This window comes from Cucumibacter marinus DSM 18995 (genome assembly GCF_000429865.1).
GTDB classification, from domain to species: domain Bacteria; phylum Pseudomonadota; class Alphaproteobacteria; order Rhizobiales; family Devosiaceae; genus Cucumibacter; species Cucumibacter marinus.
Window position 1 is genome coordinate 350,079 of sequence record NZ_KE386977.1, and the last position, 115,343, is coordinate 465,421.

Sequence of the window (115,343 nt, forward strand, 5' to 3'; positions counted from 1 at the left end):
GGCCGGCAGCTGCGCGACGGCCAATTGAGCTTCGGTTTCGGCAACACGGGCCCTCGCCGCCGAGAGAGCCGCTTCGTCCTGGTCGCGCCGCGCCCGCGGCACCAGCCCGTCTTCGAACAATTTGGCCGTGCGGTCGAAATTCTGCTGGGCCAGCTGCATGTCGGTGCGCGCTCGTTCAAGCGCCTGCCGGGTCACGGCCAGCTCTTCTTCGCGCCCGCCGCTCATCTGGTTTTCAAGGCTCGCTTCCGCCGCCTTCACCCGGGCCTCCGCCGCCGCCAGCGTCGCCGTCTGTACTTCGTCCTCGAGCACGAACAGCAAATGGCCGGCATCGACCGGTTCGCCTTCGGCGACCAGGACTTCTTCGAGCCGTCCGGGCTGTTCGGCGGCGATCTCGACGAGATCGGCTTCAAGATAGCCAAGATAGCGCGGCGGCCCCGCGTCATGTCCGGGTACGAAGGCCAGCACCAGCCCGGTCAGCCAGGCGAGGAAATCATCCATTGGCGGATCCCCCGGATGCGGCGAGCCCGTTCATGAGCACGTCGATATGATTGTCGATGAACCGGTCGAGATGGGCATCCAGCCCCTCCCCGATTCCAAAAATCTGGTGCAGCAGGACATGAGCGATCACCGGCCCGATCACCGAGCGCAGGGTGAATTCGGGATCGACCGGGCGAAACACACCCATCTTCACGCCGCGCTCGATCAGCCCCGTCACCACTGGCATCGCCATATCGAGCACCTGGCGGCGATAGAGCTTGGCCAGCGCCGGGAAATTGCCGACCTCGGCCATGATGATCTTCGGAACCGCGGCAACCTTGGGGTCCATCGCGCGCCCGGCAATCAGCCGCAAAAGCATCTCGATGGCAGCACGCGGATGCGCGTCCTCAGCGTGCGAAAGCAGGCTCATCTGCTCGGCAATCGGCGCCAGCGCACGGCGTACCAGCGCTTCGAGCACCGCCTCCTTGGACTCGAAATAGAGATAGACCGCACCCTTGGAGAGGCCCGCCCGCGCCGCGATGTCGGCGACCCTTGTCGCGGCAAAACCCTTTTCGATGAACAGGTCGAGCGCCGCGTCCAGCACTTCATCGGGCCGTGCTTCGGCCCGTCTTCTGAATTTCGGCTGTCGTTTGCTGTCGGCCATGTCTTGCGCTCTCGATCTTTTCGGTCGGCCTTTGCTGGTGTTGGCCCTGCTGGTCTTGGCCTTGCTGGTCTTGAAGCTTGCCGGACCGGCAGACCCGGCCTTCACCACAGAGGCAAAACAACCGGTCGGCCGGTGCCCGTTCATTCGTTAATAACTAACCGGTCATTTATTTACAAGAACAAAGCGGCCTGATGTCAATCAGTTGGTTAAATTTCCGCCGGGGACGGAGGGGGCATGCGGGCCGCCGGCTCCCCTTCCATCCGGCAGGGCCCGGACTGTTTTGTGTTCCAGGCACGCTGATGCGCATCCCGGCGTTCCGCCGCCCGGCGGATTGGGTTAGGGTGCGCCTGCCCTCCGCCTCTCCTTGTGTGACATCAGAGTCCCCGAATGACCGATACAGCCACGCCGCATCGCATCACGACCATCGAGGCGCTCGAAGCCGTGTACGGCACGCCCAATGCCAATTCGACCGACAAGGAGGCGGACTGTCTGATCCCCTCCTATCGACGTTATGTCGAGGTTTCACCATTTGTGGCACTGGCAACGGTCGGCCCTGAGGGCATCGACTGTTCGCCGCGCGGCGACCGCCCCGGCTTTGTCCGGGTGCACAACGAGCGCACCCTGATGATGCCCGACCGGCGCGGGAATAACCGCGTCGACAGTTTGCGGAACATCGTGCGCGACCCGCGTTGCGCCTTTTTGTTCCTGATCCCGGGTGCCGGCAATTGCCTGCGCGTCAATGGCCGCGCACATCTGAGTACCGATCCGTCGCGATGCGACAGCTTCGCCATCGACGGCAAGCCACCCCGCAGCGTCATCGTTCTGGAGGTCGAAACCGTCTACTTCCAGTGCGCGCGAGCCATCATCCGCGCCGGTCTCTGGGATCCCGCCGCGCGGGTCAACGATGCCGACCTGCCCAGCGCCGGGGACATGCTGGCCGAAATCACAAAGGGCCGGCTCGGCGGTGAGGCTTATGACCGCGAATGGCCCGGGCGGGCCGCGAAATCCCTGTGGTAGGCGCGCAGACCATGAGCCGCATCGCGCATCTCACCTATATCGTCGCCGACTATGACGAAGCCCTGGCCTGGTTCACCTCGACGCTCGGCTTCGCCTTGCTCGAAGATACGCCCCTTGGCGGAACGAAGCGTTGGGTGCGTGTCGCCCCACCGGGCGGCGGCACAGCGCTGCTGCTGGCCCGCGCCGACACACCGGACCAGAAAGCCGCGATCAGCGCCCAGGCCGGGGGCCGGGTTTTCCTGTTTCTCGAGACCGAAGATTTCGCCCGCGACCATGCGGCGATGGCCGCGCGCGGCATCAAATTCCTCGAACAACCGCGCCACGAAGCCTATGGAACCGTTGCCGTATTCGAGGATCTCTACGGCCAGAAATGGGACCTCATCGAACCCGTCGCGCACTGACCCGTCACCGCGATTGACACAGCGCCCGCGACCCCAAAACCCCATTGCCTCGACCGCGCCCTTGGCCTATACACCGCACTGGTCCGGGGCCGTAGCTCAGTTGGGAGAGCGCGTCGTTCGCAATGACGAGGTCAGGGGTTCGATTCCCCTCGGCTCCACCATTCCAAAGCCATTGGATTGCTGATCAATCGGAAGGTCCATTTGACCTTTCAGAGGCAAGAATACCGTGAGAGCCGCGCACTCAAGGCAACGTCGGCACCCCCAAAATAACGTACCGCCTCACCAGCGCCACTCGGACGGCAAGCAGCCGATACCGGTGAGCGGATCGCCTGATCCGCGTCTCCTTCAAGCGCCTATTCCAAAGTGAACCGCAGGATGGAAGGCTGCAGATAGGTTGGTTCGTAAACAAAACGCGCACTGACCCAGCCTTCCCCTCCACCTGACCGGACGGCAAACCACAACCCTTCCGGGCCAGGCCCGGCCCGGCAGGCGATCAGTTCGACTTCTTCGCTCGCCTCCAGCACGGTGACAACGTCACCGTCAAGACCGGGTTCATCGCGCAGATTGACCGCCGTCTTGATGGTTCCAGCGCGACTGCCGGCATCACGCAGCACGCCCCTGGAACACCCCATCGCCTCGGCGAACAACCCCCTGGTCACGACGGTACCTTCGGTAACCTCCCGTGTCGGGCACCAGTGGACATCGAATGTCTCCTGCCGGGGCACCGAGCAGGGGGGCTCGGTTTCCGATATCCCCACAAGCACCGTCCCGTCGGCCTGAAAGGTCAATTGACAGCTCATATCGCCATTGTTTCTCCTGGTGAACGAGCCATTGCCATCGGGCAGACCGAACCGGTCGAACCCGGTGTCCGGATCGCTGTGGAACCGCCCGTATTCCCAGGTGATCAGATCGAAACCCGGTGCCGTGGTTTGAACCAGATCGCAAATCCTGTCTGCGACCGCCTGATCGATCCCCTCACCAGGCCACGCCTTAGCGGCCCAGTCCGAGGCCACCGGGGTGAACCCCATTTGCAGGGTCTCGATATCGCCTTGCAGAGTGTAGAATGACTCGGCATCGCGGTGTTTGAGCGCTTCCTGCAACAGCGCGACAGGGCTCGCGCCACCCTCCAGGATCGTCGCGTATTCGGCAACGATGTCATAGGCGAGCGAGAGCACCTCACCCACCTCTGCCGACTGACGCGACGTCTCCGCGTCGAGCTGCCCCATATGGAAACCCAGCCGCGCGCCCTGTTCGACATAGCGGGTGTCACCCCTGACATCGAAGGATCCGGCAAATGCCAGGGCGCAGGCCGACATGCAGCGCTGCCCCTTCAACACATAGACGCCGGCAAGATTGGGGTCCTGACTATTGAGCGCGTAACGGATGACCCGCCCCATCTTGATGCCTTCGACAAAACTGCCGCCGGGACTGTCGAAGACGATGCCGGCAAAGAACTGGTTGTAGTCAGCCAGCACTGCCTCGAGTTTCTCGGCATCACCAGGCTCGATCACCCCGGTCACCGAGATCGCAGAAACCGGCCAGCCGGTCGCCTCGTCTAACGGCTCTGACGCGCTGTCCCGGATTGCCGGCGAGGCATCAAACACACCGCTCAGCGCCGCCAGCCTGTCGACAAGGCCGGCATCGACCCTGATCTCGGCCGCATTGCCCCCTCCTGACTGTAGCTGCACCCAAACCAGGATCAATGCCCCGACAAACCGGCCGACTGACACGTGCATGAGGCATCCTCCTTGCTCCCCGGCTGCTGTTTTGCCTTATTCGGGCGGCGCGATCCATCCCGCACATAGATGCCCGTTTTTTGGCGGCATGGCGCCGGCGCATGCGCTAGGCTTTGCCCATGATGCTGTTTTCCTTGCCCGACCACGACACGCTTTACGCCGCCCTTGAGGCCCGAGATCCGTCATATGACGGACTGGCTTATGTCGGGGTCACCACCACCGGCATCTTCTGTCGGCTGACCTGTCCGGCACGAAACCCCAAACGCGAGAACACCCAGTTCTACGCCACGGTTGCCGAGTGCCTGGAGGCGGGGTTCCGCCCCTGCAAGCGCTGCAAGCCACTGGCCCGAACCGGGGAGATGAGCGATATCGTGAAAACGCTCACCGAGGCGCTCGAAGCCGACCCTGCCCGCCGGTGGCGGGAGGATGATATCATCGCCATGGGACTCGATCCCTCCACAGTCCGCCGCGCCTTCAAACGCCATCTCGGGATTACCTTTCTCGACATGGCGCGGCTGAGACGTCTTGGCCTTGCCGCCGACCAGCTCGCCGCCGGAGTGCCCGTCATCGAGGCACAACTGGAGGCAGGTTTCGATTCAGGCAGCGGCTTCCGCGCCGCCGTCAACCGGCTGATCGGCGAAGCGCCGAAATCGGCGCGTACCCGCGTCTGGCTCAAGGCTGACTGGATCGAAACCCCGATCGGCGCCTTGCTGGCCATCGCCGACAACACCCATCTGCACCTGCTCGAATTCAACGATCGCAAGGGGCTGCCGGGTGAACTCAAGCGTCTTCAGGCTGACGGGCGCACCGCCATCGGCTTTGGCCGCGCGGCCCCGATGGATCGCATTGAAGCCGAGCTCGAAGCCTATTTCGAGGGCCGGTCAGCGCGCTTTGAAACGCCTCTCGCGCTCCATGGTTCGGCTTTCACCCGGTCAGTCTGGGATCAACTCCTCACCATTCCGCCGGGCGAGACCTGGAGTTATCTCGACCTCGCCCGGAGCATTGACCGGCCCAGCGCAACCCGCGCCGTGGCCCGGGCCAATGGCGCCAACCAGATCGCCATCGTCATCCCCTGTCACCGGGTGATCGGGTCCGACGGTTCCCTGACCGGCTATGGCGGCGGACTCTGGCGCAAGAAATGGCTGATCGAGCACGAGAAGCGCAACTATTCAGCGCAACCGGCACCCGCAGCCATTCCGGCCTGAGGCAGGCGTCTGATCAGATCACGACGATCGGGCTGCCATCCGGCACACGGTTATAGAGGTCGATCACGTCCTGCTGGATCAGGCGCACGCAGCCGCTCGAAATCGCCAGGCCGATCGATTTCGGCTCATTGGTGCCATGCAGGCGATAGAGCGTGTCCCGCCCGTTCCTGAAGATATAAAGAGCGCGGGCGCCAAGCGGATTGTCGATGCCCGGCGGCATGCCGTTGCGCCAGGGCTCGAGTTCGGGCTGGCGCTCGATCATCTCGGCGGGCGGCGTCCAGGTCGGCCATTCGCGCTTGTACTGGATGACCGCACGGCCCTTCCATTCAAACCCGGCACGGCCCACCCCGATGCCATAGCGCACCGCCCGGCCTTCGGGGAGCACCAGATAGAGCCGGCGCGTGCCGGTATCGACGATCACCGTGCCGGGGCGCTCCCGGGTCTCGATCTGGGTGAAATTGCGCAAGAGCTCCGATTCGATCGAAAGCGGATCGACCGCCGCGATGGGAAAACGCTCTTCGGGCATCGCCCGATACATCTTGCGGTACATGTCGAGCGTTTCCTGGTAGCGCGAGCGCGCGGCCAGTGCAGGCGCGGGGAACACGCCAAGGGCAGCGGCGCTTGCAGCCCCGGCCAGAACACCCCGGCGGGAGAGAGTAACTTTGGTCATTTTTCGAATGCCTTGAATGCAGCCAGCCTTTTCCGGCGGGCCGTTGCATGGAAATCAGGAAGATGGGGGCGCTATCGCGCCGGCGGCGTCAGGCGCGGCAGGGCGGCGGCGAAGGCGGCGCCTCTGTCCATGCGAGAGGCCGGGTTGTGATCGCTGCCCATCCCCTCATGCGCGGCTGCCCCGGCATGTCGATCCGTGCCGAGACGGGTGCAGCGATATCGACCGGACAGCGATGGGGCAGTTTGCCTTGCCCCGCCGCTGCCAGGCAGATGCGGGCAGCGGGTATCGGGGCGATTTCGGTCACGTAAGGGATGCAATCGCCATAGCTTTGCGCGCGCTCGGCCGCGGCACGCCAGTCGGCCATCTTGCCGGCGGAAGCCTGGGCATGGGCGATGGCACCGGCAATCAGTGCAAACCCGATCACGATGGAGATGAGCGCGCGGAACATGCCCGTTCACTATCCACCGGTTGCGGCAAAGAGAAGACAAATCCCGATCACAAACTGTTCACGGCCGAATCGGCCTTCGCATCCACCCGTGCGGAAACTTAACCGATCGCGTAACTACTTGACCTATATTGATTAATTGCGCTCAAGCCTTGTTGCAAACCGGCAACATGCCCCTGGAATCGGATCAACCCCGTGACGAAATTTAACATGTTGTTCACTTTGCGGTCGCCAGCAGCCGAAACCGGGCCTATGCAACGGCCATCCTGTTCAAATTGAACGCAAAAAGAGGGACGTACATGTTCAACAAGACCACCCTGGCGGTTTCCGCGATCGCCATGCTGTCGATGACCGGTTCTGCGCTCGCCGCCGACCTTTATGTGGCTCCGGAAGTGCCCGAAGTCGTCGAGGCTGTCTCGGGCGACTGGGACGGCATCTATATCGGTGCCTTTGGCGGCATCGGTTCCGGCCTTGCCGACCATGTTTCTGGTCCGGCTACCAACGACATCGATCTGTCGGGCACCATTCTGGGTGTGACCGGCGGTGCCAATTTCTACCTCTCCGATGTCATCATTGGCGGTCTGGCCGTTGACTTCGCCTGGACCAACATGACCGGCACCTATACCGGCGGCCTCACCTCCACCCACACCATCGACTCCCAGGGTGCCGTGCGCGGCGTGCTCGGCTACGATGGCGGCAACATCATGCCTTACGTGACCGGCGGTATCGCCTTCGCAACCGCGACCCGCACCAGCACCTGGGGCGGCCCGAACAACACGGCGACTGCGACACACACCGGCTACACCCTTGGTGGTGGCGCCCAGATCAAGGTCTCCGAAAACCTGGCTCTCGACGTGCAGTACCGCTACACCGACCTCGGCGAGCAGGTCTATGAGTGGAGCGGCGGCGGCACCGACCCCACCATCCACCTGACCGACCACACCGTCACGGCCGGCTTCAACTTCTTCATCGACTGATCGATGAATTCGGGCAGCCATGCCCGCAAAGGTCCCAGAACACTGACCCGCCGGTTCGCCGGCGGGTTTTTTGTTCTCGCATCGATCATGAAACGACGAACTGCGCCTCGGCAGACTTGACCGCATCGGTCAGGAATTGCGCCGCCGCCTGCACGCGGGCAACGCCCTTGAGGCTTTCGTGATAGGCCATCCAGTAGGACCGGGTGACGCTGATACCGGGCAAGACGCGCACAAGCCCGGCATCACCGGCGGCGATATAGTCATGCAGAACTCCGATCCCCGCCCCGGCTCTTACGGCCTCGCCCTGTCCGATGGCGCTTGAGATCTCGATGGCAGACGACCAGCCCTTGAAGAACTCGTCCGCATAGTTGAGCGAGGGGGCATAGATCAGGTCTTCGACATAGCCCACAAGCCGGTGCTCGGCGAGTTCGCCCGCCTCGGAAGGGACACCGAACCGGTCGAGATAATCCGGCGCAGCATAGAGCCCGAGCGAATAGTCGGTCAGCTTGCGGGCGATGAGCTGACCCCGGTCCGGGCGGCCGATCATCACCGCAATATCCGCCTCGCGCTTGGAGAGCGAAAAACTGCGCGGCACCGGCACCAGCTGGATCGCAAGGCCTGGATGGCTGTACGCCAGCGCCCCGATCCGCGGCGCCAGAAACGCAACCCCGAACCCGTCCGGAGCGCCGATGCGCACCGTTCCCCAGGCCTCCGCGTCTCGCCCGCCCAGTTCCGCTTGCGCGGACACGATCGCGCTTTCCGCCTGTTCGAGAGCAGACGCCAACGCCTCGCCCTCCGGGGTCAGTTCGCAGCCATGGGTCCGGCGGATCACCAGGGTCGAACCGATATCGGCCTCGAGCGCCGACACCCGCCGGCTGAGCGTCGACTGGTTGATGCCCAGCTTGCGCGCTGCGCCCAGCATCTGTCCTGACCGCGCGAGGGCCAGAAAAAGCCGTCCATCGTCCCAGTTCATGTCTGCCTCCCGACATTAACGCCCCGCTCCGCATCATGCGGACAGGCGCCAGCCGACTTTATCAGCAAAATTGCATAACAGATTAGCAAATCTCGCCGTTGTCATGCAAAGATCAAAATTCCATCCTGTCGACAACCCTATTCCGTGTTTGTTGGAAGGACCGGATATGACCGACACACCAGAACTCGCCCACTTCATCAACAATGCCCGCGTCGCCGGGACCTCCGGCCGAAATCAACCGGTCTACAATCCGGCGACCGGTGCGGCGGAAAAAACCGTTGCGCTCGCCAGCGAGGCCGAGGTCGGCAATGCTGTAGCGGCCGCCAAAGCCGCCTGGCCAGCCTGGGGCAATACCCCGCCGCTGCGCCGGGCCCGCATCCTCGACAAGTTCAAATCGATCCTCTGGGACCGGGCGGATGAGCTGGCCGAGGCGATTTCCGCCGAGCACGGCAAGACCCATGACGACGCATTGGGCGAAGTCACACGCGGGCTCGAAGTCGTCGAATTCGCCACAGGCATTCCCCAGCTCCTGAAGGGCGAGTATTCCGAAAGCGTCGGTACTGGTGTCGACAGCTACAATATCCGGCAGCCGCTCGGCGTCGTCGCCGGCATCACCCCGTTCAATTTCCCGGCCATGGTGCCGATGTGGATGTTCCCGGTAGCGCTGGCGACCGGCAATTGCTTTATCCTCAAGCCTTCCGAGCGCGACCCGTCCGCTTCGCTGTTGATGTCCGAATGGCTGGCCGAAGCCGGTCTGCCTGAGGGCGTGTTCGGCGTCATCCAGGGCGACAAGACTGCCGTCGATGCCTTGCTGACCCACCCCGACGTCAAGGCCGTCTCCTTTGTCGGCTCGACCCCGATCGCCCAGTACATTCACAAGACCGGAACCGAGAACGGCAAGCGCGTGCAGGCCTTGGGCGGCGCCAAGAACCACATGATCATCATGCCGGACGCCGATCTCGATATGGCCGCCAATGCCCTGATGGGCGCCGCCTATGGCTCGGCTGGCGAGCGCTGCATGGCGATCTCGGTCGCCGTGCCGGTGACCGACGCTGTCGCCGACGCGCTCATCGACAAATTGAAGCCCCGCATCGAGACACTCAAGATCGGCCCTGCCGCGGACCGCGAAAGCGAGATGGGCCCGCTCGTCACCGCCCAACACCGCGACAAGGTGAAGAGCTATATCGATGCCGGCGTCGCCGAGGGCGCGGAACTGGTGGTGGATGGCCGCGGCTTCACCCAGAAAAAGCAGGGCTATGAAGACGGCTATTATGTCGGCGGCACTCTGTTCGACCGGGTGACGCCGGACATGTCGATCTATCGTGACGAGATCTTCGGCCCGGTGCTTTCGATGGTGCGCCGTAATTCCTATGCCGAGGCGGTCGATCTGATCCATGGCCACAACTATGCCAACGGCACCGCCATCTTCACCCGCGACGGCGACACGGCCCGCGCCTTCGCAAAGGATATCGAGGTCGGCATGGTCGGCGTGAACGTGCCTATCCCCGTGCCGATGGCGTTCCATTCTTTCGGCGGCTGGAAGGACTCATTGTTCGGCGACCATGCGATGCACGGCATGGAAGGGGTCCGGTTCTACACAAGGATCAAGACCACCACGCTGCGTTGGCCCACAGGGCAACGCCAGGACCCGCAATTCACCATGCCGACCCTGGGATAGAGCGTTTCCAGGTGAAGCGGACACCGGTTCACCGTTCGGAAACGCGACAAGAAAGGGTTTGCATCCGTCGACCGGCTGGACCGGCCAGCACCAACAACAAAACCAGACAGGGGGCGGTTTCGCCCCCTTTTTCGTGTCACGAGATCAGGAATCTCAGTCGTCGGCGGCGTTGTAGCCGGCGCTCTTGAGCCTGCGCTTGAAGCTGTCGAAATCGACGAATTCGGACACGACGATCGGGTTCTCGCGCAGCGCGCGTTCCACCGTTTCGGGCAGATGCGGGCGTTGGCCGCGCAGCAGATCGACATGCTGGGCCAGCATCAGCGCAGCAGTCGGCCGACTGTCTTCATCCCCCTGTCCCTGGGTCTGAGCCACCAGATCCCCCGCAAGGCGCATGGCCTCGTCGAGCTCGCGCCGCAGAACGGCTTTCAGTGCTCGCATGAACAGCGTATCGATATCGGCGCCCTGATGGCCCTCGGTTTGCAAACGCTGGGTGATGTCGAGCGCTTCATCGAACCGCCCCACCTTGATCAGCCAGCGCGCCCGGTCGCTTTCGAACTGCCTCAGCCGCGCATCGTCGCGCTGCTGACCGGCGCGCCGCTGCCAGGTTGCCGCTTCATCGAGTTCCTTGAGCGCCAGTTCCACGACCCCGCTATCGAGCGGCGGTCCGGAATCCGGATCGTCCCACACCCGGTGCCATTCGAGGCCGCACCGTGTGGCCCGGTTCTCCCAGAAACGCGCGAACAACACGCCGTCCTCCGGGGTGTGCTCATGGGCCAGCGTGATCTGCGCCATCGAATTCATGTAGATCTGTTCGGTCTGCTTCAGAAGACTGAAGCGTCGCTCCCCATCGAAGAAGGTGAGCGTGCGCGCCATCAGCTCGACAGCCAGCGTTCCGCAGATTCGGCGGAACTCCTCGGACGGCCCGTCCGCACTCTGGCGCACCGCCTGGTCGGCCGCCTCGGCCACCGACAATGCCGCATCGAAACGCGCCCGCGCCTGGCGGATGTCCTCGAGGGATCGGCGCCACACGACCTCTGACTGGTCGAGCCCGGGCAGATGCGACTGCATGGCGGCAACCAGCTGGTGCTGGCTGCCCAGAACGAAGGCCTCGATCTCGGCGGCAAACCTGTCCGGATCACGATAGAAAAGGTTGCGAAGAGCCGTCTTCGACCGCCCCATGGCCGGTCCAAGTGCCTCAAGCACAACCACTTTCCGCCAACGGCTGGCTTCCTCGGGAAGCAGCCCGGCGTGAATGGCGACCTCGACCGCCCTGGCGAGCGGTGCCCTGTTAGCATCCATGGCGCCTCACAACGTCATGCGACCGTACCAGATAAAAAATGATAAAAAAACTTACGTGCGCCTTCGTACGTAAATCGTGTTGGTTGATGCGAGGAGGATCGCATGACCAGCATGATAAAAGGCAATGTCTGCACAGTCATCAGCGGCTCATACCGACGCCACCTCGCGGGGATGTACTCATTAAAATCCGCGCTGGAAAGCAAGGGCATAACGGTATTGTCGCCGGTTGGCTCAATTGCTGTCAATCCCGGAGAAGAATTCGTTATACTCGACGAAGATCCCATAGAGGACCATCGAGTCCTTCAGGACTCAGTATTTGCGAAGATTCGGCGCTCCAGTTTTCTTACTTCCTACAATGAAGGCGGATATATCGGCGCCGCCGCGCTGCTGGAATTCGGCTACGCCATTTCCCAGGGCATCCAGATCCTGACACTCGAACCGGCAACGGATCCCAACATCGCGCCCTATACGCGCCTGTTGTCCGATGTCTTCGGCGAAATCGACCTTACCCCCGAAGGATTACGGCAACATGTCGAACGCACCAGTGACGAGCTGGAGGTCGTGGGCTGATGAACCATTATGTGATCGATGTGGGATCGCGGTCCATCAAGCTGCACCGGCAGTCGGGCAAGGACGTCTCCCTCACCGCCATCCGCAACTGGGACCCCATCAACGACGCGCGTGACGCCGAGCGGCTCGACCAGCTGCTCGCGCACCTGATCACGGAAGCCGACCGCGCCGCCTCGATCCGCGCGATCGGCACCGCAGCCGCCCGCCGCAATCCCGAGCTTGCCGCCGCAATCGGCACTGCTTGCGAGCGCCGGGGCCTGCCCTATGAGACCATTTCCCAGGCCCGCGAGGCCGATCTGATCCGCCGCGCCATCGGCAGCCGCCGGCAACTCGATATCATCAATACCGGCGGCGGCAGCATCCAGATCGTGCACGCCAAGGGCGGCACAGAACTGATCGAGTTCGGCATCTCCGATCTCAATGCCATGTTCGGCCTCGGTCGCTCACCCGAGGACCGCCGCATCAACGCCGCCAGGCGCTTCCTTGCCGATGGGCTGCCCGCCGGGCTTCGGCGCTTCGTCTATACCGGCGGCGAAAAGCGCTATCTGCAATCCCTCGGCATCAGGCTCGACAGCCGCGGCTTTTGCCGGGCGGACGATTTCCGCGCCCTTGCGCGGCGCCTCGAAACCCTCACCCAGGACGAACTCGACAGGCTCTCGCCTTTCGACACGGGCTGGATGAGCGGTGCCATCGCCTCGAACCTGATTGTCGAGGCCTGTCTTGACCTGTCCGGCGCCGACCGGTTTCTGCCCAGCGACCTCAACATCGCAGACGGCGTGATTGCCGGGCTTGCCGGTGCCGGCTCAACCGGAGGCCGGACCCATGGATGAACTGCGCTATGCGGAAATCCCGTCAACGATGCCGCCCCTTTCGGTCCTCGCCGACGCATCCCCGCGGCTGCGCGAGGCCACGATCGTCTTCGATGCGGATGATACCCTCTGGGACGAACAGGGCGTGCTGCAGCAATTCGAACGCCAGCTCGAGGAACTGCTCGATCAGGCGGCAGGCATGCCGACCGCTTTCACCCGGCATTTCATCGACAAGGAACACGAGAACATCCCGCATCTGGGCTATGGCTTGACCAGCTACATGTTCTCGGTCGCCGAGACCATTGCCGCCAATCCCGACTGGCATCGGCACAAGCCGAGCCTGATGGGCCGCATTCGCGAGATGATCGACCAGGTGCACCATGCCGCCCCGCCGCTGATCCCGGGCGTCAGGCGAACCCTTTCGGCCCTGTCGCGGCACTATCGCCTGGTGCTGATGACCCGTGGTCTCGAACACGAACAGCGCATGAAGCTCGACCGTTCGGGCCTGGCCGCGTTCTTCGACCATGTCGAGGTCGTCGCCAGAAAGGACGTGCCGACCTTCCGCCGCCTTGCCCGCGATCTGTCCGATCCCGAGGGCGACCGGCTCTGCATGGTCGGCAATTCATTGCGCTCGGACGTCGCACCGGCCCTTGAAGCGGGCTGGCGCGCCATCCATGTGCCGCCCCCCACAGAATGGGACCACGATCGGGGTGACTGGCCCCGGGGCACTGAAGATCGGGCACGCCGGGCCCGCACCATCCGGCAAGTGCCGGCACTGATCGGTGCCGACACCTTCTGGGACCAATGAGCATGACGCTCATCACCCCCACCAACCACCGACCTGAGAACCAAGGGAGTTCGAGTATGGAACAGGTAGTGCGATCCTTTACGCCGGAGCGGGAAACGCTCGCGCGCGAAGGCATCGAGTCTCTGACGAGCCGGGAGCACGAAGTGCTACGGCTGATTTCGTTCGGCAACACCACCAAGATGATTGCCGGCGACCTGGAGATCAGTCCGCGCACCGTCGAGATCTACCGCGCCCGCGCCATCCAGAAACTGGGTGCTCGCAACACCGCCGACGCCGTGCGGATCCTGTCCTATATGGGTATGGCGCGCATGCACGCCTGAACCGGAACCGGCGCCGGCCCGCGATCGGGCCGGCGCGGCGGCACCACGCCTAGTCGCCGAGCACCTCGGCGACGGCCTTGCGGGTTTTGCCCACCACGATATCCGCTTCCTCACGGGTGAGGCAGAGCGGCGGGGCAAAGCCGAGAATATCGCCCTGCGGCATGGCCCGGGCGATGACGCCTTCGGCCAGCAGTGCCGCCGCCATGCGCGGCCCCACTTTCTCGCTTGCATCGAAGAACGTGCGGCTGTCACGGTGTTTGACGAACTCGACGGCGCACAACATCCCTTCGCCGCGCACATCGCCGACATTGGCATGGTTGCCAATCGCGTCCTGCATCTGCGCGTTGAGATAGGCACCGACCGAACCGGCATTATCGATGAGCCCGAGCTTGTCGATCAGTTCCAGATTGGCGATGCCCGCCGCGGCCCCGATGGGATGCGCCGAATAGGTCCAGCCATGCCCGATCGGGCCGTTTTCGTCGGTCCCTTTTTCCAGCACCGCCCAGACCTTGTCGCCTATGATCGAGCCCGACAGCGGCGCATAGGCCGAGGTGAGCCCCTTGGCGATGGTGATGATGTCGGGACGCATGCCGTAATGGTCCGACCCGAAGGCCGTACCAAGCCGCCCGAAGCCGGTGACCACCTCGTCCGCCACCAGGAGGATATCGTGCTTGTCGAGCACGTCCTGGATCGCGGCCCAATAGCCTGCGGGCGGCGGCACAATGCCCCCGGTCCCGAGCACGGGCTCGCCGATGAAGGCAGCGATCGTGTCCGCGCCTTCGCGGTCGATCAGCGCTTCGAGCTCGCTCACGCAATGCGCCACGAAGGCCTGTTCGCTCATGCCGAGGTCCGGCCGGCGGAAATAATAGGGCGCCTCGGTATGGATGATCCGGTCGACGGGGAGATCGAACTTTTTGTGGAACAGTTCGAGCCCGGTCAGCGAACCGGTGGCCAGCCCCGAGCCATGATAACCGCGCCAGCGCGAGATGATCTTCTTCTTCTCGGGCCGGCCCAGAATGTTGTTGTAGTACCAGATCAGCTTGATGTTGGTCTCGTTCGCATCCGAACCGCCGAGCCCGAAATAGACCTTGGACATGCTGTCAGGCGCGCGGTCGAGGATCATCTTGGCAAGGGTGATCGAGGCCTCGGTGCCGTGCCCCACATAAGCGTGGTAATAGGCCAGCTCATGGGCCTGTTTGGCGATCGCATCGGCGATCTCGGTGCGGCCATAGCCGACATTCACACAGTAAAGCCCGGCAAAAGCATCGAGCAGGCGGTTGCCGTCACGATCCTCGATATAGACACCGGACCCACCGGTGACGATGCGGTTGGGCGACTCGCCGCGCGCATGCTGGGCGAGATGGGTCGAGGGATGGAACAGGTTCTCCCGGTCCCATTTGTCGAGTTGATCGTTGTGAAGCATTTTTGGTCCTGTTCTTCTTTCCCCGCGAGGCGAGGCCGTTAAGCCCTCACCGCCAGTCGCGGCATACATATTTGACTTCAGTAAATTCTTCCATGCCGAGCCGGGCGCCCTCGCGGCCCATGCCCGACTGCTTCATGCCGCCAAAGGGGATCGGAGCCCCGGTCACCTTGGTGCGGTTGACCGCCACCATGCCGAATTGCAGCGCCCGCGACATGCGGTAGATCCGCCTGGGATCATTGGTGTGCACATAGGCGATCAGCCCGTATTCGGTGGCATTGGCTTTCGCGACCACATCGTCCTCATCGTCGAACACGGTGATGGCCGCGACCGGGCCGAAGGTTTCCTCGCGCATGATCAGCGCATCGTCGGGCACATCGACCAGAACCGTCGGCTCGAAGAACAAAGGACCTGCCGCATGAACCTTGCCGCCGGTGATGCACCGCGCCCCGCGTTCGAGGGCGTCGGCGACATGTTCGCGCTGCTTGGCGATGGCCTTCTCATTCATCAATGGCCCGATATCGGGGTCTTCCATGCCCGGACCGACGCTCAGCGCCTCGGTGGCGGCCGCGAACCGCTTGCAGAATTCCTCGTGGATCGAGCGGTGCACGAAGAACCGGTTGGCCCCGAGGCAATCCTGACCGGAGGTCGCGAACTTCGCCTTGACCGCTTCTTCGACCGCCTGGTCGATATCCGCATCGTCAAAGGCGATGAACGGCGCATGCCCGCCCAGTTCCATCACCAGCCGCTTCACGGTTTCCGCCGACTGGCGATACAACAGCCGCCCGATCTCGGTCGATCCGGTGAAAGACAGGACCCGCACGCGGGCATCCTCGGTCCAGGCTCCGACGATCTCGGCGGCCTTGCCTGTCACCACGTTGAAAACACCGGCAGGCAGGCCTGCCCGTTCGCCAAGCACGGCAAGTGCAATCGCGGAGAACGGGGTCTCGCCAGAAGGATGCGCCACACAGGTGCAGCCGGCAGCCAGCGCCGCCCCGGCCTTGCGGGTCAGCATGGCGGCAGGGAAATTCCAGGGCGTGACCAGCGCGGCAACGCCTGCCGGTTCGCGCCACAGTTCCACTTCCGCATCGGGCAGATGCGAGGTGACCCCTTCGATATTCGGACGTTTGGCCTCTTCGGCAAAGAACTCGATGAAAGAGGCCGCATAGTCGATCTCGCCGCGCGACTCCGAAATCGGCTTGCCCTGCTCAAGGGTCATGATCAGCGCCAGGTCTTCCTTCGCGGCGACGATCAGGTCGAACCAGCGCCTGAGGATCGTCGAGCGTTCCTGGGGCAGCAGACCGGCCCAGCCGGCGAAGGCCGCCTCCGCCGCATCGACCGCGCGTCGCGCGACCTCGGCATTGAGTGCAGGCACCTGGCCCAGGAATTCGCCATTCGCCGGGTCGTTGACCGCGATCACGTCGCGGCCGGCGAACACCGGCTCACCACCGATATAAGCCATCTCCGCCGCCAGTTCCGGATCACCGAGCCGAGCAGCAAGTGGCGAAAGCGCCTGCGGTTTTCGAGCCGCCTGTGCCATTGGACACACCCCATCGTTTGCGGAAAATCATCCACCCAGACGATAGCGGGCAAAGCGTAGAACGTGACGCCAAACAAGACCGGCTTTACAAAAGGAAACTCTGCCACCCGCGCCTGGCGGCGAAAGTTCATCTGTCAATCGGTTGCCGCGAAGAGCTCCACGGGTACGGGCTCCTCTTTCACCGGCATGGTCACGACGTAGGAATAATAGCGATTGACCCCGATCTCTGCAGCCAGGAGTTGGTCGACAAGGTCCTGATAAGCCTCGAGATCGCGCACCACGACCTTGAGGAAATAGTCGATACCGCCGCCCACGGCCCAGCATTCGACGATCTCGGGAATATCGGCCATCGCCCTTTCGAATCGCGCAAAGTTCTCCGCGTGATGGGCTTCGAGCTCGATCTGGACAAAGACCTGGGTCAGCGGCCCGAAGGCTTTCATCGAAACCTTGGCGCCATAGCGCTCGATGATACCCGCCTCTTCGAGGCGCTTGAGGCGCTCCCAGCAGGGGGTTGCGGACAGGTTGACCCGCTCCGCGAGCGCAGCCTTCGGGATACGCCCCTCCTTTTGCAGGATCGACAGAATCCGCACATCACGATTATCGAGCTTCAGCCGGCCGTGCTTGATCGAGGACACGAGGTCTTTTCTGTTAGTGAAACGGGTGAGCAAGCATAGGTCGGCTTCGCCGCCCGCGTCCACCGCCCGGACAGTGATTTACCCAAGAGCGAAGTGAAGCATCGCCATCCTATTTGATGACGAGGCAGGGAACCGGGGACAACCCGGTCACCTTGTGCGACACCGAACCGAGGAAGAAACCCTCGAGATCGCCATTCCCCCGGGCCCCGATCACGACGAGATCCGCATCATGCGCCTTGACGAAATCGACAATCGCGCGCGCCGGCTGACCCCGCTTGGCAAAGGCCTCGACCTGTTCGATGCCGGCCTCGATGGCCCGCTCCTTGGCGGAACGGGCAATGTCCTTGGCGAAGTCATTCAGTGCCTTGTCCGGCGTCTCCGCCTGCTGCGAGCCGGCCCGCACCATTGAAAGCGAAGCTTCGAGCGGGCTGTGATGGCGGTATATGCACACCGTTGTCAGCTTGGCCTGAAAGCGCTTCGCCATTTCGATGGCAGCATCCACTGCCCGCATGGACTGATCCGACCCGTCCACGGCCACGACTATGTTCTTGAACACGATTTCCCTCCGTTTCTCTCCGGCCCCGTTGCGATCAACGGAAGGCCAGATCCCTCAGGAACAACGCAATCTGCGGGAAGAAGATGAGGGCAATACTGACCCCGATCAGCATGACGACGAAGGGTGGTGTCCCTCGTATGACGTCCATATATGGTCGCTTGAACACGGCTATCGCCGTGAAGATGTCGCAACCGAATGGTGGCGTCGCCGAGCCCACCGCGACCTGGAGGGTGATGATGACGCCGACCAGCACAGGATCGATGCCGAGATTGTCGACAATCGGCGTGAATACCGGCACCAGCACAAGGATGACGACGATCGGATCGACGAACATGCAGCCCACAAAGAAGGCGATCGAGATCGCGATCAGCACGGTATAGGGCCCGGCCTGATCAAGCCCCAACCCGCCCAGGATCATTTGCGGGATCTGCTGGAACGAGATCACCCAGGAGAAGGCTGCCCCGGCCGCCACCAGGATGAACACCACGGCGGTGATCATGCCGGTCGAGCGCGCGATATCGAGCAGATCGCGAAGCTGCAGCGAGCGGAAGACGACAAATTCGAGAATGATCGCGTAAAGGACGCAGACCGAAGCCGCTTCGGTGGGGCTGAAAATGCCGCCATAGATGCCGCCCACAACGATCACCGGGAAACCGAGCGGCCATACCGCCCGGACAACCGACTGACCGCGCTCCTTCCAGCTCGCTTTCGGCTCGGTCGGAATGTCGTGCCTGATCGCGTAGAACACGCAATAGGCCGAGAACAGCGCCAGGATCAAAAGGCCCGGCCCCACACCGGCAATGAACAGTTCCGAAATCGACGTGCCCGAAATCACCCCATAGATGATCATCGCGATCGAGGGCGGGATCAGCATGGCGATATCGGAGGCGTTGATGATCAGCGCCAGGGAGAAATTGTCCGAATAGCCGGATTTGAGCATTTTCGGGCGCAGCGGTCCGCCGATGGCCACCACCGTGGCCTGGGTCGAGCCCGACACCGCCCCGAACAGCGTGCAGCTCGCCGCAGTCGCCACCCCGAGCCCGCCGCGCACATGGCCGATGAACTTCATCACCATGTCAACGAGCCGGTCGGCCGAATGGCCCTTGGTGATGATGTCGGCAGCCAGGATGAACATGGGCACCGCCACCAGCGCCGCGGGTCTGATGCCCGCGACCATCTGCTGGACCATGATCTCGGGTCCGATGGGCAGGTAAATGAAAAAGGCGATGAAACACGCTGCGATGAGCGGGATCATCATCGGGAACCCGAGCAGCAGCAATACCACCATGGTCACGATCATGACCGTTGCCAGATCAGCAAACATTGTCGAGCCTCCCCACGCCCGTTCTGTTCTTCTTGTCGGCCATCGGCTTTTTGCCGGTCATGAGCGCGGTCACACCGCTGTCTCCTGGTCGTCATAGCTGTCGACGACCGAGGCCGAGATATAGACGTCGTCGCGCGCAATATTGGCGACGACGGTCAGCACATATTGCAGTCCGGTAACCAGGAACCCGACAGGCATCCACACCAGGGTGATCCAGATCGGCCAGCCCGTGGCGGCCGCCACACGCCCGGTCGTCATCAGCGACTGCACATAGCGAAGCGAATACCAGCTCAGAACGAACATCGCCGCCGCCGTAAGCCCTGCGATAAGGATCATCAGGAGCTTGCGCGGCTTGTCATCAAGCCGGTCGTAAAAGGCGGACATGCGGATATGCCGGCCATTGCGCGCGGCGTAGCCGATCCCCGCAAAGGTGATCAGAACGATCAGAAACTGGTTGAGTTCTTCGGTGATGAAGATGCTTTGACCGAACACGAAGCGTCCGATCACATTGGCCACCGAATTCGTGGCCATCAGCAAGATGCCACCGATCAGGAAGAACTGCTCCAAAAAGGCCAGAACCCGGTCGAGCGCGCCAAGCGGGGCGAGCACACCGGTAAAGCCCACATTCCGGGGCGGCGGCGAAGCGCTGCCACCACTGGCATCCACCTGATTGGCTTTGAGCGCGTCCTCGTCTTCGGCCGGCTTGTTGTCTTTGTTATCGTTCTCGCCCATCGGTTTCCTCCCCCGAAGCGAAAGGCCAAAAACCCGCCCCGGACATCCGGGGCGGGCCAGAAAGATCGCTTACATCGCGCCGTTGACGCGTTCGCGGGAGGCCTCGATATCGGCCTCGAAACCTTCAAGAATGTCGGCACCGCTTTCGCCGGCACGCTCGATGAAGGTCTGACGCACGCTCTGGGCCGCTTCACGGAACGGCTGGCGCTGCTCGTCGGTCAGACGGGTCACCGTCATTTCGGGCTTCTGCTCGAGGATCTTGTCGAGGGACGATTCAGTCAGCCCCTGCTGATACTCGATGATGTAGTCATAGGCAGCGGCGGCCGCGTCATTGACGAGTTGCTTGTCCTCGTCGGACAGCCCGTTCCACCAATTGAGATTGCCCGCCACCGAAGTGGTGAAGGTCGAATGACCGGTGAAGGTGATGTAGTCGGTCACCTCCCACATGCCCGTCGACTCAACGAAGAACATCGGGTTTTCCTGGCCCTGGATCATGTTGAGCTGAAGGCTCGAATAGACCTCGCCCCAGGGCAGCGGCGTCGGCGTGGCGCCAAACGCATCATAGGTCTGCACCAGGAGCGGCGATGTCATCACCCGGAATTTCACCTCGTTGAGGTCTTCGCGGCTGGTGACCGGTTCCTTGGTGGTCATCACCACTTCGCCCTCGGGGAACATCTCGATCATGTGCAGCTGCTGCTCTTCATACAGCGCCGCCAGGTCTTCGTTGATGGTCGGGGAGGTGTCGTAGAAATCGGCCAGCACTTCCTGGTCTTCAGGCAGCACATAGGGGATCAGGAACACTTCGGCTTCCGGAATGAGAGCGCCCATGAAGCCGGGCGAAGCATCCACGATCTGGATGGCGCCCATCTGGGCGAGCTCGGTCAGGTCCGCCGATTCACCCAGCGTGCCGAACGGGAAGATCGAGACCGTGTGGTCCGAATTCGCTTCGATATATTCCTTGAACTGGGTGGCATAAACGCCCTGCACCTCGTCGATGGCTTCCTCGAGCGCATATTTCCACTCGGCGGCCGACGCGGTGCCAACGCTGATGGCCAGCGCCGAGGCGGAAAGCGCCAGGCCTGCCGTCACGGTCCGCATAAACGGTTTTGATTTGATCATGGGGGTCATCCTCACTTGTTGTCTGCTTTTTTCGTTGGCGCCGACGACAGTGCTGCCTCCTCGACAGAACTCCCGCCCGCGCGGGGCCGATCACCACAAACTCAACAAGCTTCGGACGCTGCCGGGCCCGGTTGAGTGCGGCGGTCTTCAGTTGCCTTAAGCGTTGCGAAGGGAGGGGAAAGTGTCGAGGGAGAATGCCTCTTTATGTCTCAGGCTTCGCAGGAGGAATCGCTACAGCCTGACTGTAAATTGGAAGGATCGCCTGCCATTTACGCAGGCATACTCCGGGATCGCGCATGCCGACGGCGTGCGCGGTTCCAGGGAGTTACCAACATGCCGGCGTTGAAAAACGGCGCAGAATCAAGCCCTTTCGGGGCGGGGCCAGACAAGGGTGCACGTCTTCGCGTGATGCCCGTGTTCGGCGCGGTGCTGCTCGCCTCCGATCTGACGACGGAGCGCGATATCCGGCATTTCGTCCCGCCACAGATCGCGGCCTGCGCAACCCGTATCCCGTTTGCCAATCCCACCACGCCCGAAAACGTGCGCAACACCTTGCCGCATCTCGCCGATGCCGCGGCCCTGATCGCGCCCGAGGCAGTGCTGAGTGCGATCTATTTCTCCTGTACCTCCGCTTCGGCGACACTCGGCGAGGACGCCATCCGCCATGCCATCGCGCAGACCCGGCCCGGCGTGCCCGTGGTGACCCCGGTCAGCGCAGCGGCGGCGGCGATCGCGGCGCTGGGCAGCCGGCGCCCCGCCATCCTCAACCCCTATATCGCCGAGACCGGCCAGATGGTGATCGATGCGTTCTGTGCCCTTGGCATGGAACTCGCCGGACAACGCTGTCTCGGCATGGCCAATGACCAGGATATGGCGCGCATGGACGCCGACACCCTGACCGAAATCGCGGCCAAGGCTTTGCCCGACGGCGCAGATGCTCTGTTCATCTCCTGCACGGCGCTGCCCGCTGCCCAACTGGCCGGCCGCATTGAAAGACGCCTCGGCGTGCCCGTGCTGACCTCCAATCTCGCGGCACTCTGGGCCTGTTTGAGGCTTTCGGGCTTCGAAGACAGCCATCCTGATGGCGGCACGCTGATGACCCTGCCGCTTCCCGCTGATAGCCTTGATCTCGGCCGGACAGCCAAAGAAACCGCATTGAGTGCCTGATGCCGATTGCGTTCACCGACATATTGAAGGCCCGCCAGCGCATCGCACCCTATGTCCGGCGCACCCCTCTGGCCGAAAGCCCGGTACTCAGCGACAGGGCCGGCCGGCCGGTCACCCTCAAGCTCGAGCATTACCAGACTACCGGCGCCTTCAAGCTGCGCGGCGCCACCAATGCGGTTCTCGCCCTGTCGGAAGACGAACGCGCTGCCGGTGTCACCGCCGCATCGACCGGCAATCACGGCCGGGCCCTCTCCCACGCGGCACGGGCGACCGGCGCGCGGGCCATTATCTGCATGTCGAAGCTGGTGCCGGATAACAAGGTCCGGGCCATCAAGGCGCTCGGTGCCGAGGCCCGCATTATCGGCATGTCCCAGGACGATGCCCAGGTCGAGGTCGACCGCCTGGTCAGCGAAGGCGGCATGACGATGATCCCGCCTTTCGACCATGCCGACGTGATCGCCGGCCAGGGCACGATCGGTATCGAGATTCTCGAAGACGCCCCCGAAACCGGGACCGTCGTTGTCCCGCTGTCGGGCGGCGGGCTCATCGCCGGTATCGCGCGCGCGGTCAAGACGCTCAGCCCCGATGCAAAGGTCATCGGCGTCACCATGGACAAGGGCGCTGCCATGCATGAAGCGCTCAAGGCGGGGCACCCCGTGCCGGTGACCGAACTGCCGAGCCTTGCCGATTCGCTCGGCGGCGGGATAGGCGAGAACAACGCCCACACCTTCGAGATGGTGCGCGATCTGGTCGATGAGGCGCTCCTGGTCACCGAAGCAGAAATCGCCGAAGGAATTCGCTTCGCCTACACCGAACATGGCGAGGTGATCGAAGGCGCTGCCGCCGTCGGCATCGCCGCGCTCCTGGCCGGCAAGCTGCAAAGCACCGGCGACGATGGCACCGGCCCCTTGACCCTTTTGCTTTCCGGCAAGAACATCGATCCCGACCTGCACCGCCGGATCATCAACGGGGAAAACCCCGATCTCGAACGCGAGGCGGCCCATGCCTGACGTCACCATACTGACCGAGAAGGACCTGACCGGTCTCGTCCCGCTCGACCGGGCGGCTGTCGATTGCGTCGCCGATGCCTTCAAGGCGCTGGCGACCGAAAACGTCGTAATGCCGCCAATCCTCTCCTTCGCCATCGCTGAGGCCAATGGCGAGGTCGACGTCAAGACCGCCTATGTGCCGGGCATCGACAGTTTCGCCATCAAGATCAGCCCGGGCTTTTTCGACAATCCCAAGATCGGCCTGCCCTCGCTCAACGGGTTGATGACGCTGTTCAGCGCCAAAACCGGGCTGATTGAGGCGGTGTTGCTCGACAATGGCTATCTCACCGATATCCGCACGGCCGCCGCGGGCGCTGTCGCCGCCGATCAGCTTGCAAGACCCGACGCCAGCCATGTCGCCATTCTGGGTACCGGACTTCAGGCCAGGCTGCAGCTCGAGGTGCTCACCCATGTGCGCAAGATCGAGAGCGCGGTCATCTGGGGCCGCGATCCGGAAAAAGCGAAACAGACCGCCAGCCATCTTGCTGAGAAGCTCGGCTTTCCGGTCACCGCCGAACCCGACGCCGAAACCGCGGTCAGGGGTGCCGATATCGTGGTCACCACCACGCCGGCGACCAAGCCCATCCTCATGGCCGGCTGGATCGAACCGGGCCAGCACGTGACCGCCATGGGGTCGGATGCCGAACACAAGAACGAAATCGACCCGGCTCTCCTTGCCCGTGCCGATCTCTATGTCGCCGACCGGCTCAGCCAGACCCGAAAGCTGGGTGAATTGCACCACGCGCTCGCGGCCGGTGCCATCACCGGCGAAGACGGATTGGCCGAACTCGGCCCGATCGTTGCCGGCACGGCAAAGGGCCGGCAGAGCGAAACCGACATCACCCTCGCGGATCTGACCGGCACTGGCGTGCAGGACACCGCAATTGCCACACTCGCCCGGCAGCGCGCCCAAAAGGCAGGGGCCGGAACCAACTTCTCTGCCTAGGACCGCGCATGACGAGCCCCGATCTTCCATTTTCCCTCAACGAATATGCCGATCGCCTGGCGGGCGTTCACGCCGCCATGGAAGCCAAGGGCATCGAGGTGCTGATTGTCACCAACCCCGCCAATATGGCGTGGCTGACCGGTTATGACGGCTGGTCCTTTTATGTGCACCAGGCGGTCATCGTGCCCGGCGGGGAAAAGCCCATGTGGTGGGGCCGACCGATGGACGCCGTCGGGGCGCGCATGACCAGCTATCTCGATGATGACCGGATTTTCTACTATCCGGACGACTATGTGCAAAACACCGAAAAGCACGCCTATCAGCACCTGTGCGGCATATTCGCCGACAAGGGATGGTCCAAGGCGCGGATCGGGCTCGAAATGGACAATTACTATTTCACCGCCGCCTGCTACACGACCCTTCAGGCTGAGCTGCCCGATGCCACCCTGTCCAATGGCGACGATATCGTGACCTGGCAGCGCTCGGTGAAATCCGAGGCCGAACTGGTCTATATGCGCCGCGCCGCGCGCATCGTCGAAAAGATGCATGAGCGCATCCGCAATATCGTCAGGCCCGGCATCCGCAAAAACGACCTTGTGGCCGAGATCTATGACGCCTCGGTGCGCGGCACCGACGAGTTCGGCGGCGACTATTCCGCCATCGTGCCGCTCACCCCGTCCGGGCGTGACGCCGCCGCGGCCCACCTGACCTGGAACGACAGGCCGATGTCGGGAGATGAAGGCACTTTCTTCGAAATCGCGGGCTGCTACCGGCACTACCACTGTCCGCTGTCACGTACCGCCTATCTCGGCACGCCGCCGGCGGCCATGCTGAACGCCCAACAGGCCGTGCTCGAAGGGCTCGAGGCCGGGCTTGAGGCCGCGCAACCGGGCAAGACCTGCCACGACATCGCCATGGCGTTCTTCTCGACCCTCAAACGCTTCGGGGTCGAAAAGGACAGCCGCGCCGGCTATTCGGTCGGCCTGTCCTATCCGCCGGATTGGGGCGAGCACACCATGAGCATCCGCCCTGGCGATTACTCCGAGCTCAAGGAAAACATGACCTTCCATTTCATGCCGGCCATCTGGACCGATGAATGGGGGTTCGAAACCACCGAAACCTTCCGTGTCGCCAAGTCCGGCAAGGCCGAATGCCTCGCCAATGTCAGCCGCGAACTCTTCATCGTCGCCTGAAAGGAGGCCTCGTGATCCATCGCCTCACGCAAAGCGCCCTTGACCGGCTGTCCTCACTGATCGCCTATCCCACCGTTTCTGCCGACAGCAATCTCGGCCTGATCACCGATGTCGAAGCGGAACTCAAGGCGCTGGGTGCGCATACCGAACTCAGCCATGACGAAACCGGGCAGAAGGCCAATCTGTTCGCAACCCTCGGTCCGGCGGACGCCGATGGCGGCATCGTGCTCTCCGGCCACACCGATGTCGTGCCGGTCGAGGGTCAGGACTGGTCGAGCGATCCCTTCAGCGCGCAAATGCGCGACGGCCTGCTTTTCGGGCGCGGCAGCTGCGACATGAAGGGCTTCATCGCCTGCGCGCTGGTCCTCGCCCCCGAATTCGCCGACCGCTCGCTTACCCGTCCGCTGCATTTCGCGTTCACCTATGACGAGGAAGTCGGCTGTCTCGGCGCCCAGGTCATGCTCGACCACCTCAAGGCGACAGGCCGCCGCCCGGCGACCTGCATCATCGGCGAGCCGACCTCGATGCGCATCATCAAGGGCCACAAGGGCTGCTGCGAATACACCACCCGCTTCACCGGTCTGGAAGGGCATGGTTCGGAGCCCGACAAGGGCGTCAACGCCGTCGAATATGCCGTGCGCTACGTGCACAAGCTGATGGAAACCGCTGAAAACCTCAAGCGCCGCGCGCCTGCCGACTCGCCCTTCAACCCGCCCTGGACCACCATCCAGATCGGCCGCATGGCCGGGGGCATTGCCCGCAATGTCATCGCCGGCCAATGCGAGGTGGATTGGGAAATGCGGCCCGTCAACCAGGCCGATTTCCGCTTTGTCAGCGAGCAGATCGAGGACTTCGTCATTCGCGAACTCCTGCCTCGCATGCGCTCGGTGCATCCCGAAGCCACGATCATTACCGAAGTGCTGGGAGAAGTCGCCGGGCTCGAACCCATGACCCGCTCGGAGGCGATCGAGCTGTGCGCCGCCCTCACCGGTTCCAATGAGGAACCCGAATGCGTGTCCTTCGGCACCGAGGCGGGGTTGTTTCAGCAGATGGGGATTTCGACGGTGCTGTGCGGGCCTGGTTCCATCGAGCAGGCCCACAAGCCGAACGAATTCGTCTCGGTCGATCAGATCTCGCAATGCCTGGAGATGATCGAAAACCTGGAGCCGCACCTGATGCGGGCTACCTAAGAGCCATCACCCGGCCGCAGCGTAGAGGTGATTGTCGAACTTGACCGGCTCGCTGACCACTCGGTCGGCCGCATCGATCAGCTGACCTTCCCCGGTCGAACGGTAGAATCCGCCTTGCGCCGAGGCAGCACCACACACGCTGGCAAGGGACTGTTCGGCCAAGACCGCACCGTTGCCATCGAGAACCAGCGCCGTACCCCCGACCGGCGATGTCACCATGACGCGGTCGCCTTCGGCGTTGGCGGCAACCGAGCCGACATAGTTCGAGAGTTTCGCCAGCACCGGGTCAGCGATCGGCGCAAAATCAAGCGCGAGATCCGGCCCCGCCCGTGCGACAAGCGGCACCAGCCGGTCAGGCGCGCCCTGATACTGTCCGCCGACCCACACCGTGCCATCGGCACCCGGCGCCAGATGGCGGAGCGAAAGCTGATGCAGATCCTGGTCAAGCGCCTGGGTGGCGATCACGTCCCCATGCACCGGATCGATGAAGGTGAGATTGGGCTGCATGATCGGGATATTCAGCTTCTGCCGGCCGAAATCGGGATGGGTTTCGATACCGCCATTGGCGATACACATCACCCTTCCATCCGCCGACAGGGTCAGGTCGTGAGGCCCGATGCCATTGGACTCGAATTCGCCAACCCGCTGAAATCCGTCGGTCGCGTCATAGACCCCGATCACCCCGCGCGCCGCGTCATAATCGTTCTCGGTCGCATAGAGCAGCTTGCCGTCAGGCGAGAACACCCCATGCCCGAAAAAGTGCCGGCCCGGCACCGAGGTGATCGTGGCGAGAGTTTCGCCTTTCGGGCTCAAGACGATTGCGAAGGTGCCCGGCCGCCGCGCAAAGACCACCAGTCGGCCCGTCGTCCGGCATTGGGTGACGTCATGCCCCCGCCCCGGCAGATCGACCGTCGCGATCAGCCCGCCCGTCTCATCGAGCAGCGCCGCAGCATAGTCTCCGTCCGATTTCTGACAGGCCGAAACCAGCACCAGATCGGCGCGTTCGAGCGCCAGCGCCCCCTGCGGCATCAGCCCGGCGGCAAAGCCGGCGCCTGCCATTTTGAGAAAATCGCGCCTCTGCCACATCGTCAGTCTCCTCTAGTCTCCATCAAGCGCGGAGAAGCCGACCGACAGGCCCAACTCAGCCGCGATCTGGTTGACCGCAACATTCTGGATCGAGCCGGTCAGGATGATCAGATATTTGAGCCGCGCCAGCGCGTCCGGATCATCGAGCGCGCTCACGGCGTCGGTCTCGATGGAACCGATCGTTTCGAGGAAATTGTTCATCTCGAACACGAACGCCCCGCCGACATACCGGTTTTCGTCTTCCAGAAGGTCCGAAAGGCCCGAGACGATGAACAGCATGCGCAGCCCGGCAACGCTCGACTGCAGCGCCTCGAGGGTCAGCCCGGATCGGTAGTAAAGCGCCTGCCTGGGATTGCTCTCTTCCCCGTCGACACCGATGAAAGGTATCAGCCGCGTATCACGCAGCAATTCAGCGCCGTGGACGAAAACACCGATAATCTCGCGCATGGCCTCTTGCTCGGTGCGATAATCGGCATAGCTGTCTTTGGGGTCGAGCAGGCGCGACCGGATGCCGTCGACCGCGTCCCAGTCGGAAAGGGTTTCGCCCGCCGTGCGCTGGATGGTTGTGGCAATTGCCTCGCCATAGCGGCAACGGAACGCGCCCTCCGCGGTTGCCAGATCTTCGCTGCCGGTTCCGTGCAGCACGAATTCGAGCGCCAGCAATCCCTGCACCGCCACGCTTTTCTGCCTGAGCGTGTCGGGGTCGATTGCGGTCTCGTCCTTGTTGCCGATGATCCCCTGGACCTGCCGCAGGCCAATGCCGCGCCGGTCGGGCCAGAACAGGATGCGCTCGAGCCGGTTGTCCGCCAGGATCGGCCCGAACCTGACCACCTCGATGCGCGACCAGGCCCGGACAAGCGCCTCGAACTGGTGCCGCGCCTGGCCAAGGGCCGCGTCGTCCGGCGCGTCGCAAAGCGCGCCGATCATATGCGCTTGCAGTTCGGCCTCCTGTTCCAGTCGTTCATAGCCAGGCAGAATGAACTGGTTGATTGACGCCCTGAGAATCTCGCGGTGGCTGGCCTCCGCACCGGCGTCCTGTTGCGCCAGGGCTCCGGAGACTAGCGGTAGCGAAATAAGGGCGGCGGCGATCAGGCGGCGAAATCCCATCAAAGACTCTCCAGGAAGGTCAGAACTGCATCACGGTCGGCGGCATCGAGCGCGGCGAAGCCGTCACGGGCGGCCTGCGCCTCGCCCCCATGCCACAGAATTGCTTCGGTCAGCGAGCGGGCGCGCCCGTCATGCAGGAACAAGGTATGCCCTGAAACGGTCTCGGTCAGCCCGATCCCCCAGAGCGGCGGTGTGCGCCATTCATAGCCATTGGCCGTTCCCTCGGGCCGATGGTCGGCCAGCCCCTCGCCCATGTCGTGCAGCAGCATGTCGGTATAGGGCCAGATCAACTGGAACTTGAGCGCATCAATCTCCGCCTCGCGGCTGGTCACATATTTCGGTCGATGGCAGCTTGTGCAACCGAGCCCGTAGAACAGTTCCTTGCCCGCCAGCACCGTCGGATCATCGACATCGCGCCGCGCCGGCACGGCCAGGTTCTGCGAGTAGAACGTCACCAGATCAAGCACCGGATCGGGCGCTTCGGTCTCCCCGAGCCGGGCCTGTTCCCCGGTCTGGGCAGCGAGGCAATCGGGCTGGTTCGCCGTGCAGTCCCCATGCGGCTTGTTTACCAGCGGGGTCGAGATGCCGATATCCCCGGCAAAGGCGCCCGCGGTCTGCGCCCGGACCGACGGCGCGCCGGATTTCCAGCCGAAACGCCCCAGCACAACCTCGCCGGTCTCCGGGTCGCGCACATGCCGCAACCGCCCCGAGATCCCGTCGCTATCCGCATCGTCCGGATCGGCCCAGGCGGCAATATCAGCTTCCGGTACAGCTTCAAGAAGCCCCAGACCGATCATCGGCGGCGCGATCCGGGGCGAGAACATCGCATCGGGATGCAGCTCTCCATAGCCAGGATCGGTGAGCGCATATTCGGGCGCGCGCAGGCTGACGACGGTGCCGTCGTCCAGCGTCACCTCTTGTTCGGTATAGGTGATCTCCATGGTGCCTTCGCCGTGTAGCCCGGGCACCGCAAGGTCCTGGATCTGGGTGCCATAGGTCGGCTCGGCGATCACGTCGGTCTCGAGATTGGCGATCATCGCCTCTTCCTCGGGGGTCGATGGCGGCACCGATACCCTGAGGAACATCGAGGCCGAGCTTTCCTCGATCCCTTCGGGTGGATGCCCGCGTCCATCCTTCAAGTGACAGGACTGGCAGGCCCGCGCATTGAACAGCGGGCCAAGCCCGTCAGAGGCTTGTGTCGAGGACGGCGACGACACCCAGAGCTTGCGGAACAGCGCATTGCCGAGCTTGAACGTCTCTTCCTCGGCAAAGCTGATATTGGCGGAGAAATTGGAAAATGCGTCGCGATTGATCTTTTTCCGCGAGGTCGCGGCCCCGCCCTGCATCGCCTCGAAGGGCTCGGCCTCGGTGAAATCCTCGGCCGGCGCGGTGACCGCTGCGACCCGTGCAAGATCCTCATCGGTCAGATCGGTGCGGACCGGCGCATCGTTTCCGGCAAAGGCGGCCGCAACGAACAGAGCGGCGGTGCCGACGGCAAAAGCGAGTGTTGTACGGATCATCTCGGTCAATTCGTTTGCGCCAGGAAAAGACATCACCGCGCGGGCGTGGCCGGCGCCGAGGCACCACGCCCAAAGGGTCTTTGACAGACGCCCCGGGCGTCGAGCAGACGACGGTCCTGGACATGCATAGGACGGGGCCGTCCCGCCGGGCAATGTCTCGCAAGGCCGCAGGGGCCCCGCGCGGGTTCTGGACGCGGCCGCAGGCCGCGGAATACCCGCCGGCGCGCCATCACTTGGGGGCGCCGGCGGTGTCATCGGGTTCAGGCCTCAAGGCCTACTGGAATACCGCGTTGGGGCTGTCGAGGCTGTCCGACCCCTCGATGCTCACATCACCGAGATCGAGAGCGGTCACCACGCGTTCGATCGACCGGGTCTGATCGACCAACCCGTCAATGACGGCCTGCACCACCTGATGACCGGTCTCATTGCCTTCGGCGATGAGCTGGTCATAAGTCTCACCCGCGGCGCCCTTGGCCGCCATGATGCGCATCCGCGCCATGGTCACGCCAAGCTTGGTGCGCATTTCGCGGTCGAGAGCGGCATCGGTTTCAGCCACATAGTCCGCGAGCGCAGGCCCCTCGAGAGTGGTGCCGTCCATGCGAATATAGCGACCGAGATAGATGTTCTGAATGCCAACGGCATCGAAATAGTGCGAGGCATGGGTGTTGTCCGAGAAGCAGTCATGCTCTTCCTCGGGATCGTGCAGCAACAGCCCCAGCTTCATGCGTTCACCGGCCAGTTCGCCATAGCTCAGCGAGCCCATGCCGGTCAGCATCGCGGTCAGGCCGGTCTTCGGATCGCCGCCGGTCACCGCCAGCCGGGCATCGCCATCGGCGGCCCAGGCATCGACCATTTCGCGAAGGTCCGACACCAGCAACTCACTCGCCGCCTTCAGATAGTCGCGGCGGCGGTCGCAATTCTCGTTGGTGCACTCGGTCAGGCTGTAATCGGTAGCCGGGCGCTCGCCGGCGCCGGGCTCGGTGCCGTTGAGGTCCTGGCCCCACAACAGGAATTCGATGGCGTGATAGCCGGTCGCCACATTCGCTTCCACCTGGTCAGCCTCGTGCAGCACATCCGAAAGCACTTCCGGGGTGATGAGGTCGATCGTCACCTCTTCGCCATTGATGACGAGGTTTGGGTTGGCCACCACATTGGCCGAATACAAGGGGTTGGAGTCGCTTTCGCTGCCATAGCCCGGATCGACATAATCGATCAGGCCCTCATCGAGCGGCCACGCATTCACCCTGCCCTCCCAATCATCGACGATCGGGTTGCCGAAGCGATAGACCTCGGTCTGCTGATAGGGGACGCGCGCAATGATCCAGGCCTCGCGGGCAGCCTCGAGGTTTTCCTCGGTGGTTTCATTGAGCAGCTTCTCGATCGCATCATCAAGATCGAGCGCGGCGATCAGCGAATCCTGATAGGCGGCCAGCGCGATATCGGCATAGTGGGTCACCACCGCAGAGGCGGAAACGCCCGCTTCTTCATCCTGCGCCAGCGCCACGCCGGCAGGACCAGCCAGCGCGGTCAGCAGCGCCAGAGTAGCGCTCAAGCCAGCGCTTTTCATAAGGGTCATTCAGTTCTCCTTCCGGGGTCAAGGTCCGGGGTGTGGTTCGGCGAAGCCCCTTGAAGACGGCTCCGGCCCACCTGACCTACCCATGTCATGATCGAAATTCAATAATAAAATCAATAATTTATAAGCATTCTAAACTGGCACGCGCAACCATCTGTGATTCAAGCGGAAAATCTCGCACGGGATTTTGGCCAATATCCGGCCTCCTCCAGAAGCCGGGCCGCTTCGAGCCGCGAAGGACGATCCGCAACCGGGTCTTCGATCCGGGCAATCGCCTCGAGCATTTCGACGTAGTCAGACGCAATCCCGTGTTCACGGGCGCCTGCGGCAACCAGCCCCCAATACCAGTCATAGGGTGGGATATCGCCGAAAAGATCTTTCTCGTCCGGCAGGTAGGTCATCACGGTGCGCGCGGCCCCGTCCGGCATCATCACGCCAAACGCATCGTGGCGGTGATATTCGACACCGAGATTCTCAAACCGGTCGAGCACCGCCACATCGGCAATGCTGAGATCGAAAAGCACCCCATGCGCCACATGTCCAGCCGCCGGCACGATGCCCGCCTTGCCGGACCCGTCGCTGCAGGTCTTGGAGGCCACCAACCGGTAATCGGGAACCGAGGCGATCCCCACAGGCTGCGCCGAGGCGCAACGCGCCACCAGCCGCCCGGTTAGCATGTTCGAACCATAGGCGAGATAGGTCACGGTCTCGGTCATCGGGGCAGCTGGACTCCTTGAAGGCGTGCGGTCAGGAAGGATGCGGCGGGATCAAACCACAACCACGCGGGTGCCGACAGGGGTGTTGTTGTAAAGGTGAACGATGTCCTGTTGCAAAAGGCGCACGCAGCCCGAGGACACGGCCTTGCCGATCGACCAGACTTCCGAAGTCCCGTGCAGGCGATAAAGCGTATCGCGCCCGCCATCATACAGATAGAGCGCACGTGCACCGAGCGGATTGCGCGGCCCCGGCGGCATGCCATAGCGGTATTCTTCAAGCTCGGGCTGCCGCTCGATCATCGCCGAAGGAGGGGTCCAGGTCGGCCACTCCGCTTTGCGCCCGACACGGGCGCGGCCTGACCAGGCAAAACCCTCGCGGCCGATACCGCAGGCGTAGCGCATGGCCCGCCCGCCCGACTGCACATGATAAAGCCGCCGCTCGCCGGTCCGCACCACGATGGTGCCCGGCGCTTCCCCTGTCGGGTCGGCAACCTCGCGTCGCCACAGGGTCGGCGGAAACCGCAAGGGCGAGATCCCTGCGACCTCGAACCGTTCCTCAGGCATCGGGCCGTACATAGTCAGGAAGGCCGGATCGAGATCGTCCTGCAGCTGATCGAGCCGGGCCGTGAACCCGTTCGGTCCGGTTGCACAGCCTGCCAGTCCCGCGGCTCCGGCCAGCGCCACCCCGCCAGTCAGAAAACGCCGCCGGTTCAACAGTCCGGCAGGGTTTTCCGCCGCTTCATGTCGCGTCTGCTTGGTCTTCAGGCCCATGACGTTGCTCCGCATCTCAATTCACCGGCATATGAACTGCTACCGGTCCCTTGCGTCCAAAACACGGCAGGCCGGCCTCAGGTTCAATCACGCCGGTTCGAGATCGGCGGTCGAGAACAGAACCGAGAATGCCTCACACCAGATGACAACCGAGTTAAAGCGTCCCACATCCGCATCGGCCGGCACAGTGTAGTTCTGGTCCCCATCTGTGCCCTTGAGCGGCCCGAGGGACAAATAGGTCGAGGCCGTGACGTCCGAACTGGATTGAATATTCTCCGCTTCCACCAGCCAGACCTTGAGATCCGGCCCATTGGTGCCCGAGAAATCGGTCATCCTCAGGGTAACCGTCCCATCGGCGCCGCGGAACAGGCTGACATCGCCCGAACCCTTGTGCACCGCGTCGGCATCGCGGAACGCCCCGGACGCCAGGACCGCTGTTTGCGCTTCGGCCGAAAGGCTTTCATTGACCTCGACCCGCGTCCACAGCGGCGAGGCCAGCCACCAGAACACGGCCCCTGCCACAAAGCCGATGGCCCCGGCAACCAGCGCCACTATCACCAGACGTCTCATGATATCCTCCCTGCCCGGGAAAAGGCGTTCCCATTCCCTTGAATGCCCATGCTAGCCGTGTTGGAGCTTAACCGGAACGCCGTTCACTGAATGCTCAGCGACAGTTGATGAGCGGTGAGTGGCGTATGGGCACGGCGAAACTATGCTGGGGCCCGATCCGTAGTTTCGGTGAGGACAAGGAAAATGACCATGGCGACCGAGACGAGCGAAACCGATCCGGCAACCCCCGGTGGCAAGCAACGCAAAAAGGGCCGGTTGATCTACCGACAGAACGCCTGGACGCGTGTTACCCACTGGGTCTGGGCAATCTCGCTGTTCTTCCTGCTGCTCTCGGGCCTGCAGATCTTCAACGCCCATCCAGAGCTCTATATCGGCTCCGAATCCGGCTTCGAATACGAGAACACGGTCTTCTCGGCCCGCGCCCGCGCCGTGGATGGCGAACGCCGGGGCATCACGACAATCCTGGGCCAGGAATTCGATACCACCGGGGTTCTGGGCCTGTCGGGCGCCGACAACCGCGACGTCCGCGGCTTCCCGAGCTGGGCCACCATCCCCTCGAACCGCGACCTCGCCACGGGTCGGGTTGTGCATCTGTTCTTCGCCTGGGTTCTGGTGGGCACGCTGTTCGTCTGGTTCCTCGCCAGTTTTCTCAACCGCCACGCCTGGCGCGATCTCATCCCGCGGGTTCGCGACATCACGGAACTGCCGCGCGATATCGTTCAGCACCTCAAGTTCAAATTTGACCACGGCGGCAGCTACAGCCCGCTGCAGAAATGGGCTTATTTCGGTGTGCTGTTCATCCTGTTTCCGCTGATCGTTCTGACCGGGTTGACCATGTCTCCGGGCATGGACGCCGCCTGGCCCTGGCTCCTCGACATCTTTGGCGGCCGCCAGACCGCCCGCACCATTCACTTCATCACCATGGCACTGCTGGTCCTGTTCTTCATCGTCCACATCGCCATGGTTATCCTCGCCGGCCCGCTCAACGAGATGCGCTCGATGATCACCGGCTGGTACCGCACATCCACCGGCAATCATGAGGGAGAGAGCAAATGAGCAAGCGCCTCATCACCCGCCGCAACTTTCTGCGCGGCAGCGGCATCGTCGCCGCCTCGACCACCCTTGCCGGCTGCGACCAGTTCGACTTCCTTCGCGACCGTGACGGGGCCGCCCGAAACTTTCTCGAAGGCGCCAACTCGCTGACCTATCACGCCCAGCGCCTGCTGCTCGGACGCGATGCGCTCGCCCGCGAATATGCCGAAAGCGAAATCCGCCAGGGCCAGCGGCCCAATGGCTCGCGCAATCCCTCATCAAGCGAATATCGCACCATGGCGAATGGCAATTTCGACAGCTACCGGCTCGAGATCGGCGGCCTGGTCGAGAACCCGGTCAGCTTTTCGCTGAACGAATTGCGCAACATGCCGGCCCGCACCCAGATCACGCGCCACGATTGCGTCGAGGGCTGGAGCTGCATCGCCAAATGGTCCGGCCCCCAGCTCGGCCCCGTGCTCGATCAGGCCGGGGTGAAGCCGGAAGCGAAATATGTCGTCTTCCGCTGCTATGACTCGCTCGGCAATTCGCTGTCGGGGCCCAATTTCTACTATGAGAGCTGCGACCTGATCGACGCGCGCCACCCCCAGACCATACTGGCCCACACGCTTAACGATAATCCTCTTCCCGTCGCCAATGGCGCGCCCCTGCGGGTCCGCATCGAGCGCCAGCTCGGCTACAAAATGGCCAAATATATCCGCCGCATCGAACTCGTTTCGGACTTCTCCGATATCGAGGGCGGACATGGCGGTTATTGGGAAGACCGCGGCTATGAATGGTTTGCGGGTATCTAGACCGGCGTCGACCTCAAGGCGCGCCTACGATTTCGGACCCGCGAACCGGTCTTCGAAACAAATGAGGGTTTGCGGGTTTTCTGCGCAGGTCTGCGGCGGGATCAGCGAGAACGACAGCCGCTCGACCATCGCTTCGAACTCCGGCTTCCGCGCGGTCGGGAAGGTGATCTCGAACACCGAATAAGCGGACCGGTCCGCATTCATCTCGGCCCTGAGATAAAAGATCGTATCCTCGGGATAGGCGAGATCGCTGGTCGTAAAGCCCGACAGCGCCAGCCAGTCGTCCCTGAGCGCCGTATAGGTGATCCGCCGCGCCCGCCCGTCGCCGAGAATTTCGACCAGCGCTTGGGTGATCGAATAATCCTCGAAGTTCTCCCGGCCATAGGCACGGATGGCGGCCTCTCCATCCTTTTCTTCGAGCGCCACCCAGTCGATGCCCGAGGAATTTTCAAGCGCCGTGAACTGCCCGATCGGCAGTTCGAGCGAATAGCCGAGCCGGCCATTGGTGTAACCGACCCAGTCTGCATCGTCCTGCGCCAGCGCCTGCCCAAGACCGGAAACCACCAGCGCAGCGGCCAAAATCATTCTCATGACGCTTTCCCCTCCGGCGCCTCGATCACATAGGGATCATCAAAATGGTATTCCTCGAGATTGTCGCCCGGCCCACCGCGATCCGCGATCAAAAAGTCGCTTGGCGCATCGAGGGCCGTCAGCACCCCGTGCCAGACATTGCGCTTGAGATTGACCCCCTGATGCGGCGCGGTGAGAAAAGCCCGCGGCCGCCCCGGCACTCCGCCCTCATCGGGGCAAACGATCACCAGGAACTCTCGGTCACTGAGCGGCATGAAGGCCTGCGACCCGAGCGGATGGCGCTCGACCATTTTGAGCGTGAGCGGCAGCGTATAGGGCTGCCCGCGAAAGATAGACAGGATCGGCTTGCCGCCCTGCCCCGCAATCTCGATCTCTCCCAGCGCGTGAATGCGTTCGGTCATACCGGCATTGATCGTGAAACGCTCGTCGCCATCGGTGTCGAGCACTTGCCCGAAAGGCGCAAACGCCGTCCGCGCCAGCGGTTCGATGGTGACGTGGCGGCTCATGCCGGCAACATGTCCGACAGACGAAACAGCGCGATCCGCTCAACCTGGCGGCAGGCGGTGATGAACTCGGTCGCCCGGTCGTTGTTGAGCCGGGCTTCAAAGGCCGCAAGGATATCCGCCTTGTCGAGCCCCTTGACCGCGATGATGAAGGGAAAGCCGAACTTTTCCATATAGCGCGTGTTGAGATCGGTGAACCGCGCCCGTTCGGCATCGGTCAGCGCATCGAGCCCGGCCCCGGCCTGCTCGGAGGCGGATTCTGCCGTGAGCTGCTTGGCTGCCGCCAACTTGCCCGCAAGGTCGGGATGCGCCCGCAACACCCCGAGCCGTTCATCCTCGCTCGAAAGGCGAAAGACAGCGCAAAGCGCCCCGTGCAAACCAATGGCGGTGTTGTTGGCCGGACCCAGCTCACCGTCATAGGCGCGCTCGGCGATCCAGGGGGAGTGTTCAAATACCGAACCGAACTGCTCGACGAACTGCGCCCGGTGCATGACGGTCGGCATCAGTGCCGGCGCCTCATAGGGGTGCGTCCGCGTCCAGTGTTCGGCAATGTCGATCCGCCGCGCGAACCAGACCTTCGAATGCCCTGCCGCATAATCGAGGAAGCGTTTGACCGCCGCCGCCCGTCCCGGCCGGCCCGCCAGCCGGCAATGCAGACCGACGCTCATCATCTTCGGGGCGCCATCGAGCCCCTCGGCATAAAGCGTGTCGAACGTGTCCTTGAGATAGGTGAAGAACTGGTCGCCCGAATTGAACCCCTGCGGGGTCGCAAACCGCATGTCGTTGGCATCGAGCGTATAGGGCACGACGAGCTGGGCGCGGCCATCATGCTCATGCCAATAGGGCAGATCATCGGCATAGCTGTCCGCCACATAGGCAAAGCCGCCTTCCTCGGTGACAAGATCGAGCGTATTTTCGGTGCAGCGCCCGAGATAAAAGCCGCGCGGCCGCGTACCCGTTGCCGCGACATGCAGCCGGATCGCCTCCTTGAGATCCGCGCGCTCCTCTTTGACGGACTTGTCCTTGTATTCAACCCATTTGAGCCCGTGGCTGGCGATCTCCCAGCCCGCAAGCCGCATCGCGCGCACCTGGGCCGGCGACCGCATCAGCGCACTTGCCACACCATAAACGGTGATCGGGGTGTTGGCCGCGGTGAACAGGCGATAAAGCCGCCAGAACCCCGCCCGCGCGCCATATTCATAAATCGATTCCATGTTCCAGTGGCGCTGCCCTTCCCAGGGCTGGGCGCCCACGATCTCGGACAGAAAGGCTTCGGAGGCGGCATCTCCGTGCAGGATATTGTTTTCCCCGCCTTCCTCGTAATTGACCACGAACTGGACCGCGATGGCCGCGCCACCGGGCCATTTCGGATCGGGCGGGTTCTCGCCATAACCATGAAGATCGCGCGGATATCGCATCAATCGGGGACCTCTGAGCTCGCAACTGCATATATCTTTACGGGAATTTCCGGGTGCGGCAAGCCGCACAGGGACTGGACAATGCCGTCGGCGGTGACGAAAAATCGCATGACGAAACGCTTGCCTTTGGCAAAGATAACAGGCAGGGACAGGGTCGGCGGGACATCGATGGTTGGGAGGATGGAATGACACACACCACCACTCGCGCCGGATTGTCCGTTGACGCCGGTCTCGCTGAATTCATTGAAAACGAAGCGCTTCCCGGCCTGCCGGTGACCCGGGACACGTTCTGGGACGGCTTTGCCGATTTGATCGGCCAGTTCGCGGCCCGCAATGACGAGCTTCTCGCTTTCCGCGACACGCTGCAAACGCAGATCGATGACTGGCACCGTACCAACGGCCCGGTCGCCAGCGATCCGGCGGGCTATCAGGTCTTTCTGCGCGAGATTGGCTATCTCGTTGAGGAACCGGCTGATTTCGAGATCGAAACCGCCGACCTCGACCCCGAAATCGCCAGTATCTGCGGCCCGCAGCTCGTCGTGCCGGTCTCCAATCCGCGCTATGCGCTCAACGCAGCCAATGCCCGCTGGGGCAGCCTCTACGATGCCTATTACGGCACCGATGTGATCCCGCATGAGGGAACTCTGGCGCCCGGCAGGGAATACAACCCCAAGCGCGGCGAGGCGGTGTTCGCCAAGGCCGCCGAATTCCTCGACATGGCCTTTCCCCTCGATGGCGCCAGCCATGCCGATGTCACCGCCTATGAGATGGCCGACGGATCGGAGGGCAAGACCCTGACCGCCCGGATCGGCGATCGCCGCGCCGCCTTTGCCGATCCCGAGGCTTTTGCCGGCTATGCCGAGCGTGGCGAGGCGGAGGTCTTTCTGCTCGCCCATCGCGGCCTGCATGCCGAACTGGTCATCGACCGCGACCATGCCATCGGCAAGACCCACAAGGCAGGCCTTGCCGACATCGTCGTCGAAAGCGCGATGACCACCATTCAGGACTGCGAGGATTCGGTCGCCGCGGTCGATGCCGAGGACAAGATCGGCGTCTATCGCAATTGGCTCGGCCTGATGAAAGGCAGCCTTGAGGACCGGTTCGAGAAGAACGGCCGCGAGGTCCACCGCACCCTTCATCCCGATCGATATTACGTTGCCCCGGGCGGCGAGGAAGTCACCCTCAAGGGCCGGGCGCTCCTTTTGGTGCGCAATGTCGGGCATTTGATGAAAACCGATGCCGTTCTCGATCACAATGGCAATCCGATTGGCGAAGGCCTGCTCGATGCCGCGGTCACCGTGCTTTGCGCCATGCAGGACCGGCTGACCGGCGCCAATTCGCACACCGGCGCCATCTATGTCGTCAAACCCAAGATGCACGGGCCCGAGGAAGTGCGCTTCGCCTGCGAGGTCTTCGCCATGGTCGAAGACATTCTCTCCCTGCCGCGCCACACGGTGAAGATCGGCATCATGGACGAGGAGCGCCGAACCTCGGCCAATCTCAAGGCCGCGATCCATGCGGCCCGCCACCGTGTCTTCTTCATCAATACCGGTTTTCTCGACCGCACAGGCGACGAGATCCACACCGCCATGCAGGCGGGACCGGCGCCGCGCAAGGACCGCATCAAATCCGAGGACTGGATCAAGGCCTATGAGGACCGCAATGTCCTGATCGGCATTGCCTGCGGTCTGTCCGGCAAGGCCCAGATCGGCAAGGGCATGTGGCCCAAGCCGGACGAGATGGCCGAAATGCTGGCGACCAAGGCCACCCATCCCGATCAGGGTGCCAATTGCGCCTGGGTTCCCTCGCCCACCGCCGCGACTCTGCACGCGCTGCATTATCACGAAGTCGATGTGTTCGCGGCCCAAAAGCGCCGCCACAACGAAGAGCTGCCGGGACTCGACGCGCTGTTCTCGATGCCGGTGATCGACCCGGCTTCCCTGTCGAAGGATGAGATCGCCCGCGAGCTCGAAAACAACGCCCAGGGCATTCTCGGCTATGTCGTGCGCTGGATCGACCAGGGTGTTGGCTGTTCCAAGGTGCCCGACATCAATGATGTGGGGCTGATGGAAGACCGCGCGACCTTGCGCATCTCCTCCCAGCACATCGCCAACTGGCTCGCCCATGGCGTCGTCACGCCTGAGGAGGTCGATGCCTGTCTCGAGCGCATGGCAGCGGTGGTCGACAAGCAGAATGAGGGCGACCCCTTCTACCGGCCCATGGCCGGACACTTCGACACCTCGATCGCCTATCAGGCGGCCCGGCGGCTGGTCTTTGAGGGCGCCGAGCAACCCTCCGGCTACACCGAACCGCTCCTCCACGCCATGCGCCGCGAGGCCAAAGCGGCGGGGTAGGGCGCGCTGACTGGTCGGTAATCTTGACAAGACCTCCTGCCGAAATTGGGTTGTGAAGTGGGTTTATTTCTTCAAAATGAAGCAGACCCACCCCTCCCATGCTATTTCGGATGGCCCAGATGACCATATTCGAAGGTAAATTCTGGAAAATGTGGTTTTGGGGTCCGCGCAAACAATTCCATCTATCGAAATACCTTCATTTGCACCTCTATATCATCAATGGAAAGAGAACATATACAATAACATACAAATATCCTGGAAACCATCAGGAGTGTGAGATAAGCACAGATTCCATCAGACTAATGAAAGAAATAGTTTCATGCGAATCTTATTGCAATTTGATTAATGATAAATCACTATCAAAAATTTCCATCAAGCCATCTTTAATACAGAAATTATTGTTATTTAGAATAAATCTAATCATTTCATTTTCTATTCAAGACGACATAAAATTAATAGTAGGTGGGGAAAAAGAGAAAATTGAATTCTATTTATCTGTTCGATTTCCCGATTCTAACTGTATTATTAATATATCCAAGAAAGAAATTCTTGATATGGAAAGAATTATTCAATACGGGCATTTTGACCCGGATCAGAAAGGGGAGAATACCCACCCATAAGCTCTGGATATACCGTCTATCAGTCGGTCTGCAATTCGGTCCTGCGCGCCCTTGACCTTCCATTGACTGGAAGGTTGATACTGCGTTTCAATCACAGATTGAGGCAGCAAAAATGGCCGATCACTCCACCCATTCCCATCACGACCTCGCCCATCATCACGGCGATGCAACGCCTGTCACCCGCGATCCCGTCTGCGGGATGACGGTTGACCCCAATGCCGGCAAGCCGACCGCCGAGCATGAGGGACACACCTATCACTTCTGCCATGACGGCTGCCGCGACAAGTTTCAGGCCGACCCCGAGAAATACCTGACCGCCAAGGACCCGGTCTGTGGCATGAGTGTCGACCGCGCCACTGCCCGGCACATGCTCAAGCATGAAGGCGAGCGCTTCTATTTCTGCTCCAAGGGGTGCCACGACAAGTTCGAGGCCGACCCGGAGAAATATCTCGGCGACCGGCCGGCCCCCGAACCCATGCCGGCAGGCACCCAATATACCTGCCCGATGCATCCCGAAATCGTCGAGGACAAGCCTGGCGACTGCCCGAAATGCGGCATGGCACTCGAACCCATGGGCGTGCCCACGGGCGATGAAGGCCCGAACCCCGAACTGATCGACTTCACCCGCCGGTTCTGGGTCTCGACCGTGTTGGCAGTGCCGGTTCTGATCATCGCCATGGCGCCAATGGTGGGGTTGCCGCTCAGGCAGTGGATCGGCGAAACCACCGCCACCTGGCTCGAACTCATCCTCGCCACGCCGGTGGTCGTTTGGGCCGCCCTGCCCTTCTTCAAGCGCGGCTGGTCCTCGATCGTCAACAAGAGTCCCAATATGTGGACCCTGATCGGGCTGGGGGTCGGCGCCGCCTACACCTATTCGGTGGTCGCCACCCTCGCGCCGGGCCTGTTCCCGCCCGCCTTCCGCACCCATGGCGGGCAGGTCGCGGTCTATTTCGAGGCTGCTGCCGTGATCGTGGCGCTCGTGTTCCTCGGCCAGGTGCTCGAATTGCGCGCTCGCGAGCGCACCGGCAGCGCCATACGCGCCTTGCTCGACCTCGCGCCAAAGACCGCCCGCCGCATCGATAAAAACGGTGATGAGGCCGATGTGCCGCTCGACGATGTGAAGTCCGGGGACCGGCTGCGCATCCGCCCCGGCGAATCCGTGCCCGTCGATGGCGTTGTGGCCTCCGGCCGCTCTTCGATCGATGAATCGATGATCACCGGCGAACCGGTGCCGGTTGAAAAGACCGAGGGCGACACCGTCACCGGCGGCACGCTCAACAAGTCCGGCACCCTCGTCATGACTGCTGAAAAGGTCGGGTCTGAAACCGTCCTCTCCCGTATCGTCGAGATGGTTGCCAGCGCCCAGCGCTCGCGCGCACCGATCCAGTCCCTCGCCGACCGGGTCTCGGGCATCTTCGTGCCCACGGTCGTTGCCGTCGCCATCATCGCCTTCATCATCTGGGCGATCTTCGGCCCCGAGCCCTCCATGGTCTATGCAATCGTCGCAGCGGTTTCGGTGCTGATCATCGCCTGCCCCTGTGCGCTCGGCCTTGCGACCCCGATGTCGATCATGACCGCCACCGGGCGCGGCGCCAATGCGGGCGTTCTGATCCGTGATGCCGAGGCGCTCGAACGCTTCGCCCGCGTCGATACCCTGATCGTCGACAAGACCGGCACCGTCACCGAGGGCAAACCGCAACTGACCGATGTCGTGCCCGCTGACGGTGTCGACGAAGGTGAACTGCTCGCCCTCGCCGCGAGCCTTGAGAAAGGGTCCGAACACCCTCTCGCCGAAGCCATCGTCAACGGGGCGAAAGACCGGGGCGCGGCGCTTTCCGACGCCGGCGATTTCGAAGCCGCCACCGGCATCGGCGTCAAGGGCGAGGTCGATGGAAAGAGGGTCGCCCTCGGCAATGTGGCGATGATGCGTGAAGTCGGCGCGGACCCCGACAGCCTTTCGGCCGAAGCCACCCGGCTGCAGGAAGCGGGCAAGACGGCAATGTATGTCGCTGTCGATGGTAAGCTGGCCGGGCTGATCGCGGTCGCCGACCCGATCAAACAAACCGCCGGCAAGGCCATCGCCGATCTCCATGCCGAGGGTCTGCGGATCATCATGGCAACCGGTGACAATGAACGCACCGCCCGCGCCGTTGCTAAAGAGCTTGGCATCGATGAAGTCCATGCCGATGTGCGCCCCGAGGACAAGCAGGACCTCGTCAATCGCCTCAAATCGGAAGGCCGCTCTGTCGCCATGGCAGGAGACGGCATCAATGATGCCCCGGCGCTGGCCGCCGCCGATGTCGGCATTGCCATGGGCACCGGTGCCGATGTGGCCATGGAAAGCGCGGGACTGACGCTGGTCAAAGGCGATCTGGCCGGCATCGTCCGCGCCCGCAAACTGGCCCGCGCCACTCTGCGCAATATCAAGCAGAACCTCATCTTCGCCTTTGGCTACAACACCATCGGCGTCCCGGTCGCCGCGGGCATTCTGTTCCCGGTCTTCGGCTGGCTGCTCTCCCCCATGATCGCGGCTGCGGCGATGAGCCTCTCCTCGGTCTCGGTGATCTCCAACGCGCTGAGGCTGAGAACCATCAAGCTCTGACCCCGAGGAATAGGGTCAGCACAAATTGGGCGGGCGGCACCCCATGACGGCGCCGCCCGCTCATGTCAGGATCATCTGATCGGAAAAAGCGTCTCAAGAGGATAGTCCGTCTTGCTTTCTGTGCTCGCCCACCCCGCCTATCGGCGCCTTTTCTCGGCCCAGATTGTTGCCCTGCTGGGCACAGGGCTTTTGACCATCGCGCTCGGACTCCTGGCCTTCGATCTGGCGGGAAACGCGGCCGGCACCGTGCTGGGCACCGCCTTTGCCATCAAGATGATCGCCTATGTGGGCCTGGCGCCGCTGGCCCAGGCACTGGCCGCCAGACTGCCCCGCAAAGCGGTGCTGATCGCAGCCGATCTGGTGCGGGCGGGGGTCGCCCTATCATTGCCCTTCATTGATGCCATCTGGCAGATCTATCTCCTGATCTTCGTGCTGCAGGCGGCCTCGGCCACCTTTACGCCCGCATTCCAGGCGGTGATCCCCGATATCCTGGCCGATGAACGCGACTATACCCGCGCGCTTTCCCTGTCCCGCCTCGCCTATGATCTCGAAAACATTCTGAGCCCCGCCATCGCCGGGGTCCTCTTGCTGTTCATCGCCTATTCCGGCTTGTTCGTTGGCACCACAATCGGCTTTCTGGCGTCGGCGCTTCTGGTGCTGACGACGCCGCTGCCGCCACGCAGCCAGGCAGAAAGACAACGCCCGTTCCGCGAACGGCTGACCCGGGGCATCCGCATCTATCTGGCCACCCCGCGCCTGCGCGGCCTGCTGGCCCTCAATATGGCAGCAGCCGCCGCCGGGGCCTTCGTGCTGGTCAACTCGGTGGTCATGGTGCGCGGGCAATACGGTCTCGACGATGCCGGACTGGCCGTCGCCATGGGCGCGTTCGGCGCCGGGTCGATGGCCACCGCCCTCCTGTTGCCGCGCCTGCTCGACAGGCTCGACGATCGTCCCGTCATGATCGCCGCCGGTCTGGCCCTCGGCGGACTGACCCTCGCCCATGGCCTCTATCTCGCGACCAGCGGTTTGCTCGCCTGGGGCGGGTTTCTCGTGGCCTGGGCCCTTTCGGGGGCGCTCTATTCGGCGGTGCTTACCCCGTCAGGACGCCTGTTGCGCCTCTCCGCCCACGCCGAAGATCGCCCGTCCCTGTTCGCGGCGCAGTTCGCCCTGTCCCATGCCTGCTGGCTGGTCACCTACCCCATCGCCGGCTGGCTGGGCGCGGCGGCAGGCCTGCCCTTCACCATGGCCGTGCTGGGTGTGATCGCTTTGGCTTCCGCGGCTGCGGCCATCCGCATCTGGCCGCAAGGCGACAGAGATCCGCTGGCGCACAGCCATGACGATCTGCCGCCCGGTCACCCGCATCTTGAAGCCCATGGCGGCAGGCGCCGGCACGCGCATGTGTTCGTGATCGACGATGAACACCACGCCTGGCCGACCCAGGGCTGATCTGTCGAGGGGATGACGAAGCGATCAGACGAAGTCGAACTTGTCGACGTCGAACAGCCCCCGGTCGGTCATCTTGAGATGCGGGATCACCGGCAGGGCGAGAAACGCCACCTGCAGGAAGGGCTCGGGCAACACGCAGCCGAGCTCTTTTGCAGCATCGCGCAGCACCTTGAGCGCTTCGGCCACCGTTTCGAAGGGTTCAAGGCTCATCAGCCCGGCAAGGGGCAAGGCCAGTTCGGCCACCACCTCGCCATCCTCGGCCACCGCAAACCCGCCGCCCATCTGGATGAGCCGGTTGGCCGCCGCCGCCATATCGGCGTCATTGGCCCCAATGACGGTGATGTTGTGGCTGTCATGGCCGACCGAGGAGGCAATCGCCCCGCGTTTGAGGCCGAAACCGGTCACGAAACCGCGCCCGATATTGCCGTTGATCCCGTGCCGCTCGATCACCGCAACCTTGATGACGTCGGCATCGAGATCGGGCTGCAAACCGTCCTCGGTGACCGCGAGGCTCGCCTCTTCCCTGAAGGTCAGAATGAGTCCCGGCTTGACACCGATCACCGGCACCTGGTTCTGCCCCGGCTTCGCCTCCGCATGAAAGGCAGACGGTTCGACCGGTCGCGCTTTCATCGAGGTCAATCCGACCGGCTCGACCGAACCGCGTTGGGCGAAGATATCGGCGGTCACGTGCCGGCCGCCGGCAATCACATCCGACACCCGGCAATCCTCGAGATCGTCGAGCAGCGCGATATCCGCCCGCCAGCCCGGCCCGACCTGGCCGCGATCCATCAACCGGAAGATGCGCGCCGCCGAGTGACTGGCGGTGCGGTAAACATGATGCGGCGCCTTGTCCTTGGCGATCAACCGACGGACGAGGGAATCGAGATGCCCCTCTTCGTCGATATCGAGCGGATTCCGGTCGTCCGTGCAAAGCGCCATATAGGCGGAAGTGTCCTCGTCAAGCAGTTCGCAGAGCGCTTCGAGGTCCTTGGAGACCGAGCCCTCGCGCATCAAGATGAACATGCCCTTGGTCAGCTTCTCGCGCGCTTCTTCGGCACTCGTCGCCTCATGGTCGGTTCGAATGCCCGCCGCGAGATAACCATTGAGATCCATGCCCGATAGCAGCGGCGCGTGCCCGTCCATATGCCCGCCCTGGAAGGCCGCGAGCTTGGCAATGATCCCTTCATCCCCATTGAGCACGCCGGGGAAGTTCATCATCTCGGCAAGCCCGATCACCTTGGGGTGCTCGGCGAAGGGCAAGAGGTCCTCGATCTCGAGCCGCGCGCCGGAGGTCTCGAACGGTGTCGCCGGCACGCAGGAGGAGAGGTTGACCCGGATATCCATCACCGATTGCTCGGCACAATCGAGGAAATAGGCGATCCCGTCGCTGCCCAGCACATTGGCGATCTCATGCGGATCGCAGATCACCGTGGTCACCCCGTGCGGCAACACGCAGCGGTCGAATTCCAGCGGGGTGACGAGCGAGGATTCGATGTGCAGATGGGTGTCGATGAAACCCGGAACCGCGAAGCGGCCTGTCCCGTCGATCTCGGTTTCGCCCTGATATCGGCCATGGGTCCCCACGATCCGATCATCGACGATCGCGATGTCCATCACCTCGAGCGCGCCGGTGACGATATCGAGACGCGTGATGTTCTTGATCACAAGGTCTGCGGGTTCGAGCCCGCGACCGGCCCGGATCATCCGGGTCAGAGTTGCCGCATTGGTCATGTCTTTTGCCCTGAACTGATGGCCAAGGTTCGGAGGGAATAATGGCGCGGTCAAGGACTTAAGTGGCAAAACCGGTCAACGATGAGGGGGTTGCGCCCCGATCCGCATCACCGCATAGGCGCCAGCCGTAACCGCAAGCGCGAGCGCGCGGTCGTCGCTCTCCCCGGCGAGCCGGGCGGCGATGAAGCGGGCAAGAAAGGCGTCGCCGGCTCCGGTCGTGTCGATCACCTCGACATCCGGCGACGGCATGCGGAACACGCGACCGTCCTCAAGCCGCGCCAGAGCGCCATCCGGGCCGAGTTTGATCAGAACCGTCGGATAGTGCGCCGCCAGCACTTCGGCCTGGGCTTCGGGATTGGTCTTGCCGGTCAGCACCTCGGCCTCTTCCTCATTGGGCGAGATGATCGCCACACCCCTGGTCGCCTCGATAAAGGCCTGCGGGCCGAACTCGCGCAGGAATGTCACCGTTGCCGGATCGACAGCCATCGGCACGCCGGCCAGCCGCGCCGCATCCATGAACCCCAAAACGGCCTGTCGCGGCCCCGCCTCGAAAAGGGAATATCCCGAAACAACCAGCATGGAAGCGCCCTCGAGCAGCGACGGCGGCAGATCCGCGGCACACAGATTGAGATTGGCACCCCGGTCAGTCAGAAAGCTGCGTTCGCCCGACTTGTCGACGAGGGTAATCAGCGCACCGGTCGGACGCTCAGGATCACCGGCCAACCGCGCCTCGACATGCAGCTTGGCAAACTGAGCTTCATAGCCGGCGATATCATGCGCCGCGACCCGGGCCGCCAGCATCACCGGCACACCGAAATGCGCGAGCCAAACGGCCTGGTTGGCGGCGGCACCACCGGGATGTTCGGAGATCGAGGCCCGCCGGTCCGAGCCGATGGCGATCGGCCCTTCAGGCACGGCGATGATGTCGCGCATGACATCGCCGACCACAACCACGGGACCCGGCATGGATCAGCTCTCGATCGCGTTCAGGGCGGCAGCGATCTCGCCACCGAGCCGCGCATTGTTGCGCACCAGCGACGTGTTGGCCGCAAGGCTCTTGCCGCCCGACCGCGCCACCACCTGGCTCAACAGGAACGGGGTCAGATCTTTGCGCGAGACGCCGTTGGCATCCGCTTCGCGCACGGCTTCGGCAATGACCTGTTCGATCTCCTCGCCATCCAGTGCCTCGCCTTCGGGCACAGGATTGCCGATCACCACCCCGGAATTGAGCCCCAGCGCCCATTGCGTGTGCAGCATCTCGGCCACGGCCTCCGGCTCGTCGTAGCGGTAGTCGACCCCGTGCCCACTCTCACGCGCATAAAAGGCAGGGAACCGGTCGGTGCGATATCCGATGACCGGAACGCCGTGGGTTTCCAACACTTCGAGCGTCTTGCCGATATCCAAAATGGACTTCGCCCCCGCGCACACCACCGCAACCGGAATGGTCGCCAGCGCCTCGAGGTCGGCAGAAATATCGAAACTCAGTTCCGCACCGCGATGCACGCCACCAATTCCGCCAGTGGCGAACACCTTGATGCCCGCGAGATGCGCGATGGTCATGGTTGTGGCGACCGTCGTGCCGCCCGAAGCGCCATCGGCCACAAGCGCGGCCATGTCGCGACGCGATGCCTTGGCCATGCCCTGCCCGGCGCTGGCAAGCGCCTCGAGCTGGGTCTCGTCGAGCCCGGCCTTCAGCCGCCCGTCGATAATGGCGATGGTCGCGGGCACAGCGCCTGCGCCGCGCACCGCCGCCTCGCAGGCCCGGGCAATCTCGAGATTGACCGGGTAATCCATGCCATGGGTGATGATGGTCGATTCGAGCGCCACGACCGGCCGCCCTTCGCTCAGCGCTGCTGATACATCGGGGCTGACATCGAGATAGTTGCGGGCGCTCAAATCGGCTCTCCTTTGCCCGTCCGGCAAAGGACGGGGTCTAAACGGTTTCGGTCACCTTCTTGAGGCGCGGCGGCTGATCGGGGTTGAGCCCGCTGCGCCGCGCAAACTCCTCGACGAAGGAATAAAATGAAATGATCTGACAAAGCGCATCCGTCAAGGGATGGCCTGTCGCAACGAAGCCAAGCGGATAGCTCGCCTTCACCTTGTCGGTGGTGGCAAACACAAGCGCCCCGTTCTCCGAAAGCCGGTCCGCGGCATCGACCATATGATCATGCGCGGCATCGCGGGTGGCAAAGGCCAGCACGGGGAAACCGGGTTCGACCAGTGCGAGCGGCCCGTGCATGACCTCCGCCGCGCTATAGGCCTCGGCATGCACCGAGCAGGTTTCCTTGAACTTCAGCGCCGCCTCATGCGCCAGCCCATAGGCCGGACCGCGCCCGAGGATGAACAGGGAATCGCGTCCGATGAACCCGTCAGACAGCGCCGACCAGTCAGCGGCGACGGCCTTTTCCGCATGGTCAGGCAAAGCTTCGAGCGCGGCTTTAAGGGCATCATCCTCGAGCCATTCGGCGATGATCATCAGCCCGGCCACGACCGAATTGACGAAGGTCTTGGTGGCCGCGACGCTGAGCTCGGGCCCCGCGGCAATATCGATCGCGTTGTGCGCGGCACGGGCGAGCGGAGACTCGGGCGTGTTGGTGAGCGCAACCGATAGCGCACCGCCGGCCGCGGCGCCCTTGGCGAGCGCGACGATGTCGGGGCTTTCGCCTGACTGCGAAATCGACAGCGCGGCCCCACCTCCGAATTTGAGCGTGGCGCCGTAGATCGAAGCGACCGAGGGACCGACAGAGGCTACCGGCAGGCCGGCGAGGATCTCGACGGCGTATTTGAGAAAATGCGCCGCATGGTCGGACGAGCCGCGCGCCACGGTGACGATGAAATCGGGCTTCTTCTCCCGCAGCGCGGCGCCGGTATCGGCTGCCGCCTTGGCACCCTGATCGAGCAGCCGGCGGATGGCGACGGGAATCTCTTCCACTTCCTGGCGCATATGGGTTTTCTGATCGGTCAATTCGTATCTCCGTCAAACACTTCTGCCGGCCGCCGCATCGGTCTGCCGGACGTTCAAATTCTGGCCAGCCGGCGGTACCCCCGCCCTCGTGCCGACCGGTGTCAATGCACGATGGCGTCAGCGCGCCGCCCGGAATGCAGCCAGCGCTGCGCCGAGATCATCTTCCGCCTGCCCGAGCAGAGCCTCGGCCTCTGCCGGCTCGGCGCCCGCAGCAATCATCACTGCGGGTTTGATCCGGTCTCCGGAACGGGCAAGGGCTGCACCCGCCGCCGCCAGATCGCAGCCGGCGATGTCGGCGACCATGCCTGCCGCCCGCTGCCTTAGCTTTTCATTGGTTGGCAGCATATCCACCATATAGCCCAGATGGACCTTTTTGAGTCCGATCATCAAGGCCGTCGAAAACATGTTCAGCGCCGCCTTTTGCGCTGTACCCGCGCCGAGCCGCGTCGAACCGGCCAGCACCTCGGGTCCCGTGCGCAGCAATACGCCATACTCGGCATCGGTGAGCAGGGGCGCGCCCGGATTGTTGGCAAGGCCCACGGTCGTGGCGCCGGCCCCACGTGCCGCGATGATCAGCGCCCGCGTGTATCGGGTGGTGCCGCTCGCCGCAACACCAAGAACCACATCGCCCGCACCGATCTGGTGCCGGGCAATCCCTTCGCGCCCGGCATCCTCATCATCTTCGGCGCCTTCCTCGGCCTTGGCGGCAGCGGCCTCGCCGCCTGCCATCAGGAACACCAGCCGCTCGTCCGGCCAGCCAAATGTCGGACCCAGCTCCGTGCCATCCAGCAGGGCCAGCCGCCCGGATGTGCCCGCCCCCGCATAGACCAGACGCCCCTTGCCGCCGCGCAGTGTCTCGATGGCCGCCGTCACGGCCACCGTGAGCTGATCCATCGCCGGCAGAAGGGCCGCAACGGCACGCATCTGCCCTTCCTGCAGGGCACCGAGCGCTTCCTCGACGGCCCAGCCTTCAAGCCCGGCATATCGGTCGAGACGCCATTCGGTTTCCCGGGCGTCGCTGCGGCCGCCGGCCACCCCCTGGCCCTTGGGCGAATGTGTGGTCATATCCATACCCCGTTTTATAAGACCAAAGTATTACCAAATTGCAGGTCTATCGGCAACACGCCACGGCAATAATATCCTGAAACCAGCTAACCTACGAACATGCAAGGATTTTACGCCGTCAAATTCTGTGATACCAATTAGCCAAACCACTCGTGGAATTGCGCTGATTGGTATGCGCACCGGCCACGATAGCCGCGGACAGTCGCCACAAAATGACATCGCCGCCACACTTTTCTGGTCTCTGGACCGCCGGGACCAACCAGCAGCGGCAATCGTCTGGCGCGTCGTATGGCGGTTTCGCAGAAATGAATTCTGGCCCGATAACCACCGAAGTGATTCGCCTCTTGTCTCCGCGAGATGGCAGCTGATGCGACCGGAGACGGGCAATCCGCCTTCCGGATACCACGAACCAAAGGATCGTTCCCATATGCGGATGACGTGCGCTACACGCTCGCGCAATTGGTATTGTTGTGGTATGAAACAACCTCACGCAGGCCTGATGGATGAAGCGGCCTGTGAGCGGGAAAGGAACAGGCTTCACCATGCATGACACGGCCAATGCGCCTTTGGTCTCTATCGAGGATTTCCGTCCCTCGAGCGACAGCCCCACCCCGCTTTATGTGCAGCTGGCCAATGCCCTGCGCGAATTGATTGCCAACGGGCATATGCGTGAGGGCGAAGCACTGCCCTCCGAACGCCGGATCATGGAAAAGACCGCCCTGTCGCGCGTCACAATCCGCAAGGCCTTCGAGCAGCTGGTCGAAGAAGGGCTTTTAAACCAGAAGCGCGGCTCCGGCACATTCGTGGCGGGGCAATTGCCGCATTTCGAGCAGCGCCTGACCCGGTTGACCAGCTTCACCGAGGACATGATCACCAGGGGCCGCAAGCCCGGTGTCCGCTGGCTGGAAAAAACGACCACTTTCCCCACCTCCGAAGAGGTGATGATGTTCGGTCTTTCGCCGGGCGAGAAAGTCGTGCAACTCCACCGCCTGCGCTTTGCCGACAATATTCCGCTCGCCATAGAGCGCGCGACCCTGCCGGCCCGCTACCTGCCCGACACCGACACCATCGGCGATTCGCTTTATGAAGCCCTGGCCAAGAGCGCGGCCATGCCGGTGCGCGCCACCCAGCGGCTCAAGGCTCGAGCCCTGCCCCAGCAGGAAGCGGAACTTCTCGAGATGCAGCCCGGCGAACCGGTGCTCTATATCGAGCGCGCTTCGCGGCTCGCCGATGGAACGCTGGTCGAACTGACCCGCTCCTACTATCGCTCCGATACCTACGACTTCATCGCCGAGCTGACCGTCGGCAACGGGTAGACCCGCCTACCAGGCCGTATAGCCCCCATCGATGACAAAGCTCGCCCCGGTGACATAGCTCGAGGCGGGCGAGGCAAGATAGACGGCTAGCGGCCCGATTTCCTCGGGTTCCCCGGGCCGGCCCATGGGCACGCCCGAGACGAAGCTGTCGATCGGCGTGCGGTCGATCTCCTCCCAACGCCTGTTGGCGTCGGTCATGAACAGGCCCGGGCTAATGGCATTGGCAGTGATCCCGTATTTCGCCCAATCGACCGCCACCGCCTTGGTGAAATGCATCACCGCGGCCTTCGCCGTCTCATAGTGCCGTCCGCCGACATCGCGGTTGACGATCATGCCCGAGATCGAGCCCATATTGATGATCCGCCCGCCATTGCCCGCCGCGATCATCGCCGCGCCGATCAGCCGGGTCGTCAGGAAATAATGATCGAGATTGAGGGCCATGCCTTCGCGCCACTGCGCGGCGCTGGTCTCCGCGATCGGGATGTTGAGCGACCGGCCGCCGACATTATTGATGAGAATGTCGACCGGGCCATTGGCCAGCGCCGCCTCGCAGGCCCGGGTGCACGCATCGGTCTTGGTGACGTCGGCAACGATGGTTTCGGCCAGCCCGCCGCGCTCTGCAATCTCGCCCGCTGTCGCCTCGATGCTTTCCGCGCCGCGCCCGACCAGCACCAGTGACGCGCCCGCATCGGACAGGGCCAGCGCCATCTGCCGCCCCAGCCCGCGCCCCGAACCGGTGATCATCGCCCGTTTGCCGTCGAGCCTGAATTTGTCGAGCACACTGCCAGTCATGTTTCCCTCTTTTCCCCGGTCGGTTGCCGCGCAACCCGGACCCGTTTCCGGAATCGCCAGATCAGCACTGACGCAGAATGCGCCGCCCCTCGCAAGTCTCGGACCCGCATCAATTTCGTAAAAACCGGTGCCCTCACCGGCAGTTGCAGGGTTCGGTCGCGCACCCGCTCTTGCTCCCAAGGGTCTGCCGGGGCGATGATCCGCCAAAGCCAAACCGGGAGGATCACAGATGGGACACGTGCTGGCCATCGACCAGGGCACAACATCGAGCCGGGCCATTGTCTTCGACGACAAGCTGCGCCCGGTCGCAAGCGGCCAGCTTGAATTCGAACAGATCTTTCCCCGCTCGGGCTGGGTCGAACATGACCCTGAGGCGATATGGCAGTCGACCCTCGAGAGCTGCCGCAAGGCGCTGGACAAGGCGGGTCTTGTCGCCGGCGACATCGACGGCATCGGCATCACCAATCAGCGCGAAACCACCATCGTCTGGGACCGGGAGACCGGAGCACCGCTCGGCAACGCCATTGTCTGGCAGGACCGGCGGACCGATGCGATCTGCACCGAGCTCAAGCGGGCAGGCCATGAGGACCTGTTCCGGAGCCGCACCGGCCTGCTGCTCGACCCCTATTTTTCCGGCACCAAGCTCAAATGGATCCTCGATCAGAACCCCGGCGCCCGTGAAAAGGCAGAGAAGGGCGCACTCCTGTTCGGCACCGTCGACAGCTATCTGATCTGGCGCCTGACCGGCGGCAAGCGCCATGTCACCGACGCCACCAACGCCTCGCGAACGCTGCTTTATGACATCCGCAACAATCGCTGGGACGAGGAAATCTGCGGCCTGCTCGGCGTGCCCCTCGCCATGCTGCCCGAGGTCCTCGATTGCGCCGACGATTTCGGGGTCACGGACCCGGATCTGCTGCTCGGCGAAGTCCCGATTCTCGGTGTGGCCGGCGACCAGCAGGCAGCGCTGATCGGCCAGGGCTGTTTCACCCCCGGCATGGTCAAATCGACATATGGCACAGGCGCCTTTGCGCTGATGAACACCGGCGAGACCCTGATCGAGAGCGGGCACAAGCTGTTGGGCACCATCGCCTACCGGCTCAATGGCGAGACGATCTATGCCCTTGAGGGTTCGATCTTCGTTGCCGGCGCCGTGGTGCAATGGCTTCGCGACGGGCTGGGAATCATCGCCCGGGCCGCTGACACCGAAGGCCTGGCGTCCAAGGCCGACCCGCATCAATCGCTCTATCTGGTGCCGGCCTTCACAGGGCTTGGCGCGCCCTATTGGGACCCCGATGCGCGCGGCGCCGTGTTCGGGCTGACCCGGAATTCCGGGCCCGCCGAGTTCGCCCGCGCCGCCCTTCAGTCCATCGGCTATCAGAGCCGTGATCTGATCGAGGCCATGCAGGCCGACGCGCCCGACGCATCGGGCGGTCATGTGATGCGGGTCGATGGCGGACTGAGCGCCAATGCCTATGCCATGCAGTTCCTTGCCGACATGATCGGACAACCGGTCGAGCGCCCGCCTGTACTCGAGACGACCGCGCTGGGCGCGGCATGGCTCGCGGGCATGCGCGCCGGGCTCTATCCCGAGGCTGCCGAGTTCGCCAAGGACTGGAAAGCCGAGGCGCGCTTCGACCCGCAAATGAAGGAGGACGAGCGCCAGTCCCGTTATGCCGGCTGGCAGGACGCGGTCCGCCGCACACTGACCACGGAAGGTTGACCGCTCCAACCCACCCTAGCCCTTCGACGGGCTCAGGTGAGGGTGGAGGAGGGTATGGCAAAGGGCTCCTCCAATCTCCTCGTCACCCTCGGACTTGATCCGAGGGTCCATGAGGCATCGCATGTGCGCAGCGGTACTGACCAGTCACCAGCGGAACCCGCGTGACATCTCATCATGGATGCTCGGGTCAAGCCCGAGCATGACGAAGGAGAATATGGCAGGGCACTTGCTTCAATCTCAAACCTCATTCCGAGCCTCTGGAGCTGATCCGGGGCCTTTTCCCATTTGGCATATAGGTCCGGGATCAAGTCCGGGACAGCACGAGGAGGTGCAACCTTCCATCCCAAACCGCCCGGCAGGCTATTACCTCCAGGGTTTGTGATAGAGCGGGAGTGGGACGCGGAACGTCTCAGTCCGAAACGCAAAAAAGAAAGCGAGGCGCACCGCGTCCCACTCATCCGGGGTTTTGGGCTTGGACTGCGTCAACGGGCTGGGGTCAATCCCCGCTCCCTTTCGAGAGTTCACCGCCGCCGTAACGGCAGCCGGCTCCGGCGCAGTTTTGGCCTCCGCTGGAGCGACCTCCATCGGACCCGGACCCAGACCTGCATGACCGTTCGTCGCGACCACGCTCAATCGCAAGTTGGTTCGGGAAGGATAAGGGAGGACGAGTGAGCGGGGATAAGTTTTCTTGGCACGGCCCAAACCCTCCCCCATGCGGGGAGGGAAAGTGGGGGCACAGGCCCACCATGCCCTCGCTCTTCGACAGGCTCAGGAGGTTCGGGATAAGCGCCGGCGGCAGACTGGTTTCGGGTCGTGATGCACAAAAAAGAGAAGGGCCGAAGCCCTCCTCAGGATCCGCTACTGCCAGCGGGGAGGAAACTCAGTCCTTGGTGCCGGAGATCCCGAAGATCCGGCGGAACCAGGAATAGCGGGCGGCAATCGCTGCCTTGGCCAATTCGGATTCGGGCGCGTAGATATCGAAGCCGTGGAAGCCGCCCGACCAGATATGCAGCTCGGCTTCGCCACCCGTGGCCCAGATGCGGTTGGCATACTCGACATTCTCGTCGCGGAACATTTCTGCGCTGCCCGTCTCGATATTGGCGGGGGGCAGACCGGAAAGATCTTTGGCGCGGTAGGGCGCCGCATAGATCGAGGCCTCGTCACTGCCGACCTTGTCACCCAAAAGGCTTTTCCAGCCCAGAAGGTTCGATTCCCGGGTCCAGGTCGTGTTCTCGATATTCTGATAGCTCGACAGCGAGGTATTGGTGTCATCGATCATCGGGCAGAGCAGCAATTGGCCCGCCAGTTTGACCGTTTGACGGTCCCGCGCCAGAAGCGCAACGCCGGCAGACAATCCACCGCCAGCACTGCCACCCATGATGATGAGCTTGTTGGGATCGATACCCAGCTCATCCGCATGCTCGGCGAACCAGACAAGACCGGCATGACAATCCTCGACCGGGGCGGGATCGGGATGTTCGGGCGCCAGCCGGTATTCGACGGTCGCCGCCACGATCCCGAATTCCTCGATCATGTCGATGAGGCGCGGGGCGTCCATCTTGGCAAACCCGACCATCATGCCGCCGCCATGGATATTATAGGCCGCGGGCACCTTCTTCCCGCTTTCCCGGTGCCCCTTGGGCATCAACACGGTCACGGTGATGTCCGGCGCGCCTTCCGGCCCCGGCACCGTGAAATCCTCCCACTCGATGGCCTTGTCGCCGATCATCTCGTCAAGGCTCGGGAAAAACCCCAGCATCTGCTCACGCGATTGCGGCAGGGTCGCCACATCCATCTTCGGCGCGTCAGGCGGTGCGACCACGGCCAGGATCGGCTCGATCTCCGGATCATAGGGCACGGGTTTGGGGTTGGGTTCGCTCATCTTCCTCAATCTTTCCCTGATGGCGTAAATCTCTGGGCCAGAAAGCCTTGGCCAATATGGCGCCGATCACGGGCCTTCCGGATCGACCACGCCCTTGTCGCACCACAAGGGTTCTACCGCGGCGCGAATCTCTGCGGCGCCGATCTTCTCGACCAGCGCGACCGCTTCGATCGCCTGCTCGAGCTGGCTCAGCTTGGTGGCGCCGAACAGCGTGTTGAAATTGTGCTGATGGGTCAGGGTGAAGGCCATGCAAAGCTGTGCCGGCGTGATCCCAAAGCCATCGGCGATCTTCTTCACCTCGGCGGCCGCCGCCTCGATCTTTTGCCGGATATTGCCCGGATCGCGGCCGACTTCGCGCTCCGGCGCGGTCGGCTTGACCAGCACACCGCCCTCGAAAATGTCCGAGGCCTGCATCTTGAAACCTTGCGCGAACAGATCGGCAAAGGGCTGGCCATCGGGGATCGAGCGGCGCGCGACCGAGTATTTCAGCTGCGCGAAGACCGGGCCGTCGACGCCTTCATCCTTCGCAATGTCGATGCAGGCCTGCACATTGGCGCGCGACCAGTTATTGACGCCCCAGACCTTGATCAGACCGGCTTTCTTCAATTCGGCAAGCGACAAGACGATGTCGCGCATCTCAAGATCGTCGCGGCGCACATCGCCAAGCACGACGATATCGGAATAGGCCGAGCCGAACCGGAACAGCGCATTCTTGATCTGCGGCATGAAGCCTTCATCCGCGTCGAAGCCTTCGAGCCAGAGCTTTTCGGACAGAAGATAGTCTTCGCGCTTGAGTTCGGCCCCGCGCACAACGGCAGAGAAGATGATGTCGGTCATCGGCGGCGGCATCATGTCCGGGGTGCCATAGACCCCGACATCGAACATGTTGATGCCGGCATCGACCGCCTTGCGGATCATCTCGACGGCACGGCCATAATCCATGCGGTCATAGATGTGCCAGGAGCCCATTGACAGGACCGAAGGCGACAGCCCGGTATCACCGAGCGGGTGGCGGGGAACGGGATAGGTGCTCATAAATCCTCCTGAACGCGGATCTCAGGACAGCCGCGGATCGATCACGGCCTTGATGGTGTCGAGTTCGTGCATCGACAAAATGGTGTCATAGGCCTTGTCGAGACCGACCGGCGCCGAGAACAGATCGTCCCACGGCATGGCGTCGGCAAAGGCCGAGAAGAAGTCGATGGCGCGCGAATAGTCCGAAATGTCGCCATTGAGCGACCCGATGACGGCCAGTTCCTTGCCCATCAGCGTGCCCAGCGACACCGGTGTTTCCTGCGGGCCGGTGCTGCCGACGATCACCACCTTGCCGCGCTGGGCGGCCATGGCGATCGCCTCGTGCCCGATCGAAGGCGCGCCGGCGAAATCGAAGACATAGTCCGCCCCTTTGCCGCCGGTCAGGTCCTTGACCTTTTGAACGATGCCGTCGGACCCCAGCGCGATGTCGACCACATGATCGGCGCCGAATTTCTGCGCCATCTTGAGCCGGTCCTCCGGCGCGCCGATGGTGATCACCTGCGAGGCGCCCGAAAGCTTGGCGACGGCAGTGGCGAAGATGCCGAGTGCGCCGGCGCCCTGGATGACCACGCGCGCGCCGGTGCGGATGCCGCCGGCACGGTCAAAGGCCCGCAATACGGTCTTGGCCGCGCATCCGGCCATCGAGGCCCAGGTGCTCTTGACCCCCTCGGGCACGACAAGCTTGGCCGCACCGGGCGTTACGTAGGCATAATCGGCCAGCCCCGCAGTGGCATAGGGCGGCACATCCGAGCGCTGCAGAAAGCCGTAGCCGCGATGCTCGCAGGCCACGGGCTCGCGCAGGATGGTGCAGCCATGGCAATGCCCGCAGGTCGATTCCGACCAGCCGATGCGGTCGCCGACCTTGAGCGGTTTGCCCAGCGCATCGGCAGTGCCCTCGCCAAGGGCGACGATCTCGCCGACCATCTCATGGCCGAGCACCATGGGCAGCATGCCCGGAAAGCTCATCTTGCCGGACCAGATTTCGATATCCGTGCCGCACAGCGTGGCGCAGACGATCTTCACAAGCGCTGCGCCCGGCTCGATCTCACTGGGCAGCGGCAGTGTCTGCATATCGAGCGGCTTGCCATGTTCGACCAGAACGGCGGCGCGGGTTTCTGTCGGGATCATGATTTCACTCCTCACGGGCCGGAAGGATCAGACGAGCAACTGCCCGCCATCGAGCGCGAGGCTGACGCCGGTGATGTGCGAGGCATCGTCGCTTGCAAGGAACACCGCGGCCGGTGCGATCTGGGTCACCTCGGCAATCGAGCCGAGGGGAATACGGGTTTCCCAGGCCGCCCGGGCGTCCGGGTCGGCCACAAGGCCAGCGGTCAGCGGCGTGATCACCGGACCGGGCGCGACCGCATTGGCGCGGATGCCGAAGGGCGCAAGCTCGATCGCCGTGGTGCGGGTAATCGCGTCGACCGCTGCCTTGGTGGCTTCGTAATGCCCGAGCCCCGGGGTCGGCTGCCGCGCACCGATGGACGAAATATTGACGATTACGCCCTTGCCGGCGTCCTTCATCATCTTGCCGAAGGCCTGGGTCATCAGCACCGTGCCGCGCACATTGACCGCCAGCGCGCCATCGAGAACGCCGATATCGAGGTCGAGAAGCGGCCCGCCGCCACCGACAACCCCGGCATTATTGACAAGGACGTCGATCTTGCCGTGCCGGGTTTTGACCTGTTCGGCGGCCTCGGCGACGGAATCCGCGTTCGAGATATCGACCGGCAGGGCATCGCCGCCGATTTCGGCTGCGGCTTTCGCGGCACCGTCCCCATCGAGATCGGCAACGATCACCATATCGCCCAGATCGGCGAAAGCCTGTGCGATTCCCCGGCCCAGACCCTGGGCCGCTCCGGTAACAAGGACGGTTCGCTTCGCGGCCATAGTTCCTCCCCTGGCGCAGCAATATTGGGGGGTCGTCAACGACCCGTTTGTCGTTTATTATACGACCGTAGAAAAAAAGTCCACCGCCAGAATGGGGCTGTTGAAGCCCCGAAAGGGAGAAGGCTTCTCATGAGCGATATCAACGTGCCCACCCGCAAGCTCGGCCCCGATGGACCGGAAGTCCCGGTCTATGCGCTGGGATCCTGGAATACCTGGGACCGCATGACCCGCGACGAAGCCGTCGCGATCATCAATCGCGCGGTCGAGGTGGGCGCCGGCTTTTTCGACATCGCCTATTACAATATGGGCCCGCATGAAGAGCACTCGAAAACCGACATCCTGTTCGGCGAAGCGGTGCGCGAGGCCGGGCTCAAGCGCGATCAGTACCAGCTGTGTGGAAAACTCTGGCTGTGGAACTATCCAGAACTTAAGTTTCGCGAGCAGATCGAGGAAAGCCTCGAGCGCGCCGGACAGGACCGGTTCGAAACCGTGGTGCTGGGCGATTATTTCGCCGAAGTCGAGATGGCGCGCATCGTCGATGCCGTCAACGAGGTGATCGAGGCCGGACTGATCGGCACCTGGGGCATCAATAACTGGCTTCTCTCCGATACCCACAAGGCGCTCGATCATGCGTCCGCCAACGGGCTTGTCGGCCCGAGCTTCGCCCAGCTTAAATATTCCGTCGTCCGGCGTTCGATGGCCGAGGGCGAAGGCTATGGCGCCCTGTTCCGCGACGGCCGCATGCATTTGCAGGCCTCCGATTGCCTTGAAGGCGGTATTCTGGCGGGCAAGGGCAAACCCCAGCGCAAGATCGGACATGACGCCGGCGACATCCGCGAAAAGATCTATGAGGCGGCACCAAAGCTGAAAGAGATCGCCGCGCAGTTCGACGCCACTCCCGTGCAGGCGGCGCTCGCCTTCTGCCTCGCTTATGAGCCGACGGCCAATGTTCTGTTCGGCGTTTCCCGCCTCGAACAGCTCGAGGACAATCTCGGGGCGATCACGCTGGCCGAACAGCATGGCGACGCCTTGCGCAATGCACTCAATGACTTGTGGCTCGACCGCCACGTTTCCCCCGATGGCGGCCTGTGAGCAGCTTGTGGACACCGCGCCCTGCCTTGCGTTTCTTGTCAACATGTGTAGAATAAACGGCGCTTGATTATGTGGCGGCATGGCGCCGACCAGCCCGGTGGCGAGGGACCTCCGGGCGAAGCAAAGGGAGACTGGAATGTCAAAAACCATCACCACAGTTGCAGCCATCTCGGCTGTGGCTATGGCGCTCACGGTGAGCGCCCCGGCCCTCGCTCAGGACGGGCCGGGCGAACTCAAGATCGGGAACTTCCTCGACGTCACGTCGTGGGACCCGGCTCTGGCCGATATCGGCTTCGACGGCCCCTATCTTTCCGCGGTCTATGATCCGCTGATCGCCCTCGAACCCGACGGCTCCCTCACCCCGGTGCTCGCCACCTCATGGGAGTATTCGGACGACCGGACCTCGATCACCATGGATTTGCGCCAGGGCGTTACCTTCCATGACGGCGCGGTTTTCGATGCCGAGGCGGCCGTGGCCAATCTCGAGCACCTCAAGGCCGGCGCCCGGTCGAATGAAGCCTATGTCAATGTCTGGGAATTCAAGGTCGTCGACGAAGACACCATTCAGATCGATCTGACGCAGCGCGACGACACCATCCTTTACCTGATGGGTCTGGGCCGCTCTTACATGGCGTCGCCCGACAAGCTCGACACGCTGACCGAAGCCCCGGCGGGTTCCGGTCCCTACCTGCTCGATACCGATCGTTCGGTGCCGGGTTCGGAATACCACTTCAACAAGGTCGCCGATCACTGGGACAGCGAAACCTATCCCTTTGAAGACATCGCGATCTACCCGATCCTCGATGCGACCGCGCGGCACAACGCCATGTTGTCGGGCCAGATCAACGTCAACTTCGCCGACGCGGAAAACATCCCCCAGGCCGAACAGATGGGCTGGAACATTTCCTCCCGCGTGTCCGGCTGGGTCGGTCTGCAGTTCGTCGATCACACCGGCCAGTTCGTGGAAGCGCTTGCTGACGTCCGCGTTCGCCAGGCGCTCAACTACGCCTTCAACGGCGGCGCGATCCTCAACGCCATCGGCGCCGGCGCCGGTGTGGTGACCAACCAGGTCTTCCCTGTAGGCACCCCGGGCTACGATGCCTCGCTCAACGACATGTATGCCTACAATCTCGACAAGGCACGGGAACTGCTGGCGGAAGCCGGCTATGCCGACGGATTTGCCGTGACCATGCCCATGTCCCCGATCTTCGCTCAGTGGCAGCCCGCCGTCGTGCAGGTATTCAACGAGCTCGGGATCGAGGTCACCTGGGATGACATGCAGATGATGGACTACCAGATCAACGCGCCGAAATACCCGCTGTTCATTTCCTTTATCGCGATGGACAACGACCCGGCCGCCACTCTGGCCCGTCAGCTGACCTCGGAACAGTGGTACAATCTCAACCCCGAATATGGTGAGTTCCCCGAGCTTGCCGATCTCGTGGCATCCGCCAAGGAAGCCACCGGGGAAGATCAGGTCGCCGCGATTACCGAGGTGAACCGTCAGCTCACGGAAATGGCCTGGTGGTCGGTTTGGTACCAGGCGGAGAACACCTATTTCTCCACCCCTGAAATTGAAGTGCAGCCGGTTACCGGTATGATGTTCCCGCTGCTGCGGCACATTCAGCCGAAGTAAGGCACCCTTCGCGCGCCGGGGCGCCAACAGGTTGCCCCGGCCCGCCTCAACTCGATCCAGGCAGGTCCCATCATGATTGCGTTCATCGCGAAGCGGCTGGCAGCGGGTGTTGTGCTGCTGGTGGCCGTGTCCGTCGGCACGTTCTTTCTCGCCCACACGGCAATCACCGATCCCACCGTGGGCCTTCTGGGCACGACTGCGACCGAAGCCCAGCGTGAGGCGCTGACCATCAAGCTCGGTCTCGACCGCCCGCTCATCGTTCAATTCTGGGACTGGTTCTCCCATGCAGCCATTGGTGACTTCGGTACCTCCTGGCGCAACTTCCAGTCCGTCAACGACCAGATCGCCATCAAGCTGCCCGTCACCCTGTCGGTCGTCAGCTTCGCGACCCTGCTCACTGCCTTTTTCGGCATCACGCTCGGCATGATCGCCGGGCTCAATCCCAATTCCATGCTCGACCGCATGTCCAAGGGCATCACCGTCGTGCTGTTCGCGCTCCCCGGCTTCTGGGTGAGCCTGGTGCTCGTCATCTGGTTCGCGGTCAATCTGCGCTGGTTCCCCGCCGTCGGCTATGTCCAGCCGACCCAGTCGATCACCGGTTGGCTGCGCTCGATCACCCTGCCCGCCGTCTCGCTCTCGCTGATGGGCATCGTGGTCGTGGCGGAACAGCTGCGCAACGAGGTCATCGCGGTCAACAAACAGGACTTCGTGCGCACCCTGCGCAGCCGTGGCCTCTCCCAGGGCCAGGTCATCATTCACATTCTGCGCAACGCCTGCCCGGCGGCGCTGACCATGCTGGCCATCATGTTCGTTTCGCTTTTGAGCGGCGCCATCGTGGTTGAGGCCATCTTCTCGCTGCCCGGCATCGGCCAGCTCATCAATTCTTCCTCGCAGATCGGCGACATTCCGGTGCTGCTCGGCATCACCGTCGTCTCCGTGATCTTCGTGGTCATCGTCAACTTCCTGCTCGACATCGCGCTCGGCTGGATCAACCCCAAGGTGCGCGTCAAATGAGCACCACCGCCATCGTTCAGGAAGACGCCGATCCCCGCGCCTCCAAGCGCCAGTCGATCTTTTCGCGCTTCATCCGCACGCCTGCAGGCATCATCTCGCTCGGCGTCATCCTCTTCATCATCGCCGTGGCGGTCCTTGCGCCCTGGATATCGCCGCAGGACCCCAACTATGTCGATCTGTTCGCCGCCAAGGCGCCACCTAGCGCCGAACACTGGCTGGGCGGGGATTCGACCGGCCGCGATATCCTCAGCCGCCTGATCTGGGGGACGCGCACCACCCTTTGGGGTGCCCTGATCACCATCGTCACCGCCCTGGTTATCGGTGCGCCGGCGGGTGTCGTTGCCGGCTATTTCGGGGGCGCCTTCGACCGGGCCGCCTCCTGGGTTTCCGACGCGATCCAGGCCATTCCCGGCATGATCATCCTGCTGGTCGTTGCTGCCGGCACCCGGCAGAATTTCCCGCTCCTGATGGCAACCGTCGGCGTACTGCTGACCCCGGGCTATTACCGTATTGCCCGAGCCCGCACGCTGACCATCCGCAACGAACCCTTTGTTGCGGCCGCATGGGTGGCCGGGCTCAGCCATCCGCGCATCATCGTCAAGCACATCTTCCCCGGCGTCTACGCCCCGATCATCATCCAGACCGCGCTGGCCGCCGGTATCGCCATGGGCATCCAGGCGGGCCTGCAATTCCTCGGCATCGGCTCCGCCAATGTCCCGAGCTGGGGCGCGATGATGAATGAAGGCTTCCGCTTCATGTTGACGTCGCCGCTCCTGTTGTTGTGGCCGTCCGCAGCGCTCGGCGTGACCATCGCCGCTCTGGCCGTGATGGGCTCCACCCTGGGCGACCTCGTGCGCGTACGCACTCCGAGCGCCGGCAAGAAGGCAACGGCCGCAGCTGCCACTGCCAATGCCGCGGCCCGCGCCCCGGCGACAGGCGCCTTCGCCTATGACGCAGACAAGGCGGCCGTGCGGGTCGAGAACCTGCGCGTGGCTTATGCGACGCCGAGCGGAGAGAGCGAAGTCGTGCACGGCATCAGTTTCGATGTCGCGCCTGGCGAAGTGCTCGGCATTGTCGGGGAATCCGGCTCCGGCAAGTCCCAGACCGTGTTCTCGATGCTCGACCTTCTGCCCTCGGGTGGGCGTTATGAGGCCGACGGAATCGTCATCTCAGGGCGCGATGTCGCCAAGCTGCCCGCCAAGGAACGCGCCAAGCTGCTGGGCAGTGAAATCGGCTATATCCCGCAGGAGCCGATGTCGAACCTTGACCCCTGCTACACCATCGGCTTCCAGCTGATGCAGCCCCTGCGCTCGGTGCACAAGAAGTCGCGCAAGGAAGCGCGCGACATCGCCCGCGCCATGCTCGAACGCGTTGGCATCGCCGATGTCGACCGGGTGATGAAGTCCTACCCCTTCGAGATCTCGGGCGGCATGGCCCAGCGTGTCCTGATCGCCGGGGCGATTGCCGGGCAGCCTTCCGTCCTTTTGGCCGACGAACCGACCACTGCACTCGACGTTACCGTGCAGGCCGAAGTGCTCGAACTGCTGCGTGAACTGCAGGACGAGTTTCACATGGCGCTTGTGCTGGTGACCCATAATTTCGGCGTCGTCGCCGATATCTGCGACCGCGTCATCGTCATGCGCGATGGCGACATCGTCGAGGTTGGCGAGGTCCGCGAGACCTTTGCAGGGGCCAAGGAACCCTACACCCGCGACTTGATCTCGGCCTCGCTCGATGGCGCCGCCAGCCGCCGCGAACTCGACGAAGAGTTCGCCGGCAAAGGCGCCAATGCCCAGCCCGCAGCCCAGGGAGCCTGATCATGGCCGACGTCAACACCCCGCTTCTCACCGTTGAGGACCTGGTTGTCGAATATGGCAGCCGCGGCAAGGGATTCCGTGCCCTGCATGGCGTTTCAATCGACATCAAGCCCGGCGAATGCGTCGGCGTAGTCGGCGAATCCGGCTCCGGAAAATCGACCCTGGGTAACGCAATTCTCGGCCTGGCCCCGGTGACCGAAGGCAAGATCACCTTCGACGGCGAGGACATTTCCCACGCCAAGGGCGCCGACCGCCGGCGACTGGCCAAGTCGATCCAGGTTGTGTTCCAGGATCCCTATGGGTCGCTCGATCCCACCATGCGGGTTGGCGATATCCTCGCCGAACCGTTGACCGTCGCCGGTGAATCCAAGGACAAGGCCCGCGACGCCGTCGCCGAGATGATCGAACGGGTGCATTTGCCTGCCGGCACGATCGACCGTTATCCCAGCGAATTCTCCGGCGGCCAGCGCCAGCGTATCGCCATCGCCCGCGCGCTGGTGCGCCGGCCGCGCCTGATTGTATGCGATGAGCCGGTCAGCGCGCTCGACCTGACCACCCAGTCCACGGTCATCGACCTGTTCATCGAAATCCAGCGGGATATCGGGGTCTCCTATCTGTTCGTTTCCCACGACCTTGGTGTTGTGCGCCGCATCTGCCACCGCGTGGCGGTGATGCAGCGCGGTGAGATCGTCGAATTCGGCGATGCCGCCATGGTCACAAGCGAACCCGAGCATCCGTACAGCGCCCGCCTGCTGCTCGCTTCGCCCGTCGCGGACCCGGCCGCACAGGCCCAGCGGCGCCAGAACTGGCTCGCCCTGAGGGAAGAGGACAATGCCGCCGCAGTTCGCTAATCGCGGCGCACGCGCTATGAACGGAGGTGGGAACCCGTAAGGCGTTTCCCGATCACTCTGTCATGCCACCGATCGAAAGACTCTGATGCCCAAGATTATCGACCACGACCAACGCCGCAGGGATATCATCGAAGTTGCCAAACGCCTGATCCTTCAGGGCGGCTTCGAGGCAGCCACAATGCGCTCCATCGCCGCCGAAGCCGGTTTCGCCAATGGCGCGCTGAAGCACTATTTCCCCGGCAAGGAAAGCATTATCGCCGCGACCTTCGAAAGCGTTCTCGCCGAGATGGACCCGCGCGGCGCCCTCAAGGGAAACGATCCGGCCCCCGGCCAGGATCCCGAAAGCCGGCTGCGCGACTCGGTCAACACCGGGCTGCCCTTCACCGATGCCGAGATCAATGCCGGCCGCGTTTTGCTGGTCTTGTGGGAACACGCCGCCTCCAACCCCGAACTGGCCGAACTCTACCGTCAGTTCTTTGCCCGCTGGCGCGAAATGACGACCAGGCTGATCGCCGATGCGAGCGAAGCCGCAGGCAAGAAAGGCGAGACCGATTACGACGTCCTTTCGCTCGAGATCCTGACGGCGACCATCGGCGCCAACGTGGTCAATCTGATGCACCCCGACCGCCAGCACGTCGAAACCTATCGGACCTTTACCGAGAAATTCATCAACCGCGTGGTGGGCCGAACTTAGCCGCCCGCCGCCCGATCCACGGAGGCACAAACGTGACCGAACACTCCCCTTATCTCGCCGTCCGGCGCCAGGCTCCCGAAAACCGTTCGGGCGCCCCGGTGATCCTAATTCACGGCCTGATGTCGAGTGGTGAACGCGACTTCCCCGATGCACGCTGGGCCAAGGCCCTGACCGATGCCGGGCGCGAAGTCGCCATCGTCGATCTGCCCGGTCACGGTGGCAGTGCCCGCGTCGAGGACAACCAGGGCGGCCGCCCCTCCAAGGTGGCTGCGGCGCTGGCCGATCTGGTTGCCGAACTCGGCAGTCCCGTGGATATCGTCGGCTACTCCGCCGGCGCCCGTATGGCCTGGGCCTTTGCCGCGCAAAAGCCCGATCTCGTCAACAAACTCGTTCTGGGCGGCCTTGCCCCGTTCGAACCCTTCGCAACGTTTGATTTCAAGACCGCGCGCGCACACGCCGATGGTGGCCCCGCGCCCACCGATCCGCAAACCGGCATGATCACCGGCATGGTGGTCGGCAATAGCCCCGACCCGCATTCGACCTTCAATTTCATGGAAGGCCTGGCCGTCGAACCGTTCGACCCCGCTGCCGAAGCCCCTGTCGCCCCGACCCTTCTGGCCGGCGGCGCCGACGATCCGATGGCCGGCAATATCGAGGTGCTGGTGCCCCACATCGCGGGCTCGCGCGCCATTTCGGTGCCCGGCGACCATTTCGGCGCCCTTGGCTCGGACGAGTTCCGCGCTGAAGCGCTCGCATTCCTCGGCGTCAACGCCTGACGCCCGCTGCCGCTGCAGCAGCACTCGAACCGCTGCCCCCAATGCCCCCAAACTTTGCCTGAAGGCCATTTACGAAGAGAGTACGCCATGAGCAATTCCACCCCTGTCACCGCCGATCCCAGCCGCATCCTCGATGTCGCCATCGGCTATATGGGCGCCCAGCAACTGTTCCAGGCCAGCCGGATCGGCCTGTTCAAGGCCATCGCCGATGGCCACAACACCGCCAAGGCCATTGCCTCGGCAACCGGGATCACCGAGCGTGTTGCCCGCATCCTTGCCGATGGCATGGCCTCGCTCGACATTCTCACTCGCAACAATGGCGAATATGCCCTCACAGAGGCCGCCAAGGTCTACCTGACCGGCGACAAGGCCGATCTCGATCTCGGCCCGTTCCTCAATTTCCTCGCCGAGATCAGCTACCCGCACTGGCTGCAATATGCCAACACCGTCGACACCGACAAGCCGGGCGATCTGGGCATGACCGAAGAACGCTGGGGCACCTTCCTGGCCGGCGTGATGACCTATAATCAGCTTCATGCCGACATGTTCACCAACGAGCTCGACCTGTCGGGCCACAAGAAGCTGCTCGATCTCGGTGGCCTGGCGCCCTATTTCGCCATGCGCGCCCTCGAAAAGAACCCCGAACTGACGGCAACCTTCGCCTATGCGCCGGACTTCGCGCCGCGGGTTGAAGAGCAGCTCGGCGAAGCCGGCCTTGGTGACCGCACCGAGGTCATTTCGGTCGAGACCCCCGAAGCCAAGCCCGAGGGCGAATTCGACCTCGTCTTCCTCAACCACGTCATTCACCGCTTCTCGGTCGAAGAGAACAAGCGGATCTTCAAGAACGCCCGTGCCGCCGCCGCCAAAGGTGCCAAGCTGGCCGTTCTCGACTTCTATCTCGACAACGATGCCCATCAGCGCCCGATCGATGCGCTGCACGCCGCCGAATACCATGTCATCGACGGTACCGTGGTGTTCCCCGAGGACGATGTGAACGCCTGGCTCGAAGCCGCCGGCTGGAAGCCGACCGGCATGGTCGCCCTGCCCGGCAGCCCGCGCGTTCTGATCGCCGAAGCGGTTTAATCCATCCAACCTGATTCCGGCGGTCCGATCGGACCGCCGGGATGAGCGGCTAAACTCAAAGGGCGCCTTTCGGCGCCCCTTTTTGCATCTCGATTTAAGAACAGGTCCGGATCAGACTGTGACACCGCGGCGGGCCGCAAGGCTCACCCCCTCGCGCTCGAACACCACGCGCCCGTCAACCATGGTGAGATCGACATTGAGATCGCCGAAATTCTTCGGCCCGACCGCATAGGGGTCGGCATCGATGACACACAGATCGGCGACCTTGCCGGCCTCGAGTGTGCCCTTCCAGCCTTCCGCGAAGTCCTGTTCTGCGGGAACGGACGTATACATCCGCAACAAGCGCGTCGTGACGGTCCTGTCGAGGGTAACGCCCTGCGCCTCGAGCTGGCGGGCAGCAGACGCGGTGATCTGGCGCCAGTCGGGGCTGGCCACCGGCGCGTCCGAACTCAGGATCGCGCGGAGCCCGTCTCCCAGCATCAGGTGAAGCGGCCATGCCGCATCGGCCACCTCGTCGGTCACGGCGGCCCGCAGCCACTCGCCGGTGAAATCCCCGATCAGCGGTTGGAGATCGATCCCCATGCCGATGGCTTGGAGCCGTTGAAGCTGATCGGCATCAATCAGGTCGCCGTGAATGACATAGTGGCGCAGATCGCCCGCGCCGCCGAGCCGTTCGACCTGGGCGATGAACTCTTCGATGGTGCGGTCGCCAGTGGCATGCACACCGATCTGCAGGTTCCGCTCATGGGCATAGGTGATCATGTCGCGGAACTCGGCGAGCCGGGCTTCCTCGTCCCCGTCACCGGTCATCAGCCCGCCATGCCCGCCACTGTCGCGATAGTCCGACCGGATCCAGGCATTGCGCATGGGCGGAATACCATCGCCGAAGATCTTGATCCCGGTGACGTTGAGCCAGCGCGGATCGGTTTCGGGGAGCGGAACCTCAAGGCCCTCTTTGACATCGGCGAAATGGCTCGCGCCATCGAGAATGCCGAACAGGCGCAAAGCGGTGACCCGCGCGGTCTGGGCCGCGGTGCCCGCCAGCGCCGCATAGCTTTCGAGAATGTTCGAGCCGAAGCAGCCGGTGACGCCGTCATCCTCACCCGGCCCCAGGCCCGGTTCGGTGAAGCTCGTAACCCCGAAAGAGGCCAGCAGTTCAAAGGTTTTCCTGATCGCTGCGCGGCGATCATCTTCGCTCGACAGGAGCCGCGTGTCCCATCCCTCGCGTGACCCGCCGAACATCATTTCAGGCCATTTGGCCCCCAGCCACACCCCGTGCAGATGCGCGTCGTTAATGCCGGGAAGCACGGAACGGCCGCCAAGTTCGATCACTGTTGTGTCCGGCCCAATCAAAGCTTCAACGGCGGCATCACTGCCAAGCGCCACGATCTCACCACCCGTTGCCGCGAGCGCCGATACCACACTTTCACGCGGATCGAGCGTATGGATCACACCGCCCCTGAGAACCGTATCCGCCGGTGCACGGCCCGCATTCGGGGCATCGGTTTCCGCATGGGAGGCATCGGCACTCATAGTCGGTTCCTGGTAGGTTCCTGATGGTGGACAAAAGTGGTCGTCTAAATTCCACTAGTGTAGACTAAAAGCCTGCCCAGCGATACCCTCCTTCGGCGTTTTTGGTGGATGAAGCCCGGGATTGCCGGCTTCTCGTGCCGTGCCCTGAATGCGGAACGGCCACCTGGCACAAAGGGCAGGCAGCCGTCACTCTTCGATCGGTTCCCTGTGCAGTCAGGCCGCTGCCCTGGGCAGGGCGAGGTGCGATGCAATCGAGACTATCACGGCACCGCGCTTATGCCGCGTGCCCACGCGTTCATAAGCCCGGGCAATGTCTTCAAGCCCGTATCGGCTGTCGATGACGGCGCTCAGCGCACCGCGCTGCATGAGCCCGGCGAGGGTTTCGAGGTCTTCGCGCTTGTCGCCATTCACCCCGATCTTGATGCGCTTGCCGGACTTGCCGCTGAACATCGCCTGCCGCATTTCCCTGATACCGAACTCGAGCGGAATGAACTGACCGTTCTCGGTCAGGACAGGTTTGACCGAAGCGAAGTCGGTCACCCCTGCCGTATCGAAAACGAGGTCATAACGCGCGCTGCCCCGGGTGAAGTCGGTCTGTTTGTAGTCGATCACCTTGTCGGCGCCCAGCTTGCGGACGAGGTCGGCATTCTGGCTGCTCGCCACCGCGGTCACGTCGGCACCGAGATATTTCGCGATCTGCACTCCGAACACACCCACCCCGCCCGAGGCACCGGTCACGAGCACCTTCTGGCCCGGCTTGACCCCGGCAAAGTCACGCAGGAAGACAAGGGCGCACAGCGCGCCAAACGGCATCGCCGCCGCATCTTCATCGCTCACCCCCGCCGGCTTTTGCACGATCGCCTTGTTCTCATTGATGGCGAGATATTCTGCATGCGCACCATGCGGGGCGAACCCCATCACCGCATCGCCCATGCGGAACCGGGTGACGCCATTGCCGACCGCCACGACGCGGCCCGAAAAGGCACTGCCGAGAACCGGATGCCGCGGCTTGGTGAGGCCAAACATCATCCGGGCGATGATCGCAAGGACCGGATCACCGGTCTTCATGGTCAGCATCCGCCAGTCCCCGGTCGACACGGTGCTGGCATGCACCTGCACCAGAACCTCACCATCCTTGATGGCCGGGCGCGGCATTTCGCTGACGCTGATCACGTCGGGCCCGCCGTAACTGGAATAGATTGCAGCTTTCATCTTTTGCATTCCCTTGCTCGCGCTGCCGCGGTTCCGGCCCCCGGGGCCCATTCGCGCCGCGCTGTTTCGATGACCAAGGAAATAGGCCCGTTTTGATCTCAACAGAATTGACTAATGGTGTCGATTTGCTATGCGAATACGCATGGATTGGCGTTCAGTGAAATTCGACTGGAACCGCGCGCGGGCCTTTCTGGTCACCGCCGAAGAAGGCTCGCTCTCTGCAGCAGCCCGGGCGCTGGGCCTCACCCAGCCAACGCTTGGCCGTCAGGTCGACGCGCTTGAGGACGAACTGGGCGTGGTGTTGTTCGAGCGGGCGGGACGTGGTCTCGTCCTCACCCCCAGCGGGGTCGAACTGCTCGATCACGTGCGTGCCATGGGCGATGCCGCCGGCCGGGTGTCCCTTGCCGCCTCCGGCCAGGCCCAGACCATCGAAGGCTCGATTTCGATCACGGCCAGCGAAATCGAGGCCGCCCATCTGCTGCCCCCGATCATCCGCAAGCTGCGCAAGATGGCCCCGGGGATGGAGATCGAGATCGTTGCCTCCAATGCCGCGCTCGATTTGAGACGGCGCGAAGCCGATATTGCCATTCGCAGTTTTCGCCCGACCCAGCCCGAACTGATCGCCCGCAAGATCCGCGACGACAAGGGCCGGCTCTATGCAACCCCTGGCTATCTGGAGAGCATTGGCAATCCGCAAAGCCCAAAGGATCTGGTAAAGGCAGAATTCATCGGCTTCGACACCACGGATCTCTACATCAACGGGCTCAATGCGCTGGGCGTCCCGATCACCCGCGACAACATCACCGTTCTGTCCGCCAACCATTTGTTGCATTGGGAACTGACCAAGGCCGGGGTGGGTATCGGCAATTTCCCTCAGGTGATCGGCGACATGGCGCCCGAGCTGGTGCGGGTCCTCGACGACAAGATCGAACCCATGGTTTTCCCGATGTGGTTGACCACCCACCGCGAGCTCAACACCTCCCGCCGGGTGCGAATGGTCTTCGATTTCCTCGCCGAAGAGCTGGGAAAACTGCCGCAATAGCCGTTCGCGTCGCCGCCTCCAAAACGGGCCCGAAACAGCGTTATTTACAGATTCAGCAAGGCCCGTTTCTCATTTCAAATATTGCAATTTGTCGAATTGATTGTTCGAACTGTTGACCAACGATCCCGCTGGCACGCTAACCCCTTGGCGCGCCTGCACGCTTGGGCGAAACAGCCGGATTTCCGGGCCCGCTTGACTTTTTGTCAACGTCCGTAGACGATACCGTCAGGCGTAAACCGGCCCCGAAATCGAGCCTGACGCGCTTGGTCCGGTTTGATCGCCCGTCATCCAAGGGAGGTGTACAACCGTGAAATCACTCCGCAGAGCGGCACTGACTGCCCTCACTGCGCTGGGACTGGCCGCGGCCCCGGCAGCGCAGGCCGCCGATCTCAAAATAGGGAATTTCCTCGACGTCCGTTCCTGGGACCCGGCCCTCTCCGATATCGGCTTTTCCGGCCCTTATCTGTCCGCGATCTATGACCCGCTGATCGCGATGAATGCCGAAGGCGAGGCTATTCCCGCGCTTGCAACCGACTGGTCCTATTCTGACGACTTCAAGACCCTCACCATGCATTTGCGTGAGGACGTGACCTTCTCGGACGGCGAACCGTTCAACGCCGAGGCGGCGGTCATCAATCTCAACCATCTCAAGAACGGCCCGCTGTCCAACGAGGCCTATCTCAAGGTTGCAGAATTCCGCGCCACCGGCCCCTACACCATCGAAATCGAGCTGACCGCACGCGACGATTCCATGGTCTATCTGATGGCGCTGGCCCGCTCCTACATGGCCTCCCCCGCCTCCATTGAAGCGGACAGCCTCAAGAGCGAACCGATCGGTTCGGGGCCCTATACGCTCGACATGGAACGTTCCATTCCCGGCTCGGAATACCACTTCAACAAAGTCGCTGATCACTGGGACGCCGGCACCTACAAGTTCGACAATCTCAGCGTTTACCCGATCCTCGATGCGACGGCCCGCAACAACGCCATGCTGTCCGGCCAGATCAATGTGAATTTTGGTGCCGCCGACAATCTTCAGCAGGCCGAACTCGCGGGATGGAACATTGCCCAGGCGCCCGCAAGCTGGGTTGGGCTGCAATTCGTTGACCGCACCGGTGAAACTCTCGAGCCGCTCGGCGATGTCCGTGTCCGCCAGGCGCTCAATCTCGCCTTCAACCGGGCCGGCATGCTGAGCACCATCAGTTCGGGCGCCGGTGAGGTGACCAACCAGGTCTTTGTGGTCGGTGGCGAGGTCAACGACCCGGCCCTGCTCGAAGACTGGGCCTATGACCTCGAACGCGCCAAGCAATTGATGGCCGACGCCGGCTATGCCGACGGGTTCGATGTCTCGATGCCGATGTCGCCGATCTTCGCGCCGTGGCAGCCCATCGTCACCCAGACCCTGTCGCAATTGAACATCAACGTGACCTGGGACGATCTGCAAATGCCCGACTACCAGATCAACGCCCCCAACTATCCGATGTTCATCTGCGTGCTCTCGCTTGATCTCAACCCACCCGCCGCCCTGATCCGGCAGGTGACGAGCGCCCAGTGGTTCAATCCGCGCCAGCAATATGCCGAGTTCCCCGAACTCAAGGAACTGGCCGACGCGGCGCTGGCTGCCACTGGTGACGAACAGGTCGAGGCGATGCACGCGGTGAATGCCAAGCTGACCGAACTGGGCTGGTGGTCGATCTGGTACCAGGCCGCCAATTCCTACTTCTCGACCCCCGATATCGAGATGCAGGCTGTCACCGGCTACATGTTCCCGCCCTTGCGGTTCATCCAGCCGGCATCCTGACACCAACGTGAAACCGCCCGGGCAGCCGGGCGGTTTCTGCCTATGTGCCGGCGTTGAAGGTTTCGTTGGCACGATTGGGCGGCAAGGCCGCCAGAAGACACATCCGCGAGGGAGACAAAATGGGCGCCGTCCGCAACATCCTGTTCGTCATGTACGACCAGCTGCGCTTCGATTATCTGAGCTGCGCCGGTCATCCGACCCTCAAGACCCCGAATTTCGACCGTATCGCCGAACGCGGCGTGCGCTTCACCAATGCCTATGTGCAATCCCCGGTCTGCGGGCCCAGCCGGATGAGCACCTATACCGGGCGCTATGTCCATTCGCATGGCGCCGCCGGCAATTTCTATCCGCTCAAGGTCGGCGAAATGACCATGGGCGATCACCTCCGCAAGGCCGGGGTCGATTGCTGGCTCGTGGGCAAGACCCATATGGCGGTCGATGTCGAGGGAATGGCCCGGCTCGGCCTCAAGGCTGAAAGCCAGATCGGCGCCCGGGTTGCCGAATGCGGGTTCGATGTCTGGGTGCGCGATGACGGGCTGGTGCCTGAAGGCCCCATGGGCAAGTTCGAGACCAAGCCCTCGCCCTACAATGAATCTCTCAAGCAAAAGGGCTATCCCGGCGACAATCCCTGGCACGAATACGCCAATTCGGGGATCGACCAAAATGGCGACATGGCCTCGGGCTGGCTTTTGAAGAATTCCCGCGAGCCGGCCAATGTCGAGGAGCAGGATAGCGAAACGCCCTGGCTGACCACCGAGGCCATCCACTTCCTCGAAGACAAGGCCGACAGCGACAAGCCCTGGGTTTGCCATGTCAGCTATATCAAGCCGCACTGGCCCTATATCGTGCCCGAACCCTACGCTTCGATGTTCGGCCCTGAAGACGTCGTGGCGCCCATTCGCAGCGAAGCAGAAAAGAACGATCCGCAGCCGGTCTATGGCGCCTTCATGCGCAACCCGATTGCCAGAAGCTTCTCGAAAGACGAAGTCCGCGAGACCGTCATTCCCGCCTATATGGGTTTGATCGCCCAATGCGATGCCGAGCTTGGCCGGTTGATCGACCATCTCGAAGCGACCGGTGAGATCGACCACACCATGATCGTACTCACCTCCGATCATGGCGATTATCTCGGCGATCATTGGCTGGGCGAAAAGGACTTGTTCCACGACGTCTCGGCCAAGGTGCCGCTGATCATCTTCGACCCCTCACCGGAAGCCGACGCCACCCGCGGCACCATTTGCGATGCGCTTGTCGAGGCCATCGATCTGGCCCCGACTTTCATGCAGGTGATGGATGCAACGCCGCCCCGCCACATTCTGGAGGGCCGCTCGCTCGTGCCGCTCCTGCATGGCGAGACTCCCGGGCATTGGCGCGAGGCCGTCTTTTCCGAATACGATTACGCCATGACCGTAATGGCCGAGGACCTCGACATCGAGCCGGACACTTCACTGTTGTTCATGGTCTTTGACGGCCGCTACAAGATGATGCACGCCGAAGGCGGCTTCCGCCCCATGCTGTTCGATCTGCAATCCGATCCGGATGAACTCGCCGATCTCGGCGCCAACCCTGCCTATGCCGACATCATCGACGGCCTTTACGCCCGGCTTAACCGCTGGGCCCGCCGTAACGCCCAGCGCACGACGGTGACCGACGAACGCCTGATCGGCTCGCGTGGCCGGGCCCATGATGTGGGAATTTTCGTCGGGGTCTGGGACGAAAGCGAACTGGACGAGCACGTCGTGCCTTTCGTGCAAGGCCGTCCCGAAAAGGACTACAGGCCGCAAAACGAGATCAAGCCCAAAGCCGGGAAAGACTAGGTCCGCCCGGCCTCAAACCACCTGGCCGTCGACCATGCGGATCTGGCGTCGGCAATTGTCGGCGATGCGTTCGTCATGGGTGGAAATCAGGAAGGCCGTCCCCTCTTCCTTGTTGATCTCGACCAGCAATTCCATGACCCGGTCCGCGGATTCGCGGTCGAGATTGCCTGTCGGCTCGTCAGCCAGCACCAGTTCGGGCTGGTTCATCAGCGCCCTCGCAATCGCGACCCGTTGTTTCTGACCGCCGGAAAGCTCGCTGGCGCGGTATTCGATCCGATCCTCGAGCCCGACCCGCCTCAGCAACTCCCTGCCCCGGTCCCGCGCGGTTCTCGTCTCCCGCCCGCTGGCAACCGCGGCGGGGAAGATGACGTTTTCGAGCGCATTGAAGTCGGGCAGGAGGTGATGGAACTGGAACACGAACCCGATGTGATGATTGCGGAAGTCGGTCAATTCACCGGCGCTCGCACTGATCAGGTCGCGTCCGAGCATCGTGTAGTGCCCACCGCTTGGCTGCATCAGGGTACCAAGGATCGACAACAGCGTGCTTTTGCCCGACCCCGATGGCCCGAGCAGGGCCGCCATGTCGCCTGGCGGGATCTCGAGGTCGAGGCCCTTGAGCACATGAGTGGCCGCATCGCCCTCCCCGAACGTCTTGACGAGACCGTCGACCGTGATGAGCGCATCCCCGCTCATTGGCCGATCACCGAAACCGGATCCACCCTTGATGCGGAGCGGGCAGGCAGGATCGAGGCAAGGATGGCGCCGCACGCGGTCAAAAGGATCGCAAGGCCGAAAGCGCCTTGGCGCACGTCGATGGGAAACGAGCCCGGCGAAATGGTATCCGGGCGCGGAAAGGGCGATAGCGCCAGATAGCCCAGGCCCGCCCCGGCCACGCCGCCGATCAGCCCGATAAAAGCGCCCTGCAGAATGAACACAAGCACGACGAAACCCTGGCTGGCCCCCATGGCGCGCATGATGCCGATCTCCGGCCCGCGCCTGTAGGTGGAAAGCAGCAGGGCACTCGCCACCCCGATCACGATGGTAAGCAGCGCGAACCCCTTGATGAGATTGCCGCTGCGCGCCTGGGCGTTGAGCCCGTCGATAAGCTGGGCATTGCCCTGCGTCCAGGAAGTGGCCTTGAGACCGGTCTCGGCGGCAATCCGGGCGGCATGGGCATCGGCCTGATTGAGGTCGGTCAGCTTGATTTCGATCCTCGACAGGCCCTGCGGCAGTTCGAACAGCACACGCGCCGTCGAAAGACTGACAAAGGCGGCTCGCGCATCGAGGCTTTCGACCCCGAGCTCGAACAACCCGCCGATGACCAGCGACCGCTCGACCCCGCGATCCGACCGCATGGTCACGACCTGACCGAGCGACACACCGAGATCTTCGGCCAATGTGCGCCCAACGATAATGGTTGAATTGGTGAGGTCCGGCGTACCGGCCACCAGGTTGCCGGCGATGTCGGCAATCGCCGAAAGCTTGCCTGGCTCGACCCCGGTCAGCCCCACAGGGGCAGTCGACTGCCCGCGGATCAGAAAACCATTGCCCACGATTTCCGGGGAGACCGCCTCGGTTCCCGGCAAGGACGCGATCAAGGGCAGAAACGCATCCGCATTGCGCAACGCATTGCGTTGGCTGGTGCCCTTTTGCACGACACCCAGCGTGCCCGGCACATCGCTCACCAGCACCTGCGGGTCGCGGCTTGGCGCTTCGACCGTGACATGGGGAATGTCCCCCACGGTCCGCTCGATCAGATAGACCGCGAGCCCGCCGATCAGGGCGCTCATGAAGACGAAGACGAACACACCGAGCGCCACACCGGTCAGCAGCAGCCCCGTCTGGGTCTTGTTGGCGCCGAGATAGCGAAAGGCGATCTTGAGAGCATAAATCATGGCAGCAACCTATCCGGCGGACGCCGCCTCTCCGACGGTCGCGACACCGGGATCGAGGATCACCGCATCGCCCGCCTCAAGCCCTTCATTCACCTTGACCCGTTCCGCCGGCCAGTCGAGCACTTTCACGGCTCGTTCGACGACAACCCCGTCCTCGATCACCCGCACTACGGTGTCCGACCCTTCGGTCACAAGCGCGCTGCGGGGCACCGAAAGGGCATCCTCGAATTCGTCAACGAAGATGTTCACATTGACGGTCAGCCCGACCGGCAGATCCGTGGGATCTTCAAAGCCGATGCGGATCGACCGGCCACCCGTCGCCGGGTCGACCGAAGGCGAGGCGAAGTCAACCTGGCCATCGCGGGCCACCGTTTCGCCCACGGGCAGCATCAGCGCCTTGAGCCCTTGATGCACGCGCGAGGCATAAATCTCATCCACATCGGTTTCGACATGCAACCGCTTGAGATCGGCGACCTCGAACAAGGCAGTCTGGGTGTCAGCGAGCTGACCGGGCTCGACCGAGCGCTCCAGAACGACCCCGTCCATCGGCGCTTCGATCGTATATTGCTCCAGCCGCGATTTGGCCTGGGACTGAACGGCGCGCAGGCGTGCGACCTCATTGCGCGCTGAATCAAGCTCCCGTTCCGCATCCTCGAGCGTCGAACGAGCGACATTTTCCCCAAGCGCCTTGGCCCGCTCGAGCTTCGCTTCGACCTGCTTGACGGTGAGCAGCCCCGCTTCGACCGCCGCATTGGCCTGATCGAGCTCGGCCTGCGCCTGGGCATCATCGAGACGCACCAGAACCTGACCTTCGGTGACCGCCTCACCCTCATCGGCCTCGACGGAAACAACCTTCGCGGAGACCTGCGGTCGCACGGAGACCGACTGGCGCGGGGCCACCCGGCCATTGACCGCGAGCACCAAAGAAATCGGACCCGGCTCGAGGGTCTCGGCCGCGTAGACCGGGATGCGCTCCTCCCATGGGCGCGCAACCAAGGCAAAGGCAACAGCCGCAGCAACGCCGGCCAGCACGAGCACGACGAGAACGGCGCGCTTCGGCCAGCGCCGACGGCTCCTGACTTGCGACTTTGTGGTTGATTCAGACATGGCCCCGCCTTCTGGATGGCTTTCTTTGCATACGCAGCAACCCCCTGAGCGGATCGGCGGCCGGGCATCGAAATTGGCTGCTGGCGTGAACTGTGCGCTTTTCGCAGTTGGCAGAAAAGTCGGGGCATTGGTCCCACAAGTCATCGCCCGGGCAGCGGTAATCTCTGACCATGAACATAACCACGACACTCGGACAGCCAGGCGCGGGCGCAACCTCGTGATGATCGCCTGGTTCCTCGCGGTCGGCCGGTCGCTCTTGGTGGCGAGGCCCACGACTGCCATGGCGGCGGCGTGCCTACCGATAGCGACAGCGTGACTGCCGATGGCCCGACCGGGAAACCCCCAGCCGAGCCTTTTACCGACAGATCAGCACAATGAGGAACGGAAGTGTCGCCATCACGCAGCGCGCGGTCAGCACATCCACATCCCTGGCGAGGACATGGGCGGGCCCGGCATATTGTGGTCGCGAATGAACAGGCGGTACTATCCAAGGACTGCCCGGTCCATTTCGGAGCCGGCGACCTTCAAGTCTTCACCGATACGGATTTCATCGCCATGCAGGATCAGCGCCAATGCCTTCCGAAGATCTGTTCAGCCTGACCGGGCGGACCGCCATTGTCACCGGCGCCAATGCCGGAATCGGCCAGGCGATCGCTATCGCGCTTGTTGATGCCGGCGCCCGCGTGGCCGCTGTCGGCCGGTCGCCCATGGATGAGACCATGGATCGGCTTGGTGCCAACAAGGACAGTTTGTTGCCGGTCAAAGCCGATCTGTCTTCCACTGCCGACATTCCCCGGATCATTGCCGAAACGACGGACTGGGCCGGCACGGTCGACATTCTCGTCAACAATGCCGGCATCATCCGGCGCGGCGACGCCATCGATTTCACCGAGGACGATTGGGACGCCGTCATGGATACCAATCTCAAATCGGCGTTCTTTCTGAGCCAGGGCGCCGCCCGCGTGATGATGGAAAACGGCGGAGGGAAGATCATCAACATCGCCTCTCTGCTCTCGTTTCAGGGCGGAATCCGCATCGCCTCCTACACCGCAAGCAAAAGCGGGCTGGCGGGGCTGACCCGGCTGCTGGCTTGCGAATGGGCGGGCAAGGGCATCAACGTCAACGCCATTGCGCCGGGCTACATCGCCACCAACATCAACACAAGCCTGCGCGATGACCCCGATCGCAACAAGGCAATCCTCGACAGGATTCCAGCCGGCCATTGGGGCGACCCGCAGGACATTGCCGGCACCGCGGTCTTCCTCGCCTCGGACGCCGCGCGCTATGTCCATGGCGCTGTGATCCCGGTGGACGGAGGCTGGCTGGCACGCTGACGCCGGCCAACATCGCGGCCTGTCAAACCGCGCCAGCCCCCTTCATCCAGGCAAGGGCCTCGACCTGCCATCGGTCGGTATCCAGCACCGGTTGCGGCTCTGCCGGGCGGCGGTCCCAACCGGGCGAACGGACCACCAAAGGACGACGACCCGGGCGCAAGCATGGGCAAGAGCCCCGGATTTCCGGCATTTCTCAATTGAAAGGCACCCGGATATGAGGCTGATTCATTCATAGTTGCGCCCAAAGAAAATGTGTGGTTAGCTTCTTTGCATACGAATGCAAAACAGCCTGATGCATACGTATGCCAAGCGCGTAGTCGGCACCGTTTCGATCGCACGGGCAGGCCTCGGAATGGACGACGAGCGACAATGCCAAGGTGGGAGGCATTACCAGGCTGACAAAGGAAGGGACACCATGATTGGTTTCAAAACGACCGTACCGGCCGTGCTTGGCGCAGCGGCCCTCATTACCCTCACCGCCGGGGTCGCGCTTGCCGACTGTGGCATCGAATCCGGTTCGGTGAGAATTCTCTCAAATGACTTCGAGGCGCTGCGCATCGTCAACTCGATGGCGGAAGAATGCGCATCCGACAGCGTTACCGTAACGGCCAACGCCACCGCGGAGCACAAGAATATCCAGGGCCCGGCCCTGACCATCGACCCCGCCGAATATACCGTTGCGGTCGTGGCCAACAATTCCATCGTCTCCCTGCTCAATGAAGGGCTGATCCGCCCGCTTGACGATCTGGTGGCGGAATATGGCGACAGCCTGCGCCCCAACCAGCTGATCAGCGTCGACGGCAAGGTCATGGCGATCGCCTTCATGGCGAACTCCCAGCACATGTTCTACCGCTCTGACATTCTCGAACAGGCCGGCGTTGATGTGCCGACCTCTTATGAGGAAGTCCTCGCGGCTGCACAGGCGATCCGCGATGCCGGCCTGATGGAATACCCGCTCGCCGCAGCCGACAAGCCCGGCTGGGACCTCGCCGCCGAGTTCGTGAATATGTATCTGGGCACCGGTGACGACTTCTTCGTGCCTGGTTCCGCAGAGCTGGCCATCGACAATGAAAACGGTCTCGCCACCCTTGAGATGATGCGGGCAATGACCGAATTCATGGATCCCGACTACCTGACCTTTGACGCCAATGTGCTCAATCAGGAATGGGATGCCGGCAATGTTGCGATCATGACCCAGTGGGGCTCGCTGGCCGGTGCCGCGACCGGTGAAAACGCCAACCCCGAGATTGCCGCCAACACCGCCTTCGCTGCCGCACCGACCTTCCATGGCGGATCAACTCCTGCTGTCGCCCTGTGGTGGGACGGCTTCACGATCGCCAAGAATATCTCGGACGAGGACGCCGCGGCTTCCTTCCAGGCCATGGTCCACGGCGCCAGCCCGCAGACCGTCGCTGCAAATCCGAATGTCGCAACCTGGCTTGTCGAAGGCTATGAGCCCGGCCCTGCTGCGGTCGGCGTGATCGCAACTGCCAATGGCGGTGCCCGCGCCTATCCCATGCAGCCCTATATGGGTCTGCTTCACACGGCCCTTTCGACCGAACTCGCCGAGTTCATGGCCGGTCAGGAAGATGCCGAACAGGCCCTGGCCGACGTCAAGGCCGCCTATTCGACGGCGGCTCGCGAAGCCGGCTTCCTCTAAGCCCTGCACAAGGGCCGATCCGAAACCCGGATCGGCCCTTTTTTCGCTGAATGGGAAAACCTTCGGCTTCTTCGGGTTGTGCTTTACGCCGCGCTCGTGCTGCGGCCAAAGTTCAAGGCAAACGCTGCGCGCGCCTGACCTCTTGATGGTTGCAATGGTGCTGTGCCGCCCGCGTTCGGGGAAACATCATGCCGCACAAGACCTTCTTCTGGTTCATCCTGCCCTCGGTCGTCGCGATGATCCTTTTCATCGCCCTGCCGATTGCCTCGGTGGTGATCCAGTCCGTGTATGTCGAGCACGAACGCGTGCTGGTGGAAGTCGAAAACTGCGGTCCTTTCGGCTGTTCGACCGAAGTCCGGGTCGACACCGAAGCAACCGAGCAGCTCCGAAGCGAGCAACCGCTGGGCCGGTTCAACGGCCTCGGGACCTATCTCAACCGTGCCCATCTGGCCGTTGAGGAAGTCGGCACGATCGTCTCGACGAGCGCGAGCATCGGCGAAGCGCTGACCCGGATCTACAACCTGCCCTTCTACAAGGCCTTCCTGTTCACCCTGATCTACTGCTTCGTGGTCACCCCGCTCGGCATCATGCTCGGCTTCACCATCGCACTTGCGGTCAATACGATACCCCGATTGCTCAAGGGGCCGGTGATCTTTTTCTCGCTCCTGCCGATGATCATCACACCCCTGATCGGCTCGCTGATCCTTTACTGGATGTTTTCGAGCAACGGCATTCTCGGCGCCACGCTGCAGACCCTGTTCAACGACCCGACGCTGACATTGCGGCAGTCCCCCGCCCTGACCTGGATCACCCTGCTCGTCTATGGCGTCTGGACGGCCGCGCCCTTCTCCTTCGTCGTCTTTTACGCGGGCCTGCAGACCGTGCCGGGTGACACGCTCGAATCCGCCATGATCGATGGCGCCAGCCGCTGGGAGCGGGTGCGTTTCGTCATCATTCCGCACCTGGCACCGCTGGCCACGTTTGTCGGCCTTGTGCAGCTGATGGACAATTTCCGGGTGTTCGAGCCGATCGTCGGCTTTTCTTCCGAAGCCAGCGCGACCTCGCTGTCCTGGCTCGTCTTCAACGATCTGGTCGGGCAGGATTCACAGGCCTTCGGGTCAGCCGCCGCCACTTCGGTGATCACCATTCTCGGTGTGGTCATCCTGCTCACGCCGGTGCTCATCCGCACCTGGCGCGATTTCAACGCCAAGGGAGCCTGATCCATGTCCGCAAGCGTCGGCAAGCAGCCCCTCTATCTCAAGGCAGCCATTTCCGGCTTTGTCATCCTGTGGCTGATCGTGGCCGCCTTCCCGTTCCTGTGGACGGTCTGGGGCTCGTTCAAGGTCGAGGCGGATTTCTTCTCCCGCGTCGGCTGGTGGAACGCGATCGTGGGTACACGAACCGAACTCCAGACCGGCAGTCCCTTCACCGGCGATGGCTATTATGGCGCCTGGGTGACCCGCGATTTCTGGCGGGCGGTGGTCAATACCGGGATCGTCACCATCAGCGTGACCGCCATCTCGCTGGTGCTCGGCACGCTGGGCGGATACGCACTGGCCCGCTCGGGACACAAATACGCCTTCTGGATCCTGATCGCCGCGCTGGTTTTCCGCGCCATGCCGCACATCACCCTGGTGTCCGGTTATCTGCTGCCCTTCTTCGAGCTCAACATCTGGGGCCATCTGGCCACTTCGATCATCGTGCTCGTCGCCATCAACCAGCCCTTCACGCTGTGGATGCTGCACTCCTTCTTTCTGTCGATCCCCAAGGATCTCGACGAGAGTGCCATGGTCGATGGCTGTACGCGCTTCCAGGCCTTCAGGCTGGTGGTGATCCCGGTGATGTGGCCGGGCGTGATCACCACGGGGCTGTTCAGCTTCCTGTTGGCCTATAACGACTTTGCGGTGACATCGATGCTCCTGAGCCAGGACAACCAGACCATGGTGCCGAAGATCTCAAGCTTCCTCGGCTCGATCCAGGAACAGGGCAATGTGATGTATGCCGTGGCCGCCGTGGTCTCGGCCACCGTGCCCTTGTTCATCCTCGTTCTCTTCTTCCAACGCCAGATCGTCAGCGGTCTCACCGCCGGCGCGGTTAAAGGTTAGGACCAACACCATGGCCCAGATCCGTCTCAAGAACGTTTGCAAGCGTTGGGGCAGCTTTGTCGGCGTCGACAATTTCGACCTCGAGATTCCCGACCGCGAATTCCTGGTGCTGCTCGGCCCCTCCGGCTGCGGCAAGACCACGACCATGCGCATGATCGCCGGCCTCGAGACTGTCACCGAGGGTGAGATCTGGCTGGGAGACCGCATGGTCAACAAGCTCGAGCCCAAGGACCGGGACATCTCGATGGTGTTCCAGAGCTATGGCCTCTACCCGAACATGACCGTTTACGAGAACATCCGCTTCCCGCTCCGGGTGCGCCGGATCCCCAAGGAGGAGCATGACAAGCGGGTCATGCGGGCAGCGGAGATGGTGGAGCTCACCGACTTCCTGCATCGCCGACCCGCGGCCCTTTCAGGTGGTCAGCGTCAGCGCGTGGCCCTCGCCCGGGCCATCGTGCGCGAGCCCAACGCGTTTTTGATGGACGAGCCGCTTTCCAATCTCGATGCCAAGCTGCGCGTTTCGACGCGGGCGCAGATCAAGAACCTGCATCACACCCTCAAGACCACCACCATCTATGTGACCCACGACCAGATCGAAGCCATGACCCTGGCCGACCGGGTGGTGGTGATGAACAAGGGCGTGGTGCAGCAGGTCGGCACGCCGACCGAGATCTACGACACACCCGCCAACACCTTTGTTGCCGGCTTCATCGGGTCGCCAGCCATGAACCTGATCGCCGGCACTATGAAGGACGGTGTTTTCTCGGGACAGAACATCTCCGTGTCCGGCTTCAACAAGTCGATTGCCGGTGAGGTCACGTTGGGCTTCAGAGCCGAAGATGCCAATGTCGCGACCGAAGGCGGCGAAATATCCGCCCCGATCTACTCGATCGAACTGCTCGGGGAAGCGACAATGATTTCCATGCGGGTTGCCGGCGAACTGGTTTCCATCAAGGCAGCCAAGGATTTCCGTGCCGAAATCGGCGATACTATCTCCGCATCCGTGCCGGCCGGGATTTGTCATCTGTTCGACAGCAAGACCGGCGCCCGGATCGAACAGGATTGACCGGCATCGAGCAGAATTCACCATGTCCACCCCGAAGCGCGATTCCCTGACCCCCCAAGACCTCGACCAGGCGCTCACGGCCGCCGGCATTGAAACCGACGGCGCCAACCGGGAGGCGATTTTCGCCATCGCGGCCTGGCTCGACCAGGGACTTCAACGTCTTGCCGAGCGCGAGACAGAAAGCGCTGCCGGGTCATGAGTCTCGCCGATCTGTCGATCACGGAAGCGGGCGCGCTGCTCCAAAGGCGCGACATCTCCGCGACCGAATTGCTGGACCAGCATCTCGACCGGATTGCCGAACGCAATCCCGTGCTCTCCGCCTTTGTGCATGTCGCCGGAGAGCAGGCCCGTCTGCAGGCCCGGGTGGCCGACGCGGCCCTCGCCAGTGGTGACGAATGCGGTCCCCTGACCGGCATTCCGGTTGCCATCAAGGATCTCATCGATACAGCGGACATGCCGACCCAGTACGGTTCGCGGCTCTTCGCCGGCCATCGACCTGAACACGATGCTGGTTGCGTGGCAGCGCTCCGGCGTGCCGGTGCCGTCATCATCGGAAAGGCCGCGACCTATGAGTTCGCCACCGTCGGTCCGAGTTTCGATACGCCCTTTCCCCCGGCACTGAACCCCCGAGACCCCGAACACATCACCGGCGGATCGTCTTCCGGATCGGCCGCTGCTGTGGCGGATGGCATGGTTCGGCTGGCCATCGGCACCGACACCGGCGGATCCGTGCGCAGCCCGGCGAGCTATTGCGGGATCGTGGGGTTCAAACCGGCACAGGGACAGATCCCCGCAACCGGTGTCTTTCCCCTGTCGCCAAGCCTAGATCATGTCGGAACCCTGGCTGCCAGCGTGCGTGAAGCCGCCCTTGGCCATGCGGCAATGACCGGCACCGGACAGGATCAGTCTGTCTTCTCCGGCGCCGCGCACGGTACGAGACTGGGCTATGCCCGCGACTGGTTCGCAACCGACCCTCAACTCGGACCGGGCGTCCTCGACGCACTCGACACGGCCGTGTCGATGCTCTCGCTCACCGGGGCGCAAATCGCCGAGATCACCCTGCCTGACTATGCGGACTTCGAAACGGCGGCCGCCGTGATCCTGCATGGCGAGTCCTTTGCCATTCACAAGCAGCGCCTCGCCGAGCATCAGGACGGAATGGGCATCAAGACCTTCCGCACCCTGGCAGCGGGTGCCGCCATCGCGCCATCCGATATCGATCTCGCGCGCCGGACCGGCAAGCGACTCAAGGCCGCGCTCGATGCTGTGTTCGAAACCGTGGACGTGATCGCGACCGCCACGACCCTGACCACGGCCCCTCAATTGGCACTGTTCGAAGGCGCCGACGCCGTCTGGACGCCCATGCGCACCATCGGGTTCAACCTTACCGGACATCCCTCGCTGTCGGTTCCCTGTGGGTTTTCCCGCGGATTGCCGGTCGGCATGCAGCTGATTGCCAGGCCGGGAAACGAGGTCGCTCTTTTCGCGCTGGGCCACGCCTTCGAGATGGCCACCGACCATGCCTCGTTCCGGCCCGCCATTCTCGAACCAATCGCGGCCGACCACTAGATTCCGACTTTACTTTACACATTTGCATACGTATGCAAATGTCAATTCAAACGAGATCGAGGAGCTGACTTCCCATGCCGACATGGCTCAAACGCGGAAAAGATGTCGAGGCACGCGCTGAGGCCGACAGAAAGGTTCGCGCGACGGTGGAATCGATCCTCTCGGACTTCGAAGCACGCGGGGACGCCGCCCTGCGCGAGCTGTCGAAGAAGTTCGACAATTGGGAGCGCGACGATTTCCGGCTATCGGACACCGAGATCGCGGCATGCAAGGCTCAACTCTCCGACCAGGACCTCGCCGATATCGAATTCGCCCAGACCCAGGTCCGCAATTTCGCCCAGGCGCAAAAGGACTCGATGGCCGAGATCGCCGTCGAAACGCTGCCCGGTGTGACCCTTGGCCACAAGCACGTGCCGATCAGCGCGGTGGGCTGTTATGTGCCAGGTGGGAAATACCCGCTATTGGCCTCCGCGCATATGTCGGTGCTGACGGCCAAGGTCGCCGGCTGCGGTCGGGTCATCACCTGCGCCCCACCCTTTAACGGCAAGCCCGCCCCCGCGATCGTCGCCGCACAGGCCATGGCCGGGGCCGATGAAATCTATGTACTGGGCGGCATTCAGGCCGTCGCCGCCATGGCGATCGGCACCGAGAGCATTGATCCTGTCGACATGCTGGTCGGTCCGGGCAACGCCTTCGTGGCCGAAGCCAAGCGTCAGCTTTACGGGCGTGTCGGCATCGACCTGTTCGCCGGCCCCACAGAGACATTGGTCATCGCCGATGAAACCGTCGATGGCGAATTGTGCGCCACCGATCTGCTTGGCCAGGCCGAGCATGGTCCCAGCTCGCCGGCCATCCTGTTGACCAACTCCGAAAAGCTCGCGCGCGACACCATCGCCGAAGTCGAGCGCCTGCTGGAGATCCTGCCCACGGGTGAAATGGCCAGACAATCCTGGGAGGACTATGGCGAAGTCATCGTCTGCGATAGCCACGAGGAAATGCTCGCCGAAGCGGACCGCATCGCCTCCGAGCATGTACAGGTCATGACTGATCGGGACTTCTGGTATCGCGACAACATGACGAACTATGGCGCGCTGTTTCTTGGTCCGCGAACCAATGTCGCTTATGGTGACAAGGTAATCGGCACCAACCACACGCTCCCCACCATGAAGGCTGCGCGATACACGGGCGGCCTCTGGGTCGGGAAGTTCATGAAGACCTGCACCTGGCAGACTATCGAGAGCGATGAGGCGTCCGCGATGATCGGGGAATATGGTTCCCGGCTGTCGATGCTGGAAGGCTTTGTCGGTCACGCCGAACAGGCCAATATCCGTGTCCGCCGCTATGGCGGTCGCAACATCCCTTATGGCGCCGCCGCCGCGCCGCGTCAGGACCCGGCCGAGTAACCATGAAACTGCCCAGCACGCCCAGCTTCCGGCTCGACGACAAGCGTGCGCTGGTGACCGGCGGTTCCCGTGGCATCGGGCTGGCCGCCGCAGTCGCCCTGGCAGAAGCCGGGGCCGAGGTGACGATAGCGGCCCGCACCCGTACCGACATCGAGGCGGTTGCCGGCGCCATGCGCGATGCGGGATTGAAAGCCCGCAGCCTGGTTCTGGACGTGGCCGACTACGGCAAGGTGGCGACCGTCCTGGAAAAGCAGGAGCCGTTCGACATCCTCGTCAATTCTGCCGGCACGGCCCGGCACGGCCCGGCCCTTGAAATCAACGAGGCTGACTATCGGGCCGTGATCGACGTCAATCTGGGCGCGGCCCTGTTCCTGGCCAAGGCGGTAGCGGGCAGGCTCGTCGCAGCGGGCAGGCCAGGCTCGATCATCACCATCTCTTCACAGATGGGCCATGTCGGCGGCCCGAACCGGACTGTTTATTGTGCCAGCAAGTTTGCTGTTGAAGGCATGACAAAGGCCATGGCCATCGAGCTTGGACCGCACGATATTCGTATCAATACGATCTGCCCGACCTTCATCGAGACCGAATTGACCGAAAAGGCGCTCGCAGATGCCGATTTTCGCGCCTGGGTCCTCTCAAAGATCAAGCTGGGCCGGATGGGAAAACCGGAGGATATAATGGGACCGGTGCAGTTCCTTGCATCTGACGCTTCGGCAATGGTGACGGGAACATCACTACTGGTGGACGGCGGATGGACGGCGGAGTGACCAGAAAAGGCCCCGTAACCTCTTCGCAGGTGGCGCGCCGTGCCGGCGTTTCCCAGTCTGCTGTCTCGCGCACCTTCACGCCCGGCGCCTCGATCTCACCGGCGACCCGCGCCAAGGTACTCGCCGCGGCCAAGGAGCTCGGCTATCGCCCCAATGCGATTGCCCGCTCGCTGATCACCTCGCGTTCGCGCATCATCGCGGTGGTGATGGCCTATCTCGAAAACCTGTTCTACCCCGACGTCCTGGAAGAACTTGGCCGCAGGCTGGCGGCGGAGGACTATCACGTCCTCCTGTTCACCGGCTTCAAGGACCGCGACTCCGACCCGGTGTTCGATCAGTTGATGCAATACCGTGTCGACGGCATCATTCTGGCATCAACCTCGCTGTCTTCGGACCTTTCCGAGGAATGCGCGGCTGCCGGGATTCCGGTCGTCTTGTTCAACCGGACCACGGAACGCGACGCGGTCTCCTCTGTCACTTCGGAAAACAGGGAAGGCGCGCGGCGCCTCGCCGACTTTCTGGTGGCAGGCGGCCACAAGCGGTTCGCCTTCATTTCTGGGCTTCAGAACTCCTCGACCAATCGCGACCGCTACGAGGGATTTCGCGACGGTCTGAAAAGCCACGGCATTGAAGACCTCACCGTCCAGACCGGCAATTTCTCGCGCAGCGAAGCCGAGACGGCGGCGCGGACAATCCTGTCAGCGCCCGAACGGCCCGACGCCATCTTCGTCGCCAACGATCACATGGCGGTCGCGGTGATGGATGTGGCCCGCTATGAGTTCGGCCTCTCCATTCCCCAGGATCTCTCCATCGTCGGCTATGACGACGTTGGTCCCTCTCGCTGGCCGTCCTATGATATCACCACGGTTTCCCAGCCCATCGACACCATGGTCGACGCGGCGGTGCGGATCCTGATGGACCAGATCACCAGTGGCCTCATTGAACCGGTGCACGAACTCCTGCCGGGCGAGCTGATCGTGCGCAGCTCGGCGCGAAAGCCACGGTCCGGCCTCGAAACCGTCAATGGCCGCACAATCTACCGGTCCGGAGACGGGCTATGAAACATCGGCAAGGCAGTTCAGCGAACGCCAGGAACCGCTGCATTTCCGGATCGCCGGTCACATCGACGCATGCAAGCTCCCCTTTTTTGAGCTATCATGCATACGAATGCAATTTGAATACGGGCAACCTGGATTTGCCTCAGCCAGAAAGGAACCTGCCATGACTGCATGGACCCAGCAGGCGATGGAAAAGCGCCTTGTTCGCTATGCCGACCTCAAGGGCCTGCGCAACGCCTTCATCGATGCCCGCACCCCGGGATCGGACCGCAAGGAAAACTTCTCGATCATCGGGCCGGGTGTCTCCGAAAACCCCGCCCAGGTCGTGCATATTCCCGAGGCGCATGGCTTCAATGTTGGCGCCGCGCGCCAGCCGGGCGGCTGCCTCAACTCGCAGCACAGCCATCTCACGGCCGAAGTCTTCGTGGTGCACACCGGCAAATGGCGGTTGCTATTCGGCGCGAACAAGGACGAAGGTTATCTCGACGTCGAGCCGGGCGATGTGGCCTCTGTCCCCACCGAGATGTTTCGCGGCTTTGAAAAGCGCGACGAAGGCACGGGCTTTTTGTTTGTTGTGCTGGGGCGGGATGACCCCGGCAAGGTGATCTGGGCACCTTCGGTCTTCCAGCTCGCAGAGGATTACGGCCTCAAGCTCCTCAAGGGCGGCAAGCTGGTCGACACCACTCTTGGCGAGACCGTACCCGAGGGCGCCGAGCTCGAACTGCCGCCTTCGCCCGAGACCCTTGAGCGCCTGAAGACCCCGGCACCCGAAAAGATGGCCGAATGTTACGCGGCCGCGGATCAGATGATTGCCAATGCAAACTCGATGCTGGGTGGCGCAGGGGTCGAGGAGGCCGGCGTCATCGGCGAGAAGCACACCCGGGACGGCTTTGCGCCCGGTCCCATCACCGGCTGGTGGGACCACGGGTTTGCCCTGCGGCGGCTGACCATGCAGACCGGCGCCAGCGTTCCGATGCATGCGCGCGCCGAGCAGGAGGTCATCTTCGTGCAGGAAGGAACGCTCGAGGTGACCTGGGCCGATGGATCTCTCATCATGGGTGCGGGCGACACGCTGTCGGTGCCGATCGGACTGGCTCACGGCTTCCGCAACCCGGCATCGGCGCCCATGTCCGCCTTCGTCATTCGCGGTTCGGATGACCCGGCAGCGCCCGAATTCGTCTCCGGATCGATTGCCGCGGAATAAGCGGCGACAAACCGATCAGAAAAGGATGGACCCGATGCCGACACTCGATCCCAGCATTGCGGACCTGTTGCGCAAAACCGATACGCCGACCGTGTGCAATGCGCTCGAACATGCCATGGGCGGGCGCATGGCCGAGGGTTTCACCAAGACCCCCGTTGTCTGTGCCGACCCCGAACTGCCCCCGATGCTCGGTTTCGCGCGCACCGCGAGGATTCGGGCATCCTCACCGGCGCAAAAGCCCGCCGACGAGGTCAAGGCCTTGCGCATGGCCTATTACGACTATGTGGCGGCCGGCGACGGCCCCAATCTGGTGGTCATCGAGGATACCGATTGGCCCCGCCCGGTGGGCGGCTTCTGGGGCGAGGTGAATGTGGCGATCCACAAGGGCCTCGGCCTTGCCGGCACCCTGACCAACGGGATCCTGCGCGATCTGGGCATGCTGGATGAAGGTTATCAGGTGGTGGCCGGTGCGATCGGACCGAGCCATGCCTTTGTCCATGTCACCGAGATCGACTGCCCGGTGACGGTCTTCGGCATGCAGGTCAACCCGAACGACCTGGTGCATGCGGACCGGCACGGCGCCGTGGTGATCCCGGCGCAGCACATCGACGACATGCCACGATGCATCGACCTGGTGATCCGCAAGGAAAAACCGATCATTTCGGCAGCGCGGGAGCCGGGTTTCAACACCGAAAAGCTTCGCGCCGCCTGGACCGAATCCGAGAACACCCGCTGAAAAACGGGAAAACAAGAGCGGAGGGTGTGCCCACCACGCCTGACGAAAAACAAGAATGCCCCAAAGACTTCGACCAGCGCCCTTCGGCGCTGGTCTTTTTGTCTCTGGCCGGGCCTCCTCAGCCCCTGACCTGCATCCGGTCGAGGCGAAGTTGCGCCGCCCGGCGATGACCTTCGAGACCTTCGGAGGCGCTTTGCCGCGCCGCAGGAGGCGCGACGGCGGCCACGCCGCGTTCGTCCAGCCATTGATGGGTCGCGATCTTCACATAGGCGCCGACCCAGAGCCCGCCGGTATAGCGCCCTGCCCCCATGGTGGGCAGCGTGTGGTTGGTGCCGCAGCATTTGTCGGAATAGACCACCGAAGCGTTCTCGCCGATGAACAGCGAGCCGTAATTGCGCAGGCGGGTCGAGAAGGCTTTGGCGTCGGTGGTGTGAACCTGCAAATGCTCGGCGGCGATCCAGTCCGAATAGGCGATCATGGCCGCCTCGTCCCGGCACAAGACGATCTCTCCATAGTCGCGCCAGGCTTCGCCCGCGACATTGGCGGTCGAAAGCGTCTCGAGTTGCCGTTCGACTTCCTTGAGGGTTGCCTCCGCAAGCGCCTTGTCGGTTGTGATCAATCCGACCCTTGTGCGCACATCGTGCTCCGCCTGGGCCAGCAGATCGGTCGCGATCATTTCCGCATCCCCGGAGGAATCCGCGACAACGAAGATCTCCGAGGGACCGGCCAGCTGGTCGATGCCGACCGGACCGAAGACCTGCCGCTTGGCTTCGTTGACGAAGGCATTGCCGGGTCCGACGATCTTGGTACAGGCGGGCACGCTGTCCGTGCCCAGCGCCATCGCCGCAATCGCCTGGGCGCCGCCGATCCTGAAAATGCGGTCTGCGCCAGACAAATGACAACCGGCGATCATCGCCTTGTGGGCGTTGGGCGGCAGGCAGGCCACGACCTCGTCAACACCGGCCACCTTGGCCGGAACGATCGTCATGATCGGCGCGGACAGCAGCGGATAGCGCCCGCCGGGCACATAACAGCCCACACGTTCGAGCGGAATAACCCGATGGCCGAGATGCAGGCCGGGCAGCGGCTCGATCTCGAGCGGAAGGATGGTCGCCAGCTGCGCTTCTGCAAAGGCCCTGACATTGGCAATGGCGAACTCGGTATCGGCGCGGGTCTGGGGGTCGAGTTCGGCCAGGGCTGCCTCGCGCTCGGCCACGGTGACTTCGAAAACCTCGACATCCGCCTTGTCGAATTGCTTCGAGTACTCCCGCACCGCATCGTCGCCCCGCTCGCGCACCGCCGCGATGATTTCACCAACCAGTTTTTCCACCGGGGTGTTGTCGCTGACCGAGTCACGCTCGGGTGCCTTGATGAAGGTGACGCCGTCTTGCGCCTTGCCTGCGCCATCGCTCATGGGCTCAAATCTCCTCTGGTCATCCGCGCTCGGCGCGCCGGATAGTCGCTCAATCCTGCCCGCCAAGGGGCCGTTCGATCCCCGGGCAGGGCCGGCAAACGGCGCCTGCGGGGTCGGGCTGACAAATCTCTTGCATACGTATTCAAGATTTGCCAGAGTTTTTTCCAGATTGCACCGGACATCCCCTCCGGCGCCGCAGAACCAGCAGTTTTTCAATGGCCGCCAGGCGTACATCGCGACACGAGACACAGACCGGCGACCACGCGGCCGCCGGTGGTGAGCCGCTGGTTTTCCTGCCCGGAACGGTGTGCGACGACCGGCTTTTTGCGCCCCTGATCGAGGCCCTGGGTGTCGAAAACTGGATCACCGGCCCGATGTCGGGCGGCTCGAGCGCCGCCGATCAGGCGCGCATCGTGCTTGAGGCGGCGCCGGCGCGTTTCGCCCTTTGCGGATTCTCGCTGGGTGGCATCGTCGCCCTCGAGATCATGGCACAGGCGCCTGAGCGCGTGACCCGGCTGGCCCTCATCGACACCACCCCAAGGCCCGACCCGGCCGCCAATGCCCGGACCCGCAGATCGGCCGTGAAGAAGGCCCGCGAGCACGGCATGGACGGCTATATCCTCGACGCCTGGGACAAGCTCGTCTCCCCGGCCAACGCGGCAGACGACGCCCTCAAGGCAACCATCCTCGCCATGGCGCAGGACGCGGGGCCGGATACACTCGACAGCCAGACCGAGATCGCCATCAATCGCGCGGACAGCCGCCCGCGCCTTGCCGCGATCGAAGTTCCGACCCTGATTGTCGCTGGCGAGCAGGAAGCCGTCTGCCCTCTGGACGCCCATCGCGAGCTCGCCGACGGCATTCCCGGGGCCCGGCTGGTAACCATTCCCGACGCGGGACACTTCAGCCCGCTTGAAAATCCCGCCGCTTTGGCGCCCCATGTGAGGCAATGGCTTGGGGCCGCGCAGTGCCGGACAAACCCACAAAGCACCGATCAAGGAACGACGATGAGCGAAGGCAGCAACAAGAACAAGGGTGAGGTCACAAAGGGCCAGGCCGAACAGGTGATGGGTGTCGAACGGCACGATTTCGTCGATCTGGTGCCCACTGACCGGCCACGCAGCCAGTCCATGCGGGGGTTTGACGAGGACTACACCGATATCGTCGACTACATCGTGCGATGCACGCACAAGATCTGGGACGAGCGCGATATCGGGCTGATCTACACCCATTACACGCACAACTGCACGGTCTACACCTCGATGGGGATGATGTATGACCGCGAGACGGTGGTGCGCGACACCATTCAGCGCCTGGTCACCTTTCCCGAACGCCGGGGCATGGCAACCCACGTCATCTGGCGCGGCGATGATGAGGAGGGCTTCTACACCTCCCACATGGTCACCGGCTCCGGCCGGCACTCCCAGAACGGGCTCTATGGCCCCGCCACCGGGCGCCTGTTCACCACCCGCACCATCGCCGACTGCATGATCTATGAGAACAAGATCTATCGCGAATGGATCGTGGGCGACAACATGGTCATCCTCAAGCAGCTCGGCCTCGACCCGCATCCTTTTGCCGAGAAGGCAGCGCGCGCCCAGTTCGACAAAGGGCTGACCGCCCTCGATATCGGCGAGAACAGGCGCCTGATCGGTCAATACCCGCCCGAAGCCGAGCCCGACCTCGAACTCGCCCATAACGACATCGAACGCGACACGATCCAGTGGATGCATGAGGTTTTCAATCGCCGCATGTTCGGCAAGATGAAGGACGTCTACGCCTCGAACGTCCAGTATCACGGCCCCATGCTCAAGGAGCTCTATGGCGTCGTTGCCATCACCCATCAATATCTGGGTCTATTGGGCTCGATTCCCGACGCGGCATTCATGCCGCAACATGTCTGCTCCACCCCTTGCGAGGAAGGCGGCACCAAGGTCGCCGTCCGCTGGGTGATGGAAGGCCATCACATGGGATATGGCATTCTGAGCGAACTGGGCGAACCCACGGGCAAGCGCCTGCAGGTCATGGGCATCACCCATTACCATTACAAGAACGGCAAGATCGTCGATGAGTGGAACGTCTATGACGAGTTGAGCCTGCTGGTGCAGATCAAGCTGGCCCAGATGAGCGACGCCCCGCTGCCTTCAGCGGAAGACGAGCCCGGCCAGTAGGTCACGTAGCCGCCCGATGGCATATGGATCGGTGCACGCCCGGCAATTGTCCGGCATGCGCCGGCGGACATGGTCAGAGCCCGGCGATCCGGTCGCCCCAGCGCTCCGCAACATTGTCGGCGGGCGCACCATTGTCTTCGATATTGGCGCTGGCATAGATATCGACGCGCTTGCCGGCTGCCATCATCATCTCGACCGCTTCCGCCACAAGGGCATTGAGGATGAAGCAGCCGATAATGGTGGAGGTCGGCCCCATATGCACGCCCTCGGGGCCGACCGGGAGAATGGCATCGCCATAGACGCCACCATTATCGAGCACGATATCGGCGACATCGCGCAACAAAAGACCTGATGCGTGCCGGGATTCGACCCGTTCCGCATGGCGGAGCGAGGTCAATGCAATCACTGTCATGCCCCGTTTGCGGCCCGCCTCGGCCAATTCGACCGGATAGGCGTTCCGCCCCGAATTGGACACAACGATCAGCACATCGCCCGGCTCGATCGCAAAGCGCGACAGCGAACGCTCGGCGCGGCCGGCTTCGCGTTCCACTTCTGTGGAGCGGCGCGCCCCTTCATGCAGCATCAGATCGGGTTCGAGGATCGGCTGGACCGCAGCAATTCCCCCGGCGCGATAGAAAAGTTCCTCGGCCAGCATGTGGGAATGGCCGCTGCCGCCGACATAAATGAGACGACCCGCACCAAGCGCGGCCGCCAGGGCATCGCGGGCGGCGTCGAGAACCTCGGGCTCCCCGGACAGGACGTGATCCATGATCTCCACCAGCGCGTCCCGATAGTTCTGTCTCAGCGCGCCCATACGCATCTTACCCCTTGATTTCGCCCACATATTTATAGCGGTCGCCGCGATACCAGCTCACCGCATCCTCGACCACTGCCCCGTTGGCGCCATACCCGACCTGGGCGATCCGCAGGACCGCCGCGCCCGGTTTGATGCCCAGTAGTCCGGCTATTTCCTCATTGGCTTCCACTGCCTCGAGGCTCTGCAGCATGCGCTGTGGCCGCGCGCCGCGCGCATCCATGCGCTCATACAGCGACGTGGTGCCATCATAATCGCGCCCCACACAGGCCACCGGCACCACCACCCATTCATAGGAAAGCGCTTCGCCGCCCGCGAGCCGCAGCCGCCGCAGCGAGATGGTTTCGGTTTCGAGCGGCAAACCGGTGCGAAATGCGGTATCGTGCGGCACCGGTCCGATGGTCAGCTCCAGAACCCGGGAACTGGGCACGAGACCACGCATCCGCATATCCTCGGAAAAGCCCGAGAGCTTGGAAAGCGCCTTGGGGATATGGCCGACAACCACGGTCCCCACGCCCTGCCGGGTCTGCACAAGCCCCAGCTGTGCGAGGTCCTTGAGGCACTGGCGCACTGTCGAACGGGAGAGATCGAGCCTTGCGGCCAACTCGCGCTCTGAAGGAAGCGATTCGCCAGGTCCGAAGGCGCCTGTCTCGATAAGCGCGGACAAGGCCAGCCGCAATCGATCGGAGAGCGGGCCGTGCCGCTCCGACATGCTTGCGGAAAGCGTTTCAAAAACGTCGTCCATGGGCTCCCGGAATTCTGCGTTTCGCTCGCGAAGAGGACCCAGTGGTATGTTTTTGGGTCCTAATTCGCAAGCGAATTTCCTCGGTCATGCAAAAATTACTATAGCACCTAGACAAGTGGATGGAAACCAATATCATACCAGTGAACTCAAACAGGCTAAAGGGTGGAGTCAATGAGAACCTGCATCACAAGCCTTGTCGCATTGGGGGCCGCCCTGGTCCTTGGCGGCACGGCGCTGGCCCAGACTGAAATCCGGGTCACCCATTCCATGTCGGGCGGCAGCAATCGTGCCGCGTTCGATGCGATCGTCGACGCTTTCGAGGCATCGCATCCCGACATTACCGTGAAACAGATCGTGTTCGATGACGATCTTTATTCAGACACCGGGCTGATCACCCAGCTCCAGAGCTCGGAAGTCCCCGACATCTATTTCCAGTGGGCCGGCTTCCCGGTTCAGCGTGATGCCGACGCCGGCTACGCGCGCGATCTCTCCGATGTCCTGGGCGAAGGCGACTGGCGCGACAGCTTTTCGGAATCGGTTTGGACCGAAGGCGCCGGGACCATGGTCAACGGCGACCCCTATATCGTGCCGATCTCCCTCGATGTGACCAATACCATCTGGTACAACACCGACATCTTCGCCGAATATGGCATCGAGGCTCCCGCGACCTGGGACGATTTCGTATCTCTGGTGAAAACCCTCGCCGATGCGGGAGAGACCCCGATCATCGAAGGCAATAACGAACTCTGGCCGCTGGGCAACTGGGCCTCGCACATCGCCTCCCGCGTCGTGCCGCCCGCCGAATACGAAGCCGCGTTCAGCCAGGAGGGACCGTTCAACACCCCGGGCTTCCTCAGGGCACTTGAGCTGCTGGAGGAACTGCACGATGCCGGCGGGTTCAACCGTGACATGCCCGGCCTCGGCGCTGACCCGGCCATGGCCGGCTTCTTCCAGGGTGCCGCAGCCATGCACCCGATCGGCTCCTGGCTTGTCGGTTCGGCTGCCGAACTGGCGGAAGATGATTTCAACTACGATCAGTTCGATACCCCGATCATCGATGACAGCCATCCGCTCAAGGACAGCGTGATCGGCACGGCCACCGGTTTCATCATCCATGCGCGCGCCGAACATCCCGACGAGGCGATCGAATTCCTCAAATTCTTCACGGCGCCCGAGCAACAGAAGCTGTGGGCCGAATCCGGCTCGCTGAGCCCGGTCGCCGGCGTCAACGAGACCGCCGATCTCGATCCGAAGACGGCGTCTGTCGCCGCCCTGTTCGCCGAGGCCGGCTCCATCGTGCCGCCGCCCGACACCACCTATCCGGTACCGGTCGCCGAGGCCTATTATCAGGCGGCAGCATATGTCGCGAGCGGCGAGAAATCGCCTGAGGATGCGCTGACCTGGCTCGACGAAACCATCGCCGTGATCGGCCAGCAATAGGCAGGTGGCGTGAAGGACAAGACCCCCGAAGACCGGCTTCAGCCGATCTCAACCGGCGCCGCGAATCTCGTATTCGTGGCGCCGGCCATGCTTTTGTTCGGCCTTTTCGTGCTGTTTCCGCTGCTTTCCGCGGTCTATTTCGCCTTCACCGCCTGGAACGGGTTTTCCGAGCCCGTCTGGGTCGGCCTCGCCAATTTCAGGCGCGCCTTCGCCGACACGGTGCACCTCGCCTCCTATTGGCACGTTACCCTCTATATTCTGGGCACCCTGTTTTTCGAGGTCTCCTTCGGCCTCCTGATGGCCGTGCTGCTCAATTCCGACCGTTTCGGCTTTTCCTTCATGCGCGGCATGTTCTTCTCGCCGATGATTCTGTCGATGAGCGCCGCCGGGGTGCTCTGGGCCTTTGTGCTCGACTACCGTACCGGCCTGCTCAATTCGGTCTTTGACGCTCTCGGGCTCGATTTCCTCGTTCAGCCCTGGCTGAGCCAGTCCTCGACTGCGCTTCTGGCCATCATGTTCGTGTCCGGCTGGAAATTCGCCGGCTTCTACATGATCATCTTTTTCGCCGCGATCCGGCGTATCCCGCGCAATCTCTATGAGGCGGCGACGTTGGATGGCGCCGGGCCGGTTCGCCAGTTCTTCGATGTCACCCTGCCCCTGCTGCGCCAGAACATGATGGTGGCGGTGCTGATTGCAGTCACCGGCGGTTTCGCCGGTTTCGACCTCTTCTTCACCCTCACCAATGGCGGACCGTTCAACTCGACCGAAGTGCCCGCCACCTGGATCATCAAGCAGGCATTCGACCAGAACCAGCTGGGCTATGGCACCGCTCTCACTGTTGTCCTGGCGGTCGTGGTGACCATCATCTCGCTCATCTATCTCCACATCTCGGAGCGCGCCAATGTCATCCGCTACTGACAGGGCGCGTTCGCCGGGCGAATGGGTCCAGTTCGCGGTGGCGGGGATCATCGTCGCCGCCATGTTCTATCCCACGGTCTGGATGGTGATCTCCTCGTTCAAGTCGAACCGGGAGATCTTCCGCTCGCCTTTTGGTCTGCCGGCCGAATGGCGCTGGAAGAATTTCGTCGAGGCCTGGGACCTTGGCGGGCTGGGCGGGCTCTATCTCAATTCGATCATCGTCACTGCCACCGCCGTCGCCATCTCCGTGGTGTTCGCCACCGCCGCCGCCTTCGCCTTCACCCGGCTCGAATTTCCCGGCCGGCGCATCTTCTATCGGCTCTTGCTGATCGGTCTCTTGCTGCCGCCCCCGGTCGTCGCCATCCCGCTGTTTTCGATCCTGAGAGACCTTAATCTGCTCAACACGCTGTGGGCGCTGATCCTGCCCGGAGCCGCATGGTCGCTTTCGATCACAGTCTTCCTGATGCGCGGCTATTTCAATTCCCTGCGCCCCGATATGGAGGAAGCCGCCCGTCTCGACGGCGCCAATGTCTGGCAGATTTTCTGGACCATTTCGGTTCCCATGGTCTGGCCGGCCATGCTGACCATGATCATCCTCAACACGATCAACATCTGGAACGAACTGATGTTCGCGCTTCTGTTCATCGTCGATGAGGACAAGCGGACCCTGCCGGTCGGACTGGTGCGCTTCTACGGTTATCACAGCACCGACTACGCGCTGGTGTTCGCCGCGCTGACCATCACCACTCTGCCGATCCTGATCCTTTATTTCTTCCTGCAACGTTTCGTGATTGCCGGGCTGACCGCCACGGCGATGGACTAGGAGTGCCGATGCTCAGCGGCGTAATCGAAGGCTTTTACGGCCGGGCCTGGACCCAGGCGCAGCGCATCGAGATGATGGACTGGATCGCTGCGGCAGGGATGAACACCTTCATCTATGCCCCCAAGGACGACGTTCATATCCGCGCCCGCTGGCGCGTGCCCTATGCCAATGCGGCACTGACCGACCTCCGGCAGCTTGTCGCTGCCGCCCGTCAACGGGGCCTGACCTTCATGGTCGCCATCGCGCCCTGCCTCGATGTCACCTATTCCAGCGACACCGATCGGGCACGGCTGCGCGCTCGGATCGAGCAATTGCAGGATATCGGCGTCCGCGATTTCGTCCTGCTGTTCGACGACATTCCCAATCAGCTGCCCGAAGCCGACCAGCCCCACTTTCCCGATTTCGCCTCTGCCCAGGCCGCACTGGCCAATGAAACGCTCCGCCTCATCCGCTCGAACGGCGGCGGCGAGCTCGTCTTCTGCCCGACCGATTATTGCGCCCGATTCACCGGGATGGATGTGCCCGGATCGGCCTATCTCAGGGTTTTGGGCGAAGCGCTCGACCCGGCCGTCAAGGTGTTCTGGACCGGACCCGAAATCGTCTCCGAAACCATCCCCGCCCCCACCCTGCGCGAGATCGGTGCGGCGCTGAAACGCAAGCCGGTGATCTGGGACAATTACCACGCCAACGACTATGACATCCGCAAGGTCTATACCGGCCCGCTCGATGGCCGCGGTCTCGACATCCTGCCCTTGATCTCGGGTTTCATCACCAATCCGAACAACGAGTTCGAGGCCAATTTCGTGCCGGTCCACACCACCGGCAGCTTCGTTTCCGGCGGCAATTACGACCCGGCGCATGCGCGGGAAACCGCCATCGCCGCCTGGCAGCCGCGCTTTGCCCTCGCCGAGACCGACGAGAATACCACGCTCAGCACCGAGCAGATCCACCTGCTCACGGAACTGTTTGATGGCCCCTTCACCATCGGCCCTTCAGTTCAAAAGCTCATCGACACCGCACGGCGCATGCTGTCAGTGCACCGTCCCGACCCGGCCGATCCCGCCTGGCGCGAAGGTCTGGCCGCCTGGCGCAACTTCAAGGCCGAGATCGCAGCCCTGTTTGTCGGCTTCACCGAGCTCGAGAACCGCGAATTGTTTCACGCCTTCCATCCCTATCTGTGGGAAATCCAGGAGGAGGTGACCCATCTGGTGACCTATCTCGACTGGCTCGACGAGGGCCCCGGCGCGGACGAAGAATTCCCGGGCGCCGCGCGCATTCACAATTTCTACCGCCGCGGGCTCGCGGTCGAGATCCAGGGCCTTTTGAAACGCGACGATCAGGGCCGGTATCATCATGACTGAGACCTTTGCCGCGACGGCGGAGCTGGTGCCAGGCGTCTTCGTCCGACCGGCCACGCCAGACGACCACGCCGCCCTCAAACGCGTTTGCGTGGAAACTGCGGATTCGGGGAACGACGCAACGGCCCGTGAGGACAACCCCGAGCTGGTGGGGCTGATCTATGCCGTGCCTTATCAGGTCTTTGAGCCCGACCTCGCATTCGTCATCGAAGAGAACAGCACCGTCTCGGGCTATGTTCTCGGCGCGCGCGATACCGCCGATTTCGAAGCCCGGTTGCACGCGGACTGGTACCCCGATCTCAGGGAATGGCTGCGCGATCCCGGTCCCGATGAAAGCGCCTGGCAGGGCAGCGACTGGGCCCGCCACATGATCCACCACCCGCCGGTAATGGCCCTTGAGGGGCTCGCGCCTTATCCGGCCCATGGTCATATCGACCTGCTGCCTGCATTGCGCGGACGCGGTATTGGCCGGGCTGCGATGGAGCACCTGATTACCGCGCTCCGGCGCAAAAGGGCGCCCGCCATGCATCTCGATGTTGCGCCCGACAATGATAATGCTATCGGTTTCTATCGAAAGCTGGGCTTTGAGGTGATCGACCATCCCTCGGTCGCGCCCGGTCGGCTGTTCATGGGCAAGCGGCTCGACTGACCGCCCCCCGCCCCGGCGCCAGGAGATACGCTTGCACCATTTCTGCCTCGACATCGGCGGCACCAACACCCGCGGCGCCCTGTTTCACCCCGATGGGCAGGAACTGGCCCGTGCCAAAGGGCCTGGCGGCGCCCTCTCGCTCGGGGTCGATCAGGCCGAAACCTCGATCCGCAGCGTCTGGCGGGACATATCCGGTCGGATTGGCAGCCAGGCACCAGACCCCGGCGACGTTGCGGTGCTGGCGGGCATCGCCGGCTTCAACTTCCGCGACCGGGCCCGCCAGCTGTGTGACCGCCTCGCCGATTTCGCGGACACAGAGCTCGTCAGCGATGGCTATGGCGCGCTGATCGCGGCCACCAATGGTCGGCCCGGCGCCATGATCGCGGTAGGGACCGGCGTTGCCGCCATGCGCCTTTATGAGGACGGTCACTCGGCGTTTCTCAGCGGCTGGGGGTTTCCCGCCGGCGATCTGGGCAGCGGCGCCTGGATCGGCCTGAGGGTCATGAGCGACACGCTGAAACGGCTCGACGGATCCCCGGTCCGTCCGCAACCGGCGCCCCGGTTCACCCAGGCGGTTCTCGATCTCACAGGGCGCTCCGTGCCCGAGCTGATCGACTGGCACACCGGCGCGCGTCCCGCCGACCTCGCCCGCCTCGCCCCGCTGGTTGTGGAGGGCGCCGCCGCCGGAGATGCCTATTGCCGCTCCGTGCTCGATGGCGCGGCGCGGGAAATCGCCGATGCCGGGCTGGCCCTCTACCCCGAGGGCCGCGGCACAATCTTTCTCACCGGCGGCCTCGGCGCATCTCTGGCTCAAGGATGCGGCGAAGCCGAACCCGGCATCGACTGGGTGACAAAGGAATTCGATCCGATCATCGGCATCCACTTGATCGCCACCGGCGTCGCGCCGCCCGAACGCATCGCACCGCGTCCGGGCCTCACTCCGCAGCCGCGTTGATCTCCTCGAGATGCGTGCTGTGCATGTCGAGATATCTTCTCAGCAGCTCTTCATCGCCGATCACGGCACTTGCCCTGGCAACGACCTTCTCGGCGAGCGCTCTCACCTGCTGCCGCTTTTCCTCTTTGCCGGCCAGCCCATAGACCCTCGAAAGACCCCACAATAACAGGACCGGTTCGACCAGCCCCTGGGTCCCCTGTTCAAGCACGTGATCGAGCACGCTGTCGGCCAACGCCTCCGCCTCTTCGAGACGCCCCGATTGGGCCATCGCCACAGCCCTGCCCGCATGCGCCTCATGCACATTGGAATGCCCCAGCGTCTCCCAGACCCGCGCCACCTCGACATAAACGGCCTCCGCCTCGGCCCACCGGCCAAGCGCCACCAGCACGTGACCGACGCGATTGCGCGCCATGCAGCTCATCCGGGTCAGGCGCAGCCGGCCCAGCACATCCACGCCCCGCTTGCCATAGGCCAGCGCACCCTCGAGATCACCGGCCTTGCGCAGCACCATGCACAGATTGGCGCATAACAGTCCGATATCATCCATGGCGCCGATCTCTTCGGCTTCGGCCAGGGCCTCGCGATTATGCGCAAGCGACTCCTCGAGTAACCCGGCAAACTGTTCGGATAGCGCCAGGTCCAGCAATACGCTGATCCGCCTTTGCCGATGCACCATGGCCTCGACAAGCGCAAGGTTGGAGCGGCCCGTCCGGATCGCCAGCGCGTGATCCCCGTGCCGCATGGCAACCAGGGCGAGCGAAAGCCCAAGCTCGAGATCGAGCGCACGAATGCCTTCGTCTTTTGTCACATCTTCTGCGATTTCGGAGCGCAACGCCTTCAACTCCGCGATGTGCTGTTCGAAATCCCCCCGGAAATGCAGGGCGTTGACATGGGCACGCATCCTTGCCGCATTGATCGCAAGCAGCCGGCCGCCGGCCCGACGCGCCACCACTGCCGCCTCTTCGAAATGATGATCCGCTTTTGCCCACAGCCCGTCCTCGGCGAAACGATTGGCCAGTTGAAGATGGGTTTCCACCGTCAGTTCCGGATCGCTCGACAGCGCCAGCACTCTGAATTGCAAATGCTCCGAACCGGGCAATCCATGAATGGCGCGCGAAAAATGCCATTGCCGACTGAGCAGCAGCGCAACCAGATCGCCTTGCCCCTCCTCCGTCTCGAAAGCGGCGATGGCGGATCCGAACAGTTCGAACCCGTCCTGGATCAGGCCAGTCCGGGCCAGCAAGGCTGCAAACTCCGCGGCGCAAAGGGCAATCAGGGGGCCATCCCTTTCGTCGACCGCGCTGATCCAGGCCTTGCGGATATTGGCCATGTCCGCGAGGGACCCGGCACCCGCGGCAACACGGGTCAGATAGTGCCGTCGATGACGTTGGGCGACCTCGGTGCGGATCGACACATCAAGCCTTGTGCCCGCGAATTCCTCGACAAGCGGATGCAGCCCGTAGCGGCCCGCATCGATCCGCTCCAGCAAAGAGTGGCTGCACAATTGCGCCAGGTCCTCGGGCGTGGCATTCGCCACCGCGGCGGCGGCTTCGCGATGAAAACTGCCGCGGAAAACCGTGAACCGCGCCAGGAGGCGCTGCAAGCCTTGAGGCAACAGGCCCCAGGAAAACGAAAGAACCCTGGTCAGGTCATGATGGCGGGATTGAAGTCCGTCTGCCCGGCTTGGCTCGACCCCGACCGACAAGATCAATCCATGGATTTCCTCGATCGAAAATTCGCCTGCCCAACTGGCCGCCAGTTCCAGCCCGAGCGGCAGCCCGGCCACCGCATCGCAGATCGCCTGTACGGCGTCGGGCTCTGCCGGGGGATCGACCCTTAGGCCAAGGCCGTCAAACGCTTCCTCCGCTCGCTCGACAAAGAGCTGCCGCGCAGCGGCACCTCTCAGTCCCTGCAGCGGATAGACGCGTTCACCCTCGACATTGAGCCGCACGCGCGAAGTGGCGAGCACATGCACGCCTTCAATCTGCAGCAAATGCTGCAGCAGATCCGCCGCCTGCGGCTGCAGATGCTCCCAATTATCCAGAATGATCAGCACATGGCGGTTGGCGAGATCGGTCATCAGATCGCCGAGCGGGTCCGTTGCCGAGGTCGGCTGAAGGCCCATGGCCGCGGCGATGGCCAGCGCAATGCGGTCCACAGGCCGGGGATCCTGCCCCAGGATCGGCGCGAGCGACACAAACCACACGCCATCGGGGAACGCCGCGATGACCTCCTCGCCAACAGCCTGTGCCATTCGTGTCTTGCCGACACCGCCCAGCCCGAGCACGGTTGTCATGCGGTCCCGCAGGATGCGCCGCGACAGTTCGTCGATCTGTTCGTCGCGCCCGATCAACGGTGTCGGCCGGGCGCCGAGATTGGTTTGCCGCACAGCGCGGCCGGGTCGCTCGCGCAATCTGCCCGCGAGGCGCTCGGTGTCTTCGTCCGGGGTTGTGCCCAGTTCGTCCGCCAACAGGGCGCGAAGGGCGTCGTACTGGCCAAGGGCCTGGCTTGTCTGTCCTTGAGCGGCCAGTCCCTGCATCACATGCCGGTGGCTTTGCTCGTTCCAGGGATCGAGGTGGAGATGACGGCGGGCGGTCTCGACCAGCTTCGGCCAATTCCCGTTCGCAGCCTGATGTCGTTCAAGCGCAGACAGTGCGTCCGTTGCCAGCCGGTCGAGAGCATCCTGGGTTTCCCGGCGCCAGTCGTCGAATTGCGGCGCGTCGGCAATCTCGAGCCCTTCGAGAAACCGGCCCCGATAGGCATCAAGCGCATCCTCGAGCCGGTTCCAGTCCGCGCGCTCGGCCTCCCGGGTGAGGCTGCCATGATGGCGAAACATTGCCGAACAGCTCGCCGCATCCACCTCGAGATCGTCCGCCGCCAGACACACGGTCTGCCGGGTAATGTCGAGGCCGGCATCTTCACCAAGCAAGCGATTGAGGCCTGAGAGTTCGATCCGAAGATTGGTCCGCGCGGCCCGTTCCGGCAATTCGCCCCACAACAGATCCGCCAGTGTCGCGCGGTTCACAGCCGCACCCGCATGCATCGCCAGATAGGCCAGCAGGGCCCGCGCCTTGGACGAGCGGAAACCGGTCAGCGCCTCCCCGCCAACCCGAACCTCGAAACTCCCCAAGACATTGATCTGTACGCACGCCAAGGGCGTCAAAACTCTCCGTGTCCGCCCCGCACCGCATGCCCTCCCGAGCGTCGCTACGACCTCGCAACGCTCGAAGTCTAATCAGAACACAACGGAAGGCAACAACACGGGAACAGGGAAATGGCAGACGATCCGCTCTATCAGGCCCTTATCCCGTTCGGACATGGCTTCCTGCTCTACATCAGCGTCATCATCGCGCTTGGTCCGCAGAATCTGTTCGTGTTGCGGCAGGGGCTTCGCCGCCGCTTCGTCTTCGTGACAGCCTTTGTGAGCACCTTTGCCGATGTCATCATAACCACGCTAGCCGTGGGAGGCGCCGGGGCTTTGCTTGCAGGGTCCGACACCTTCGTTTTCGCCATGACTCTTGCCGGAGTGGCATTCCTGTTGGGCTTCGGCATGCGGTCCCTGCGCAGCGCCCGCCTTGCGGCCGGCACTGCGGCGTTCGAAGGTATTGAGGGCCCGGCGTCCGGCTTTGCGGCAGTTCTGGCTGCCGCCTTGGCGTTCGCCTTGCTCAACCCCGGCGCCTATGTCGACACCTTCCTTGTTCTGGGGCCGACCGGCTGGCAATTCCCGCTCGATCAGCGGGTCTTTTTCCTGATGGGGGCGATCACCGCCGCCGGCACCTGGTTTTTCGGCCTCGCCTATGGCGCAAGATATCTGGTCAGATTCCTGAAGCGCCCCAACGCCTCAGCCCTTATCGACCGCGCAAGCGGTTGGCTGATGATCGGCATGGCCTTCGTGCTGGCCCACAAGCACCTGATCTGATCGCAGGAAAGGAAAGCCGCGGCGTTTAGCCCCGAAAGTAGTTTTCGGGCATGCCTGCGACCTCGGCATCCATCACGAAAACCCTTCCGGCGTCGGGGCATTCGGCGAGGGCAGCATCGTCCAGACCGAACCGGCCGGACGTGACGACGAGGGTCTTGAGATCGTCACCGGCAAAGGTACAGGCGGTCGGGTTTTGCGCGGGCACCGCAATCTCACGGTCGATCCTGCCGTCAGGTGTGATGCGCAAAACCTTCCCGGCGCCGAACCGCGCGTTCCATAGGCACCCTTCCGAATCCATACCCGATCCGTCGGGCAGTCCCGGCCCGCCTTCGAGCAGAACCCGGCGGTTTGAGACTCGGCCTTCCGCATCATCGTAGTCGTAAACCCAGATGACATTGCGCAACGTGTCGGCGAAATAGAATGACTGGCGGTCGGGCGACCACGCCATGGTGTTGGGAATACCGAACTCCGCCTCCGAAAATATTGCCGGTTCGTCACCCGGACCAACCCGGAACAACCGGCCGCAATGGTTCTGCATCTCGCGGGCGGTGTTATCCGGGTTGAGATTGTTTTCCATGCTGGCAACCCAGAATCGGCCCTGGGGGTCGCATTTGCCTTCATTGAGCCGCATCGCGGGGTCGGTCTCCGGCCGGGCGAGAAACCGCACCGCCCCGGTCTCGAACTCGAACACCGCCACACCGGCACCGAAGGACACGACCGCCTGCCCATCGTGATCGGCATCGAGGGCAATCGCCGTCGGCCAGTCTTTCGTCGCCCAATGGCGCTCCTGACCGCTCGACAGATTGCGAGACTTGATCTTGCGGCCGACGATATCGACCCAGAACAATTGCCCGCTCGGCGCATCCCAGAACGGGCTTTCGCCCACAAGGTCCGGCTCATTCGATATGGCTTTGAGGTTGGTCATGATGCCACCGCCCCCTGGTTGGAAGTTCGGCGGGTTCCGCCCTCGAAATAGTCCGGATGAAGCGCCATCGCCCTGTCGACATAGGCGAAGATCCTGCGCAGATGCCGCAACAGCAAACGCTCGGCTTCAAACGCATCGTCAGTCTCGATGGCGTCAACAATGTCCTGGTGCTGCGTAATCACCCCACCGAGGTCCTCGACACCGGCAATCACCAGCACGCGGAAGCGGTCCATATGCATCTTGACCCGCCTGATCTCCTCGATCACCGCCGGCAGACGGGCATATTTCGCAAGAAGACCATGAAAGGCGTCGTCCGATCCGTAAAAGCGGTCCTGGTCGCCCATCTCCACAAAAGCACGTTGCAGTGTGATCTCGTTGCGCAGTTCGCGAATGGCCTGCCCTCGATCGGGATGCTCGAACACCCGTCGCAAGAGCGCGATTTCGATAGCCTCGCGCATGAATTGCGACTTCTCAAGATCGGTAATGCGCAAAGGCGAAACGAAGGTTCCGCGTTGCGGCAGAATATCCACAAACCTGTGTTCGGCCAGCCGCGCCAGCGCCTCGCGAACCGGGGTCCGGCTGACATCGAGGCTTTCGGCGATCAGTTTCTCGGAAAGCATCTGGAACGGCGCCAGATCGAATCGCAGGATCCGCTCGTACAGATGCGCATAGATCTGCTCGAACAACGGCGTCGACTTGTCAAAGACAGGGACACCGGGATCCACCCTCCGATTTGGATGAAGGCTGGTCAAAGGCTCGTCACCCGCATGCCCTCCATGAAATGGCGGCGCAAAACAAAGAACAGGATGATCGATGGCAGGCTGGCGATCAGCGCGGCGGTCAGCACGATGTTGGGTCCCGCCGAGGCATAACTGCCCTGAAAGACCTGAAGGGCGTTCATGATCGAACGTGTCTCGGGCCGGTTTCCGAGGACCGTGGAGAACAGAAGGTCGTTCCAGATCCAGGTGAACTGCAGCAGGAAGGTCGCCGTCATCGGCCCCCAGGCATTGGGCAGGATGATCCTGAGAAAGACGGTGAATTCGCTCGCCCCGTCCATCCGGGCGGCCTCGTCCATCTCGCGAGAGAGACCGTTCATGAAATTCTTGAGAACCAGGGTCGGGAACGGGATGCAGATCGCCGTGTAGAACAGGATCATGCCGAAATGCGTGTTGAGGATCCCCCAGTCCTGATAGAAGAAGAAGAGCGGGATCAGATACATCTGGAACGGGAAGACCGTTCCCGCAAAAATCACCATGAACCACAGATTCTTGCGCCGGAAATCCAGCCGGGTCAGGCCATAGGCCGCCATCGCCGCGAAGAACACGGCGAGCCCGGCCCCGACCAGACCGTAAAAGGCCGAGTTGAGCATGCCGAAGCCCATCTTGGCCTGTGTCCAGGCCTCGACCGCATTGCCAACGATCGGCCAAAGGCCGTCCGGCAGCGCCAGCGGCGCCTTCGCCGCATATTCCTGCTGGGTCTTGAAGACCGAAATCGCCAGGTAATAGAACGGGATCAACCAGATCAGCGAGATCAGGAAGGCGACCGCGAGGGTCCACCATTTGGACTGTTGCAGCCGGCGTTCGCGCCGGGCAATGGCATCAAAATCAAGGGTATCGAGAGCAACGGTCATGGCTTGGTCTTCCTATCGCGTCATCTTGTCGACGCGCTGCTGAAGCACGGCCTGGATCCAGGTCACACACAGGACCACGAGACCGATCACCACGGCGACCGCCGAGCCATAGGCCCAGGCCCCCTTCTGGAACGCTTCGAAATACATGTAGACAGTGAGCGACAGACTGCGCTGGCCGGGATAGCTGATGCCCATCACCCAGAGCAGATCGAACACGGTGAAACCGGCCAGCACGGAAAGAATGGTGACCATCACAAGGGTCGGCAGCAGGAGCGGCAGGACAATGTGCTGGAACACCTGCACCTTGCTGGCGCCGTCGATCTTGGCCGCTTCGAGCGGGTCCTTGGGGATGGCACTGAGGCCGAGCAGCACGAGAACCATGACTAGGCCGACCGTCTGCCAGACAAAGGTGGCGATGATCGCCGGGGTCACCGTGGCGCTGTCATAGAGCCAGCCAATATCGACCGGGTCGCCCGAAAAGACCGACAGGCCGCGATTGAGCAGGCCGTCGGGCGCATAAACATAGTACCAGATCACGCCAACGGCGGTCGGTGCCAGAATGCGCGGAATGAAGATGATGTTCTTGAAGGTGTTTTCGAACCGCACGCCCCTGAACAGGAGCGCCATGGCCAGCCCGATCAGGATCGGGAACACGATCGAGGCGACAACCCAGATGGCGGTGTTGAACAGCGCCTCGCCGAAAAACGGGTTCGAGAGCATGCGGGCGTAGTTCTCGACACCCGCGAATTCGTCGATGCCGCTGAATTTGCGCCAGCGCGTGAAGCCCAGATAGATGTTGTACACCACCGGCACCAGAAGCAGGACACCGACCAGCAACAGGGCCGGCGACATGAATGCGAGCGCGACAAGGAAGTTCCGTCCCTGGCGTCGCCGATCGCGGCGTTCGACCGCCTTGAGGTCGATCCGTTTCAACAACTCTGCGTCTGAATGCTCGCGGCCGTTCACTGGTTACCCTTTCGCGATTGGCGGGTGGACGGGGCGCGTGCGCCCCGCCCGTATTGGCTTACTGGTCAGCCCAGTATTCGGCGTTGAGGGCCTGCATGCGGGCCATCACGTCTTCTGCCGTGTCCATGGTCGGGTCGAGCATGAACCGGTTCAGTTCGGCGACGAACTCACCCTGCAGATCCGGCGGGGTTGCTTCCCACCAGCGGTTGTAGGTGGCGGTGCCGGCCTCGGTCATGTCCGAATTGATCTTGGCGATGATCGGGTTCGGCGCATCCGCCTTGAGGTTGCCCATATAGTTGCCCGACGCTTCGGCCCAGGCATTGGCACCGTCGACCGAGGAGAAGAACTTGAGGGCCGCCATCACGTCCGGATTGTCCTTCGCGGCCGCGGAGATCACCACCGGGCCACCTTCCACGATCACCGCAGACGGTGCGTCCGGATCGACATTGGGGACGATGAAGGCACCAAGGTCGGATGTTTCGAGACCGGATGCGGCGAGCGAGCCGACAACCCATTCACCCATCAGATACATCGCCGCAGAACCGCCGGCGAAGTCCTCGATTTCCTCATTCGAACGCGGGTCGGTGAAATAACCCTTGTCATACATGTCCACCCACATCTCGAAGGCGCGGCGGACAGGCTCGCTGTCATAGGCGACCGTGCCGTTGTGAAGACCGAGATAGGCTTCGGGATCGGTCCGCAGCATCAGTTCCTGGAACCAGATGAAACCGCGCCAGCCTTCGTGAACGGTCGCGTTGAACGGGGTATGGCCTGCGGCCTTCACCGTTTCGGCAGCCGCCATCAGCTCGTCCCAGGTGGTGGGTTCTTCAATGCCGAGCTCGGCGAACAGGGGCTTGTTATAAAGCATCACCCAGCGCGCCAGAAGCAGCGGCACTGCGTAGATATCACCGTCGACCGTGAACAGATCAGCGGCGCTTTCGGCATATTCACCGCTGGCGACCATGTCGGCCCACACATCGTTGAGCTTGGCGATCTTGCCGGTCTGGGTGAGCTCGGTGAAGGTCTGGCCGGTCCACCAGGTGAACATCTGCGGCGCGTCACCACTGGCGATCGAGGCCTGGATGAAGGCCTTGTACTGTTCCGCCGTGGCATAGGGGTTCTCGACGATGCGGACCCCGGTCGCTTCCGCGGACGCGTCACCGACCGCCTGAAGCTGTTCTGACCAGAAGCCCTTGTCGTGATAAAGCTGGACGTCGTCCGCTGTGGCGACGCCCGCGATCATGGTGGCGCCAAGCACCCCCGCGATCACTGAACGAACGTATTTGTTCATTGGTCTAACTCCTCCGATTGATCTTTTTGTTGAGACTCGAGATCCAGGTTCAGCTCGGTCTCTTTGTCGAACAGGTGCAGCCGGTCCACATTGATGTGAAAGCTCATCTGCTCGTCTTGCTGCACCAGCCGGGGCTGCTGCATTCTGCTGACGAACTGGCTCGACCCGAATGTGCCGAACAGCAGATTCTCATTGCCCAGCATCTCGGCAAGGGTGACGACACCCTCGATCGCGACGTGGTTTGTAGGTTGAAGGCCGTGCCCCGCGGGGACGATGTCTTCGGACCTGAGGCCGCCCCAGACAGCCCGCCCCGGCTTGAGCGCATCGCCATAGCGTTTGGCATTGACCGGAAGCCGCAATGCTTCGGATTCGAAGAACCAGTCTCCATCCGCCTGCGTGAGCTTGCCGTCGAAAAAGCTCATCTGCGGCGAGCCGATGAAGCCACCCACGAATTTCGAGCGCGGGTTCTCGAACACATCGAGCGTGGTGCCGGCCTGGGCGATCTCGCCATCCTTCATGACCACGATCTTGTCGGCGAGCGTCATCGCCTCGACCTGGTCATGGGTGACATAGATCGTGGTGACACCGAGTTTTTGCTGCAGCCGCTTGATCTCGACCCGCATCTGGTTGCGCAGCTTGGCATCGAGATTGGACAGCGGCTCGTCGAACAGGAACACCTCGGGCTCGCGCACGATCGCGCGTCCCATGGCCACCCGTTGCCGCTGCCCGCCGGAAAGCTCCGAGGGCTTGCGGTCGAGATAAGGCTCGAGCTCCAGCACGGTGACGGCTTTGGCGACCCGTTCCGCGATCTCGGGCTTGGGCATGCGCGCCAGCTTCAGGGAGAAGGAGAGATTGTCGCGCACGGTCATGTGCGGATAGAGCGCATAGGTCTGAAAGACCATGGCCACGCCACGATCGCGGGACGGCATGTCGTTGGCCAGCTTGCCGCCGATCCGCAACTCGCCATGCGAAATGCTTTCCAGACCGGCGATCATCCGCAGCGTGGTCGACTTGCCGCAACCCGAGGGGCCTACAAAGACCACCAGCGATTTGTCGGGAATTTCGAGATCGATACCGCGAACGGCCAGGTGCCGGCCATAGGCCTTGACCATGTCCTTCAGTACAACGTCGGCCATTAGCCCTGCCCTCCTTCCGTGTGAGGCATAGCTTTGACCTTCGGGTCCGCGTACCTGAATTCTGGAATGATCGAATACCAGTCCGGACGGGCGGGATCCCTGTCATAGGGATAGCCCCCGACCTCCTTGAAGTATTCCGCGTAGCGGGCGAGCTTGTCGCGATCCACCTCGACGCCGAGCCCGGGACCGGTCGGCACGGCGATCTTGCCGTCCACATAGGGCAGCTTGCCGCCGACGAGAATATCGTCCGTGAGGTGATGATAGTGCGCGTCGGCCGCGAAATTGAGGTTCGGCAGCGCCGCGCCGAGATGCAGCATGGAAGCCAGCTGGATACCCAGCTCGCCCGACGAGTGCACGGCTGCGGAATACTGGAAGGTTTCAAGAACCGTGCCGGCCTTGTGGGCCTGGCGCAAACCGCCCCAGAAAGTGGTGTCCAGCAAAACCACATCGACGCAATTGTGCAGGATCGACTGCGCCAGCTGTTCGAAATTCACAACGACCGTATTGGTGGCCGTGGGGATATTGATCGCCTCACGCACCCGGCGCATGCCCTCCAGCCCCCAGGTCGGGTCTTCGAAATAGTCGTTGTTGAGGGATTCGATGGCCTTGGCGACACGGATGCTCTGTTCGACCGACCAGACGGCATTCGGATCGAGCCGGAGGCGATCCTCTGGAAAGGCTTCTGCCAGCGCAAACATCACCTCGATGTCGCGATCGGGCTCGAAATGCCCGCCCTTGAGCTTGTGAACCCTGAAGCCGTGCTTCTGTTTCAGATCGCGGGCATGGTCCACGATCTCCGCCGGCGAGGTCTCACCGCCCCGGCCGTCCTGCTCATAGCGGTAGAACAGATAGCTCGCGAACTCGACCTCGTCGCGGATCGACCCGCCAAGCAGGTCGCAGGCGCGAATGCCGAGCCGCTTGCCGGCCAGATCGATACAGGCCATTTCGATCGCCGCGTGCAGCTGCATGCGATTATTGTAGAGCGAGGCCGTCGGCCCCATGATCTTCCAGCGCATCTGCTCGAGCTGAAGCGGATCGTGACCCTTCAGATAAGGCAAAAGCGCCAGCACGGCGGCCTCGGCGGATTCGCCGCCTCCGCCCAGTTCCCCGAATCCCGACCGTCCTTCATCGTCGATCACTTCCACGACGGTGCGCACGAAGCGCCCCCAATGCGCGCCCGCGCCGTGGCGCAGGGGCGCCTCGAGCGGAACCGCTACCGTTGTGGCCTTGATGTCGGCAATGCCCATAAACTCAATCCTTTTTCGGCGTGCCGCCGAGCCGCGACAGCAAGCCGCCATCGACCCGGATCACTTCGCCGGTAATGAACGAGGCGCTGTCGCCAAGCAGGAACGCGACGACTTCAGCAATTTCTCCGGGGCGCCCTGCCCGGCCCAGCGGATGCATGGCGCGGATTTCGTCCATGACCCCTTCGGCGTCTTCCGACAGGGAAAGCGCCCATTCCAGCATCGGGGTTTCGACGGTGCCCGGGGCAACGGCGTTGCACCGGATTCCACGGTCGGCGAAATCGACCGCGATCGATTTGGTCAGCCCCACGAGGCCGTGTTTCGAGGCGGTATAGGCAGCCACGTTTTGCTGTGTAGCGAACGACTGGACCGAAGCCATCATCACCACCGATCCCGTGCCATCCGTCATCTTCGGCAGTGCGGCTCGCGCCATCAGAAAGGCGCCGCGCAGATTGACGTTGAGGACCTCGTCCCACTCCTCAACGGTCGTCGTGGCGGCATTGCCATAGCGCTGGATCCCGGCATTGTGCGAAAGCCCGTCAAGCGTGCCAAAGGCCTCGATACACAGATTGGCCGCCTCTGCTGCAACGGCCTCTTCGGTTACCGAACCGGCCACTGACCGTGCGCTGGAGC

103 protein-coding genes and 1 tRNA gene (2 of these 104 cut by a window edge) are annotated in these 115,343 nt (G+C 63.0%); 53 read left to right on the forward strand and 51 right to left on the reverse strand.

Annotated elements, in window-relative coordinates:
* Positions 1 to 498: the 5' portion of an HlyD family secretion protein gene (locus tag G489_RS20435; RefSeq protein WP_035872561.1), read on the reverse strand. It extends 450 nt beyond the left edge of the window; only the first 498 of its 948 coding nucleotides appear in the window; its start codon is at positions 496 to 498; the stop codon falls past the left edge of the window.
* Positions 491 to 1,141, reverse strand: coding sequence for a TetR/AcrR family transcriptional regulator (locus tag G489_RS0112500; protein ID WP_029041820.1), 651 nt, complete (start codon positions 1,139 to 1,141; stop codon positions 491 to 493). The genes G489_RS20435 and G489_RS0112500 overlap by 8 nt, the downstream gene beginning before the upstream one ends.
* Before the next feature lie 387 nt (positions 1,142 to 1,528).
* On the opposite strand from G489_RS0112500, the gene G489_RS0112505 reads away from it, so the two are divergent.
* From G489_RS0112505 to G489_RS0112515, 3 genes are all read left to right on the forward strand, one after another.
* Positions 1,529 to 2,158: a pyridoxamine 5'-phosphate oxidase family protein gene (locus G489_RS0112505; protein WP_029041821.1), complete on the forward strand. Its 630-nt coding sequence runs from the start codon at positions 1,529 to 1,531 to the stop codon at positions 2,156 to 2,158.
* Positions 2,159 to 2,169: 11 nt separating this feature from the next.
* A complete protein-coding gene (locus G489_RS0112510; protein WP_029041822.1) occupies positions 2,170 to 2,559 on the forward strand; it encodes a VOC family protein in 390 nt (129 codons plus the stop codon).
* An 85-nt stretch (positions 2,560 to 2,644) separates the two neighbouring features.
* Positions 2,645 to 2,720, forward strand: a tRNA-Ala gene (locus G489_RS0112515).
* Between the two features lie 192 nt (positions 2,721 to 2,912).
* Here the strand turns inward: G489_RS0112515 and G489_RS0112520 are convergent.
* Entirely contained in the window at positions 2,913 to 4,295 is a 1,383-nt protein-coding gene (locus G489_RS0112520; protein WP_029041823.1) for an SH3 domain-containing protein, read from the reverse strand.
* A gap of 119 nt (positions 4,296 to 4,414) precedes the next feature.
* On the opposite strand from G489_RS0112520, the gene G489_RS0112525 reads away from it, so the two are divergent.
* Entirely contained in the window at positions 4,415 to 5,500 is a 1,086-nt protein-coding gene (locus tag G489_RS0112525; RefSeq protein WP_051332592.1) for a bifunctional transcriptional activator/DNA repair enzyme AdaA, read from the forward strand.
* A gap of 13 nt (positions 5,501 to 5,513) precedes the next feature.
* Here G489_RS0112525 and G489_RS0112530 read toward each other — a convergent pair whose 3' ends face one another.
* Together G489_RS0112530 and G489_RS0112535 are read right to left on the reverse strand one after the other, a co-directional pair.
* Positions 5,514 to 6,170 carry a L,D-transpeptidase gene (locus tag G489_RS0112530; RefSeq protein WP_029041825.1) on the reverse strand — a complete coding sequence of 219 codons (657 nt, stop codon included), beginning with the start codon at positions 6,168 to 6,170 and terminating at the stop codon, positions 5,514 to 5,516.
* Positions 6,171 to 6,258: 88 nt separating this feature from the next.
* A complete protein-coding gene (locus G489_RS0112535; protein WP_029041826.1) occupies positions 6,259 to 6,618 on the reverse strand; it encodes a hypothetical protein in 360 nt (119 codons plus the stop codon).
* Positions 6,619 to 6,914: 296 nt separating this feature from the next.
* Between G489_RS0112535 and G489_RS0112540 the strand changes: the two genes are divergently transcribed.
* Entirely contained in the window at positions 6,915 to 7,592 is a 678-nt protein-coding gene (locus G489_RS0112540) for an outer membrane protein (RefSeq protein WP_029041827.1), read from the forward strand.
* Between the two features lie 85 nt (positions 7,593 to 7,677).
* On the opposite strand, the gene G489_RS0112545 is transcribed toward G489_RS0112540, so the two are convergent.
* Positions 7,678 to 8,565, reverse strand: coding sequence for a LysR family transcriptional regulator (locus tag G489_RS0112545; RefSeq protein ID WP_029041828.1), 888 nt, complete (start codon positions 8,563 to 8,565; stop codon positions 7,678 to 7,680).
* A gap of 166 nt (positions 8,566 to 8,731) precedes the next feature.
* Between G489_RS0112545 and G489_RS0112550 the strand changes: the two genes are divergently transcribed.
* Positions 8,732 to 10,243: a CoA-acylating methylmalonate-semialdehyde dehydrogenase gene (locus G489_RS0112550; RefSeq protein WP_035872563.1), complete on the forward strand. Its 1,512-nt coding sequence runs from the start codon at positions 8,732 to 8,734 to the stop codon at positions 10,241 to 10,243.
* Between the two features lie 153 nt (positions 10,244 to 10,396).
* Here G489_RS0112550 and G489_RS0112555 read toward each other — a convergent pair whose 3' ends face one another.
* Positions 10,397 to 11,542, reverse strand: coding sequence for a hypothetical protein (locus G489_RS0112555; protein ID WP_029041830.1), 1,146 nt, complete (start codon positions 11,540 to 11,542; stop codon positions 10,397 to 10,399).
* 102 nt (positions 11,543 to 11,644) lie between these two features.
* On the opposite strand from G489_RS0112555, the gene G489_RS20440 reads away from it, so the two are divergent.
* Genes G489_RS20440 through G489_RS20450 form a run of 4 tightly spaced genes read left to right on the forward strand, consistent with a single transcriptional unit; the run spans position 11,645 to position 14,049 of the window.
* Positions 11,645 to 12,112 carry a hypothetical protein gene (locus G489_RS20440; protein WP_155889390.1) on the forward strand — a complete coding sequence of 156 codons (468 nt, stop codon included), beginning with the start codon at positions 11,645 to 11,647 and terminating at the stop codon, positions 12,110 to 12,112.
* A complete protein-coding gene (locus G489_RS20445; RefSeq protein WP_051332594.1) occupies positions 12,112 to 12,942 on the forward strand; it encodes a Ppx/GppA phosphatase family protein in 831 nt (276 codons plus the stop codon). Before G489_RS20440 ends, G489_RS20445 begins: the two co-directional genes overlap by 1 nt.
* Entirely contained in the window at positions 12,935 to 13,729 is a 795-nt protein-coding gene (locus tag G489_RS0112570) for an HAD family hydrolase (RefSeq protein ID WP_029041831.1), read from the forward strand. Before G489_RS20445 ends, G489_RS0112570 begins: the two co-directional genes overlap by 8 nt.
* A 56-nt stretch (positions 13,730 to 13,785) precedes the next feature.
* Positions 13,786 to 14,049, forward strand: a complete 264-nt coding sequence (locus G489_RS20450) for a LuxR C-terminal-related transcriptional regulator (protein WP_029041832.1) — start codon at positions 13,786 to 13,788, stop codon at positions 14,047 to 14,049.
* A 49-nt stretch (positions 14,050 to 14,098) separates the two neighbouring features.
* On the opposite strand, the gene G489_RS0112580 is transcribed toward G489_RS20450, so the two are convergent.
* From G489_RS0112580 to dctP, 7 genes are all read right to left on the reverse strand, one after another.
* On the reverse strand, positions 14,099 to 15,472 hold the full coding sequence (locus G489_RS0112580; RefSeq protein ID WP_029041833.1) for an aspartate aminotransferase family protein: 1,374 nt from the start codon (positions 15,470 to 15,472) through the stop codon (positions 14,099 to 14,101).
* A gap of 46 nt (positions 15,473 to 15,518) precedes the next feature.
* A complete protein-coding gene (locus G489_RS0112585) occupies positions 15,519 to 17,009 on the reverse strand; it encodes an NAD-dependent succinate-semialdehyde dehydrogenase (protein ID WP_029041834.1) in 1,491 nt (496 codons plus the stop codon).
* A gap of 134 nt (positions 17,010 to 17,143) precedes the next feature.
* On the reverse strand, positions 17,144 to 17,644 hold the full coding sequence (locus tag G489_RS0112590; RefSeq protein WP_342667642.1) for an Lrp/AsnC family transcriptional regulator: 501 nt from the start codon (positions 17,642 to 17,644) through the stop codon (positions 17,144 to 17,146).
* A 109-nt stretch (positions 17,645 to 17,753) separates the two neighbouring features.
* The gene (locus G489_RS0112595; protein ID WP_029041836.1) at positions 17,754 to 18,200 is read right to left on the reverse strand and encodes a universal stress protein; all 447 of its coding nucleotides are present in this window, start codon (positions 18,198 to 18,200) and stop codon (positions 17,754 to 17,756) included.
* A gap of 34 nt (positions 18,201 to 18,234) precedes the next feature.
* Positions 18,235 to 19,512: a TRAP transporter large permease gene (locus G489_RS0112600; protein ID WP_029041837.1), complete on the reverse strand. Its 1,278-nt coding sequence runs from the start codon at positions 19,510 to 19,512 to the stop codon at positions 18,235 to 18,237.
* An 81-nt stretch (positions 19,513 to 19,593) separates the two neighbouring features.
* Complete coding sequence (locus G489_RS0112610; RefSeq protein ID WP_081691556.1) at positions 19,594 to 20,256, reverse strand: TRAP transporter small permease; 663 nt, start codon at positions 20,254 to 20,256, stop codon at positions 19,594 to 19,596.
* Between the two features lie 69 nt (positions 20,257 to 20,325).
* Complete coding sequence (gene dctP / locus G489_RS0112615; protein WP_245578903.1) at positions 20,326 to 21,375, reverse strand: TRAP transporter substrate-binding protein DctP; 1,050 nt, start codon at positions 21,373 to 21,375, stop codon at positions 20,326 to 20,328.
* Positions 21,376 to 21,708: 333 nt separating this feature from the next.
* Between dctP and G489_RS20455 the strand changes: the two genes are divergently transcribed.
* From G489_RS20455 to argE, 5 genes are read left to right on the forward strand one after another with little or no spacing between them, the layout of a single operon-like run.
* The gene (locus G489_RS20455; RefSeq protein ID WP_051332595.1) at positions 21,709 to 22,542 is read left to right on the forward strand and encodes an aspartate racemase/maleate isomerase family protein; all 834 of its coding nucleotides are present in this window, start codon (positions 21,709 to 21,711) and stop codon (positions 22,540 to 22,542) included.
* On the forward strand, positions 22,530 to 23,552 hold the full coding sequence (eutB, locus tag G489_RS0112625; protein ID WP_029041840.1) for a hydroxyectoine utilization dehydratase EutB: 1,023 nt from the start codon (positions 22,530 to 22,532) through the stop codon (positions 23,550 to 23,552). Before G489_RS20455 ends, eutB begins: the two co-directional genes overlap by 13 nt.
* Positions 23,545 to 24,537, forward strand: a complete 993-nt coding sequence (locus G489_RS0112630) for a cyclodeaminase (protein WP_029041841.1) — start codon at positions 23,545 to 23,547, stop codon at positions 24,535 to 24,537. The genes eutB and G489_RS0112630 overlap by 8 nt, the downstream gene beginning before the upstream one ends.
* A gap of 8 nt (positions 24,538 to 24,545) precedes the next feature.
* Positions 24,546 to 25,730 (forward strand): M24 family metallopeptidase, encoded by a 1,185-nt coding sequence (locus G489_RS0112635; protein WP_029041842.1) that lies wholly within the window; start codon positions 24,546 to 24,548, stop codon positions 25,728 to 25,730.
* A gap of 11 nt (positions 25,731 to 25,741) precedes the next feature.
* Positions 25,742 to 26,920: an acetylornithine deacetylase gene (gene argE, locus G489_RS0112640; protein WP_029041843.1), complete on the forward strand. Its 1,179-nt coding sequence runs from the start codon at positions 25,742 to 25,744 to the stop codon at positions 26,918 to 26,920.
* A 6-nt stretch (positions 26,921 to 26,926) separates the two neighbouring features.
* On the opposite strand, the gene G489_RS0112645 is transcribed toward argE, so the two are convergent.
* From G489_RS0112645 to G489_RS0112675, 7 genes are all read right to left on the reverse strand, one after another.
* Complete coding sequence (locus G489_RS0112645) at positions 26,927 to 28,006, reverse strand: DUF1513 domain-containing protein (RefSeq protein WP_035872567.1); 1,080 nt, start codon at positions 28,004 to 28,006, stop codon at positions 26,927 to 26,929.
* Positions 28,007 to 28,018: 12 nt separating this feature from the next.
* Positions 28,019 to 29,113 (reverse strand): imelysin family protein, encoded by a 1,095-nt coding sequence (locus G489_RS0112650; RefSeq protein WP_035872570.1) that lies wholly within the window; start codon positions 29,111 to 29,113, stop codon positions 28,019 to 28,021.
* Positions 29,113 to 30,633, reverse strand: coding sequence for a di-heme oxidoreductase family protein (locus tag G489_RS0112655; protein ID WP_051332633.1), 1,521 nt, complete (start codon positions 30,631 to 30,633; stop codon positions 29,113 to 29,115). Before G489_RS0112655 ends, G489_RS0112650 begins: the two co-directional genes overlap by 1 nt.
* Positions 30,634 to 30,907: 274 nt before the next feature.
* Entirely contained in the window at positions 30,908 to 32,209 is a 1,302-nt protein-coding gene (locus G489_RS0112660) for an imelysin family protein (RefSeq protein ID WP_029041847.1), read from the reverse strand.
* A 158-nt stretch (positions 32,210 to 32,367) separates the two neighbouring features.
* Positions 32,368 to 32,922 carry a gamma-glutamylcyclotransferase family protein gene (locus tag G489_RS0112665; protein WP_029041848.1) on the reverse strand — a complete coding sequence of 185 codons (555 nt, stop codon included), beginning with the start codon at positions 32,920 to 32,922 and terminating at the stop codon, positions 32,368 to 32,370.
* Between the two features lie 51 nt (positions 32,923 to 32,973).
* Positions 32,974 to 33,693: a L,D-transpeptidase gene (locus G489_RS0112670; RefSeq protein WP_210162607.1), complete on the reverse strand. Its 720-nt coding sequence runs from the start codon at positions 33,691 to 33,693 to the stop codon at positions 32,974 to 32,976.
* 87 nt (positions 33,694 to 33,780) lie between these two features.
* Positions 33,781 to 34,263: a DM13 domain-containing protein gene (locus tag G489_RS0112675; RefSeq protein ID WP_029041850.1), complete on the reverse strand. Its 483-nt coding sequence runs from the start codon at positions 34,261 to 34,263 to the stop codon at positions 33,781 to 33,783.
* A gap of 189 nt (positions 34,264 to 34,452) precedes the next feature.
* Between G489_RS0112675 and G489_RS0112680 the strand changes: the two genes are divergently transcribed.
* Positions 34,453 to 35,319: a cytochrome b/b6 domain-containing protein gene (locus tag G489_RS0112680; RefSeq protein ID WP_029041851.1), complete on the forward strand. Its 867-nt coding sequence runs from the start codon at positions 34,453 to 34,455 to the stop codon at positions 35,317 to 35,319.
* Positions 35,316 to 36,107 (forward strand): molybdopterin-dependent oxidoreductase, encoded by a 792-nt coding sequence (locus G489_RS0112685; RefSeq protein ID WP_029041852.1) that lies wholly within the window; start codon positions 35,316 to 35,318, stop codon positions 36,105 to 36,107. The genes G489_RS0112680 and G489_RS0112685 overlap by 4 nt, the downstream gene beginning before the upstream one ends.
* Before the next feature lie 24 nt (positions 36,108 to 36,131).
* On the opposite strand, the gene G489_RS0112690 is transcribed toward G489_RS0112685, so the two are convergent.
* The 3 genes from G489_RS0112690 to puuE are packed head-to-tail and all read right to left on the reverse strand — an operon-like array spanning position 36,132 to position 38,619.
* A complete protein-coding gene (locus G489_RS0112690; RefSeq protein ID WP_029041853.1) occupies positions 36,132 to 36,698 on the reverse strand; it encodes a hypothetical protein in 567 nt (188 codons plus the stop codon).
* Positions 36,695 to 37,204, reverse strand: a complete 510-nt coding sequence (locus G489_RS0112695) for an ureidoglycolate lyase (protein ID WP_029041854.1) — start codon at positions 37,202 to 37,204, stop codon at positions 36,695 to 36,697. The genes G489_RS0112690 and G489_RS0112695 overlap by 4 nt, the downstream gene beginning before the upstream one ends.
* Positions 37,201 to 38,619, reverse strand: a complete 1,419-nt coding sequence (gene puuE, locus G489_RS0112700; protein WP_029041855.1) for an allantoinase PuuE — start codon at positions 38,617 to 38,619, stop codon at positions 37,201 to 37,203. Before puuE ends, G489_RS0112695 begins: the two co-directional genes overlap by 4 nt.
* Positions 38,620 to 38,804: 185 nt before the next feature.
* Here puuE and G489_RS0112705 point away from each other — a divergent pair, with 185 nt between their 5' ends.
* The 3 genes from G489_RS0112705 (at position 38,805) to G489_RS0112715 (ending at position 45,641) form a co-directional block, all read left to right on the forward strand.
* On the forward strand, positions 38,805 to 40,973 hold the full coding sequence (locus tag G489_RS0112705) for a malate synthase G (RefSeq protein ID WP_029041856.1): 2,169 nt from the start codon (positions 38,805 to 38,807) through the stop codon (positions 40,971 to 40,973).
* Positions 40,974 to 41,705: 732 nt separating this feature from the next.
* Positions 41,706 to 44,195, forward strand: a complete 2,490-nt coding sequence (locus G489_RS0112710) for a heavy metal translocating P-type ATPase (protein WP_029041857.1) — start codon at positions 41,706 to 41,708, stop codon at positions 44,193 to 44,195.
* Positions 44,196 to 44,306: 111 nt separating this feature from the next.
* Positions 44,307 to 45,641 (forward strand): MFS transporter, encoded by a 1,335-nt coding sequence (locus G489_RS0112715; protein WP_029041858.1) that lies wholly within the window; start codon positions 44,307 to 44,309, stop codon positions 45,639 to 45,641.
* Positions 45,642 to 45,665: 24 nt separating this feature from the next.
* On the opposite strand, the gene ade is transcribed toward G489_RS0112715, so the two are convergent.
* The 5 genes from ade to G489_RS20460 all read right to left on the reverse strand — a co-directional run bounded on the left by ade (position 45,666) and on the right by G489_RS20460 (position 51,402).
* On the reverse strand, positions 45,666 to 47,372 hold the full coding sequence (gene ade, locus G489_RS0112720) for an adenine deaminase (protein ID WP_029041859.1): 1,707 nt from the start codon (positions 47,370 to 47,372) through the stop codon (positions 45,666 to 45,668).
* Positions 47,373 to 47,447: 75 nt separating this feature from the next.
* Positions 47,448 to 48,338 carry a carbohydrate kinase family protein gene (locus G489_RS0112725; protein ID WP_029041860.1) on the reverse strand — a complete coding sequence of 297 codons (891 nt, stop codon included), beginning with the start codon at positions 48,336 to 48,338 and terminating at the stop codon, positions 47,448 to 47,450.
* Between the two features lie 3 nt (positions 48,339 to 48,341).
* Positions 48,342 to 49,268, reverse strand: a complete 927-nt coding sequence (locus tag G489_RS0112730) for a pseudouridine-5'-phosphate glycosidase (RefSeq protein WP_029041861.1) — start codon at positions 49,266 to 49,268, stop codon at positions 48,342 to 48,344.
* 37 nt (positions 49,269 to 49,305) lie between these two features.
* Positions 49,306 to 50,337, reverse strand: coding sequence for an SIS domain-containing protein (locus G489_RS0112735; protein WP_407059830.1), 1,032 nt, complete (start codon positions 50,335 to 50,337; stop codon positions 49,306 to 49,308).
* Between the two features lie 117 nt (positions 50,338 to 50,454).
* Positions 50,455 to 51,402: an N-acetylmuramic acid 6-phosphate etherase gene (locus G489_RS20460; RefSeq protein WP_051332596.1), complete on the reverse strand. Its 948-nt coding sequence runs from the start codon at positions 51,400 to 51,402 to the stop codon at positions 50,455 to 50,457.
* A gap of 542 nt (positions 51,403 to 51,944) precedes the next feature.
* On the opposite strand from G489_RS20460, the gene G489_RS0112745 reads away from it, so the two are divergent.
* Positions 51,945 to 52,718 carry a GntR family transcriptional regulator gene (locus G489_RS0112745; RefSeq protein ID WP_051332597.1) on the forward strand — a complete coding sequence of 258 codons (774 nt, stop codon included), beginning with the start codon at positions 51,945 to 51,947 and terminating at the stop codon, positions 52,716 to 52,718.
* 6 nt (positions 52,719 to 52,724) lie between these two features.
* Here the strand turns inward: G489_RS0112745 and G489_RS0112750 are convergent, their stop codons facing one another.
* Positions 52,725 to 53,510 (reverse strand): SDR family NAD(P)-dependent oxidoreductase, encoded by a 786-nt coding sequence (locus G489_RS0112750; RefSeq protein WP_029041864.1) that lies wholly within the window; start codon positions 53,508 to 53,510, stop codon positions 52,725 to 52,727.
* Between the two features lie 229 nt (positions 53,511 to 53,739).
* On the opposite strand from G489_RS0112750, the gene glpK reads away from it, so the two are divergent.
* Positions 53,740 to 55,233 (forward strand): glycerol kinase GlpK, encoded by a 1,494-nt coding sequence (gene glpK / locus G489_RS0112755; RefSeq protein ID WP_029041865.1) that lies wholly within the window; start codon positions 53,740 to 53,742, stop codon positions 55,231 to 55,233.
* Positions 55,234 to 56,113: 880 nt separating this feature from the next.
* Here the strand turns inward: glpK and G489_RS0112765 are convergent.
* The 4 genes from G489_RS0112765 to G489_RS0112780 form a co-directional block, all read right to left on the reverse strand.
* Positions 56,114 to 57,115, reverse strand: coding sequence for an alpha/beta hydrolase (locus G489_RS0112765; RefSeq protein WP_029041867.1), 1,002 nt, complete (start codon positions 57,113 to 57,115; stop codon positions 56,114 to 56,116).
* 66 nt (positions 57,116 to 57,181) lie between these two features.
* Positions 57,182 to 58,150 carry an aldo/keto reductase gene (locus G489_RS0112770; protein ID WP_029041868.1) on the reverse strand — a complete coding sequence of 323 codons (969 nt, stop codon included), beginning with the start codon at positions 58,148 to 58,150 and terminating at the stop codon, positions 57,182 to 57,184.
* A 21-nt stretch (positions 58,151 to 58,171) separates the two neighbouring features.
* Positions 58,172 to 59,278, reverse strand: coding sequence for a zinc-binding dehydrogenase (locus tag G489_RS0112775; RefSeq protein WP_035872575.1), 1,107 nt, complete (start codon positions 59,276 to 59,278; stop codon positions 58,172 to 58,174).
* 27 nt (positions 59,279 to 59,305) lie between these two features.
* Positions 59,306 to 60,040 (reverse strand): SDR family NAD(P)-dependent oxidoreductase, encoded by a 735-nt coding sequence (locus tag G489_RS0112780; protein ID WP_029041870.1) that lies wholly within the window; start codon positions 60,038 to 60,040, stop codon positions 59,306 to 59,308.
* A 129-nt stretch (positions 60,041 to 60,169) separates the two neighbouring features.
* On the opposite strand from G489_RS0112780, the gene G489_RS0112785 reads away from it, so the two are divergent.
* The 8 genes from G489_RS0112785 (at position 60,170) to G489_RS0112820 (ending at position 69,003) form a co-directional block, all read left to right on the forward strand.
* The gene (locus tag G489_RS0112785) at positions 60,170 to 61,132 is read left to right on the forward strand and encodes an aldo/keto reductase (protein ID WP_029041871.1); all 963 of its coding nucleotides are present in this window, start codon (positions 60,170 to 60,172) and stop codon (positions 61,130 to 61,132) included.
* A 136-nt stretch (positions 61,133 to 61,268) separates the two neighbouring features.
* Positions 61,269 to 62,768: an ABC transporter substrate-binding protein gene (locus G489_RS0112790; protein WP_029041872.1), complete on the forward strand. Its 1,500-nt coding sequence runs from the start codon at positions 61,269 to 61,271 to the stop codon at positions 62,766 to 62,768.
* A 72-nt stretch (positions 62,769 to 62,840) separates the two neighbouring features.
* Positions 62,841 to 63,782 carry an ABC transporter permease gene (locus tag G489_RS0112795; RefSeq protein WP_029041873.1) on the forward strand — a complete coding sequence of 314 codons (942 nt, stop codon included), beginning with the start codon at positions 62,841 to 62,843 and terminating at the stop codon, positions 63,780 to 63,782.
* Positions 63,779 to 65,599, forward strand: coding sequence for a dipeptide/oligopeptide/nickel ABC transporter permease/ATP-binding protein (locus G489_RS0112800; protein ID WP_029041874.1), 1,821 nt, complete (start codon positions 63,779 to 63,781; stop codon positions 65,597 to 65,599). Before G489_RS0112795 ends, G489_RS0112800 begins: the two co-directional genes overlap by 4 nt.
* 2 nt (positions 65,600 to 65,601) lie before the next feature.
* Positions 65,602 to 66,450 (forward strand): ABC transporter ATP-binding protein, encoded by an 849-nt coding sequence (locus G489_RS0112805; protein ID WP_035872577.1) that lies wholly within the window; start codon positions 65,602 to 65,604, stop codon positions 66,448 to 66,450.
* 85 nt (positions 66,451 to 66,535) lie between these two features.
* A complete protein-coding gene (locus G489_RS0112810; protein ID WP_029041876.1) occupies positions 66,536 to 67,144 on the forward strand; it encodes a TetR/AcrR family transcriptional regulator in 609 nt (202 codons plus the stop codon).
* Positions 67,145 to 67,176: 32 nt separating this feature from the next.
* Complete coding sequence (locus G489_RS0112815) at positions 67,177 to 67,920, forward strand: alpha/beta fold hydrolase (RefSeq protein ID WP_029041877.1); 744 nt, start codon at positions 67,177 to 67,179, stop codon at positions 67,918 to 67,920.
* Positions 67,921 to 68,007: 87 nt separating this feature from the next.
* A complete protein-coding gene (locus tag G489_RS0112820) occupies positions 68,008 to 69,003 on the forward strand; it encodes a methyltransferase family protein (protein WP_029041878.1) in 996 nt (331 codons plus the stop codon).
* Positions 69,004 to 69,114: 111 nt separating this feature from the next.
* On the opposite strand, the gene G489_RS20465 is transcribed toward G489_RS0112820, so the two are convergent.
* Both G489_RS20465 and G489_RS0112830 read right to left on the reverse strand, forming a co-directional pair.
* Positions 69,115 to 70,536 (reverse strand): amidohydrolase, encoded by a 1,422-nt coding sequence (locus tag G489_RS20465; protein ID WP_051332598.1) that lies wholly within the window; start codon positions 70,534 to 70,536, stop codon positions 69,115 to 69,117.
* Between the two features lie 213 nt (positions 70,537 to 70,749).
* Complete coding sequence (locus G489_RS0112830; RefSeq protein ID WP_029041879.1) at positions 70,750 to 71,748, reverse strand: NAD(P)-dependent alcohol dehydrogenase; 999 nt, start codon at positions 71,746 to 71,748, stop codon at positions 70,750 to 70,752.
* 157 nt (positions 71,749 to 71,905) lie between these two features.
* On the opposite strand from G489_RS0112830, the gene G489_RS0112835 reads away from it, so the two are divergent.
* From G489_RS0112835 to G489_RS20470, 3 genes are all read left to right on the forward strand, one after another.
* Entirely contained in the window at positions 71,906 to 72,790 is an 885-nt protein-coding gene (locus tag G489_RS0112835; protein WP_245578905.1) for a LysR family transcriptional regulator, read from the forward strand.
* Positions 72,791 to 73,097: 307 nt separating this feature from the next.
* On the forward strand, positions 73,098 to 74,591 hold the full coding sequence (locus G489_RS0112840) for an ABC transporter substrate-binding protein (protein ID WP_029041881.1): 1,494 nt from the start codon (positions 73,098 to 73,100) through the stop codon (positions 74,589 to 74,591).
* 119 nt (positions 74,592 to 74,710) lie between these two features.
* Complete coding sequence (locus G489_RS20470) at positions 74,711 to 76,408, forward strand: sulfatase-like hydrolase/transferase (RefSeq protein ID WP_081691559.1); 1,698 nt, start codon at positions 74,711 to 74,713, stop codon at positions 76,406 to 76,408.
* 12 nt (positions 76,409 to 76,420) lie between these two features.
* Here G489_RS20470 and G489_RS0112850 read toward each other — a convergent pair whose 3' ends face one another.
* The 3 genes from G489_RS0112850 to G489_RS20475 are packed head-to-tail and all read right to left on the reverse strand — an operon-like array spanning position 76,421 to position 79,410.
* Positions 76,421 to 77,101, reverse strand: coding sequence for an ABC transporter ATP-binding protein (locus tag G489_RS0112850; RefSeq protein ID WP_029041882.1), 681 nt, complete (start codon positions 77,099 to 77,101; stop codon positions 76,421 to 76,423).
* The gene (locus tag G489_RS0112855; RefSeq protein ID WP_035872580.1) at positions 77,098 to 78,303 is read right to left on the reverse strand and encodes an ABC transporter permease; all 1,206 of its coding nucleotides are present in this window, start codon (positions 78,301 to 78,303) and stop codon (positions 77,098 to 77,100) included. The genes G489_RS0112850 and G489_RS0112855 overlap by 4 nt, the downstream gene beginning before the upstream one ends.
* A 9-nt stretch (positions 78,304 to 78,312) precedes the next feature.
* Entirely contained in the window at positions 78,313 to 79,410 is a 1,098-nt protein-coding gene (locus G489_RS20475) for an efflux RND transporter periplasmic adaptor subunit (protein ID WP_051332599.1), read from the reverse strand.
* Positions 79,411 to 79,982: 572 nt separating this feature from the next.
* Between G489_RS20475 and kduD the strand changes: the two genes are divergently transcribed.
* From kduD to G489_RS0112925, 12 genes are all read left to right on the forward strand, one after another.
* Positions 79,983 to 80,744 carry a 2-dehydro-3-deoxy-D-gluconate 5-dehydrogenase KduD gene (gene kduD / locus G489_RS0112870; protein WP_029041884.1) on the forward strand — a complete coding sequence of 254 codons (762 nt, stop codon included), beginning with the start codon at positions 79,983 to 79,985 and terminating at the stop codon, positions 80,742 to 80,744.
* A gap of 415 nt (positions 80,745 to 81,159) precedes the next feature.
* Positions 81,160 to 82,404: an ABC transporter substrate-binding protein gene (locus G489_RS0112875; RefSeq protein ID WP_051332600.1), complete on the forward strand. Its 1,245-nt coding sequence runs from the start codon at positions 81,160 to 81,162 to the stop codon at positions 82,402 to 82,404.
* A 188-nt stretch (positions 82,405 to 82,592) separates the two neighbouring features.
* Positions 82,593 to 83,624 carry a carbohydrate ABC transporter permease gene (locus G489_RS0112880; RefSeq protein ID WP_029041886.1) on the forward strand — a complete coding sequence of 344 codons (1,032 nt, stop codon included), beginning with the start codon at positions 82,593 to 82,595 and terminating at the stop codon, positions 83,622 to 83,624.
* Positions 83,625 to 83,627: 3 nt separating this feature from the next.
* Positions 83,628 to 84,509: a carbohydrate ABC transporter permease gene (locus G489_RS0112885; RefSeq protein ID WP_029041887.1), complete on the forward strand. Its 882-nt coding sequence runs from the start codon at positions 83,628 to 83,630 to the stop codon at positions 84,507 to 84,509.
* A gap of 10 nt (positions 84,510 to 84,519) precedes the next feature.
* Positions 84,520 to 85,575: an ABC transporter ATP-binding protein gene (locus G489_RS0112890; protein WP_029041888.1), complete on the forward strand. Its 1,056-nt coding sequence runs from the start codon at positions 84,520 to 84,522 to the stop codon at positions 85,573 to 85,575.
* Positions 85,576 to 85,597: 22 nt separating this feature from the next.
* A complete protein-coding gene (locus G489_RS22445) occupies positions 85,598 to 85,774 on the forward strand; it encodes a hypothetical protein (protein ID WP_155889392.1) in 177 nt (58 codons plus the stop codon).
* Positions 85,771 to 87,144 (forward strand): amidase, encoded by a 1,374-nt coding sequence (locus tag G489_RS0112900; RefSeq protein ID WP_029041889.1) that lies wholly within the window; start codon positions 85,771 to 85,773, stop codon positions 87,142 to 87,144. The genes G489_RS22445 and G489_RS0112900 overlap by 4 nt, the downstream gene beginning before the upstream one ends.
* Positions 87,145 to 87,218: 74 nt before the next feature.
* Positions 87,219 to 88,547, forward strand: a complete 1,329-nt coding sequence (gene hisD, locus G489_RS0112905) for a histidinol dehydrogenase (RefSeq protein ID WP_029041890.1) — start codon at positions 87,219 to 87,221, stop codon at positions 88,545 to 88,547.
* A gap of 2 nt (positions 88,548 to 88,549) precedes the next feature.
* Positions 88,550 to 89,314: an SDR family NAD(P)-dependent oxidoreductase gene (locus G489_RS0112910; RefSeq protein ID WP_029041891.1), complete on the forward strand. Its 765-nt coding sequence runs from the start codon at positions 88,550 to 88,552 to the stop codon at positions 89,312 to 89,314.
* A complete protein-coding gene (locus G489_RS0112915) occupies positions 89,311 to 90,375 on the forward strand; it encodes a LacI family DNA-binding transcriptional regulator (protein WP_029041892.1) in 1,065 nt (354 codons plus the stop codon). The genes G489_RS0112910 and G489_RS0112915 overlap by 4 nt, the downstream gene beginning before the upstream one ends.
* Positions 90,376 to 90,535: 160 nt before the next feature.
* Positions 90,536 to 91,576: a cupin domain-containing protein gene (locus G489_RS0112920; RefSeq protein ID WP_029041893.1), complete on the forward strand. Its 1,041-nt coding sequence runs from the start codon at positions 90,536 to 90,538 to the stop codon at positions 91,574 to 91,576.
* 34 nt (positions 91,577 to 91,610) lie between these two features.
* The gene (locus G489_RS0112925; protein WP_029041894.1) at positions 91,611 to 92,312 is read left to right on the forward strand and encodes an RraA family protein; all 702 of its coding nucleotides are present in this window, start codon (positions 91,611 to 91,613) and stop codon (positions 92,310 to 92,312) included.
* Between the two features lie 118 nt (positions 92,313 to 92,430).
* Here the strand turns inward: G489_RS0112925 and hisD (G489_RS0112930) are convergent, their stop codons facing one another.
* On the reverse strand, positions 92,431 to 93,726 hold the full coding sequence (gene hisD, locus G489_RS0112930) for a histidinol dehydrogenase (RefSeq protein ID WP_029041895.1): 1,296 nt from the start codon (positions 93,724 to 93,726) through the stop codon (positions 92,431 to 92,433).
* 215 nt (positions 93,727 to 93,941) lie between these two features.
* Between hisD (G489_RS0112930) and G489_RS22780 the strand changes: the two genes are divergently transcribed.
* A complete protein-coding gene (locus G489_RS22780) occupies positions 93,942 to 95,897 on the forward strand; it encodes an alpha/beta fold hydrolase (protein WP_245578907.1) in 1,956 nt (651 codons plus the stop codon).
* 73 nt (positions 95,898 to 95,970) lie between these two features.
* On the opposite strand, the gene G489_RS0112945 is transcribed toward G489_RS22780, so the two are convergent.
* Positions 95,971 to 96,711 (reverse strand): sugar isomerase domain-containing protein, encoded by a 741-nt coding sequence (locus G489_RS0112945; RefSeq protein ID WP_035872734.1) that lies wholly within the window; start codon positions 96,709 to 96,711, stop codon positions 95,971 to 95,973.
* 7 nt (positions 96,712 to 96,718) lie between these two features.
* Entirely contained in the window at positions 96,719 to 97,456 is a 738-nt protein-coding gene (locus G489_RS22845; RefSeq protein WP_081691562.1) for a GntR family transcriptional regulator, read from the reverse strand.
* A 171-nt stretch (positions 97,457 to 97,627) separates the two neighbouring features.
* Between G489_RS22845 and G489_RS0112955 the strand changes: the two genes are divergently transcribed.
* Genes G489_RS0112955 through G489_RS21945 form a run of 6 tightly spaced genes read left to right on the forward strand, consistent with a single transcriptional unit; the run spans position 97,628 to position 103,599 of the window.
* The gene (locus G489_RS0112955) at positions 97,628 to 98,896 is read left to right on the forward strand and encodes an ABC transporter substrate-binding protein (RefSeq protein WP_035872582.1); all 1,269 of its coding nucleotides are present in this window, start codon (positions 97,628 to 97,630) and stop codon (positions 98,894 to 98,896) included.
* A 9-nt stretch (positions 98,897 to 98,905) separates the two neighbouring features.
* The gene (locus tag G489_RS0112960) at positions 98,906 to 99,814 is read left to right on the forward strand and encodes a carbohydrate ABC transporter permease (RefSeq protein WP_051332602.1); all 909 of its coding nucleotides are present in this window, start codon (positions 98,906 to 98,908) and stop codon (positions 99,812 to 99,814) included.
* Complete coding sequence (locus G489_RS20485; RefSeq protein ID WP_051332603.1) at positions 99,798 to 100,637, forward strand: carbohydrate ABC transporter permease; 840 nt, start codon at positions 99,798 to 99,800, stop codon at positions 100,635 to 100,637. The genes G489_RS0112960 and G489_RS20485 overlap by 17 nt, the downstream gene beginning before the upstream one ends.
* A gap of 8 nt (positions 100,638 to 100,645) precedes the next feature.
* Complete coding sequence (locus tag G489_RS0112970; protein WP_029041900.1) at positions 100,646 to 101,998, forward strand: beta-N-acetylglucosaminidase domain-containing protein; 1,353 nt, start codon at positions 100,646 to 100,648, stop codon at positions 101,996 to 101,998.
* A complete protein-coding gene (locus G489_RS20490) occupies positions 101,991 to 102,644 on the forward strand; it encodes a GNAT family N-acetyltransferase (RefSeq protein ID WP_051332604.1) in 654 nt (217 codons plus the stop codon). The genes G489_RS0112970 and G489_RS20490 overlap by 8 nt, the downstream gene beginning before the upstream one ends.
* A gap of 31 nt (positions 102,645 to 102,675) precedes the next feature.
* Positions 102,676 to 103,599 carry a BadF/BadG/BcrA/BcrD ATPase family protein gene (locus G489_RS21945; RefSeq protein ID WP_051332605.1) on the forward strand — a complete coding sequence of 308 codons (924 nt, stop codon included), beginning with the start codon at positions 102,676 to 102,678 and terminating at the stop codon, positions 103,597 to 103,599.
* Here the strand turns inward: G489_RS21945 and G489_RS0112995 are convergent.
* Positions 103,580 to 106,753, reverse strand: coding sequence for a BTAD domain-containing putative transcriptional regulator (locus G489_RS0112995; protein WP_029041903.1), 3,174 nt, complete (start codon positions 106,751 to 106,753; stop codon positions 103,580 to 103,582). The genes G489_RS21945 and G489_RS0112995 overlap by 20 nt on opposite strands.
* 120 nt (positions 106,754 to 106,873) lie before the next feature.
* Here G489_RS0112995 and G489_RS0113000 point away from each other — a divergent pair, with 120 nt between their 5' ends.
* Positions 106,874 to 107,518, forward strand: a complete 645-nt coding sequence (locus G489_RS0113000; RefSeq protein ID WP_035872583.1) for a LysE/ArgO family amino acid transporter — start codon at positions 106,874 to 106,876, stop codon at positions 107,516 to 107,518.
* A gap of 25 nt (positions 107,519 to 107,543) precedes the next feature.
* Here the strand turns inward: G489_RS0113000 and G489_RS0113005 are convergent, their stop codons facing one another.
* The 8 genes from G489_RS0113005 to G489_RS0113040 all read right to left on the reverse strand — a co-directional run.
* Positions 107,544 to 108,443: an SMP-30/gluconolactonase/LRE family protein gene (locus tag G489_RS0113005; protein ID WP_035872586.1), complete on the reverse strand. Its 900-nt coding sequence runs from the start codon at positions 108,441 to 108,443 to the stop codon at positions 107,544 to 107,546.
* Positions 108,440 to 109,168 (reverse strand): GntR family transcriptional regulator, encoded by a 729-nt coding sequence (locus tag G489_RS22605; protein ID WP_051332606.1) that lies wholly within the window; start codon positions 109,166 to 109,168, stop codon positions 108,440 to 108,442. Before G489_RS22605 ends, G489_RS0113005 begins: the two co-directional genes overlap by 4 nt.
* Positions 109,169 to 109,191: 23 nt before the next feature.
* Positions 109,192 to 110,073 carry a carbohydrate ABC transporter permease gene (locus G489_RS0113015; RefSeq protein ID WP_051332607.1) on the reverse strand — a complete coding sequence of 294 codons (882 nt, stop codon included), beginning with the start codon at positions 110,071 to 110,073 and terminating at the stop codon, positions 109,192 to 109,194.
* Between the two features lie 12 nt (positions 110,074 to 110,085).
* Positions 110,086 to 111,006 carry a carbohydrate ABC transporter permease gene (locus tag G489_RS0113020; protein WP_155889393.1) on the reverse strand — a complete coding sequence of 307 codons (921 nt, stop codon included), beginning with the start codon at positions 111,004 to 111,006 and terminating at the stop codon, positions 110,086 to 110,088.
* A gap of 91 nt (positions 111,007 to 111,097) precedes the next feature.
* Positions 111,098 to 112,330: an ABC transporter substrate-binding protein gene (locus tag G489_RS0113025; RefSeq protein WP_029041908.1), complete on the reverse strand. Its 1,233-nt coding sequence runs from the start codon at positions 112,328 to 112,330 to the stop codon at positions 111,098 to 111,100.
* Complete coding sequence (locus tag G489_RS20500) at positions 112,327 to 113,466, reverse strand: ABC transporter ATP-binding protein (RefSeq protein ID WP_051332608.1); 1,140 nt, start codon at positions 113,464 to 113,466, stop codon at positions 112,327 to 112,329. Before G489_RS20500 ends, G489_RS0113025 begins: the two co-directional genes overlap by 4 nt.
* Positions 113,466 to 114,713 carry an enolase C-terminal domain-like protein gene (locus tag G489_RS0113035; RefSeq protein WP_081691564.1) on the reverse strand — a complete coding sequence of 416 codons (1,248 nt, stop codon included), beginning with the start codon at positions 114,711 to 114,713 and terminating at the stop codon, positions 113,466 to 113,468. The genes G489_RS20500 and G489_RS0113035 overlap by 1 nt, the downstream gene beginning before the upstream one ends.
* 4 nt (positions 114,714 to 114,717) lie before the next feature.
* A protein-coding gene (locus tag G489_RS0113040) for an SDR family NAD(P)-dependent oxidoreductase (protein WP_029041910.1) crosses the window boundary here: on the reverse strand, positions 114,718 to 115,343 show its 3' portion. The gene runs 142 nt beyond the window's last position; 626 of the gene's 768 nt are visible here — the last part of the coding sequence; its start codon lies beyond the right edge, outside the window — the gene reads right to left on this strand; the stop codon is at positions 114,718 to 114,720.

Bases quoted from the DNA above. Each gene is read 5' to 3' on its own strand.
- G489_RS0112585 (WP_029041834.1), bottom strand. From the start codon at position 17,009: ATGGCACAGGCGGCTCGAAAACCGCAGGCGCTTTCGCCACTTGCTGCT.
- G489_RS20465 (WP_051332598.1), bottom strand. From the start codon at position 70,536: ATGAGTGCCGATGCCTCCCATGCGGAAACCGATGCCCCGAATGCGGGC.
- G489_RS0112855 (WP_035872580.1), bottom strand. From the start codon at position 78,303: ATGATTTATGCTCTCAAGATCGCCTTTCGCTATCTCGGCGCCAACAAG.
- G489_RS0112545 (WP_029041828.1), bottom strand. From the start codon at position 8,565: ATGAACTGGGACGATGGACGGCTTTTTCTGGCCCTCGCGCGGTCAGGA.
- G489_RS0112650 (WP_035872570.1), bottom strand. From the start codon at position 29,113: ATGGGATTTCGCCGCCTGATCGCCGCCGCCCTTATTTCGCTACCGCTA.
- G489_RS20460 (WP_051332596.1), bottom strand. From the start codon at position 51,402: ATGACCACACATTCGCCCAAGGGCCAGGGGGTGGCCGGCGGCCGCAGC.
- G489_RS0112805 (WP_035872577.1), top strand. From the start codon at position 65,602: ATGGCCGACGTCAACACCCCGCTTCTCACCGTTGAGGACCTGGTTGTC.
- G489_RS0112970 (WP_029041900.1), top strand. From the start codon at position 100,646: ATGCTCAGCGGCGTAATCGAAGGCTTTTACGGCCGGGCCTGGACCCAG.
- G489_RS0113005 (WP_035872586.1), bottom strand. From the start codon at position 108,443: ATGACCAACCTCAAAGCCATATCGAATGAGCCGGACCTTGTGGGCGAA.
- G489_RS20440 (WP_155889390.1), top strand. From the start codon at position 11,645: ATGACCAGCATGATAAAAGGCAATGTCTGCACAGTCATCAGCGGCTCA.
- G489_RS0112920 (WP_029041893.1), top strand. From the start codon at position 90,536: ATGACTGCATGGACCCAGCAGGCGATGGAAAAGCGCCTTGTTCGCTAT.
- G489_RS0112875 (WP_051332600.1), top strand. From the start codon at position 81,160: ATGATTGGTTTCAAAACGACCGTACCGGCCGTGCTTGGCGCAGCGGCC.
- G489_RS0112705 (WP_029041856.1), top strand. From the start codon at position 38,805: ATGACACACACCACCACTCGCGCCGGATTGTCCGTTGACGCCGGTCTC.
- G489_RS0113015 (WP_051332607.1), bottom strand. From the start codon at position 110,073: ATGACCGTTGCTCTCGATACCCTTGATTTTGATGCCATTGCCCGGCGC.
- G489_RS0112555 (WP_029041830.1), bottom strand. From the start codon at position 11,542: ATGGATGCTAACAGGGCACCGCTCGCCAGGGCGGTCGAGGTCGCCATT.
- G489_RS0112610 (WP_081691556.1), bottom strand. From the start codon at position 20,256: ATGGGCGAGAACGATAACAAAGACAACAAGCCGGCCGAAGACGAGGAC.
- G489_RS0112645 (WP_035872567.1), bottom strand. From the start codon at position 28,006: ATGTGGCAGAGGCGCGATTTTCTCAAAATGGCAGGCGCCGGCTTTGCC.
- G489_RS0112955 (WP_035872582.1), top strand. From the start codon at position 97,628: ATGAGAACCTGCATCACAAGCCTTGTCGCATTGGGGGCCGCCCTGGTC.
- G489_RS20485 (WP_051332603.1), top strand. From the start codon at position 99,798: ATGTCATCCGCTACTGACAGGGCGCGTTCGCCGGGCGAATGGGTCCAG.
- G489_RS0112745 (WP_051332597.1), top strand. From the start codon at position 51,945: ATGCATGACACGGCCAATGCGCCTTTGGTCTCTATCGAGGATTTCCGT.
- G489_RS0112790 (WP_029041872.1), top strand. From the start codon at position 61,269: ATGTCAAAAACCATCACCACAGTTGCAGCCATCTCGGCTGTGGCTATG.
- G489_RS0112670 (WP_210162607.1), bottom strand. From the start codon at position 33,693: ATGGGCCTGAAGACCAAGCAGACGCGACATGAAGCGGCGGAAAACCCT.
- G489_RS0112535 (WP_029041826.1), bottom strand. From the start codon at position 6,618: ATGTTCCGCGCGCTCATCTCCATCGTGATCGGGTTTGCACTGATTGCC.
- G489_RS0112795 (WP_029041873.1), top strand. From the start codon at position 62,841: ATGATTGCGTTCATCGCGAAGCGGCTGGCAGCGGGTGTTGTGCTGCTG.
- G489_RS0112520 (WP_029041823.1), bottom strand. From the start codon at position 4,295: ATGCACGTGTCAGTCGGCCGGTTTGTCGGGGCATTGATCCTGGTTTGG.
- G489_RS20490 (WP_051332604.1), top strand. From the start codon at position 101,991: ATGACTGAGACCTTTGCCGCGACGGCGGAGCTGGTGCCAGGCGTCTTC.
- G489_RS20450 (WP_029041832.1), top strand. From the start codon at position 13,786: ATGGAACAGGTAGTGCGATCCTTTACGCCGGAGCGGGAAACGCTCGCG.
- G489_RS0112880 (WP_029041886.1), top strand. From the start codon at position 82,593: ATGCCGCACAAGACCTTCTTCTGGTTCATCCTGCCCTCGGTCGTCGCG.
- G489_RS0112570 (WP_029041831.1), top strand. From the start codon at position 12,935: ATGGATGAACTGCGCTATGCGGAAATCCCGTCAACGATGCCGCCCCTT.
- hisD (WP_029041895.1), bottom strand. From the start codon at position 93,726: ATGAGCGATGGCGCAGGCAAGGCGCAAGACGGCGTCACCTTCATCAAG.
- G489_RS20445 (WP_051332594.1), top strand. From the start codon at position 12,112: ATGAACCATTATGTGATCGATGTGGGATCGCGGTCCATCAAGCTGCAC.
- G489_RS0112750 (WP_029041864.1), bottom strand. From the start codon at position 53,510: ATGACTGGCAGTGTGCTCGACAAATTCAGGCTCGACGGCAAACGGGCG.
- G489_RS0112630 (WP_029041841.1), top strand. From the start codon at position 23,545: ATGCCTGACGTCACCATACTGACCGAGAAGGACCTGACCGGTCTCGTC.
- G489_RS0112580 (WP_029041833.1), bottom strand. From the start codon at position 15,472: ATGCTTCACAACGATCAACTCGACAAATGGGACCGGGAGAACCTGTTC.
- G489_RS0112540 (WP_029041827.1), top strand. From the start codon at position 6,915: ATGTTCAACAAGACCACCCTGGCGGTTTCCGCGATCGCCATGCTGTCG.
- G489_RS0113000 (WP_035872583.1), top strand. From the start codon at position 106,874: ATGGCAGACGATCCGCTCTATCAGGCCCTTATCCCGTTCGGACATGGC.
- G489_RS0112510 (WP_029041822.1), top strand. From the start codon at position 2,170: ATGAGCCGCATCGCGCATCTCACCTATATCGTCGCCGACTATGACGAA.
- kduD (WP_029041884.1), top strand. From the start codon at position 79,983: ATGCCTTCCGAAGATCTGTTCAGCCTGACCGGGCGGACCGCCATTGTC.
- hisD (WP_029041890.1), top strand. From the start codon at position 87,219: ATGCCGACATGGCTCAAACGCGGAAAAGATGTCGAGGCACGCGCTGAG.
- G489_RS0112780 (WP_029041870.1), bottom strand. From the start codon at position 60,040: ATGGCCGCGAAGCGAACCGTCCTTGTTACCGGAGCGGCCCAGGGTCTG.
- G489_RS20455 (WP_051332595.1), top strand. From the start codon at position 21,709: ATGCCGGCGTTGAAAAACGGCGCAGAATCAAGCCCTTTCGGGGCGGGG.
- G489_RS0112660 (WP_029041847.1), bottom strand. From the start codon at position 32,209: ATGACCCTTATGAAAAGCGCTGGCTTGAGCGCTACTCTGGCGCTGCTG.
- G489_RS0112830 (WP_029041879.1), bottom strand. From the start codon at position 71,748: ATGAAAGCTGCAATCTATTCCAGTTACGGCGGGCCCGACGTGATCAGC.
- ade (WP_029041859.1), bottom strand. From the start codon at position 47,372: ATGACCAATGCGGCAACTCTGACCCGGATGATCCGGGCCGGTCGCGGG.
- G489_RS0112775 (WP_035872575.1), bottom strand. From the start codon at position 59,278: ATGATCCCGACAGAAACCCGCGCCGCCGTTCTGGTCGAACATGGCAAG.
- G489_RS0112685 (WP_029041852.1), top strand. From the start codon at position 35,316: ATGAGCAAGCGCCTCATCACCCGCCGCAACTTTCTGCGCGGCAGCGGC.
- G489_RS22445 (WP_155889392.1), top strand. From the start codon at position 85,598: ATGTCCACCCCGAAGCGCGATTCCCTGACCCCCCAAGACCTCGACCAG.
- G489_RS20470 (WP_081691559.1), top strand. From the start codon at position 74,711: ATGGGCGCCGTCCGCAACATCCTGTTCGTCATGTACGACCAGCTGCGC.
- G489_RS0112680 (WP_029041851.1), top strand. From the start codon at position 34,453: ATGGCGACCGAGACGAGCGAAACCGATCCGGCAACCCCCGGTGGCAAG.
- G489_RS0112910 (WP_029041891.1), top strand. From the start codon at position 88,550: ATGAAACTGCCCAGCACGCCCAGCTTCCGGCTCGACGACAAGCGTGCG.
- G489_RS0112530 (WP_029041825.1), bottom strand. From the start codon at position 6,170: ATGACCAAAGTTACTCTCTCCCGCCGGGGTGTTCTGGCCGGGGCTGCA.
- G489_RS20500 (WP_051332608.1), bottom strand. From the start codon at position 113,466: ATGGCCGACGTTGTACTGAAGGACATGGTCAAGGCCTATGGCCGGCAC.
- G489_RS0112885 (WP_029041887.1), top strand. From the start codon at position 83,628: ATGTCCGCAAGCGTCGGCAAGCAGCCCCTCTATCTCAAGGCAGCCATT.
- G489_RS0112945 (WP_035872734.1), bottom strand. From the start codon at position 96,711: ATGGGCGCGCTGAGACAGAACTATCGGGACGCGCTGGTGGAGATCATG.
- G489_RS0112710 (WP_029041857.1), top strand. From the start codon at position 41,706: ATGGCCGATCACTCCACCCATTCCCATCACGACCTCGCCCATCATCAC.
- G489_RS0113025 (WP_029041908.1), bottom strand. From the start codon at position 112,330: ATGAACAAATACGTTCGTTCAGTGATCGCGGGGGTGCTTGGCGCCACC.
- G489_RS0112655 (WP_051332633.1), bottom strand. From the start codon at position 30,633: ATGATCCGTACAACACTCGCTTTTGCCGTCGGCACCGCCGCTCTGTTC.
- G489_RS0112800 (WP_029041874.1), top strand. From the start codon at position 63,779: ATGAGCACCACCGCCATCGTTCAGGAAGACGCCGATCCCCGCGCCTCC.
- G489_RS0112810 (WP_029041876.1), top strand. From the start codon at position 66,536: ATGCCCAAGATTATCGACCACGACCAACGCCGCAGGGATATCATCGAA.
- G489_RS0112850 (WP_029041882.1), bottom strand. From the start codon at position 77,101: ATGAGCGGGGATGCGCTCATCACGGTCGACGGTCTCGTCAAGACGTTC.
- G489_RS0112820 (WP_029041878.1), top strand. From the start codon at position 68,008: ATGAGCAATTCCACCCCTGTCACCGCCGATCCCAGCCGCATCCTCGAT.
- G489_RS0112900 (WP_029041889.1), top strand. From the start codon at position 85,771: ATGAGTCTCGCCGATCTGTCGATCACGGAAGCGGGCGCGCTGCTCCAA.
- G489_RS0112675 (WP_029041850.1), bottom strand. From the start codon at position 34,263: ATGAGACGTCTGGTGATAGTGGCGCTGGTTGCCGGGGCCATCGGCTTT.
- G489_RS22845 (WP_081691562.1), bottom strand. From the start codon at position 97,456: ATGGACGACGTTTTTGAAACGCTTTCCGCAAGCATGTCGGAGCGGCAC.
- G489_RS0112765 (WP_029041867.1), bottom strand. From the start codon at position 57,115: ATGAGCGAACCCAACCCCAAACCCGTGCCCTATGATCCGGAGATCGAG.
- G489_RS0112925 (WP_029041894.1), top strand. From the start codon at position 91,611: ATGCCGACACTCGATCCCAGCATTGCGGACCTGTTGCGCAAAACCGAT.
- G489_RS0112500 (WP_029041820.1), bottom strand. From the start codon at position 1,141: ATGGCCGACAGCAAACGACAGCCGAAATTCAGAAGACGGGCCGAAGCA.
- glpK (WP_029041865.1), top strand. From the start codon at position 53,740: ATGGGACACGTGCTGGCCATCGACCAGGGCACAACATCGAGCCGGGCC.
- G489_RS22780 (WP_245578907.1), top strand. From the start codon at position 93,942: ATGGCCGCCAGGCGTACATCGCGACACGAGACACAGACCGGCGACCAC.
- puuE (WP_029041855.1), bottom strand. From the start codon at position 38,619: ATGCGATATCCGCGCGATCTTCATGGTTATGGCGAGAACCCGCCCGAT.
- G489_RS0112890 (WP_029041888.1), top strand. From the start codon at position 84,520: ATGGCCCAGATCCGTCTCAAGAACGTTTGCAAGCGTTGGGGCAGCTTT.
- G489_RS0112770 (WP_029041868.1), bottom strand. From the start codon at position 58,150: ATGAGCACCTATCCCGTTCCCCGCCACCCGCTCGGTGATACCGGGCTG.
- G489_RS0112725 (WP_029041860.1), bottom strand. From the start codon at position 48,338: ATGCCGGGTCCCGTGGTTGTGGTCGGCGATGTCATGCGCGACATCATC.
- G489_RS0112785 (WP_029041871.1), top strand. From the start codon at position 60,170: ATGAGCGATATCAACGTGCCCACCCGCAAGCTCGGCCCCGATGGACCG.
- G489_RS0112665 (WP_029041848.1), bottom strand. From the start codon at position 32,922: ATGACCGAGACCGTGACCTATCTCGCCTATGGTTCGAACATGCTAACC.
- G489_RS0113035 (WP_081691564.1), bottom strand. From the start codon at position 114,713: ATGGGCATTGCCGACATCAAGGCCACAACGGTAGCGGTTCCGCTCGAG.
- G489_RS0112690 (WP_029041853.1), bottom strand. From the start codon at position 36,698: ATGAGAATGATTTTGGCCGCTGCGCTGGTGGTTTCCGGTCTTGGGCAG.
- G489_RS0112550 (WP_035872563.1), top strand. From the start codon at position 8,732: ATGACCGACACACCAGAACTCGCCCACTTCATCAACAATGCCCGCGTC.
- G489_RS0112695 (WP_029041854.1), bottom strand. From the start codon at position 37,204: ATGAGCCGCCACGTCACCATCGAACCGCTGGCGCGGACGGCGTTTGCG.
- G489_RS0112525 (WP_051332592.1), top strand. From the start codon at position 4,415: ATGATGCTGTTTTCCTTGCCCGACCACGACACGCTTTACGCCGCCCTT.
- dctP (WP_245578903.1), bottom strand. From the start codon at position 21,375: ATGATCAAATCAAAACCGTTTATGCGGACCGTGACGGCAGGCCTGGCG.
- G489_RS20475 (WP_051332599.1), bottom strand. From the start codon at position 79,410: ATGTCTGAATCAACCACAAAGTCGCAAGTCAGGAGCCGTCGGCGCTGG.
- G489_RS0112505 (WP_029041821.1), top strand. From the start codon at position 1,529: ATGACCGATACAGCCACGCCGCATCGCATCACGACCATCGAGGCGCTC.
- G489_RS0112635 (WP_029041842.1), top strand. From the start codon at position 24,546: ATGACGAGCCCCGATCTTCCATTTTCCCTCAACGAATATGCCGATCGC.